This is a genomic window from Streptomyces sp. NPDC046862, from assembly GCF_040704615.1.
Lineage (GTDB): Bacteria > Actinomycetota > Actinomycetes > Streptomycetales > Streptomycetaceae > Streptomyces.
Genome location: NZ_JBEYXP010000034.1, coordinates 1 through 115,343, shown reverse-complemented (window position 1 = coordinate 115,343; position 115,343 = coordinate 1). Strand labels below are relative to the sequence as shown.

87 protein-coding genes, 1 tRNA gene and 1 pseudogene are annotated in these 115,343 nt (G+C 70.5%); 34 read left to right on the top strand and 55 right to left on the bottom strand.

The window, feature by feature from the left end:
- Positions 1 to 204 precede the first annotated feature (204 nt).
- Positions 205 to 1,560 carry an MFS transporter gene (locus tag AB0959_RS32440; protein WP_366830257.1) on the top strand — a complete coding sequence of 452 codons (1,356 nt, stop codon included), beginning with the start codon at positions 205 to 207 and terminating at the stop codon, positions 1,558 to 1,560.
- A 59-nt stretch (positions 1,561 to 1,619) separates the two neighbouring features.
- On the opposite strand, the gene AB0959_RS32435 is transcribed toward AB0959_RS32440, so the two are convergent.
- Both AB0959_RS32435 and AB0959_RS32430 read right to left on the bottom strand, forming a co-directional pair.
- Positions 1,620 to 2,738 (bottom strand): class I SAM-dependent methyltransferase, encoded by a 1,119-nt coding sequence (locus AB0959_RS32435; protein ID WP_366830256.1) that lies wholly within the window; start codon positions 2,736 to 2,738, stop codon positions 1,620 to 1,622.
- Between the two features lie 247 nt (positions 2,739 to 2,985).
- Positions 2,986 to 3,459 (bottom strand): PPOX class F420-dependent oxidoreductase, encoded by a 474-nt coding sequence (locus AB0959_RS32430; protein WP_366830255.1) that lies wholly within the window; start codon positions 3,457 to 3,459, stop codon positions 2,986 to 2,988.
- Between the two features lie 73 nt (positions 3,460 to 3,532).
- Here AB0959_RS32430 and AB0959_RS32425 point away from each other — a divergent pair, with 73 nt between their 5' ends.
- The 3 genes from AB0959_RS32425 to AB0959_RS32415 all read left to right on the top strand — a co-directional run bounded on the left by AB0959_RS32425 (position 3,533) and on the right by AB0959_RS32415 (position 6,907).
- A complete protein-coding gene (locus tag AB0959_RS32425) occupies positions 3,533 to 4,117 on the top strand; it encodes a TetR/AcrR family transcriptional regulator (protein ID WP_366830254.1) in 585 nt (194 codons plus the stop codon).
- Positions 4,114 to 5,595: an MFS transporter gene (locus AB0959_RS32420; protein WP_366830253.1), complete on the top strand. Its 1,482-nt coding sequence runs from the start codon at positions 4,114 to 4,116 to the stop codon at positions 5,593 to 5,595. Before AB0959_RS32425 ends, AB0959_RS32420 begins: the two co-directional genes overlap by 4 nt.
- An 85-nt stretch (positions 5,596 to 5,680) precedes the next feature.
- Positions 5,681 to 6,907: a serine hydrolase domain-containing protein gene (locus AB0959_RS32415; protein ID WP_366830252.1), complete on the top strand. Its 1,227-nt coding sequence runs from the start codon at positions 5,681 to 5,683 to the stop codon at positions 6,905 to 6,907.
- Positions 6,908 to 6,964: 57 nt separating this feature from the next.
- On the opposite strand, the gene AB0959_RS32410 is transcribed toward AB0959_RS32415, so the two are convergent.
- The 4 genes from AB0959_RS32410 to ribA form a co-directional block, all read right to left on the bottom strand.
- Complete coding sequence (locus AB0959_RS32410; protein WP_366830251.1) at positions 6,965 to 8,146, bottom strand: saccharopine dehydrogenase family protein; 1,182 nt, start codon at positions 8,144 to 8,146, stop codon at positions 6,965 to 6,967.
- Positions 8,139 to 9,194, bottom strand: coding sequence for a saccharopine dehydrogenase (locus AB0959_RS32405; protein ID WP_366830250.1), 1,056 nt, complete (start codon positions 9,192 to 9,194; stop codon positions 8,139 to 8,141). Before AB0959_RS32405 ends, AB0959_RS32410 begins: the two co-directional genes overlap by 8 nt.
- Positions 9,191 to 10,345, bottom strand: a complete 1,155-nt coding sequence (locus AB0959_RS32400; protein WP_366830249.1) for an FAD-binding oxidoreductase — start codon at positions 10,343 to 10,345, stop codon at positions 9,191 to 9,193. Before AB0959_RS32400 ends, AB0959_RS32405 begins: the two co-directional genes overlap by 4 nt.
- 184 nt (positions 10,346 to 10,529) lie before the next feature.
- The gene (gene ribA, locus AB0959_RS32395) at positions 10,530 to 11,195 is read right to left on the bottom strand and encodes a GTP cyclohydrolase II (protein ID WP_366830248.1); all 666 of its coding nucleotides are present in this window, start codon (positions 11,193 to 11,195) and stop codon (positions 10,530 to 10,532) included.
- 78 nt (positions 11,196 to 11,273) lie between these two features.
- On the opposite strand from ribA, the gene AB0959_RS32390 reads away from it, so the two are divergent.
- A complete protein-coding gene (locus AB0959_RS32390; RefSeq protein ID WP_366830247.1) occupies positions 11,274 to 12,047 on the top strand; it encodes a creatininase family protein in 774 nt (257 codons plus the stop codon).
- A 119-nt stretch (positions 12,048 to 12,166) separates the two neighbouring features.
- On the opposite strand, the pseudogene AB0959_RS32385 reads toward AB0959_RS32390, so the two are convergent.
- The 5 genes and pseudogenes from AB0959_RS32385 to AB0959_RS32365 form a co-directional block, all read right to left on the bottom strand.
- A pseudogene (locus AB0959_RS32385) lies at positions 12,167 to 12,931 on the bottom strand (lysylphosphatidylglycerol synthase transmembrane domain-containing protein); the annotation flags it as partial.
- A 308-nt stretch (positions 12,932 to 13,239) separates the two neighbouring features.
- A complete protein-coding gene (locus tag AB0959_RS32380) occupies positions 13,240 to 14,187 on the bottom strand; it encodes a class I SAM-dependent methyltransferase (RefSeq protein ID WP_366830246.1) in 948 nt (315 codons plus the stop codon).
- Between the two features lies 1 nt (position 14,188).
- Entirely contained in the window at positions 14,189 to 15,400 is a 1,212-nt protein-coding gene (locus AB0959_RS32375) for a glycosyltransferase family 4 protein (protein ID WP_366830245.1), read from the bottom strand.
- A gap of 5 nt (positions 15,401 to 15,405) precedes the next feature.
- On the bottom strand, positions 15,406 to 15,804 hold the full coding sequence (locus AB0959_RS32370; RefSeq protein ID WP_366830244.1) for a 6-carboxytetrahydropterin synthase: 399 nt from the start codon (positions 15,802 to 15,804) through the stop codon (positions 15,406 to 15,408).
- A 152-nt stretch (positions 15,805 to 15,956) separates the two neighbouring features.
- Complete coding sequence (locus AB0959_RS32365) at positions 15,957 to 16,937, bottom strand: zinc-binding alcohol dehydrogenase (RefSeq protein ID WP_366830243.1); 981 nt, start codon at positions 16,935 to 16,937, stop codon at positions 15,957 to 15,959.
- A gap of 107 nt (positions 16,938 to 17,044) precedes the next feature.
- Between AB0959_RS32365 and AB0959_RS32360 the strand changes: the two genes are divergently transcribed.
- A complete protein-coding gene (locus AB0959_RS32360) occupies positions 17,045 to 17,926 on the top strand; it encodes a CDP-alcohol phosphatidyltransferase family protein (protein ID WP_366830242.1) in 882 nt (293 codons plus the stop codon).
- Position 17,927: 1 nt separating this feature from the next.
- Here the strand turns inward: AB0959_RS32360 and AB0959_RS32355 are convergent, their stop codons facing one another.
- Positions 17,928 to 18,776 carry a sulfite exporter TauE/SafE family protein gene (locus tag AB0959_RS32355; protein ID WP_366830241.1) on the bottom strand — a complete coding sequence of 283 codons (849 nt, stop codon included), beginning with the start codon at positions 18,774 to 18,776 and terminating at the stop codon, positions 17,928 to 17,930.
- A 65-nt stretch (positions 18,777 to 18,841) separates the two neighbouring features.
- On the opposite strand from AB0959_RS32355, the gene AB0959_RS32350 reads away from it, so the two are divergent.
- The 3 genes from AB0959_RS32350 (at position 18,842) to AB0959_RS32340 (ending at position 22,272) form a co-directional block, all read left to right on the top strand.
- Positions 18,842 to 19,471: a DNA polymerase ligase N-terminal domain-containing protein gene (locus AB0959_RS32350; protein ID WP_366830240.1), complete on the top strand. Its 630-nt coding sequence runs from the start codon at positions 18,842 to 18,844 to the stop codon at positions 19,469 to 19,471.
- A 6-nt stretch (positions 19,472 to 19,477) separates the two neighbouring features.
- On the top strand, positions 19,478 to 20,503 hold the full coding sequence (ligD, locus tag AB0959_RS32345; protein ID WP_366830239.1) for a non-homologous end-joining DNA ligase: 1,026 nt from the start codon (positions 19,478 to 19,480) through the stop codon (positions 20,501 to 20,503).
- Between the two features lie 191 nt (positions 20,504 to 20,694).
- Positions 20,695 to 22,272, top strand: a complete 1,578-nt coding sequence (locus AB0959_RS32340) for a CBM35 domain-containing protein (protein WP_366830238.1) — start codon at positions 20,695 to 20,697, stop codon at positions 22,270 to 22,272.
- Between the two features lies 1 nt (position 22,273).
- Here AB0959_RS32340 and AB0959_RS32335 read toward each other — a convergent pair whose 3' ends face one another.
- Together AB0959_RS32335 and AB0959_RS32330 are read right to left on the bottom strand one after the other, a co-directional pair.
- Positions 22,274 to 26,047, bottom strand: a complete 3,774-nt coding sequence (locus AB0959_RS32335; RefSeq protein WP_366830237.1) for a SpoIIE family protein phosphatase — start codon at positions 26,045 to 26,047, stop codon at positions 22,274 to 22,276.
- A gap of 82 nt (positions 26,048 to 26,129) precedes the next feature.
- Positions 26,130 to 28,577 carry a SpoIIE family protein phosphatase gene (locus AB0959_RS32330; RefSeq protein ID WP_366830236.1) on the bottom strand — a complete coding sequence of 816 codons (2,448 nt, stop codon included), beginning with the start codon at positions 28,575 to 28,577 and terminating at the stop codon, positions 26,130 to 26,132.
- A 202-nt stretch (positions 28,578 to 28,779) separates the two neighbouring features.
- Here AB0959_RS32330 and AB0959_RS32325 point away from each other — a divergent pair, with 202 nt between their 5' ends.
- Both AB0959_RS32325 and AB0959_RS32320 read left to right on the top strand, forming a co-directional pair.
- Positions 28,780 to 29,358, top strand: coding sequence for a GNAT family protein (locus AB0959_RS32325; protein WP_366830235.1), 579 nt, complete (start codon positions 28,780 to 28,782; stop codon positions 29,356 to 29,358).
- A gap of 112 nt (positions 29,359 to 29,470) precedes the next feature.
- Positions 29,471 to 30,511 carry a hypothetical protein gene (locus tag AB0959_RS32320; protein ID WP_366830234.1) on the top strand — a complete coding sequence of 347 codons (1,041 nt, stop codon included), beginning with the start codon at positions 29,471 to 29,473 and terminating at the stop codon, positions 30,509 to 30,511.
- Positions 30,512 to 30,743: 232 nt separating this feature from the next.
- On the opposite strand, the gene AB0959_RS32315 is transcribed toward AB0959_RS32320, so the two are convergent.
- The 4 genes from AB0959_RS32315 to sucC all read right to left on the bottom strand — a co-directional run bounded on the left by AB0959_RS32315 (position 30,744) and on the right by sucC (position 34,790).
- A tRNA-Leu gene (locus AB0959_RS32315) sits at positions 30,744 to 30,828 on the bottom strand.
- Positions 30,829 to 31,021: 193 nt separating this feature from the next.
- The gene (locus AB0959_RS32310) at positions 31,022 to 32,599 is read right to left on the bottom strand and encodes an aldehyde dehydrogenase family protein (RefSeq protein ID WP_366830233.1); all 1,578 of its coding nucleotides are present in this window, start codon (positions 32,597 to 32,599) and stop codon (positions 31,022 to 31,024) included.
- 149 nt (positions 32,600 to 32,748) lie between these two features.
- Positions 32,749 to 33,648 (bottom strand): succinate--CoA ligase subunit alpha, encoded by a 900-nt coding sequence (gene sucD, locus AB0959_RS32305; RefSeq protein ID WP_366830232.1) that lies wholly within the window; start codon positions 33,646 to 33,648, stop codon positions 32,749 to 32,751.
- A gap of 11 nt (positions 33,649 to 33,659) precedes the next feature.
- Entirely contained in the window at positions 33,660 to 34,790 is a 1,131-nt protein-coding gene (sucC, locus tag AB0959_RS32300) for an ADP-forming succinate--CoA ligase subunit beta (protein ID WP_366830231.1), read from the bottom strand.
- 226 nt (positions 34,791 to 35,016) lie between these two features.
- Between sucC and AB0959_RS32295 the strand changes: the two genes are divergently transcribed.
- The 5 genes from AB0959_RS32295 to AB0959_RS32275 all read left to right on the top strand — a co-directional run bounded on the left by AB0959_RS32295 (position 35,017) and on the right by AB0959_RS32275 (position 43,094).
- Positions 35,017 to 36,702, top strand: coding sequence for a thiamine pyrophosphate-binding protein (locus AB0959_RS32295; RefSeq protein WP_366830230.1), 1,686 nt, complete (start codon positions 35,017 to 35,019; stop codon positions 36,700 to 36,702).
- Positions 36,703 to 36,712: 10 nt separating this feature from the next.
- Entirely contained in the window at positions 36,713 to 37,948 is a 1,236-nt protein-coding gene (frc, locus tag AB0959_RS32290; RefSeq protein ID WP_366830229.1) for a formyl-CoA transferase, read from the top strand.
- A gap of 3 nt (positions 37,949 to 37,951) precedes the next feature.
- On the top strand, positions 37,952 to 40,084 hold the full coding sequence (locus AB0959_RS32285; RefSeq protein ID WP_366830228.1) for an acetate--CoA ligase family protein: 2,133 nt from the start codon (positions 37,952 to 37,954) through the stop codon (positions 40,082 to 40,084).
- Between the two features lie 193 nt (positions 40,085 to 40,277).
- The gene (locus AB0959_RS32280) at positions 40,278 to 41,666 is read left to right on the top strand and encodes an OFA family MFS transporter (RefSeq protein ID WP_366830227.1); all 1,389 of its coding nucleotides are present in this window, start codon (positions 40,278 to 40,280) and stop codon (positions 41,664 to 41,666) included.
- 36 nt (positions 41,667 to 41,702) lie between these two features.
- Positions 41,703 to 43,094, top strand: coding sequence for an OFA family MFS transporter (locus tag AB0959_RS32275; protein ID WP_366830225.1), 1,392 nt, complete (start codon positions 41,703 to 41,705; stop codon positions 43,092 to 43,094).
- Positions 43,095 to 43,200: 106 nt separating this feature from the next.
- Here AB0959_RS32275 and AB0959_RS32270 read toward each other — a convergent pair whose 3' ends face one another.
- From AB0959_RS32270 to AB0959_RS32195, 16 genes are all read right to left on the bottom strand, one after another.
- Complete coding sequence (locus AB0959_RS32270) at positions 43,201 to 44,271, bottom strand: sugar phosphate isomerase/epimerase (RefSeq protein ID WP_366830224.1); 1,071 nt, start codon at positions 44,269 to 44,271, stop codon at positions 43,201 to 43,203.
- Positions 44,272 to 44,387: 116 nt separating this feature from the next.
- A complete protein-coding gene (locus AB0959_RS32265; protein WP_366830223.1) occupies positions 44,388 to 45,782 on the bottom strand; it encodes a nucleotide pyrophosphatase/phosphodiesterase family protein in 1,395 nt (464 codons plus the stop codon).
- The gene (eboE, locus tag AB0959_RS32260; protein ID WP_366830222.1) at positions 45,779 to 46,948 is read right to left on the bottom strand and encodes a metabolite traffic protein EboE; all 1,170 of its coding nucleotides are present in this window, start codon (positions 46,946 to 46,948) and stop codon (positions 45,779 to 45,781) included. Before eboE ends, AB0959_RS32265 begins: the two co-directional genes overlap by 4 nt.
- Positions 46,949 to 46,951: 3 nt before the next feature.
- Positions 46,952 to 47,806 carry a TatD family hydrolase gene (locus AB0959_RS32255; protein WP_366830221.1) on the bottom strand — a complete coding sequence of 285 codons (855 nt, stop codon included), beginning with the start codon at positions 47,804 to 47,806 and terminating at the stop codon, positions 46,952 to 46,954.
- Positions 47,806 to 48,543 carry an EboA domain-containing protein gene (locus AB0959_RS32250; protein ID WP_366830266.1) on the bottom strand — a complete coding sequence of 246 codons (738 nt, stop codon included), beginning with the start codon at positions 48,541 to 48,543 and terminating at the stop codon, positions 47,806 to 47,808. The genes AB0959_RS32255 and AB0959_RS32250 overlap by 1 nt, the downstream gene beginning before the upstream one ends.
- 32 nt (positions 48,544 to 48,575) lie before the next feature.
- Positions 48,576 to 49,640, bottom strand: coding sequence for a sugar phosphate isomerase/epimerase family protein (locus AB0959_RS32245; protein ID WP_366830220.1), 1,065 nt, complete (start codon positions 49,638 to 49,640; stop codon positions 48,576 to 48,578).
- Positions 49,637 to 50,695 carry an SCO3242 family prenyltransferase gene (locus AB0959_RS32240; RefSeq protein ID WP_366830219.1) on the bottom strand — a complete coding sequence of 353 codons (1,059 nt, stop codon included), beginning with the start codon at positions 50,693 to 50,695 and terminating at the stop codon, positions 49,637 to 49,639. The genes AB0959_RS32245 and AB0959_RS32240 overlap by 4 nt, the downstream gene beginning before the upstream one ends.
- A complete protein-coding gene (locus AB0959_RS32235; RefSeq protein ID WP_366830218.1) occupies positions 50,692 to 51,831 on the bottom strand; it encodes an inositol-3-phosphate synthase in 1,140 nt (379 codons plus the stop codon). The genes AB0959_RS32240 and AB0959_RS32235 overlap by 4 nt, the downstream gene beginning before the upstream one ends.
- A 91-nt stretch (positions 51,832 to 51,922) precedes the next feature.
- A complete protein-coding gene (locus tag AB0959_RS32230; protein ID WP_366830217.1) occupies positions 51,923 to 53,329 on the bottom strand; it encodes a ThuA domain-containing protein in 1,407 nt (468 codons plus the stop codon).
- Between the two features lie 10 nt (positions 53,330 to 53,339).
- On the bottom strand, positions 53,340 to 55,877 hold the full coding sequence (locus AB0959_RS32225; protein ID WP_366830265.1) for a PQQ-dependent sugar dehydrogenase: 2,538 nt from the start codon (positions 55,875 to 55,877) through the stop codon (positions 53,340 to 53,342).
- A gap of 167 nt (positions 55,878 to 56,044) precedes the next feature.
- Entirely contained in the window at positions 56,045 to 57,049 is a 1,005-nt protein-coding gene (locus tag AB0959_RS32220; RefSeq protein WP_366830216.1) for a sugar phosphate isomerase/epimerase family protein, read from the bottom strand.
- A 14-nt stretch (positions 57,050 to 57,063) separates the two neighbouring features.
- A complete protein-coding gene (locus AB0959_RS32215; RefSeq protein WP_366830215.1) occupies positions 57,064 to 58,377 on the bottom strand; it encodes a Gfo/Idh/MocA family oxidoreductase in 1,314 nt (437 codons plus the stop codon).
- 107 nt (positions 58,378 to 58,484) lie between these two features.
- Entirely contained in the window at positions 58,485 to 59,522 is a 1,038-nt protein-coding gene (locus tag AB0959_RS32210) for a substrate-binding domain-containing protein (protein ID WP_366830214.1), read from the bottom strand.
- Positions 59,523 to 59,568: 46 nt separating this feature from the next.
- Positions 59,569 to 60,594, bottom strand: coding sequence for an ABC transporter permease (locus AB0959_RS32205; protein WP_366830213.1), 1,026 nt, complete (start codon positions 60,592 to 60,594; stop codon positions 59,569 to 59,571).
- Complete coding sequence (locus AB0959_RS32200; RefSeq protein WP_366830212.1) at positions 60,591 to 62,174, bottom strand: sugar ABC transporter ATP-binding protein; 1,584 nt, start codon at positions 62,172 to 62,174, stop codon at positions 60,591 to 60,593. Before AB0959_RS32200 ends, AB0959_RS32205 begins: the two co-directional genes overlap by 4 nt.
- Positions 62,175 to 62,303: 129 nt before the next feature.
- On the bottom strand, positions 62,304 to 63,485 hold the full coding sequence (locus AB0959_RS32195) for an ROK family transcriptional regulator (protein WP_366830211.1): 1,182 nt from the start codon (positions 63,483 to 63,485) through the stop codon (positions 62,304 to 62,306).
- Between the two features lie 297 nt (positions 63,486 to 63,782).
- Between AB0959_RS32195 and AB0959_RS32190 the strand changes: the two genes are divergently transcribed.
- A complete protein-coding gene (locus AB0959_RS32190; protein ID WP_366830210.1) occupies positions 63,783 to 64,232 on the top strand; it encodes a PaaI family thioesterase in 450 nt (149 codons plus the stop codon).
- A 134-nt stretch (positions 64,233 to 64,366) separates the two neighbouring features.
- Here the strand turns inward: AB0959_RS32190 and AB0959_RS32185 are convergent, their stop codons facing one another.
- The 5 genes from AB0959_RS32185 to AB0959_RS32165 form a co-directional block, all read right to left on the bottom strand.
- Positions 64,367 to 65,044, bottom strand: a complete 678-nt coding sequence (locus tag AB0959_RS32185) for a GntR family transcriptional regulator (protein WP_366830209.1) — start codon at positions 65,042 to 65,044, stop codon at positions 64,367 to 64,369.
- A 135-nt stretch (positions 65,045 to 65,179) separates the two neighbouring features.
- Complete coding sequence (locus AB0959_RS32180) at positions 65,180 to 66,118, bottom strand: beta-ketoacyl-ACP synthase III (protein ID WP_366830208.1); 939 nt, start codon at positions 66,116 to 66,118, stop codon at positions 65,180 to 65,182.
- A 300-nt stretch (positions 66,119 to 66,418) separates the two neighbouring features.
- Positions 66,419 to 67,756 (bottom strand): OFA family MFS transporter, encoded by a 1,338-nt coding sequence (locus tag AB0959_RS32175; protein ID WP_366830207.1) that lies wholly within the window; start codon positions 67,754 to 67,756, stop codon positions 66,419 to 66,421.
- 155 nt (positions 67,757 to 67,911) lie between these two features.
- Complete coding sequence (locus AB0959_RS32170; protein ID WP_366830206.1) at positions 67,912 to 68,814, bottom strand: LysR family transcriptional regulator; 903 nt, start codon at positions 68,812 to 68,814, stop codon at positions 67,912 to 67,914.
- 132 nt (positions 68,815 to 68,946) lie between these two features.
- Positions 68,947 to 69,624, bottom strand: a complete 678-nt coding sequence (locus tag AB0959_RS32165; RefSeq protein WP_366830205.1) for a type 1 glutamine amidotransferase domain-containing protein — start codon at positions 69,622 to 69,624, stop codon at positions 68,947 to 68,949.
- Between the two features lie 261 nt (positions 69,625 to 69,885).
- Between AB0959_RS32165 and AB0959_RS32160 the strand changes: the two genes are divergently transcribed.
- Together AB0959_RS32160 and AB0959_RS32155 are read left to right on the top strand one after the other, a co-directional pair.
- Positions 69,886 to 70,605, top strand: coding sequence for a type 1 glutamine amidotransferase domain-containing protein (locus tag AB0959_RS32160; RefSeq protein WP_366830204.1), 720 nt, complete (start codon positions 69,886 to 69,888; stop codon positions 70,603 to 70,605).
- 60 nt (positions 70,606 to 70,665) lie between these two features.
- The gene (locus AB0959_RS32155) at positions 70,666 to 70,953 is read left to right on the top strand and encodes a putative quinol monooxygenase (RefSeq protein WP_366830203.1); all 288 of its coding nucleotides are present in this window, start codon (positions 70,666 to 70,668) and stop codon (positions 70,951 to 70,953) included.
- A 15-nt stretch (positions 70,954 to 70,968) separates the two neighbouring features.
- Here the strand turns inward: AB0959_RS32155 and AB0959_RS32150 are convergent, their stop codons facing one another.
- The 5 genes from AB0959_RS32150 to AB0959_RS32130 form a co-directional block, all read right to left on the bottom strand.
- The gene (locus tag AB0959_RS32150) at positions 70,969 to 71,640 is read right to left on the bottom strand and encodes a type 1 glutamine amidotransferase domain-containing protein (protein WP_366830202.1); all 672 of its coding nucleotides are present in this window, start codon (positions 71,638 to 71,640) and stop codon (positions 70,969 to 70,971) included.
- The gene (locus tag AB0959_RS32145) at positions 71,637 to 72,860 is read right to left on the bottom strand and encodes an MFS transporter (protein WP_366830201.1); all 1,224 of its coding nucleotides are present in this window, start codon (positions 72,858 to 72,860) and stop codon (positions 71,637 to 71,639) included. The genes AB0959_RS32150 and AB0959_RS32145 overlap by 4 nt, the downstream gene beginning before the upstream one ends.
- On the bottom strand, positions 72,857 to 73,627 hold the full coding sequence (locus tag AB0959_RS32140) for an HAD family hydrolase (protein ID WP_366830200.1): 771 nt from the start codon (positions 73,625 to 73,627) through the stop codon (positions 72,857 to 72,859). Before AB0959_RS32140 ends, AB0959_RS32145 begins: the two co-directional genes overlap by 4 nt.
- Positions 73,627 to 74,196 carry a DJ-1/PfpI family protein gene (locus AB0959_RS32135; protein ID WP_366830199.1) on the bottom strand — a complete coding sequence of 190 codons (570 nt, stop codon included), beginning with the start codon at positions 74,194 to 74,196 and terminating at the stop codon, positions 73,627 to 73,629. The genes AB0959_RS32140 and AB0959_RS32135 overlap by 1 nt, the downstream gene beginning before the upstream one ends.
- Positions 74,197 to 74,264: 68 nt before the next feature.
- On the bottom strand, positions 74,265 to 75,074 hold the full coding sequence (locus AB0959_RS32130) for a cupin domain-containing protein (protein ID WP_366830198.1): 810 nt from the start codon (positions 75,072 to 75,074) through the stop codon (positions 74,265 to 74,267).
- A gap of 403 nt (positions 75,075 to 75,477) precedes the next feature.
- Between AB0959_RS32130 and AB0959_RS32125 the strand changes: the two genes are divergently transcribed.
- From AB0959_RS32125 to fdhD, 5 genes are read left to right on the top strand one after another with little or no spacing between them, the layout of a single operon-like run.
- Positions 75,478 to 76,449, top strand: coding sequence for a 2-dehydropantoate 2-reductase (locus AB0959_RS32125; protein WP_366830197.1), 972 nt, complete (start codon positions 75,478 to 75,480; stop codon positions 76,447 to 76,449).
- On the top strand, positions 76,446 to 78,392 hold the full coding sequence (locus AB0959_RS32120; protein ID WP_366830196.1) for a molybdopterin-dependent oxidoreductase: 1,947 nt from the start codon (positions 76,446 to 76,448) through the stop codon (positions 78,390 to 78,392). Before AB0959_RS32125 ends, AB0959_RS32120 begins: the two co-directional genes overlap by 4 nt.
- Positions 78,393 to 78,400: 8 nt before the next feature.
- Complete coding sequence (locus AB0959_RS32115) at positions 78,401 to 80,377, top strand: NAD(P)H-dependent oxidoreductase subunit E (RefSeq protein WP_366830195.1); 1,977 nt, start codon at positions 78,401 to 78,403, stop codon at positions 80,375 to 80,377.
- Positions 80,374 to 81,234, top strand: coding sequence for a 2Fe-2S iron-sulfur cluster-binding protein (locus tag AB0959_RS32110; RefSeq protein WP_366830194.1), 861 nt, complete (start codon positions 80,374 to 80,376; stop codon positions 81,232 to 81,234). The genes AB0959_RS32115 and AB0959_RS32110 overlap by 4 nt, the downstream gene beginning before the upstream one ends.
- 53 nt (positions 81,235 to 81,287) lie before the next feature.
- The gene (gene fdhD, locus AB0959_RS32105) at positions 81,288 to 82,151 is read left to right on the top strand and encodes a formate dehydrogenase accessory sulfurtransferase FdhD (protein WP_366830193.1); all 864 of its coding nucleotides are present in this window, start codon (positions 81,288 to 81,290) and stop codon (positions 82,149 to 82,151) included.
- Positions 82,152 to 82,377: 226 nt separating this feature from the next.
- On the opposite strand, the gene AB0959_RS32100 is transcribed toward fdhD, so the two are convergent.
- Positions 82,378 to 82,920, bottom strand: coding sequence for an isochorismatase family protein (locus tag AB0959_RS32100; protein ID WP_366830192.1), 543 nt, complete (start codon positions 82,918 to 82,920; stop codon positions 82,378 to 82,380).
- Positions 82,921 to 82,939: 19 nt separating this feature from the next.
- Entirely contained in the window at positions 82,940 to 83,380 is a 441-nt protein-coding gene (locus tag AB0959_RS32095) for a MarR family winged helix-turn-helix transcriptional regulator (RefSeq protein WP_366830191.1), read from the bottom strand.
- 97 nt (positions 83,381 to 83,477) lie between these two features.
- On the opposite strand from AB0959_RS32095, the gene AB0959_RS32090 reads away from it, so the two are divergent.
- From AB0959_RS32090 to AB0959_RS32080, 3 genes are all read left to right on the top strand, one after another.
- On the top strand, positions 83,478 to 84,389 hold the full coding sequence (locus tag AB0959_RS32090; protein ID WP_366830190.1) for a zinc-binding dehydrogenase: 912 nt from the start codon (positions 83,478 to 83,480) through the stop codon (positions 84,387 to 84,389).
- Between the two features lie 132 nt (positions 84,390 to 84,521).
- A complete protein-coding gene (locus tag AB0959_RS32085; RefSeq protein ID WP_366830189.1) occupies positions 84,522 to 86,438 on the top strand; it encodes a sialidase family protein in 1,917 nt (638 codons plus the stop codon).
- A gap of 10 nt (positions 86,439 to 86,448) precedes the next feature.
- On the top strand, positions 86,449 to 87,681 hold the full coding sequence (locus tag AB0959_RS32080) for a hypothetical protein (protein WP_366830188.1): 1,233 nt from the start codon (positions 86,449 to 86,451) through the stop codon (positions 87,679 to 87,681).
- Here the strand turns inward: AB0959_RS32080 and AB0959_RS32075 are convergent.
- Positions 87,620 to 88,660 (bottom strand): bile acid:sodium symporter family protein, encoded by a 1,041-nt coding sequence (locus AB0959_RS32075; protein ID WP_366830187.1) that lies wholly within the window; start codon positions 88,658 to 88,660, stop codon positions 87,620 to 87,622. The two genes, AB0959_RS32080 and AB0959_RS32075, sit on opposite strands and share 62 nt — an antisense overlap.
- A gap of 222 nt (positions 88,661 to 88,882) precedes the next feature.
- On the opposite strand from AB0959_RS32075, the gene AB0959_RS32070 reads away from it, so the two are divergent.
- The gene (locus AB0959_RS32070) at positions 88,883 to 89,764 is read left to right on the top strand and encodes a LysR substrate-binding domain-containing protein (protein ID WP_366830185.1); all 882 of its coding nucleotides are present in this window, start codon (positions 88,883 to 88,885) and stop codon (positions 89,762 to 89,764) included.
- 34 nt (positions 89,765 to 89,798) lie between these two features.
- On the opposite strand, the gene AB0959_RS32065 is transcribed toward AB0959_RS32070, so the two are convergent.
- Complete coding sequence (locus AB0959_RS32065) at positions 89,799 to 90,776, bottom strand: AsnC family transcriptional regulator (protein ID WP_366830184.1); 978 nt, start codon at positions 90,774 to 90,776, stop codon at positions 89,799 to 89,801.
- Positions 90,777 to 90,934: 158 nt separating this feature from the next.
- Between AB0959_RS32065 and AB0959_RS32060 the strand changes: the two genes are divergently transcribed.
- Together AB0959_RS32060 and AB0959_RS32055 are read left to right on the top strand one after the other, a co-directional pair.
- Positions 90,935 to 92,461, top strand: a complete 1,527-nt coding sequence (locus tag AB0959_RS32060; protein ID WP_366830264.1) for an MFS transporter — start codon at positions 90,935 to 90,937, stop codon at positions 92,459 to 92,461.
- 327 nt (positions 92,462 to 92,788) lie between these two features.
- Positions 92,789 to 94,615 (top strand): AMP-dependent synthetase/ligase, encoded by a 1,827-nt coding sequence (locus AB0959_RS32055; RefSeq protein WP_366830183.1) that lies wholly within the window; start codon positions 92,789 to 92,791, stop codon positions 94,613 to 94,615.
- Between the two features lie 26 nt (positions 94,616 to 94,641).
- Here AB0959_RS32055 and AB0959_RS32050 read toward each other — a convergent pair whose 3' ends face one another.
- From AB0959_RS32050 to AB0959_RS32035, 4 genes are all read right to left on the bottom strand, one after another.
- Entirely contained in the window at positions 94,642 to 96,894 is a 2,253-nt protein-coding gene (locus AB0959_RS32050; protein WP_366830182.1) for an alpha-galactosidase, read from the bottom strand.
- Entirely contained in the window at positions 96,891 to 100,163 is a 3,273-nt protein-coding gene (locus tag AB0959_RS32045; RefSeq protein WP_366830181.1) for a glycosyl hydrolase family 28 protein, read from the bottom strand. Before AB0959_RS32045 ends, AB0959_RS32050 begins: the two co-directional genes overlap by 4 nt.
- A 12-nt stretch (positions 100,164 to 100,175) precedes the next feature.
- A complete protein-coding gene (locus tag AB0959_RS32040; RefSeq protein ID WP_366830179.1) occupies positions 100,176 to 100,967 on the bottom strand; it encodes a Tat pathway signal sequence domain protein in 792 nt (263 codons plus the stop codon).
- Between the two features lie 62 nt (positions 100,968 to 101,029).
- Complete coding sequence (locus tag AB0959_RS32035; protein ID WP_366830178.1) at positions 101,030 to 102,217, bottom strand: glycoside hydrolase family 88 protein; 1,188 nt, start codon at positions 102,215 to 102,217, stop codon at positions 101,030 to 101,032.
- A 723-nt stretch (positions 102,218 to 102,940) separates the two neighbouring features.
- Here AB0959_RS32035 and AB0959_RS32030 point away from each other — a divergent pair.
- Positions 102,941 to 103,771, top strand: a complete 831-nt coding sequence (locus AB0959_RS32030) for an aldo/keto reductase (RefSeq protein ID WP_366830177.1) — start codon at positions 102,941 to 102,943, stop codon at positions 103,769 to 103,771.
- Between the two features lie 310 nt (positions 103,772 to 104,081).
- Positions 104,082 to 104,777 carry a glycoside hydrolase family 75 protein gene (locus AB0959_RS32025; RefSeq protein ID WP_366830176.1) on the top strand — a complete coding sequence of 232 codons (696 nt, stop codon included), beginning with the start codon at positions 104,082 to 104,084 and terminating at the stop codon, positions 104,775 to 104,777.
- Positions 104,778 to 104,830: 53 nt separating this feature from the next.
- On the opposite strand, the gene AB0959_RS32020 is transcribed toward AB0959_RS32025, so the two are convergent.
- The 3 genes from AB0959_RS32020 to AB0959_RS32010 all read right to left on the bottom strand — a co-directional run bounded on the left by AB0959_RS32020 (position 104,831) and on the right by AB0959_RS32010 (position 109,232).
- Positions 104,831 to 105,736, bottom strand: a complete 906-nt coding sequence (locus tag AB0959_RS32020) for a class I SAM-dependent methyltransferase (protein ID WP_366830175.1) — start codon at positions 105,734 to 105,736, stop codon at positions 104,831 to 104,833.
- Positions 105,737 to 105,939: 203 nt separating this feature from the next.
- Positions 105,940 to 107,661 carry a glycoside hydrolase family 6 protein gene (locus AB0959_RS32015; protein ID WP_366830174.1) on the bottom strand — a complete coding sequence of 574 codons (1,722 nt, stop codon included), beginning with the start codon at positions 107,659 to 107,661 and terminating at the stop codon, positions 105,940 to 105,942.
- Positions 107,662 to 107,726: 65 nt separating this feature from the next.
- Complete coding sequence (locus AB0959_RS32010) at positions 107,727 to 109,232, bottom strand: cellulase family glycosylhydrolase (protein ID WP_366830173.1); 1,506 nt, start codon at positions 109,230 to 109,232, stop codon at positions 107,727 to 107,729.
- Between the two features lie 256 nt (positions 109,233 to 109,488).
- On the opposite strand from AB0959_RS32010, the gene AB0959_RS32005 reads away from it, so the two are divergent.
- Together AB0959_RS32005 and AB0959_RS32000 are read left to right on the top strand one after the other, a co-directional pair.
- Positions 109,489 to 112,401 carry a glycoside hydrolase family 48 protein gene (locus AB0959_RS32005; protein WP_366830172.1) on the top strand — a complete coding sequence of 971 codons (2,913 nt, stop codon included), beginning with the start codon at positions 109,489 to 109,491 and terminating at the stop codon, positions 112,399 to 112,401.
- Positions 112,402 to 112,564: 163 nt separating this feature from the next.
- Positions 112,565 to 115,222 carry a cellulose binding domain-containing protein gene (locus tag AB0959_RS32000; RefSeq protein WP_366830171.1) on the top strand — a complete coding sequence of 886 codons (2,658 nt, stop codon included), beginning with the start codon at positions 112,565 to 112,567 and terminating at the stop codon, positions 115,220 to 115,222.
- Positions 115,223 to 115,343: the final 121 nt, after the last annotated feature.

Sequence of the window (115,343 nt, the reverse complement as noted above, 5' to 3'; positions counted from 1 at the left end):
CAGGGGCTGACGGCGCCCCTTCCGCAGAACCCCTTGACACCCGGGAAACGTCGGCGCAACATCACTGGCCAACCACTACTAACTATCCAGTGGGTTAATTAACCGGGTAGCGCCCGGCCCGGCCGACCCGTCACCCCCAGGGATCCGGCACCTCTCCCCTCCGCTCACTCCACCTACGGTGGAGTTCCCTCGAAGGAGCACGCCGTGTCGTCTGTCCCCGCCGCACCCCTCGACGCGCCACCCGGCCAGCCGAAGAAGGCCGCGACGGCCGCGTGGATCGGCAGCGCCCTGGAGTACTACGACTTCTTCATCTACGGCAGCGCCGCCGCGCTGATCTTCCCCGAGGTCTTCTTCGACGAGTCCGACCCGGCCACGGCGACCCTGCTGTCGCTCGCCACGTTCGGCGTCGCCTACGCGGCGCGGCCGGTCGGCGCACTCTTCCTCGGACACTTCGGTGACCGGCTCGGCCGCAAGAAGATCATGGTCTTCACGCTCGTCCTGATGGGTCTGTCGACGTTCCTCATCGGCTGTCTGCCGACGCGGGACCAGGTCGGTACGCTCGCGCCCGTCCTCCTCGTGCTCTGCCGTGTCCTGCAGGGCATCTCGGCGGCCGGCGAGCAGGCCAGCGCCAACTCGATGACCCTGGAACACGCGCCACCGAACCGCCGGGGCTTCTTCACCAGTTTCACCCTCAGCGGCACCCAGGGCGGGCAGCTGCTCGCCACCCTGGTCTTCATCCCGGTCGCCGCGCTCCCCGACGACCAGCTGCTGTCCTGGGGCTGGCGGGTTCCCTTCTGGCTGAGCATCGGTGTCGCCGTCGTCGGCTACGTCATCCGGCGCACCCTGGAGGAGACTCCGGCCTTCACCCAGCAGACGCGGTCCGAGGGTGTCGTGAAGCTTCCGCTGGCCGTCCTGCTGCGCGAGCACTGGGCGGACGTGCTCCGGGTGATCGCGGGCGCGCTGATCGCCTCGGTCTCCACGATCTTCACGGTGTGGGCGCTCGCGTACGGCACGAGCGACGCGGTCGGGCTGTCCCGCTCCTCGATGCTGTGGGTGGGCGCGCTCGCCAACCTCGTCGCGCTCGGCGCGATCCCGGCGTGGGCCGTGCTGTCCGACCGTATCGGCCGCCGCCCGGTCTACCTGATCGGCGCCGCCGGCAGCGCGGTCATGATGTTCGTCTACCTGTGGGCGATCTCCACCGGCTCCTACCCGCTGGTCCTGGTTCTCGGCATCCTCACCTTCGGTGTCGTCTACTCGGCGGCGAACGGCATCTGGCCCTCCTTCTACGGCGAGATGTTCTCCACCCGCGTCCGCCTGTCCGGCATGGCCATCGGCACGCAGATCGGTTTCGCGGTCGCCGGGTTCGCCGTGACCTTCGCCGCGCAGATCGCCGGCCCGGGCGGTGACGACTGGTCCGCCGTGGCCCTCTTCACCGCCGCCCTGTGCGTCCCGCCGGTCCTCGCGGCCCTCACCGCCCGCGAGACCCACCGGATCCCGACGGAACTCCTCGGCGAGCGCGCCTCGCGTGAGAAGGCGGGCCGGGAGACGGTCGCGGCCTGATCACGCGGCGAGTCCCCGAACGCCCATGGGGGTTCGGGGACTCGCCGCGTGATCGGTGATCAGTGACGGGCCAGACGCCAGAGCGACGTGATCTCCGCCGCCCTGGCGGCGTGGAGGGGATCCGCCATGTCCCGGGCTCGGGGATGCCGGGGCCTGGTGTCGGTCCGGTCCACCACGCGCAACCCGGCCGCCTCGATGCCGGCCATCAGCTCTCCGCGCGTCCTGAGGCCCAGGCGCTCGGCCAGGTCCGACAGCACGAGCCAGCCCTCGCCTCCGGGTCGGAGGTGGGCGGCCAGACCGTCGAGGAAGCGGCGGAGCATGTCCCCGTCCCGGTCGTACACGCCGTACTCGACGTCGGAGGTGGGGCGCGCGGGAACCCAGGGCGGGTTGCAGACCACCAGGTCGGCACGCCCGTCGGGATAGAGACAGGGGCCCTCGACCACCTCGACACGCCCCGTGAGGCGCAGCCGGCGGACGTTGTCGCGCGCGCAGGCCAGGGCGCGCGGGTTGATGTCGGTGGCGACGACGCGGCCGCTCCCCCGGCGGGCCAGCACGGCCGCGAGCACGCCCGTACCCGTGCCGAGGTCGAACGCGACACCCGGGCTCCCCGGGAGGGGCGCCCGCGCGACCAGGTCGACGTACTCGCCCCTGACCGGGGAGAACACACCGTAGTGCGGATGAACCCGAGCGCCGAGGGCCGGTACCTCGACGCCGTTCGTGCGCCACTGGTGCGCGCCGATCACCCCCAGCAGCTCGGTGAGGGAGACCGCCATCGGCCCGTGCGGCGTCCCGTACGCCTCGGCGCACGCCCGGCGTGTGTCCGGGGCCCGGCGAAGGGCCAGGGAGTGGTCGTCCTCCAGCAGCACCAGGAGCCTGCCCAGCACACGGGCGCGGTGGCGGCGGGAACGGCGGTACAGGTGGAAGGACTCCGCGGGGCTGTCACCGTGACCGGGACGTTTCCGGTCGACGCGACGGCCCATCGCCTGAAGGAGCCTGCGGGCGTTGTGGAAGTCGCCGCGCCACAGCAACGCCGAGCCCTCGCAGGCCAGTCGGTGGGCGGTGGCGGCGTTCATGCGGTCGTCCGCGACGACGATCCGGCCGGGCGGCGGCGTCGCGTTCTCGGAGTGCCATCGGGCGGATCGGGGGGTGCGGTCTTCGGTCCAGCGGATCGTGGACACCACGTACTCCTCGTGTTCGAACGTGCGGGGTACGAAGCCGCACTTCGACGAGGAGCAGCACTGAGGGCCCGTGCTGCGGCACGGGCGGGGGCATCAGAGCGGACGGGTCCTCAGGGCTCCCGCGTCGAAGCGCGCGAGGCGACGTCGCCGAGCACCAGACCGAGCACCATGCCGAGCGTCACGACCAGCCCTTTCAGACAGTTCGGAAAGACACGTACGTGGGACCTAGCGGGATACCGGGCAGAGCCTAGCGTCTGGGCGCCCCGTACGCCCGCTCCACCCTGAGCCGCAGGACGAGCCGTCGGTCGCGGACCATGGCCGCTCGGTAGTCGTCCCAGTCGGGGTGCTCGCCGCTGACGTCCCGGTAGAGCCGGATGAGCTCCTCGACCGTCTCGTCGTACGGGTCCTCGGCGACCGGGGTCAGATCGGCCGTGCCCTCGACGACCGTGTACGCCCACCGGTCCTCGCTGGTCACGTGGTACGACACCCGGGGGTCCCGGCGCATGTTGCGGGTCTTGGCCCGGGAGTCCGTGATCGAGACGCGCACCGTCCGCTCGTCGGGGTAGTACGCGTGGTTGACGTTGGAGAGCTGGGGGCGGCCGTCGGCCTTGAGGGTCACCAGTACCCCGCCCTTGTACTCGGAGAGCAGCCCGAGCAGTGCGTTCTGCGCGTCGCGCGCGGCGTCGGGCACGCCGTCGGCTTCCTTCGCGTCCTGGGTCATGTCTGATCAACGGCCGGTGGCCGCCGGGAATTCCGCGTAGACAGTGTCTACCCCTCGGTGGTAGACACTGTCTATGCCATCTGCCAGTGAACAGGACGGCGGGCTGCGCACCCGTCTGATCGAGGTCGGCGTCGAACTGGTGACCGCGGAAGGCGTGCAGGCGCTGTCCCTCAGGGAGATCGCCCGTCGTGCGGGCGTCTCGCACGGGGCGCCCCGCCGTTACTTCCCCACCCACCTGGAGCTGTTGTCCGCCATCGCGCGCCGGGGTTTCGAGGACCTGTCCGCCAGGGGCGCGGCCGCGATCGGCGACGGCACGGCGAGCCCGCGCGAGCAACTGGCGACGCTGGGGCGCGTGTACCTGGACTTCGCGCTCACCCGACGGGGCATGCACGAGCTGATGTTCCGTCACGACCTGCTGGAGAGCAACGCGTTGGGGCTGCGGGACACGAGCCTGCCGCTCTTCGCACTGCTGACGGACCTCGTCGGCCGCGCCCGCCCGGACGCCGACGCCCGCCTCGTCTCGGGCTCGCTCCTCGCGAACCTGTACGGCATCGCCCAGCTGTGGACCTGGGGCAGCCTCCAGCTGACGACGGGCGCCGACGACGTCGCACCCCTCCTTCGCACCGCGCTGGACGCCCATCTGGGGCAGGAAGGATGAGGGCGCCGACAGCGGCGGACGGAGCGATGGCGCCGACCGGAACCGCGGCACCGCACCGCCGCCTCACCCTCGCGAGCAGCGTGCTCGGCGCCGTGATCGTCGCCCTCGACGGAACGGTGCTCACCATCGCGCAGCCCACTCTCCAGCGCGACCTGCGCGCCTCCTTCACCCAGGTGCAGTGGACCAGCACCGCCTACCTCATCGCGGTGGCGAGCCTGCTGGTCTTCGCGGGGCGTCTCGGGGACCGCCACGGTCACCACCGGGTGTTCGCCGTCGGGATGCTGGGGTTCGGAGCGGCGTCGGCGGGCATCGGGTGCGCGTCCGGCGTCGGCTGGGTGATCGCGCTGCGGGTGGCCCAGGGCGTCTTCGGCGCACTGCTGCAGCCCGCCACCCTGGGCATGCTGCGCGCCGTGTACCCGCCCGACCGGCTGGGGATGCCGCTCGCGCTGCGCACCAGTGCCATCGGGGTGGCGGCCGCGGCCGGTCCCCTGGTCGGCGGGGTGCTGGTCACCCATCTGGGCTGGCGGTCGGTGTTCTTCCTTAATGTCGTGCCGGCGCTCGTGCTGGGCCTGGCGGCGCTGACCGTGCGGGCCCCGGCCCGGCGGCGGACCGGCGCCGTGGGCCTCGACCTGCCCGGTGCCGGTCTGCTCGCGGTGGCCCTCGGGGCTCTGGTGCACACGCTGGTCGGCGCGACGGCCGGGGGCCTCACGGCGGGGACGGTGCTCGGGCTGCTCGCCACGGCGGGCGCGGCCGTCGCGTTCGTACGCCGGGAGCGGCGCACCGCCGATCCCCTGCTGCCGCCCGGGGTGCTGGGCTCGGCGACCGTCGGTGCGGCGCTCGGTGTGCTCGTGGCCGCGTCGGCCGCGATGCTCGGCACGATGTTCGTCAGCAGCTACGCCCTGCAGGACGTCCTCGGCATGGATCCGCTGCGCACGAGCCTGACCGCGCTGCCGGGAGCCGTGGCGATGGTGCCGGCCGCGCCGCTCGCCGCCGTGCTGCTGCGCCGATGGGGTGCCCGTCCGACGGCGCTCGCGGGAATGGGGCTCCTGACCCTCGGCGTCCTCGTGCTGTCCCGGATCGGCGCGGGCACGCCGGCAGTCGGCATCAGCGGCGGCTTCCTGCTGGTGGGGGCCGGTTTCGGTGCCGTGATGGTGACGGCGACGGCGGTCGTCGTACGGGACGTCCCGGCGGAATCGGCCGGGGTGGCGGGCGGGCTCCAGCAGACCGCGCTGAACATCGGCCCGACGCTCGGGGTGGCGGTGGCCACCGCGGTGGTCGGCGTGTCCGGCGGGGCGGCCGGGGTGTCCGGCCGGGTGGTCGGTGTGCCGGGCGGGATGGCGCCCGGGCCCGCGCTCATGGCACTGGCGTGCGGGGCGGCGCTCGGCGGCGCGCTCTGCTCCAGGCTGCCCGGACCGGTGGCCCCCACGAGGGTTGACTCACCGTCCGTAAGGGACCATGAGAGGAAGGACGGTTCGTGAGCCGTGGAGCGGATCGGACCGTCGAGCCGGAGCGAAGAGCGTGGCCCGGGTCGCGGGAGCGCCCGGGCCGCACCGGAGGTGAGTCATGGGACGACTGCGACAAGAGGTGGAGCCGAGGTCGGTCGGCCTCGACCCGAAGGGCCTGGCCCGGCTGGACGAGCACTTCGCCCGCCTGGTCGACGACGGCCGGCTGCCGGGCTACCTCGTCTCCGTCGCCCGGCACGGCCAGGTCGCCCACCTCACGGCGTACGGCCACCGCGACCGCGAGGCCGGGCTGCCCGTGGAGAGCGACACCATCTGGCGGATCTACTCGATGACCAAGCCTGTCACGTCGGTTGCCGCGCTGATGCTGGTCGAGGAGGGCCTCCTGGGTCTGGACGACCCGGTGTCCCGGTACATCCCGGCCTTCGCCGAACCGCGGGTGTACGAGTCGGGCTCCGGTACCGAGACCGTCACCCGCCCGGCGCAGCAGCCGCTCCTGGTCCGCCACCTCATGACCCACACCTCGGGCCTGACGTTCGGCTTCTACCACTCCCACCCGGTCGACGCCCTCTACCGCGACGCGGGCCTGGAGAACTCCGTCCCCTCGGGCGCCGACCTCGCCCGTACGTGCGACGTGTACGCGAGCCTGCCGCTGCAGTTCGAGCCGGGCACGCAGTGGAACTACTCGGTCTCCTCGAACGTCCTCGGCCGCGTCATCGAGGTGGTCTCCGGCCGGGACCTCGACGAGTTCTTCACCGAGCGGATCTTCGGCCCGCTGGGCATGACGGACTCGGGTCTGTCCATCACCCCCGAACAGGCCCCGCGGCTCTCGGAGTTGTACGGGGAGGCGGACACCGGCGGCATCACCCCGATCCCCGGCCTCCCGCTGCACGGCCGCCCGCGCTTCCTGTCCGGCAGCGGGGGCATGGCGGCCACGGCCCAGGACTTCCACCGCTTCATGGAGTTCCTGCGCCGCCGCGGCGAACTCGACGGCACCCGCCTGCTCTCCCCGGAGTCCGTGGAGACCATGGCCTCCAACCAGCTCCCGGGCAACGCGGACCTGCGCTCCTTCGGCAGCGCACCTCACCAGCTGCCGACCAACGCGGGCGTGGGCTTCGGCCTGGGGGTGTCCGTCGTCATCGATCCCGAGGCGACCGACACCCCGTTCCCCCGGGGCACGTTCGGCTGGAGCGGCGTCGCCACGACGACCTTCTGGGTCGACCCGGAGCGGGACCTGACGGCCCAGTTCATGACGCAGCTGCGGCCGACCTCCTCCAGCACGGTCATCCTCGATCTGCGGCGACTGGTGTACGAGGCGGTGGTGGGCTGAGGCAGCGGGGGCTTCCGGGAGCGGGCGGCTCAGCCCGCTCCCTCCGGAACAGGCGGCTCAGCCCGCTCCCTCCTGGAACGTGAACTCGACGCCGTCACTTGCCAGTTCGGCCAACCACTCCTCCGACCGCTCAGCAGTCTCCGCCGCCCTGCTGAGCCCCGGCGGGAGGGAGCCGTCGAGGATGTGCCCTATGCCGAGGGCCAGGGGCCGGGAGACGCAGCGCGCCATGGCGCTCTCCTCGGCGGAGCCGACGGCGTCGAGCAGGTAACGGCCCGACCACGTCTCGCCCGACCCGCCCGTCACGTCGAGGGACACCGCGAGGACGACACGGTCACGGTCGTCGTCGGTGGTGGGGTGCGTCGCCGCCAGCTCGCGGGCCAGCGCGGCGATGCGCTCGTCGTCGCCGCGCTCCAGCTCCGCGAAGACCGGCGCCCAGGCCGTCAGCCAGCCGTCGAGGCGGAGGGTGCCGCGGACGAAGGTGCGGGGCTTCCAGGCGGCGGGGAGGGCGTACTGCGCGACGAACGGGACGCTGTCGCGGTTGGGGTACGCCTCGAAGGTCTCACCGTCGATCACGTGGGGCCGGGTCGCCTCCCAGGGGCGGGCCGCCGTCGTCTCGGCGCCGTCCTCGATGTAGCGGGCCGGTGCGCGCAGGGCGCCCAGCACCCCGGCCGGCGCCCAGCTGAAGCGGTACTTGAAGTCGTTCGGCACGGCCGGGATGCCGCCGCAGTACGAGGTGAGGGTGTACGTGGCCGCCGTGTCGGCGCCCACCGCCCGCTCGGCCCGCGCGACCAGGCTGTGCGCGAACAGGTGGTCGATGCCGGGGTCCAGGCCGGCCTCGGTGAGGACGGTCAGGCCGGAGGACTCGGCCGCCGGCACCTGGGCGAGGACCGCGTCGGAGACGTAGCTGGAGCAGGCGAAGTGGGCCCGCCGCTCGATGGCGGTGGCCAGCAGCGGTCCGTGTTCCGGGGCCGGGAGCATGGAGACGACCACGTCTCCCGGGGCGAGTTCGGCCGCGAGCGCGGGGAGCGAGTACCCGCGGGGCTCGGCGCGGCCCGTCAGCCCCAGGGCCGCCAGGGCGTCCGCCCCCCGTTCCTCCGTGCGGTGCCAGAGCCGTACGCGGTCGGCGGCGATACACAGGGCGGCGAGGCCGCTGCCCGTGGACAGTCCCGCACCGATCCAGTGGACCGTACCGCTCGCGGGGACGGCCACGTTCGCGGTCCCGCTCGCGCCCTCAGTCATCGTCGAACTCCCCTCCTGCGATACCGGATTCACGCAACGCCTCGTGGAAGCGGGCCAGGCAGCGGCCCCACGGCCCGGTGACGCCGAAGTCCAGCAACTGTGTCAACAGTGAGCCCGAGAAGTCGGTGCTGGCCTCGCGCGGCAGCAGGGACGGCAGATTGTCGATGGCGATGAGGTCGAGCGGGGGCCGCTCGCGCAGGCGCCGCACGGGGTGTTCCCAGTCCGTGGTCGTGTCGTAGACCGGCAGGACGTTCATGGGTGAGCCGACGTCGACCGTGACGTCCGAGAGTGTGCGCAGTCTGCGGTCGGGCTCGTCCAGGTCCTTGTCCGTCAGGAAGGGCGGCACCGGCCGGGTCGTCAGCACCGTGTTGACCATCAGCTCGTGGTCGAGGAGGGCCCGCCGGTCCAGGTCGCGGGTCTCGGCCAGGTCCCAGCTGGTCGGGATGATCCCGGCCTCGCCGAGCGCGACACGCGCCCCACGTCCGCTGCGGCCCAGCGCGCCGATCACCAGCGCGTCCACCTTCCCCGGGGACGCGCGGAGCCGTTCCTCCAGTTCCTCCCTGTCCGTGGGCCGCAGCGGAGTGTCGAGCACGCCCCGGTGGTGCAGCACGGCGAGGGCCGCGCCGATGTATCCGGCCCAGTACCCGAAGGCGGCGAGCCGGCGGCCCTCGTCGTCGACCAGGTACTCCAGGTCGAGCAGCGATCCGCCACCGGCGACGAACCGGTGCAGCAGCGCCTGGGCCCCGGGCTGCCCCTTGTACGCGTGCCCGAAGAAGATGTGGCGGTGGGTCAACTCGGCGGGTTCGTCGGGGAGTTCCTTGAGCCCGACGATCACCGCCTCACGGGGTGCCGTGATCCAGGAGCCCGCCGCCGTGACACGGCACCCGACCGCCTCGTACTCCTCGATCGGGAAGATCCGCTGGGGCGACTCCTCCACCGTCAGCGTGATGCCGTTCTCGACGAGCCGCGCGGCGTCCGAGGGGACGATCGGGGTACGGCGTTCGGTGGTACGGAACTCGTGGCGGAGCCACAGGTGGAGCTGGGTCATACCAGGTTGACCTCCGGGCGCGCGGCGTCGGCGGCGAACCGGTCGACGCTCAGGGGGCTGATGTCGACGAAGGGTACGCGGCCCAGGTACAGGTCGCGGACCACCTCGCCGACGGCCGGGCCCTGAAGGAATCCGTGACCGGAGAACCCGGTGGCGTACAGGAAGCGGGAGCAGGAACGCGCCTCGCCGATGAGCGCGTTGTGGTCCGGGGTGATCTCGTACAGCCCCGCCCAGCCGCCCGTGCGGCGCAGGTCGAGCAGGCCCGGTGCGCGTTGTTCCATGGCCTCGTACAGGCGGGGGATCCAGCGGTCGTGGGTCTCCGTGGCGAAGCCGGGGGTCTCGTCGGGGTCGGACATGCCGACGAGGAGGCCGGGGCCCTCGGCGTGGAAGTAGAAGCTGCTATGGAAGTCGATCGTCATGGGGAGGTCCGGCGGCAGGTCCGGGACCGGCTCGGTGACGGCGATCTGACGGCGCAGCGGCTCCACCGGGAGGTCGACGCCCGCCATGGCTCCCACGGCCCGGGACCAGGGTCCGGCCGCGCACACGACGGTGTCGGTGGTGATGCGGCCGTGGCTGGTGGTCACCGCCGTGATGGTGTCGCCGCGGGTCTCGATGCCGGTGACCTCGCAGTGCCGCAGCACGGTCGCGCCGTGGCGGCGGGCTCCCGCCGCGTAGCCGTGGACCACGGACTCGGGGGTGCAGTGCCCGTCGTCGGGCGAGAACGCGGCGGCCAGCAGGCCGTCGGTGGTGATCAGCGGGGACAGCGCCCGGGCCTCGGCCGGGTCGAGCAGGCGGCTGGGCACGCCGAGGGAGTTCTGCAGCCGGACGCCCGCCTCGAAGGCGGCGACCTCCGCCTCGGTCGACAGCAGGAAGAGGTAGCCGACGCGGTGCAGCCCGATGTCGTGGCCCGGCTCCTCGCCGAAGCGCGCGAACGCCTCCAGGCTGCGGGCGCCGAGCTGGATGTTGAGCTCGTCGGAGAACTGGGCGCGGACACCGCCCGCGGCCCGTGCGGTCGAGCCGGAGGCCAGCTCGTCACGCTCGACGACCACGACGTCGGGCACGCCGGCGCGAGCGAGGTGGTAGGCGATGCTCGTGCCCATCACACCGCCGCCGATGACGACGACGCGTGCGCGGAGGAGCTCCTGCGTCACGGGCACGGCCCCTTTCCCCGGTTGTCTGTTCGACCTCAGTCAGGTCTTCCACGGCCGGGGACGGTTCATGCGGCGGCGCGAGGGCGAGGCCGCGCCCCTGAAAGGGGCGCGGGGCTGTCCTGAATATGCGGCTCCGCCGCGTGGGCGCGAGCAACCACGTTCAACCCGCAGACAGCAAGCAGCCTCAAGAAGAACGAACCGCAGCCTCCAGGTGAGGCAGATAGTGGTCCAACCGCTCCGCCTTGGTCCGCAGATACGCGATGTTGTCCTCACACGGAGTGATCAGCAACGGCACCTGCTCGGACACCTGGATCCCGTGCCGCAGCAACGCCTCCCGCTTGCGCGGGTTGTTCGACATCAGCCGCACCGACCGCACACCGAGATCGTGCAGCATCTCCGCCGCGACCCGGTAGTCACGGGCGTCCACCGGCAGCCCGAGCGCGATGTTCGCCTCCACCGTGTCGAGGCCCTCCGACTGGAGCTTCATCGCCTGCAGCTTGGCGAGGAGGCCGATGCCACGGCCCTCGTGCCCGCGCAGATAGACGAGGATGCCCCGGCCCTCGGCCACGATGGACCGCAGCGCGCTGTCGAGCTGGTCGCCGCACTCGCAGTGCTGGGACCCGAACGCGTCACCGGTCAGGCACTCCGAGTGCAGTCGCGTGAGAATTCCCTCACCTCCGGCGGCACTGATGTCGCCGTACACGAGCGCGACTTGTTCCTCACCGCGGTCCTGGTCGAGATAGCCGACGGCCTCGAAATCGCCGTACACGGTGGGCAGGGGCGCATTCACCACGCGTACGGCACCGGAGGACTGGGCATTCGCGCCGAGTACGTCAACAGTTTCGGTCATGATCTGGTTCCTATCTGGTAAACCGTGGCGTCATGCGAAGATGCCGGAGCATCAACAGACACGAAAGGCCGGGAAAACATGAGCAGTTCGGGAACGCAGCCGACTCCACAGAAGCCGCTGCCGACGGTATCCGCTCTGGTGCCGGCGGACACCACCGAGGACGTACGGGAGCGAGGAGCGGGCGTGGCCCGGCAGGTCGCCGTGCTTCCCGTCGGAAGCCTCGAACAGCACGGTCCGTACCTGCCGCTCGCCACCGACACGCTGGTCGCCTGTGCGATAGCCCGGGAGGTCGCCGCGGCGTACCCGGTGCACCTGCTGCCGCCCGTGACCATCTCCTGCTCGCACGAGCACGCTGCCTGGCCGGGGACGGTGAGCATCTCCGCCGTGACCCTGCACGCCGTCGTACGGGACATCGCGGCCTCCCTGCGCCGGTCGGGTGTCGAGGCGCTGGTGGTGGTCAACGGGCACGGCGGGAATTACGTCCTGGGAAACGTGGTACAGGAATCCACCGCCGAGGGACATCGCATGGCGCTCTTCCCGGCGATGGAGGACTGGGACGCCGCGCGGGAACGGGCGGGTGTCGAGACCTCGCTGCTCAGTGATATGCATGCGGGAGAAATTGAGACCTCCATACTTCTGCATTGCCATCCCGAATTGGTCCGGCCCGGTTACGAAAGCGCCGATCTGCTTGCCGACGACCGCCGTCATCTCCTCTCCCTCGGTATGCCGGCCTACACCGAGTCCGGTGTCATCGGCCGTCCTTCGATGGCGTCCGCCGTGAAGGGCAAGGAGCTTCTGGCGGAGCTGGTGGAGTCCTTCGGGGCGTACTTCTCCGTGGTCGCCTCCTCCTGACGGACCCTCTTCGCGCGCAGGGCCTGATACCAGCGCGCGACCAGTACGAACACGCCGGGCAGGGCGGCCGCGAAGCTGAGCACGCCGTACACCACGGCCACGGTCAGCCCCTGGGAGGCGCCGAGGCCCGCCGCCGCGAACGACCAGGCGGTGACGCCCTCCCGGGGGCCCCAGCCGCCGACGTTCAGCGGCAGGGCCATGGCGAGCAGCGCCAGCACCGCGAGCGGCACCAGTTCGGCCGTGGAGGCGCCGGTTCCGGCGGCCCGGGCGGCGAGCAGGAACGTCGCGACGTATCCGGCGAGCACCGCCACGGACGAGATCACCACGGCGGGCCAGTTGCCGCGGCCGAGCAGGGCGCCACGCGCCTCGACGAGCAGCGCGCGCAGGGCGCGGCCCCGGCGTGAGGGCCCGGTGGTGCGACCCATTCGGACCGCCGCCCAGATCGCGAGCGCGCCCAGCGCGGCGAGGCCCAGCAGGGCGGTGCCCCGGCGGGTCTGGGCCAGCACCGGGGAGGGCTGGGTCAGCAGGACCGTTACGCCGACCATGGCCAGCGCGACCTGTCCCGCGGTCCGTTCCAGGACGACCGCGCGCACGCCGCGCCCCATGTCGCCGGAGCTCTGCCCGTGCCGTACGGCACGGTGGACGTCCCCGAGGACGCCGCCGGGCAGGGCCGCGTTGAGGAACAGCGCGCGGTAGTAGTCCGCGACGGCGGGGCCCAGCGGCAGCCGGATGCCCAGTCCGCGTGCCACCACGCACCAGCGCCAGGCGCTGAACACGGTGGTGACCGCGCCGATGGCGAGCGCGGCGGTCAGGGTCAGGGCGTCGACGCGCCGCAGCCCGTCGAGGAAGACACCGGTGCCGAGCCGCCAGACCAGTACGCCCATGATGGCGGTCCCGGCGAGGGTGCCGAAGTGGGTGCGCAGGGCGCGGAGCACCTTCGCGGTGGGGCGGGCCCCGGCCGCCGGCTGTTCGGCGGCGGGCGCCTCCTGCCGGAGCGGGTCCGGCACGGCCGCCGTGCGCGGATCGGCGTCGGACGGGACCGCCCTGCGCGGGTTCGTGGTGGAGGAGCAGGTGCGCAGGGTCACGTCGGGGAGGGCGGCGTCCGGCGTGCGGCACGTCCGTACCCCACGCGGTGCGACGCGTTCGGCGCCGACCCGTCGATGTGTCTCGACCGCTTCCTCCACCGGCGCGCTCATGACGTCCCGCCCGTCATCCGGGGCAGGGCGAGGAGGTCGCTGTGGTGGACCACCACCCGCAGCTCGCCCGCAGCGCACTGTTCCAGTCGCTGCTCCAGGTACGCCTCGGCGCGCTCCTTGAGCTCGGGGCGCTGTTCGATCGCGGCGCCGACCCAGCCGCGCAGCCACTCCTGCGTCAACGCGGCGTGCTCCGGGCCGAGTTTCCAGGCGCTCGGGTGCAGCCGCACGGTCGCGCCCCGCTCGGAGAAGGCCTCGCAGGCCACGGTGACCGCGTCGGGGCCGAGCAGATCGCCCCGCCGCTGGTGGGCGTTGAAGGCGTCGGCGATCTCGGTGTCCAGGGGGTGCGAGGGCGTGAACTCCACCCGGCCGGCCACGGACAGCGTCAGCAGGACCGGGCAGCCGACGCCCACACAGGCCTCGGCCAGCGCGCCGATCTCGTCCCGGGTGAGGACGTCGAGCAGGGCGGAGGCCGTGACGAGCGAGGCACCGGCCAGGTCTGCCGCCGTCAGCCGCGCGAGGTCACCGCGTCGCGTGGTGACCGTGACGGGGCTGCCGTCGCCCGCCGCACGGGGTGCCCGCGCGGTGGCCAGGCGCAGCAGGTCCGCGTCGTGGTCGTGCAGCACCCACCGCTGGGCTCCGTCGATGCGGGGCGCGAGCCAGCGGCCCATCGAGCCGGTGCCGCAACCGAGGTCGTGGACGACCAGGCCCGTGGCCCGTCCCGGCAGGTTCGCGAGCCGGATGCGCAGCGGGTCGAGGAGGTCGGCGGCGCGGGCGGCGGCGTCGGCGGGCTCACGCAACTCAAGCCACTGGGGCGCGTATCCGTGTTCCTCGGGTGGCGCGCTCGGAGCTGCGGCGGTTCCCTCACCGCGTCCGGCGAGGCTCAGGCTGGCCCCTGTGGAAGCCGAGTCGGCTCCGGTGACCGGAGCGGGTGTCGTCGTACTCATCTCACGCCGCCTTCCGTGGTTCGTGGCGCAGTCGTCCCAGTACTCCGGCCAGGCTGCGGGCCGTCCTGGCCCAGCCGTCCAGCGCGGCCCGGCGGCCACGGGCGGCGGCCTTGAGGCGGCGCCGTACGTCGGCCTCGCCGAACCAGCCGCGCAGTTCGGCCGCGATGGCCGCGGGGTTCTCCGGCGGTACGAGGATGCCGGGCACCCCTCCGTCGGGGGCGCGGCCCACGGCCTCGGGCAGTCCGCCGACGTCCGTGGCCAGCACGGGGATGCCTCGGGCGAGGGCCTCGGTGACGGCCATGCCGTAGGTCTCCGCGTAGGAGGTGAGGACCATGAGGTCGGCGGAGGCGTAGCTGGCGTCGAGTTCGGCGCCGGCCTGCGGGCCCGCCAGGTGCAGCCGGTCCTGGAGGCCGAACCGCTCGATGAGGGCGCGGATGTGGTCGACGTACTGGGGGTCCTGTTCGAGTCCGCCCACCAGCACACAGCTCCACGGCAGTTCGGTGACGGCCGCGAGGGCCTCCACCAGCCGGTGCTGTCCCTTGCGCGGGGTCACCGCCGCGACGCACAGCAGCCGGGAGACGCCGTCGGTGCCGGAGGCGAGGGGCGCGATGTCGGCGCCGGGGGCGGCGACGTGGACGCGCTCGGGGGCGAGCCCGTGGTGGGACACGATGCGTCGTACGGCCCAGTCGCTGGTGGCGATCACGGCGGGCACGGCCCGCAGGGTGGTCCGCTCCAGCGCGTCGAGTTCGGCGGCCTCCTCGGGCTTCAGGCCGGTCTCGTCGGCGAGCGGCAGGTGCACGAGCACGGCCAGGCACAGCCGTTCGGCCTCGGGGACCACGATCTCGGGGACACCGCAGGCGACGAGCCCGTCGAGGAGGACGACGGTGCCGTCGGGCAGGTCCGCCAGGGTGCGGGCGAGTTCGGCGCGGGCGCCCGCGCCGGGCCGGGGCCAGTTGCCGTCGATCATGTGCTTCTCGACCTGCCACCCGAAACCGGGCAGGTCGAGGCATATTCGGCGGTCGTAGGCGTTGCCGCCACTGGGCCGGGACAGGTCGTCGACACCGCCCGGCATGACGAAGTGCACGGAGCGCAGGGACATGGGGAGGATCTCGGCCTTCTTGAGCGCCACGTTCTGGACGGGAACGTAGTCGAGCCTCGCCTGTCCGTCACGGGGTGCCCGGGCAGCGCCGGCCGTCGCCTGGTCGATGGTCATGTCGGTCACAGGCCACGCTCGTAACTCGCCCAGGCGATGTGCGACTCGTGGAGAGTGACGGTGATGCCCGCGAGGCCCTTGGCGCCCTCGCCCATGGCTCCCTTGTGGATGCGCTCGGCGAGGCGGTCGGCGATGACCTTGGCGAGGAACTCCGTCGAAGTGTTGGTGTTCGCGAAGTCCGGCTCGTTGTCGAGGTTGCGGTAGTTCAACTCGCTCACCACGGCCCCGAGCTCCTGTGTGGCCAGCCCGATGTCGACGACGATGTTGTCGTCGTCCAGCTCGGCGCGCCGGAAGGTGGCGTCCACGAGGAACGTGGCGCCGTGCAGGCGCTGCGCGGGTCCGAAGACCTCCCCGCGGAAGCTGTGGGCGATCATGATGTGATCGCGGACAGTGATGCTGAACAACGGACGACCCTCCAGTGCGGTGCGTCTGCCCCCGGCCGGGGCATGCCGTGTAGTACGGCTGGTCCGGACCCGTTGTTCAGACCTCTTTTGCTGTTTCTTTGGAGGTCAGGCTTCCGTTCTGCCTGTTCGGGGCTCCGGACCGGGCGTGTGGCTCATTCGGTGTCGTACAGCACGCGATGGCACAGTCCGGGCAGTTCACCGGACGCGAGTGCGGGCATCACCTCGGGCAGTTCCTCGAAGCGGCACTCCCCCGTGACGAGCGCGTCGAAGGCGGGGTCGGCGAGCAGGTCGAGGGCGAGCGCGAGGCGGTCGGCGTACGTACGGCTGGCGCGCCGTGCCGGGGAGACGGCGCCCACCTGGCTGCTGCGCACGGTGAGCCGCCGTGAGTGGAAGGCCTCGCCGAGCGGCAGACAGACCCGTCGGTCGCCGTACCAGCTGAGCTCGAGCACCGTGCCCTCGTCGCGCAGGAGTTCCAGCGACCGCGCGAGCCCCTGCTCGGTGGCGCTGGCGTGCACGACGAGGTCGCACTCCCCGAGCGCGTCGGCCGGCAGCGCGAAGTCGACCCCGAGCGCGCGGGCGATGTCGGCGCGGGCGGGATCGGCGTCGACGAGTTGGACACGCACACCCGGGTACCTGCCCAGCAGGGCGGCGACGGAACACCCGACCATGCCGCCCCCGACCACGGCGATCCGGTCGCCGATGAGCGGCGCCGCGTCCCACAGGGCGTTGACCGCGGTCTCGACGGTCCCGGCGAGGATGGCACGCGTGGCGGGCACGTTCTCCGGTACGACGGTCACGGTGCTCGCGGGCACGACGTACCGGGTCTGGTGCGGATACAGACAGAAGACGGTCCGCCCGACGAGCTCGACGGGACCCTCCTCCACCCGTCCGACGCTGAGGTAGCCATACTTCACGGGCCCGGGAAACTCGCCCTCCTGGAAGGGAGCGCGCATCGCGGCGTACTGACTCTCGGGCACGCCACCTCGGAAAACAAGCGTCTCGGTGCCCCGGCTCACCCCGGAACACAGAGCCCTCACAAGGACCTCTCCCTCACCGGGCTCATCGGCCGTGGTCTCCCGTATCTCCCCCTGGCCGGGCGAGCGGAGCCAGAAGGAGCGGACTGTGTGTTTCATGTGGGTCCCTCTGAACGGTCGGACGTTTCTCCACGTACGCAGCGGTGGGAGTCGCGCACACGGTACGCGGCGATGATCGACTTTGTCACACGTTCGGAAGGTATGCGGTGGCCCTGAACAACACGTACGACGCACGGCCGTTGTTCCAGGAGACGGCGGTGGGCGCGGGTGCGCAGCTCCTGCTCCTCTCTTTCCTGGGCGCGGCGATCGGGATGGGCCCTGCGGGCTGGCTGACGGGTCTGGCGTTCGCGCTCGCCACCTGGGCGGTCCTGAACCGGGCCCTGCGCCGCACCCGGCCCCGCTCCTTCGGTCCGGCCAACCGCGTCACGCTCGGCCGGGCGATACTCGTCGGCGGGGTCACGGCCCTGGTGGCCGACTCCTTCCAGAGCTCCCCGCCGGTCTCGTTGTTCGTGGGCCTGACAGCCGTGGCGTTGATCCTGGACGGCGTGGACGGCAAGGTGGCCCGCCGCACGGGGACGTCGACGCCCCTGGGCGCGCGCTTCGACATGGAGGTCGACGCGTTCCTGATCCTGGTGCTGAGCGTGTACGTGTCGATGGCGCTCGGCCCGTGGGTGCTGCTGATCGGTCTGATGCGGTACGGGTTCGTGGCGGCGGCGCGGGTGATGCCGTGGCTGAACGGGTCGCTGCCGCACAGCATGGCGCGCAAGACGGTGGCGGCGGTCCAGGGCGTCGTGCTGCTGGCGGCGGCGTCCGGATGGCTCCCGTACGAAGCGACGTTCGCCCTCGTCGCCGTGGCCCTCGGTTCGCTGCTGTGGTCCTTCGGCCGGGACATCGCGTGGCTGCTGCGGACGCGGGAGGAGCGCACGGGTTCGCGTGCCGTGCTGGTGATCCCGTCGACGACGAACGCGGCTGCCGACAGCATGGTGGCTCCGGCGGTTTCGGAGACGGCGTCCGAGGTCGGGGTCGACGTCGCTGCTGTGAGTACACCGGTGCCGGTCCGCCTGGAGGCCGAACTCGCCGTACGGTGACTCAGGCCCGGGCCTGGTACCACAGGGTGCCGGCCAGGCCGAGCCCGGCGAGGGCGATGACGATCCGCAACGGGGTCTCGGGCAGCCGCCGTACGAGCAGGGGTCCGACCCAGCTGCCCATCAGGGCGCCGAGCCCGAGGACCACGGCGGCGATCCAGTCCACCGGCGCCACGACGGCGTACGCGACGGCCGCGGTCAGGTTGGCCGCCCCGGTCGCGATGTTCTTCACCGCGTTCGTCACTGCGAGCGGTTCGGCGGCGGACAGCGAGAGCACCGCCAGCATCAGCACCCCGGCGGCCGCGCCGAAGTAGCCGCCGTACAGGCCCACGAGTAGGACCGCGCAGGTGAGCGGGAGGGTCGGCCGGGCCGATCCGGGCTCCGGCGCCCGTGACACCACGATCCTCCGCAGGGGATCGCGCACCAGGATCAGCACCGAGCCGAGGGCGATGAGCCACGGCACGACCGCCTCGAACGCCGAGGACGGGGTACCCAGCAGCAGAGCGGCACCGACTCCGCCGCCGAGCGCGGCGATGCCCCCCAGCCGTACGAGCCGTTCGCCCTGACCGCGCAGCTCGGTCCGCGAACCGGCCGCCGTGCCCACCGTGTTGGAGAACAGCGCCACCGTGTTGGTCACGTTGGCGGCGACGGGCGGCAGCCCGACCGCGAGCAGCGCGGGATAGCTGAACAACGAGGCCAGCCCCGCGACCGACCCCGCGAGCCCGGCCCCCACACCGGCCGCCACCAGCATCGCCGCGGAGTCCCACCCCATCAGTCCCTGCCCGCCCTTCGGTCGTTCGTGCGACCGTGCGGTCGACGGCCACGGGTCATCTTCGGGGGCGGGCTGTCTCATATGCAAGATGATGTTCATGTATGCGAACGCGATTCCGAGGGACCCCGCTGGGTACTCGCCCGGACGTGACTGGGAACGACCGCCTCCGGGACTACCGGGGCAAGCGCGATTTCGCCCGGACCGAGGAGCCCTCCCCCGGGCCGGAGCACGAGGGCTCCCCCGACGAGGAGCCCCGTTTCGTCGTGCAGATCCACGACGCGCGACGCATGCACTTCGACTTCCGGCTCCAGGTGGGCGACGTACTGAAGTCCTGGTCCGTCCCGAAGGGCCCGCCCGGTGACCCGCAGGACAGGCGGCTCGCCATCCCCACCGAGGACCATCCGCTGGAGTACGAGGAGTTCGAGGGCGTCATCCCCAGGGGCGAGTACGGCGGTGGCACCGTCATCGTCTGGGAGCACGGCACGTACGAGCCCCTGAGCCACGACCGCCGGGGCCGGCCCGTCCCCTTCGAGGAGGCGCTGGAGCACGGACACGCGACGTTCCGGCTGCACGGCTCGAAGATGCGCGGCGAGTACGCGCTGACCCGGTTCCGCGACGGGCAGGACGGCGGCGAGGAGGCGTGGCTGCTGGTCAAGGCGGGAAAGGGGCACGGCGCCGGTTCGTCCGGCCGGGGTACGCCGGACCCCCGCCGCGCCCGTTCCGTCCGCACCGGCCGCACGCTCGCCCAGGTGGCTGCCGACGGCCCGGAGGAGTGAGCGCCGATGACGACGGGGCTGCTCGGCACGCTGCCCGACGCCCAGCGGCGACTGCTGCGCCCGGCCCGCCCCGGAGTCGAGCTGGCCTCCGAGCCGATGCTCGCCACACTGAGCGACCGGCGCGAGTTCTCCGGCGACTGGATCTTCGAACGGAAACTCGACGGGATCCGCGCGCTGGCCGTCCGCGAAGGGGACCACGTCGGCCTGTACTCCCGGTCGGGCAACCGCATCAACGCCACGTACCCCGAGATCGTCGACGCGCTCGCGGCCCAGGAGTGCGAGGACTTCACCATCGACGGGGAGATCGTCGCGTTCTCGCACGGCCGCACCGACTTCTCCCGCCTCCAGCAACGCATGGGCCTCACCCGGCGCAGTGACGTCGAGGCCAGCCCCGTCGCCGTGACCTACTACGTCTTCGACGTGATGCGGCTGGACGGCGCCGACACCAGGCAACTGCCGCTGCGCACCCGCAAGTCCCTGCTGCGCCGCGCTCTCACCTACCGCGCCCCGCTGCGCATGACGACGCACCGCAACGAGGGCGGTGCCGAGCTGCTGGACTCCGTGTGCGCCCGCGACTGGGAGGGGCTGATCGCCAAGCGCGCGGACAGCCGCTATCAGACGCGCCGTTCCCCGGACTGGCTGAAGCTGAAGTGCTCCCGGGGCCAGGAGTTCGTCATCGGGGGCTTCACCGAGCCGGCCGGCAGCCGCGTCGGGTTCGGCGCCCTGCTGCTCGGCTACTACGACAGCGGCCGGCTGCGGTACGCGGGGAAGGTCGGTACGGGCTTCGACCACCGCACCCTCGTCGAACTGCACCACCGCCTGGACGGGATGCGCACGCAGACGTCACCCTTCGCCGACCGGGTCCGCGAGCCGCGCCCCCGGTGGACCGAGCCGGAGCTGGTCGCACAGATCGCCTTCACCGAGTGGACCCGGGACGGGATGCTGCGCCATCCGCGGTATCTGGGACTGCGGGACGACAAGGCGGCGGCCGAGGTGGTCCGGGAACGGCCGTCCGGCGGCAGGGCCGCGTGAGCCGTCTGTTCACTCGGACATGAGCATTTGATTGTTCATGTGTGTGAATAAGAATCATGTATATGTCTATTGACGTGTCCGCGGCAGCAGCTTAGCTTCCGGAGAAAGCGCTTACTCCGCCCGATGCGGCACCTGTGCGTCTGCTCTCTTCCACAGACCTGACCAGACCTGACCAGACCTGGGAGGCAACGATGCAACTGAGACCTGCCATCGCGACCGCCGGACTGCTGACCGGCACGCTCGTCGTGCTCTCCGGCAACACGGCGCAGGCCGCGACGACCCGCTACGAGGCCGAGACCTCCCCGGCGGTGTGCACCGGCACCATCGACTCCGACTGGTCCGGCTACTCCGGCAGCGGGTTCTGCAACGCCGACAACGCGACCGGCGCCCACGCGCAGTTCACCGTGACCGCACCCGCGTCGGGCACGGCGACGCTGAGGGTCCGCTTCGCCAACGGAACCACCACCGCACGACCGGCGAGCCTCATCGTCAACGGATCCACGGTGCAGACACCGTCGTTCGAAGGCACGGGGGCCTGGTCGACCTGGGCCACCAAGACCCTGACCGTCCCGGTGAACGCCGGCAGCAACACCATCCGGCTCAGCCCGACCGCCTCCGCCGGGCTCCCCAACCTCGACTACCTCGATGTCGAGGTGAGCGGCGGCACCACCCCGCCGCCGTCGAGCAGCGCGCTGTACGTGGCGCCGAACGGGACCGACGGCGCGGCCGGTACGGAGTCGGCCCCGACGACGCTCACCTCGGCGATCAGCCGGATCACCCCCGGCGGGACGATCTACCTGCGCGGCGGCACCTACCGCTACGCGCAGACGGTCACCATCCCGGCCGGCAACAACGGCACGTCAGGTGCCCGCACGAAGCTGTCCGCCTACCCGGGAGAGACGCCGGTCCTGAACTTCTCGGCGCAGAGCGAGGATTCGGCGAACCGCGGGCTCGCCGTGAACGGGTCGTACTGGCACGTCTACGGCGTCGTCGTCGAGCGCGCCGGTGACAACGGGATCTTCGTCGGCGGCAGCAACAACGTCTTCGAGCGCACGGTGACGCGCTACAACCGGGACACGGGACTGCAGCTCTCTCGGATGGCCTCCAGCACCCCCAAGGACCAGTGGCCGTCCAACAACCTCATCCTGAGCGCGGAATCGCACGACAACGCCGACTCCGACGGCGAGGACGCCGACGGCTTCGCCTCCAAGCTCACCACCGGCCCCGGGAACGTCTTCCGTTACACCGTGTCCCACAACAACATCGACGACGGCTGGGACCTCTACACCAAGTCGGACACGGGAGCCATCGGCCCGGTGACCATCGAGGACTCCCTCGCCTACGACAACGGCACCCTCAGCGACGGCTCCCAGGCCGGCAACGGCGACCGCAACGGCTACAAGCTCGGCGGCGAGGACATCAAGGTCGACCACGTCGTCCGGCGCAGCATCGCCTACCGCAACGGCAAACACGGGTTCACCTACAACAGCAACCCCGGCACGATGACGGTGTCGAACAACATCAGCGTCGACAACGCCCAGCGCAACTTCAACTTCGACGGCGGCACCTCGGTGTTCCGCAACAACACCTCGTGCCGCGGCGGAAGTGGCACGAACGACCGGATCATCGGTGACGCCGACAGCTCCAACCAGTTCTGGTCCGGCACGAACGGCTCGCGGTGCTCCTCGTACGCCGGTGCTCTGCGCTGGTCCTTCGCCTCGGACGGCCGGCTGGTCGTGACCTTCGGGGGCAGTGCGGTAACGCCCTGACTCACGCGGACCTCCGGGCCCCGGCCGGCCCGGAGGCCGGCCGGACGGTGGTGAGGACAGCGGTCCCGGCGACGTCTTCGGACGCCCGGGCCGGGACCGCTGCCAGCAGGGCCGTGTCGTCGTCGACCCGGCCGGGCGTGGCCAGCAGACCGAGGGCCCGGCCGATGATCACGTCCGGGGTGAGGCCGGGGTTCGCGGACACGGAGACGGACTCGGAGGCGGCCCCGGAGGAGGGCACCGCGTCGCGGCAGGCTCGGCGCAGGGCGGCGAGCCGGTCGTCGAGGTCGGTGGTGTGGTGCTCGACCAGGCCGTCCGTGAACAACAGCAGGCCGCTGCCGGGCAGGAGACGGGTCACGTGGTCGGTGGCGTCGTCGCCGGTCACGCCGAGTGGGCTGCCCGGGGCGAGATCCAGGTACTCGGTCCGGTTCCCGGCCACCAGGAGCGGGGGAAGGTGACCGGCGGACGCGTAGCACAGCCGGTGGGCACCAGGCTCGTACACGGCGTACAGGCACGTGGCGAAGCGGTCGCTGTCGAGGGCACGGCAGTGGGCGTCGAGGCGAGCCAGTACCTCGCTCGGGGTGGCGCCTTCCAGCGCGTAGCTGTGCAGCGCCGACCGCAGGCTCCCCATCACGATGGCGGCGTCGACGTCATGGCCCATGACGTCCCCGATGGCCAGCCCGACCGCGCCCCTGGGCAGGTGGACGACGTCGTACCAGTCGCCGCCCACCTCGGCACCGAGGGCGCCCGCCCGGTAGTAGGAGGCGGTGGCCACTCCGGGCACCTCCGGCAACGCCTGCGGCAGCAGGGCGCGTTGCAGGGCGACGGCGAGACGGCGCTCGTTCTGGTAGCGGGTGGCGTTGTCGTAGGCCACGGCGATCCGGCTGGTCACCGACTGCAGGAAGGTGCGTTCGTCCTCGGAGTAGGAGCGCCGGCGCCGGGCCACGGCCAGGGCGCCCAGTGTCCGGCCGTGCGAGGTCAGCGGCAGGGCCAGGATCCGGCCGCCCGCGGCCTCCTGCGGTGCGCAGCCGCCCTGCGATGCGGGGCCAGCCCGTGGTGCGGAGCCGCCCTGTGTTGCGGAGTCACCGCGTATGACGCGCGCCACCAGCTCGGCCGGCCGGTCGTCGGCCGGGGCGGCGGCCGGGGCGGCGGCCGGGGCGGCGGCCGGCGAGGTGTACACGACGTTGTCCGCGTTGTCCGACGTCCGGTGCGTGTCCGGTCCCAGGGTCTCGATACGCACCTCGTCGGCGAGTTGGGGGACGAGGAGTTCACCGGCCGTCTCCAGGACCTGCCGGGGTTCGAGACTGCCCGACAGCCGCAGTCCGGCCTCGGCGAGGGCGGCCAGCGCGGTGGCGTGTTCGCGCGTCTCGGCGAGGATCCGGCCCCGCAGGCGTGACAGTTCCAGGTTGGCCCGTACGCGGGCGAGCAACTGGCGGGACGAGAACGGCTTGGCCAGGTAGTCGTCGGCGCCCGCCTCGATGCCCTGGACGGCGGCCTCCTCGCCGGCCCGGGCGGTGAGCATCACGATCGGCAGGTGGGAGGTGCGCGGGCCGGACCGGAGCGCGCGGACCAGCTCGAAGCCGTCCATGCCGGGCATCATCGCGTCGGTCAGCACGAGGTCGTACGGGTTCTCGACAGCGGCCGCCAGGGCCGTCCTGCCGTCGGGCACGAGCCGGACGTCGTACTGGGTGTGCAGGAGGTCGTACAGGTAGTCCCGCATGTCGCGGTTGTCGTCCGCGATGAGGACCCGGGGGCGGGGGCCCCGGGCCGGAGGCGCGTCGGTGGGCGTGTCGGTGGGCGCGTCGGTGGGCGTGTCCTCCTCGGTGCGGGCCGGCGGTCGTGCCGCGGTGGCCCAGCCGCGCGCCTCCTCCGCGTAGGCGGTGGCCTGCCGGGAGGGGCGGGGCGCCGCTTGCGGGTGTGCCGGGACCGCCGTTAGAGGGTGTGCCGGGTCCGTCGCGTGCGGGTGTGCCGGGCCCGTCGCGTGCGGGTGTGCCGGGCCCGTCGCGTGCGGCCGGGGCAGGTGCTCTGTGCCGAAGGGGATCTCCACCGTGAAGGTGGTGCCCTGGCCGGGGCGGCTGCTGACGTCGATGGAGCCACCGTGCTGGTGCACCAGATCCTGGACGAGCGCCAGGCCTATGCCGCTGCCCTCGTGCGAGCGGGCCCGCGTTCCGCGCACCTGGTGGAAGCGCTCGAAGAGCCGCGGCAGTTCCTTCTCCGGTACGCCTATGCCGGTGTCCGACACCGTCAGCCGCACCCGGTCGCCGACGGCCGACGTGGTGACCCGGGCTCCGCCGGACAGGGTGAACTTCAGCGCGTTGCTGAGCAGGTTGAGGATGATCTTCTCGTACATCTCCCGGTCCACGTGCACCGGTTGCGGCAGCGGCGGGCAGTCGACGTCGAGCGCAAGGCCCGCGGCCTCGAAGACCGAACGGAACATCCCGGCCAGTTCGGCCGTGAGGGCCGACAGGTCGACCGGTTCGAAGTCGCCCTCCAGGGCCCCGGCTTCGGCGCGCGTGACATCGAGCAAGGTGTTGACCAGTTTCAGAAGCCGCAGGGCGTTGCGTTCGGCCATCTCCAGCCGTCTGCGCACGTCGGGTCGCTGCTCCTGCCCCAGCGCGTCCTGGACGGGGCCGAGGAACAGGGTGAGCGGCGTGCGCAGTTCGTGGCTGACGCCGGCGAAGAACGCCGTCTTGGCCTGGTCCAGCTCCATCAGGGTCTCGGCGCGTCGGCGCTGTTCCTCGTGCGCGAGCGCGGCCGACAGCGCGGCGGTGACGGCCCGCGCGAGGATGTCGAGGAAGTCACGGTAGCCGCCGGCCAGGGGAAGCAGCGGGTTGATCCCGGCGACGAGTACGCCGTCGAGCCGGTCGCCGTTGCTCAGCGGGAGGGCAAGCGCCTCGGCGGGTGTCGGGTCGGAGAGCGTGCCCGGGGCCGGGTCGCGGGCCCCGTCGCCGGCCGTCCCGGGCGCGCCCGGGAGCGACTCGGCCGGCAGGACGACGGCCGTGCCGTGGGCGAGGTCCGCGGTGACGTCCGCCGGAAGCGCGGTACCGGTGGGAGGCGGATCGCAGGTGGACGCGGCCAGTGCGGGTTCCTCCCTGCCGGAGGTCAGGTAGATGTGTGCGAACGGCAGGTCGTCGGGGTGACCGGCCAGTACACCGGCGATCTCGCGCGCCACCTCCGCCGGACCGGACAGGTCGGTGGTGTGGACACCGACCTCGGTCAGCAGCCGCAGCCGCCGCTCGCCGAGCACGGGTCGGGTGGTCTCCGACACGGAGCACAGCACCCCGCCTACGGAGTCGTCGTCCAGGAAGACGGGCTGGAAGGAGATGTCGAAGTAGGCCTGTTCCAGAAAGCCGTGGCGGATGAGACGGAAGGGTCGGTCGCGGACGGCCAGGGGCCGGCGCCGGTCCACGACGGACTGGAACATGGGGCCGGTGTAGTCGTCCCAGTTCTCGGGGAACAACTGCCCGGCCGGGGCCCCGAGTGCCTTCGGGTGCTTGGAGCCGATGACCTCGGCGTAGCCCTCGTTGTAGAGCAGGACGTAGCGGGGCCCCCAGAACAACGCCATCGGCTGCTCGGAGGTCAGGACGACGCGCAGGGTCTCCACGAGCCGGTGCGGCCACGTCCGGGTGGGTCCGAGAGCGGTCCGGGCCCAGTCCGTCGCGGCCAGCACGGCGCCGAACGGCCCGCCCTGGGCGAAGGCCCGGGCCGCCTCGTCGTGCTCTCGGCACCCGTCTCGGCGTTCGTACCCGTTGCCGGGGTTGTGCATCTCGGACGCCATTTCCGCTGTTTCCGTTCGTCCTGCCTGCGGCTTTCTCTTTACGTGGGTGGTGGTTCGCGAGTCGTGGCTCGGGGTTCGTGGCTCATGGGCCGGGCAGCGCCTGTTCTGCCCAGATGGTCTTGCCGAGGGCCGTGTGGCGGGTGCCCCATGCCTGGGTCAGCTGGGCGACCAGCATGAGGCCGCGGCCGCCCTCGTCGTAGGTGCGGGCCCGGCGCAGGTGCGGGGCGGTGCTGCTGGCGTCGGACACCTCGCAGATGAGCGTGCGGTCGAGGATCAGCCGCAACTGCACCGGCGGCTCGGCGTGCCGGATCGCGTTGGTGACGAGTTCGCTCACGACCAGTTCGGTGATGTACGAGGCGTCGTCCAGCCCCCACTCCTCAAGCCGGCCGGCGGCGAACTTGCGCGCCTCGGCCACCATCGCGGGGTCGGCGGGCACGTCCCAGGTGGCCACGTGGTCGGCGTCGAGCGCGCGGGTACAGGCGACGAGCAGGGCGATGTCGTCCATGGGGCGGCCGGGCAGCATGGAACCCAGCACCGTGTCGCACAGGGCGTCCAGCGAGACGGCGGGCTGCGCCAGGGCATGGCAGAGCCGGTCGAGGCCACTGTCGATGTCGGCGTCGCGGGCCTCGATCAGACCGTTGGTGTAGAGGACGAGCAGGGTGCCCTCGGGTACGTCGATCTCGGTGGCCTCGAACGGCAGTCCGCCGAGCCCGAGCGGCGGCCCGGCCCGCAGCCGCAACAGGTCGACCGTTCCGTCGGTGGTCACCACGGCCGGTGCCGGGTGTCCCGCGCTGGCCAGGGTGCAACGGCGCCCGACCGGGTCGTACACGGCGTACAGACAGGTCGCGCCGAAGTCTCCGTTGTGGTCGAAGGAGTCGCTCGCGTCGTCCTCGGCGAGGCGGGCGACCAGGTCGTCGAGGTGCGTGAGGAGCTCGTCGGGCGGCAGATCGACGTCGGCGAGGGTTCGTACGGCGGTGCGCAGCCGGCCCATGGTCGCCGAGGCGTGGATGCCGTGGCCGACCACGTCGCCGACGACCAGTGCGACCCTGGCGCCCGACAGCGGGATCACGTCGAACCAGTCGCCACCCACCCCGGCCGTGCCACCGGCGGGCAGGTAGCGGTGGGCGACCTCCAGGGCCGACTGGCGGGGCAGCCGCTGCGGCAGCAGGCTCCGCTGGAGGGTGACGGCGGTGGAGCGCTCGCGCGTGTAGCGCCGGGCGTTGTCGACGCAGACGGCCGCCCGGGCGGTGATCTCCTCTGCCAGCAGCAGATCGTCCCGTTCGAACGCCTCGGGGCGCTGGTGACGCACGAAGACGGCCACGCCCAGGATGGTGCCGCGGGCCCGCAGCGGCACCATCATCACCGAGTGGATCCCGAAGGCCTGGATGCTGTCCGCGCGGCGGGGGTTCCCGGCCGCCCAGTCGGCGAACACGGGATCGGTCACCGGGTACAGGGAGGCCCTGCCCGTGGCCATGCACTCCGCGACGGGGGAACCCACCGGGTGGACGTCGGTCTCGCCCAGGTCGACCGCGGCCTCGGGGACGTTCTCGTGCACGGACTGCTGGGCCACGCGCAGCAGCTCCATCGCGTCGCGGGGCGTCCCGGGCCGGCTGCCGAGTGCTGGATCGTGGCCGCCGTCGAGGGAGGCCAGCAGATCGACGGTGACGAAGTCGGCGATGGCCGGGACGGCCACGTCCGCCAGTTCCTGCGCGGTGAGGCCCACGTCCAGGGTGGTTCCGATGCGCGTACTGGCCTCGTTGATCAGTTGGAGCCGCAGCCGGGCCCAGTACTGCGGGGTCATGTCGTGCGCCGAGAGAACGACACCGTGCGTGTGGCCGTCCTCGTCGCCGAGCGGGGCGAGGTAGCACGACCAGGCGTGCTCACGGCTCTCTCCCTCGACGCGCAGGTAGTTCTCCAGGTACTGCGGGCGACCGGTCTCCAGCGCCCGGACCATGGCCCGCTCGGTCTTGTCCGAGTCCGCGTGCACGATGATCTCGGACACCCGCAAGCCGCGCATCTCGTCCTCGGTGAGGGACATGGCGCGTGCCATGTCGTCGTTGGCCCGGCGCAGCCGCAGGCCGGTGTCGTACAGCGCCATCGTGCAGCACGGGGTCTGGGCGAAGCTCCATCCGGTCAGCCGGTCGTCCCGGGGTTCGGGGCTCGTGCCGGTGAGGGCGGAGACCACCAGCCAGTCGGTCTCCCCCGTGTCGAGTGTCCGGTGGTGGGCCAGCACGGCCGCCTCCACGCGCCGGCCGTCGTGGTGCCGCAGCGCCACACGGCCGTTCCAGCGGGGCAGCGCCGCGAGCGACCGCAGGAGCCGCTCGGTGGCGGCGTCGACACCGTCGGCCAGCAGGACGGCGCCGTCACGGCCCACCCTCTCCGCCGCGCTGTATCCCAGCAGCCGCTCCGCGCCCGCGTTCCAGCCGGTCACGGTGCCCTTCTCGTCGAGGGACACCCTGGCCGTCGCCGCTTCGTCGATGACGCCGCCCATCCACGATCGCTCATCGACGTAGGTCTGCGCCTCGCCCATGTGCCTCATCCCGTCGCGGAGACGTGGCTGACGTGGTCAATTATGACGCAACCAAAACATATCCGTTATGAGGCCAAATCTCGGGCGACCACGGGGCGAGACCCCGGGCGGCGCTTTCGATCGTGATCGTTCCGGCGTGGATCCTGCGCCTGTCCGACCGCCCACCCTTGAAGCGGCGCACCGAAGTGAACATGATCGCCCCATGAACCGACCTACGGTGCCCCTGAGCCGGATCTCCTCGGAGGACTGGCCGGCCGTTCACTCATGGGCGAGTCTGGCCGAGGCGTGCCGCTATCAGCCGTGGGGGCCGAACACGGCCGACGAGACGCGGGACTTCGTGGAAGGCGCGGTCAGGGCCTGGTCGCAGAGCCCTCAGCGCCGGTTCCCCTACGTCGCCCGACTCGGGGCCGACGTCGTCGGCATGGGTGAACTGCATGTCCGCAGCGAAGCCCAGCGGCAGGGCGAGATCTCCTACATCGCGCATCCGCGGTTCTGGGGGCGCGGCATCGGAACGGAGATCGGACGGCAACTGCTCGCCTTCGGCTTCGGCGAGCTGAGCCTCCACCGGATCTACGCCACCTGCGACCCGAGGAATCTCGACTCGTTCCGGGTCCTGACGAAACTCGGCATGCGGCAGGAGGGACGCCTTCGCCACACCCAGATGATCCGCGACGGCTGGCGGGACTCCCTGATCCTCAGCATCCTCGAAGACGAGTGGCGCGCCTCCGTGCACTCGAGCCTGAACGCACTGGGCAGCAGCCCGGGTCCTCTCGCGCCCTGACACTACTCAACTCCTCGTGAGGCAGGCACACTTGGGGTGAAGAGGTCAATGGAGGCAAGAGGGTCATTGCACTCCACGGCCGCCATATCACTGCAGAAGCGGCAGGCACCCCATGACACAGCACGACATGGACGCGCGCTCGCTTGCGGAACTCTCCATCGAGGAGCGGCTGCTGTGCCACGTGCTCTGTGAGATCTGCCGGTCTCTGCGAGAGGTGCTTTCCCCGGGGTGCGCGAGCACGGAGGGGAAAGCCGAGCAGCGCGAGGAAGAGGAACAGCGCAGGGAACAGGAGGAGGCGGTTGCCGCGCTCCTGAGTCAGTCCCGGGCGAGCGAGCTGACAGAGCTGACTCCACAGCAACGTCACCTGCTGGCACAGCTCCGGCTGTTCAGCGCGCTCGCCTCCCCCGACAGGCCCGACTACCTCGAGCCGGACGCCCTGAAGGACGCCACATCCTGCGCGGCGACGGCGAAGCGGCTCGCCGACCGCAAGTCGAAACCCCCTACGGTGAACCTCACTACCGAGGGCCTGGCCGCTCCCTCGTCGACGTTCGACGCTCTGCTGACCCTCGCGTCGGGCGTCGTCCAGGTGCTCACCGGGTTCCATGCCCTTGGCGGCATCGCGGCGATACTGCACGGCGTCTGCCGCATCGCGAGCCCCGGCTCTCCGCTCACCACCATCGCGAGCACGATTCGGAAGGTGCTGACACCGCACGTCACCGTGATCCAGGAGAGTGTCAAGATGATGGCGCCGCTCCCGGACAACGAACGTTCCGGGATGCGTGACGCACTCTGCCTCGCCGCCCACGAGTTCACGGGCCTGGAGTTCGGCGCGCTCAAGCACCAGTTGTTCGAACCGAAGGGAACCGAGCTGGGGCCCGCGACCCGGCTGCCCACTCCTGGCACCGCGCTCCGCACGCCCACTGAGCTGAACGACGGAACATGTCGTACTCCCGGTCCACGACCACGGCGGCCCACCATACGCCGGACCAACTGGAAACCAGCGAAACCGCCCACACAGGTCGTCCCCGACGACCCGTTGCCCGCATTCGACTCGGGCCACGCACTGGACGACTGCACCGCAGAGCTCTCCCTTCCGGACACGACCCCACCCGACAGCGACAGGATCGACGGGCTCTTTGACCGTGGTTTCTGAGTCCCGGCGGGGCTCGTCATCAGAAACCAGAGTCGCGACAAGGCACACCACTTCGCTCACGGTGATGCGCCCGGGGCGGCGACGGCGACGTCGGCTCCGTGACCACGAGGAGGGGCGCCACGTTCGCGCGGGGTCACGGGGTCACGGGGTCACGGGGTCAGCGTATTCGGCCGGGAAACGACTTGTGCGGACCGAGAACTGGCTCGGCCCGCACAAGTGGGGATCTGTTCTGTGTCCGAGGGGGGACTTGAACCCCCACGCCCGATAAAGGGCACTAGCACCTCAAGCTAGCGCGTCTGCCATTCCGCCACCCGGACCAGGTGTCTGCCGCCTTGCCGGGGGTCTTCCCCGGGGCGACACGGACAACAATACCAAGGTTTCGGAGTGGCTTTCACCTGCGTTTCGGGGCCCCGGAGGGCCGTCGGCAACAGCCGGACGTGCGGTTATCACCCTCGGTGCGCCATCAGCCACCCAAGGCTCGGGCGCACGACACTCACTGTCATCCCCCTGTCACGGCATGAGGTGATACTCCGGGAAGTTCCCCGGCAGCCGCTCCCCCGCCGGCCCCTGGGTCACCGCGCGCACGAGCAGTTCCCCGCCGACGAAGGCACCGCGCCAGGAGGCGCCGAACCCGCCGAACAGCTCGTCACGGTCTCCACGCGAGCGAGGCTTTCCACGACCGACCTTGAAGGCGCGGATCTGTGGGGCGAGGCGGTCGAACGTCGCCTGGTCGTCCGTGGACAGCGTGGCGACCAGGGCGCCGTTCGACGCGTTCATGGCGGCGAGCAGCTCTGCCTCCGTGTCGACCAGGACGATCGTGTCGACCGGACCGAACGGTTCCGCGTGATACAGCGGCGACGACGGCGGCGGGTTGAGGAGGGTGACGGGCTGGACGTACGCCGCCGTGTCCTGGCCGGGCAGGAAGCGGGCGTCGGCGGGGTTGCCGCGGTGCAGTGGGGTCGCGCCGCGGGCCACTGCCTCGGTGACCTGGTCGGTCAGTTCCTTGGCCTTGGCCGCGTTGATGACCGGCCCGAAGTCCAGCGCCGGGTACCGGTCCTCGGGGTGCTCCACCGCCAGCGGATGGCCGACCCTGAGCGTGCGGACCGCGGGGAGGTACGCCGCGAGGAACTCGTCGAACAGTGACCGCTGGACGACGAAGCGCGGGTACGCGGTGCAACGCTGCTTGCCGTAGTCGAAGAGCTTGGGGATGACGGCCGAGAGCGTGTCCCAGTCCGTGTGGTTCCAGATGCCCCAGGTGTTCAGTCCCTCCTGTTCGAGTACATGTCGTTTGCCGAGGTCGGCGACGGCAGTGGCCACCGCGGCGCCCGTGTCGCGGCCGCCGACGAAGGAGACGCAGCCGATCTCGGGTGCCCGCACCAGGGCTTCGGACAGCTCGCCTCCGCTGCCGCTGACGAGGGTGACGGGAATCCCTTCGCGTGCGGCGAGTGCACTGGCCAGGGTGAGGCAGGCGACACCGCCGTCGGTCGGGGTCTTGGCGATCACCGCGTTGCCGGCCAGTGCCTGTACCAGCATTGCGTGAACGAGCACGCTCATCGGGTAGTTCCAGCTCGCGATGTTGGACACCGGGCCGTCCAGCGGCGCGCGGCCCTCGACCATCGGCTCGATGCCGTCGACGTACCAGCGCACACCATCGATGGCCCGGTCCACGTCGGCCTGCGCGAGCCGCCAGGGTTTGCCGATCTCCCATACGAGGAGGAGGGCGAGCAGTTCGCGGTGCTGGGTGAGGGCGTCGAGGGTGGCGGCGACGCGGGCGCGGCGTTCCCCGAGGGGGACGTGGCGCCAGGCGCGGTGCTGGTCGAGTGAGGCGCGTACCGCCTGGTGGGCGCCGGCGGCGTCGAGCCGGGGCGGGCCGGCGATGGGACTGCTGTCGACGGGGCTGGTGGCCGGGAGCGCCCGGCCGTCCGTCCGCCAGCCTGCACCCCAGAGGTTGAGGACGCGGTCGTCCCGGAAGGCCTCGGGTGCGATGGCGAGGCAGCGCTGCCAGGCATCCGACCAGGAAGTGCCGGATTTGAGGGTGAGAGTGGGGGCGGGGCTGGGGGTGAGGGTGGAATTGGGGATGGTTGCCATTCGGTTGCTCCGCTCTCGGTGCACAGTCGGGGGCGGTTTTTGCATGGCTCGTCTCGCGTACCGGGAGGCGCCTGCCTGCCTACTGACGGGTACGAAGACGTCGTACGGGGGAAGGTAGCGACGCGGCGCGGCGCCGAACAGTCATCGCGTCAACTCGGAGTGAGACCGCCCTCGGCTGCCAGTCGGTCCAGCACCAGCCGTGCCGTCTCGGTCGGTGTGCCGCCCACCTGTACCCCCGCCGCCTCCAGGGCCTCCTTCTTCGCCTGCGCCGTGCCCGACGAACCGGAGACGATCGCGCCCGCGTGTCCCATCGTCCTGCCCTCGGGTGCCGTGAAACCGGCGATGTAGCCGACGACGGGCTTGGTGACGTGGTCGCGGATGTAGGCGGCCGCCCGCTCCTCGGCGTCACCCCCGATCTCACCGATCATCACGACGAGTTCGGTCTCGGCGTCGTCCTCGAAGGCGGCCAGGCAGTCGATGTGGGTGGTGCCGACCACGGGGTCTCCGCCGATGCCGACGCAGGTCGAGAAGCCGATGTCGCGGAGTTCGTACATCAGCTGGTAGGTGAGGGTCCCCGACTTGGACACCAGGCCTATGCGGCCGGGCTTGGTGATGTCGGCGGGGATGATGCCCGCGTTGGACTGGCCGGGCGTGATCAGCCCGGGGCAGTTGGGGCCGATGACGCGCGTGCCCTTCGCCTGGGCGTACGCGGTGAAGGCGACCGAGTCGTGGACCGGTATGCCCTCGGTGATGACGACGGCGAGGCCTATGCCGGCGTCGGCCGCCTCGGTCACGGCGGCCTTGGCGAAGGCGGGCGGCACGAAGACGACGGTGACGTCCGCGCCGGTCACCTCGATTCCCTCCTTGACGGAGCCGAAGACGGGGACGGCACGGTCGTCGAAGTCGACGGTGCGGCCCGCCTTGCGGGGGTTGACGCCGCCGACTACGTCCGTGCCGGCCGCGAGCATGCGGCGGGTGTGCTTCATGCCCTCGCCGCCGGTCATGCCCTGGACGAGGACCTTGCTCTCCTTGGTGAGGTAGATGGCCATGTCCCGTCTCCTTAGGCTGCGTTGGCGAGGTCGGCGGCCCGGCGCGCGGCGCCGTCCATGGTGGTGGCCTGCTGGACCAGGGGGTGGGCGCGCCCGTCGAGGATCGCGCGGCCGCGAGCGGCGTTGTTGCCGTCGAGTCGGACGACCAGGGGTTTGGTCAACTGGACGGTGTCCAGGGCCTGCACGATGCCGTCGGCTACGGCGTCGCAGGCGGTGATGCCTCCGAAGACGTTGACGAACACCGACTTCACGGCCGGGTCGGAGAGGATGACGGAGAGACCGTCGGCCATGATCTGGGCGCTCGCTCCGCCGCCGATGTCGAGGAAGTTGGCGGGCCGGGCACCGCAGCCGGCGACCACGTCGAGGGTCGACATGACGAGGCCCGCGCCGTTGCCGATGATGCCGACCTCGCCGTCCAGCTTCACGTAGTTGAGGGCCTTCGCCGCGGCCAGCGCCTCCAGGGGATCGTCGTACGCGGCGGCCTCCTCGCCCCAGCGGGCCTGCCGGAAGCGGGCGTTGTCGTCGAGGGTGATCTTGCCGTCCAGGGCGAGGATCTGCCCCTGCGCCGTGCGGACGAGGGGGTTGACCTCGACGAGTACGGCGTCCTCCCGGACGAGGACCTCCCAGAGACGTACGAGGACGTCCACGGTCTGGGGCGGCAGTCCGGCGGCCTCGGCGATGTGCGCGGCCTTCGCCGCCGTCACGCCCTCGGCCGGGTCGACGGGGACGCGCGCGACCGCCTCGGGCCTGGTGGCCGCCACTTCCTCGATCTCCATACCGCCCTCGGCCGAGGCGATCGCGAGGAAGCGGCCGGCCGCGCGGTCGAGTACGTAGCTCACGTAGAACTCGCGTTCGATATCGACGGGTTGGGCGAGCATCACCTTGTCGACCGTGTGGCCCTTGATGTCCATGCCCAGGATCTGTCGTGCCGTCAGTTCGGTGGCGGCGGGGTCGGCGGCGAGCTTCACTCCGCCCGCCTTCCCGCGGCCTCCGGTCTTCACCTGGGCCTTGACGACAACGCGTCCGCCCAGCCTGCGGGCGATCTCGCGTGCCTCCTTCGACGAGTCGGTGACCTCCGCCCGTGGCACCAAGATGCCGTGTTCCTCGAAGAGTTCCCTTGCCTGGTGTTCGAACAGGTCCATTTCGGCTCCTGACCGCTTCAGTCAACTGGAGGGCCGACGACCGGGCCCTCGAAAAGTGCCGCACGCCCCCTGGACACCACCCACTCGGATGCGGGATAACAAGCTTCATACAGTATTCGTCGACTGTATGCAATCTACCGCGACGGCATCTACGAGCAACGCGTGAACGGCGTGTGAGCTGCGCGAACACGCGCCCGATCCCCTAACGAAGGGACAGGACTTCGCTATGCCCGACGACAACAGCCAGAACCTCATCTCCGGTGGGCACTTGGTCGCCAAGGCACTCAAAGCGGAGGGTGTGGAGGTCATCTACACCTTGTGCGGCGGCCACATCATCGACATCTACGACGGCTGCGTCGACGAAGGCATAGAGGTCGTCGACGTACGCCACGAGCAGGTCGCCGCACACGCCGCCGACGGCTACGCACGCATCACCGGCAAGCCCGGCTGCGCCGTCGTCACCGCGGGCCCGGGGACGACCGACGCCGTCACCGGTGTCGCCAACGCCTTCCGCGCCGAGTCCCCGATGCTGCTGATCGGCGGCCAAGGAGCCCTCACCCAGCACAAGATGGGGTCCCTGCAGGACCTGCCGCACGTCGACATGATGACGCCGATCACCAAGTTCGCGGCGGCCGTGCCGGACACGGCACGCGCCGCGGACATGGTGTCGATGGCGTTCCGCGAGTGCTACCACGGAGCGCCCGGCCCCTCCTTCCTGGAGATCCCGCGCGACGTGCTCGACGCCAAGGTGCCCGCCGAGAAGGCGCGCGTGCCCAAGGCGGGCGCCTACCGTGCCTCCACCCGCTCGGCCGGCGACCCCGAGGCCATCGAGAAGCTCGCCGACCTGCTGGTGCACGCCGAGAAGCCCGCCATCCTGCTGGGCAGCCAGGTGTGGACGACCCGCGGCACCGAGGCGGCCATCGACCTCGTACGGACCCTCAACATCCCCGCCTACATGAACGGCGCCGGCCGCGGCACCCTCCCGCCCGGGGACCCGCACCACTTCCAGCTCTCCCGCCGGTACGCCTTCTCCAACGCCGACGTCATCGTCATCGTCGGCACGCCCTTCGACTTCCGCATGGGCTACGGCAAGCGGCTGTCTCAGGACGCGACCGTCGTGCAGATCGACCTCGACTACCGGACCGTCGGCAAGAACCGCGACATCGACCTCGGGATCGTGGGTGACGCCGGGCTGATCCTGAAGTCGGTCACCGAGGCCGCCTCCGGGCGCATCAACGGGGGCGCGTCGAAGCGCAAGGAGTGGCTCGACGAGCTGCGCGCCGCCGAGCAGACGGCGATCGAGAAGCGGCTGCCCAGCCTGAAGTCGGATGCCTCACCCATCCACCCGTACCGGCTGGTCAGCGAGATCAATGACTTCCTGACCGAGGACTCCATCTACATCGGCGACGGCGGCGACATCGTCACCTTCTCCGGTCAGGTCGTCCAGCCCAAGTCACCCGGGCACTGGATGGACCCGGGCCCGCTCGGCACGCTCGGCGTCGGCGTCCCCTTCGTGCTCGCGGCCAAGAAGGCGCGGCCCGACAAGGAAGTGGTGGCCCTCTTCGGTGACGGCGCCTTCTCCCTCACCGGCTGGGACTTCGAGACCCTCGTCCGCTACAACCTCCCCTTCGTCGGCATCGTCGGCAACAACTCCTCCATGAACCAGATCCGCTACGGCCAGAAGGCCAAGTACGGCGAGGAACGCGAGCGGGTCGGCAACACCCTCGGCGACGTCCAGTACGACAAGTTCGCCCAGATGCTCGGCGGTTACGGCGAGGAGGTCCGTGACCCCGCCGACATCGGCCCGGCGCTCCGGCGCGCCCGTGAGTCCGGCAAGCCGTCGCTGATCAACGTCTGGGTCGACCCGGACGCGTACGCCCCCGGAACCATGAACCAGACGATGTACAAGTGAGGTGCCCAAGATGACAGCGACCAAGGCCCTCGAAGGAATCCGCGTCCTCGACATGACGCACGTCCAGTCCGGACCCTCCGCCACCCAGTTGCTCGCCTGGCTCGGCGCGGACGTCGTCAAGCTGGAGGCGCCGAGCGGGGACATCACGCGCAAGCAGCTGCGCGACCTCCCGGACGTCGACTCCCTCTACTTCACGATGCTCAACTGCAACAAGCGGAGCATCACCCTGAACACCAAGACCGAGCGCGGCAAGGAACTCCTCACCGAGCTGATCCGGCGCTCCGACGTCATGGTCGAGAACTTCGGACCGGGCGCGGTCGACCGCATGGGGTTCACCTGGGACCGCATCCAGGAGATCAATCCGCGTATCGTCTATGCCTCCATCAAGGGGTTCGGCAAAGGCCCGTACACCAACTTCAAGGCGTACGAGGTCGTCGCGCAGGCCATGGGCGGGTCGATGTCGACCACCGGGTTCGAGGACGGGCCGCCGCTGGCGACGGGGGCCCAGATCGGGGACTCGGGAACGGGCATCCACGCCGTGGCGGGGATTCTCGCGGCGCTGTTCCAGCGGGAGAACACCGGGCGCGGTCAGCGGGTCAACGTGGCCATGCAGCACGCCGTGCTCAACCTCTGCCGGGTGAAGTTGCGCGATCAGCAGCGCCTGGCCCATGGCCCGCTCGCTGAATATCCCAACGAGGACTTCGGCACGGAAGTTCCCCGGTCGGGAAACGCCTCCGGCGGCGGTCAGCCGGGCTGGGCGGTCAAGTGCGCACCGGGTGGCCCGAACGACTACGTGTACGTGATCGTGCAGCCCGTCGGCTGGAAGCCGGTCAGCGAGCTCATCGGCCGGCCCGAGCTGGCGGACGACCCCGAGTGGTCCACGCCCGAGGCCCGGCTGCCGAAGCTGAACAAGATGTTCCAGCTGATCGAGGAGTGGTCGTCCACGCTCCCCAAGTGGGAGGTGCTGGAGAGGCTCAACGCCCACAACATCCCGTGCGGGCCGATCCTGTCCACCAGGGAGATCATCGAGGACGACTCGCTGGTCGCCAACGAGATGGTCGTGAAGGTGCCGCATCCCGAGCGGGGCGAGTTCGTGACCGTGGGCAGTCCGCTGAAGCTCTCCGACTCCCCCGTGGACGTGGCCAGTTCGCCGTTGCTCGGCGAGCACAACGAAGAGGTCTTCGTCGGCGAGCTCGGCCTCGGTGACGAGGAGCTGCGCCTGCTCAAGTCGAACGGAGTGATCTGATTGATGGCCGAAGACCGGGTGCTCAAGGTGCGCACGCTCCTCGACGCCGTACGGGCCGAGGGCCGCAGCGCGCTGACCGCGCCCGAGGGCAAGGTGATCGCCGACGCGTACGGGATCGCCGTTCCGGGCGAGGAGCTGGCGACGGACGTCGACGAGGCGGTGGCGTACGCCGCGCGTTTCGGCGGGCCGGTCGTCATGAAGATCGTCTCGCCCGACATCCTGCACAAGACCGACGCGGGCGGCGTGATCGTCGGAGTGGAGGGTTCCACCGACGTACGGGCCGCCTTCCACAAGATCATCGAGAACGCGCGGGCGTACGACCCGCAGGCGCGCATCGAGGGCGTGCAGGTCCAGGAACTGCTGCCGCAGGGGCAGGAGGTCATCGTCGGGGCGGTCACCGATCCGACGTTCGGGAAGGTCGTGGCCTTCGGGCTCGGCGGCGTGCTGGTCGAGGTCCTGAAGGACGTGACCTTCCGGCTGGCTCCCCTGGACGCCGACGAGGCGCTGTCGATGCTGGACTCGATCCGCTCGGCGGAGATCCTGCACGGGGTGCGTGGCGCCCCAGCCGTGGACCGGTGGGCGATCGCCGAACAGATCCGCCGCGTCTCCGAACTCGTCGCGGACTTCCCCGAGATCGCCGAGGTGGACCTCAACCCGGTGATCGCCACTCCGGAGGGCGCGGTCGCGGCGGACATCCGCGTGATCCTCGCGGACTCGGTGCCGAAGCCACGGCGCACGTACACGCGCGAGGAGATCCTCACCTCCATGCGCCGGCTGATGCAGCCCTCCTCGGTCGCCGTGATCGGCGCGTCCAACGAGCCGGGCAAGATCGGCAACTCGGTGATGCGCAACCTCATCGACGGCGGCTTCTCCGGCGAGATCCAGCCGGTGAACCCCAAGGCCGATGACATTCTGGGCCGCAAGGCGTACAAGAGTGTCACGGACGTTCCCGGTGAGGTGGATGTGGCGGTCTTCGCCATCCCCGCCAAGTTCGTGGCCTCGGCCCTGGAGGAGGTGGGACGCAAGAAGATCCCCAACGCCGTACTGATCCCCTCCGGGTTCGCGGAGACCGGCGAGCACGAACTGCAGGCCGAGATCGTGGCGATCGCGGAACGGTACGGCATCCGGCTGCTCGGGCCGAACATCTACGGCTACTACTCGACCTGGCAGGACCTGTGCGCCACGTTCTGCACGCCGTACGACGTCAAGGGTGGTGTCGCGCTGACCTCGCAGTCCGGTGGCATCGGAATGGCCATCCTGGGCTTCGCGCGCACCACAAAGACGGGCGTGTCGGCGATCGTCGGACTCGGCAACAAGTCGGACCTGGACGAGGACGACCTGCTGACCTGGTTCGGTGAGGACCCCAACACCCAGTGCATCGCGATGCACCTGGAGGACCTCAAGGACGGGCGCGCCTTCGTGGAGGCGGCCCGGGCGACCGTTCCGAAGAAGCCGGTCGTGGTCCTGAAGGCGGGCCGTACGGCGGCCGGAGCGAAGGCGGCGGGCTCGCACACGGGCGCGCTGGCCGGCGACGACGCCGTGTACGACGACATCCTGAAGCAGGCCGGTGTCATCCGGGCGCCCGGGCTGAACGAAATGCTGGAGTACGCGCGCGCGTTGCCGGTGCTTCCGACTCCGCAGGGCGACAACGTCGTCATCATCACGGGCGCGGGCGGGTCCGGCGTCCTGCTGTCCGACGCGGTGACCGACAACGGGCTGTCCCTGATGGAGATCCCGCCGGACCTGGACGAGTCCTTCAGGAAGTTCATCCCGCCCTTCGGGGCCGCGGGCAACCCGGTGGACATCACCGGGGGCGAGCCTCCGTCGACGTACGAGGCGACGATCCGGCTGGGCCTTGAGGACCCGCGCATCCACGCGCTTGTCCTCGGCTACTGGCACACCATCGTGACCCCTCCCATGGTCTTCGCCGAGCTCACCGCGCGCGTGGTGGCCGAATTCCGCGAGCGCGGCGTCAGCAAGCCCGTGGTGGCCTCGCTCGCGGGCGACGTGGAGGTCGAGGAGGCCTGCCAGTACCTCTTCGAGCGGGGGGTCGTGGCGTACCCGTACACGACCGAGAAGCCGGTGGCCGTACTCGGCGCGAAGTACCGCTGGGCGCGGGCGGCGGGGCTGCTGTGAGGGACGGGTCGCTGTGATCCGCAAAGTCCGCCGGGAGCGGATGGCAGGGGTGTCGGGGGGCGGTAGATGAGGTGAGGTAGCGCGGGGGCGGGCGACGGTGCGCGTCGGCCGCCCCCAGGACCCGTGCGCACACGAAAGGCATTGGACAGGGGGCGCTGGCCAGAACTTTCGACGCGAGGGGTGCTTACGCGACATGACAACCACCGACCTGACGACGTCCGTCCCTTACAGGGAGGTGACGGACCGCAACGGCCGCCTGTACCGCATCGGTGAGACCGACCGGGACATCATGGGGCGACCACGCTGGACCATGGTGCTCTTCCCCTGGATGGGGATGCTGGGCATCAGCTCCTCGGAGTACGCGTTCACGTCCGCCGAGGACACCCTGCACGAGGCCCACCTCTGGAACAGTGGGCACATCTTCTGGCTGATGGGTGTCTGGGTGTTCTTCCAGGCCGCCGTCGCCTTCCCGGCGGGCCAGCTGCGCGAGAGCGGCAGGCTGCCCGCGCGGTACGCGATGATGCTCGGCGCGTTCGGCACTGTCTGCGGCTATATCTCGCTGGCGTACGCGCCGCACGTGATCGTCGCGTACATCGGCTTCGGCATGTTCAGCGGCATCGGCGCCGGTCTCGTCTACGCGACCTGCGTGAACATGGTCGGCAAGTGGTATCCGGAGCGCAAGGGCGGCAAGACCGGCATGGTCAACGGCGGTTTCGCCTACGGCTCGGTGCCCTTCGTGTTCCTGTTCACCTCGTACATGGACCTCAGCAACTACCGGGGTGTCCTGGTGATGGTGGGGCTCATCTGCTGCGCCGTCGTGGCCTTCGCCGGGTGGTTCTTCAAGGACCCGCCGAAGAACTGGTGGCCGCCGCACGTCGACCCGCTGAAGCAGACCGACGACCCGAAGATCCGACGGGCGCTGGAGAAGAACCCTCCCGCGGCGAAGCAGTACACCCCGAAGGAGGCCGCTCGTACACCGGTCCTGTGGATGATGTGGTTCTGTCTGCTGTGCACGGCCGGGATCAACATCTTCGGCATCGCCTTCCAGGTGCCGTTCGGCAAGGACATGGGCTTCGCGGGCGGGATCGTGGCCACGGCGATGTCCCTCAAGGCCATCGTCAACGGCACGGGCCGCGGGGTGATCGGCTGGATCTCCGACCGCTTCGGGCGCCGCAACACGCTGATCATCGTCTGCATCGTGCTGGGCACGGCCCAGTTCGGTGTGCTCGTGTCCGGTCAGATGGGCAGCATGCCGTTCTTCCTGTTCTGCTCCATGGTCTCCGGCTTCGGCGGCGGCGCGATCTTCCCGCTGTTCGCGGCCATGACGGCGGACTACTTCGGAGAGAACAACAACGCCTCCAACTACGGCATGGTCTACAGCTCGAAGCTCATCTCCGGTCTCGTGGGCTCCGGTATGGGCGCCGTCGTCGTGGGCGCCTGGGACTACGAGGGCGCGTTCGTACTGGCCGGCTCCATCGGTCTGGCGTCGGCCGTCCTCGCACTGTTCCTGAAGTCGCCGGACCGGCCGCACGCCAAGCGCATCGCCCCCAACCCCCAACCCCTCGGTGAGGAGATGGCCTGACATGACGGTTGGTCAGACAGGGCAGGTGGACCGGACATGACGGCCGAGCCCCTCGCCCGACGTACGACCGACGACACTCCGTACCGCGAGATCACCGACCCCAGGGGGCGCGTCTACCGGGTCGGGGAATCGGACCGGCAGATCCTCGGACTGCCGAGGTGGACGATGGTGGCACTGCCCTGGGCGGCCATGCTCGCCATCAGCGTCTTCGAGTACGCCTTCGGGGCCGCCGAGGACACCCTTTCCCGGGCCCACCACTGGTCCTCCACCAACACCTTCTGGGTGCTGAGCGTGTGGATCTTCTTCCAGGCGGGGGTCTCCTTCCCTGCCGGGAAGCTCCGCGAGAAGGGCGTCCTCAGCAGCCGTGCCGCCATGGTCACCGGGTCGTTCTGTTCCCTGATCGGTTTCGTGAGCCTCGGCCACGCGCCGAACGTCGGGACGGCCCTGCTGGGCTTCGGTGTCCTCGGCGGACTCGGCTCGGGACTGATCTACTCGACGTGCGTCAACATGGTCGGCAAGTGGTACCCGGAACGCCGGGGCGGCAAGACAGGACTGGTGAACGGCGCGTTCGCGTATGGTGCCGTGCCATTCATCTTCCTGTTCTCGTATGGCTTCAACACATCCAACTACCGTACGGTGCTGGACCTCGTCGGCTTCTACGTGCTGGCGGTCACCCTGGTGTCGGGGCTGTTCTTCAAGGACCCGCCGAAGAACTGGTGGCCGCAGCAGGTGGATCCGCTGAACCGGGCGGGTGACGCCAAGTCGTCGGCCGCGCTGGCCAAGAATCCGCCCGCCCCTCGCCAGTACACACCGGGTGAGGCACTGCGGACCGGCATCGTGCCCCTCATGTGGTTCTGCATGCTGTGCTGTGCGGGCGTGTCCATCTTCGGCATCTCCTTCCAGGTCCCGTTCGCCAAGGAGATGGGATTCGGCCCGCTCGTCGCGGCCTCGTCCATGGGCGTGATGTCCGTCATCAACGGCACCGGGCGGGGCGTCGTGGGCTGGCTCTCCGACCGGCTCGGCCGACGCACCACCCTCACGTACGTCTGTCTCGTCCTCGCGGTGGCCCAGTTCGGGGTGCTGTGGGCGGGCGAGATCCGCAACGAACCGCTCTTCCTGGGTTTCGCGTTCCTCTCCGGCTTCGGCGGAGGCGCGTTCTACCCCCTGTTCGCCGCACTCGTCCCCGACTACTTCGGCGAGAACAACAACGCCTCCAACTACGGCATGGTCTACAGCGCCAAGCTCGTCAGCGGCCTCTTCGGCGGCGGCCTCGGCGCCGTGGTCATCGACGCGTGGGGCTATGTGGGCGCGTACACGACGGCCGGGGTGGTCTCCCTGGTCGCCGCCGGTCTGTCCCTGCTGCTGCGGCAGCCTGGAGGCCCCGCGAAGGGAGGGCTGTTCCGGCGGACCGCCGACGCGGCCACCTGACGTTCCACGTGTGAAGCGGCCGTCCGGTGGCCTGGGTCACCGGACGGCCGCTTCACACGTGCGCGACTCATGGGCGTGCCCGACTAACAGGCGTGCCCTACTCCCGTCAGCACTTCTCCCGCAGCGAGTGCAGGTGCGCGCTGGAGCGGCGGGCGAAGGTGAACGACTCGGTGGGGTTGTCGTGCTCGGCCTGCCAGTGGTGGGCGAGGCGCTGGCCCTTGAGACGGGTGACCGCCGATATGAACCGCTGGTAGTCGATGTCGCCGTCGCCGACGTCCGTCATGCGGTAGCCGTACTCGTTCGACGGGTCCTTCTCACCGTCCTTCACGTGGAAGAGCGGGTAGCGGTCCGGGCGCCGGAGCACGTAGTCCAGCGGCTCGAAGGGCGCGGGCGTACCGTCGGGCCGCTTGGAGAAGCGGAACTGGCCCACATAGGCCCAGTAGATGTCCATCTCCAGGAAGACGAGGTCGGGATCGGTCTCGGCGAGCAGCACGTCGTAGAGGCGGACGTGCGGCTTGTCGGTGGCGAAGGAGAACTCCTCGGAGTGGTTGTGCTGGTAGAACTTCATGCCCCGTGCCCTGGCCGCCGCGCCGTAGGTGTTGAACTCCTCGGCGGCGCGCTTCCACGCGTCGACGGTCGAGCCGTAGCGGAACGGGCCGGAGGCGGTGCCGATGTGCTTGAGGCCGAGGGCCTGGGCGTCGTCCAGGACCTTGTTCAGGTTCTGCGCGAAGGTGTACGCGTTCGGGTCGCTGGAGTAGTAGCCGACGTGGCTGCCGATCGGATTCAGGCCGTGGTTGCGGGCCAGGCGCTTGAGCTGGGCGAGCGTGATGGGGCCCGCGGAGCCCTGCGTGTAGCCGGCGAACTCGACCTCGTCGTACCCGTACTTCTCCAGTTCGGCGAAGACCGGCGCGAAGCCCAGCGTGGAGACCTTGTCGCGCAGGCTGTAGAGCTGGATGCCGAGCCGTCCGGGCGGCAGGACGGGGCGGCCTCGGCCCGCGGCGCCGGTCGTGGCGGAGGTGGCGGCCGTGGCCGGGGTCGCGGCCCCACCGAGCAGGGCGGCGGCGGTGGCGCCCGCGGCCACGCCCAGCATGCCTCTTCGGCTGAGGCGCTGGGAGAGTTCCGGGTCGTGGTTCTTGCTGGTGGCAGCCGTGCGGCTGGGGCGGATCAAGCGGCTCATGCCTGGAACTCCTCGGTGTCGGAGGGCGTTGTCAGTGGTGAGTGCTTCACTTGTGACCAGTCGGAAGAGACGGGGTCGGGTGGGACCGCGGGCCATGGCGTGCCCGTCGGCGCCGATCAGTCGAGACCGGCGAGGTGGAGCAGCAGTGGTTTCACATCGGTGGCCGCGAGGCGGCCGTCGACAGCACGGGGGGTGGAGCAGATGATGAGCGGACCGTCGTCGTCGCTCGTGGGAAGGCGGCCGTGGCTGCCGCGAATAGGTGAGGGGTCCAGGGGCACGACCGCCATGCGGTAGCGCATGCCGAGTTTCTTGCGCGCGAGTGCCGTGGCCGCCTTGAGTTTCACGTAGGGGTCGAGCGGATCCATGAACAGCTCGACCGGGTCGTAGCCGGGTTTGCGGTGGATCTCGACGAGCTGCGCGAAGTCGGGCGCGCGGGCGTCGTCGAGCCAGTAGTAGTACGTGAACCAGGCGTCCGGCTCCGCGACGGCGACGAGTTCGCCGGAGCGCGGGTGGTCCAGGTGGTGGGTCTTCTTGCCCTCGTCGTCGAGGAGTTGCTCGATGCCGGGCAGGTCGGCGAGCGCTGCCCTGGTCGCCTCCAGGTCCTCCGGGCGGCGTACGTAGACGTGGGCGATCTGGTGGTCGGCGACCGCGAAGGCACGGGAGGCCATCGGGTCGAGGTACTCCATGCCGTCCTGCGTGTGGACCTCGAGGAGCCCTGCGCGGCGCAGTGCGCGGTTGATGTCGACGGGACGGTTCACACGCGTGATGCCGTACTCGGACAGCGCGACGACGGTACGGCCTTCCGCGTGCGCCTCGTCGAGGAGCGGGGCGAGCGCGGCGTCCAGGTCGGTGGCCGCTTTCAGGGAGCGCGGGTCGTCGGGGCCGTAGCGCTGCAGGTCGTAGTCGAGGTGAGGGAGGTAGCAGAGGGTCAGGTCCGGGTGTCGGGTGCGATTGATGTGGCGGGTCGCGTCGATGATCCAGCGGCTGGAGACGAGGTCGGCGCCGGGGCCCCAGAAGTGGAACAGCGGGAACGTGCCGAGTTTCTCGGTGAGTTCGTCGTGCAGGGCCGGGGGCCTGGTGTAGCAGTCGGGTTCCTTGCGGCCGTCGGAGTAGTAGACCGGACGGGGGGTGACGGTGATGTCGGTGTCGGCGCCCATGGCGTACCACCAGCAGATGTTGGCGACCGTGTAGCCGGGGTGGGCGCGGCGGGCGGCGTCCCACAGCTTGTCGCCGGTGACGAGACCGTTGTGCTGGCGCCAGAGCAGGACGTCGCCGAGTTCGCGGAAGTACCAGCCGTTGCCGACGATGCCGTGCTCGGCGGGGAGTGTGCCGGTCAGGAACGTGGACTGGGCGGCGCAGGTGACGGCGGGCAGGACGGTGCCGAGGTGGGCACGGGAGCCGGACCGGCCGAGCGCCTTGAGGTGGGGCATGTGGTCGAGCAGTCGGGGGGTGAGGCCGACGACGTCGAGGACGAGCAGAGGAGTGGGCCTCGCTCCGGAGTGGGGGGTCACGGGAGCTCCTTGAGGCCGAGGTCCGTCAACAGGTCGCGGGCGAGGGCGAGTTCGGCGGCGATGCCCTCGGCGAGCTGGGCGCGGCCGCGGGGCCGCAGCTCGGGTGGGAGGGCCTGCCAGGTGTAGGTCTCCACCTCCAGGTGCCGGGTGAGGGGGTGGGCACCGCCGACGAGGCGGGTCAGGGCGGCACGGAGTACGGGGAGCGTGGAGGTGAGGGGCGCGGCGGGGGCCGCGTGCAGGGGGACATGGAAATGAGCGCGCCAGGGCGAGGCGTCGGGCAGGGCGTCGCCCGTGAGGGCCTCGCCCAGATCGTCGGTGCCGCGCAGTCCGGCGGAGGTGGCGGTGCGGGTCTGGTGCAGGAAGCGGGGCTCGTCGAAGGCGGCGAGTGCCTCACGGACGTCGGGGAGGTGCGGGTGTTCGGCGTGCAGGGCGGCCGACAGCTGGGATTTCACTATGGGGACGCCTGCGTGGGTGAGGGCGTGCAGGGCGGTGTGCGGATCTTCGAAGGAGGTGGCGAGATGGCAGGTGTCGACGCATACGCCGATGCGGTCGTGGCCGATCGCGGTGAGCGGGCCAATGGCGTCAGCGGTGGTCTCGACGATGCATCCGGGTTCGGGTTCCAGGCCGACGCGGATGGAGCGGCCGGTCAGCTCGTGCAAGGCGTCGAGGCGTTCGGCGAGAGCGGTCAGGGCCTCGCGGGCGCGGGCGGCACGCTCGTCGTCGTACGCGGTGTGCCAGGCCAGCGGCAGCGTCGAAATGGTGCCCTCCGTGACGTCATCGGGGAGGAGCCCGGCGAGGACACGGGCGAGAGCCGTGGTGTGGTCGAGGCGTTCCGGGTCGGCCCAGTCCGGCTTGTAGACGCGGTACTTGACCTCTTCGGCCCCGAAGCCCTCATAGGGGAAGCCGTTGAGGGTGACGACCTCGAGGCCTCGGCGGTCGAGTTCGGTGCGCAGCCCCCGCAGGGCGGAGGGGTCGGTGACGAGGGCGTGGGCGGCGTCCTTCGCGAGCCAGAGCCCGATCCCGAGGCGGTCGCGGCCGAGTCGGCGGCGCACGGGTTCGCAGTGGTCGCGGAGCTGTGCGAGGACACCGTCGAGCGTCTCGGCCGGGTGGACGTTGGTGCAGTAGGCGAGGTGGACGGTGGAGCCGTCGGGGTGGCGGAAGCGCATCGCTCACTCCCCGCCGCGCAGGACGGAGTTGCCCTCGTGGGTGGCGGCCGTGCCGGCGACGTCGAGGTCGAGGTCGAGGCGGCCGCTGAGCCCGTAGAAGGCGACGGGGTTGCGCCACAGCACGCGGTCGACGTCGTCGTCGCCGAAGCCGCTCGCGAGCATGGCGTCACCGACCCTGCGGGTCTTGAGGGGATCGCTTCTCCCCCAGTCCGCGGCCGAGTTCACGAGGACCTTCTCGGGGCCGTACTCCTTGAGGATCGCGACCATCCTGTCCTCGTCCATCTTGGTGTCGGGATAGACGGAGAAGCCGAGCCAGCAGCCGCTGTCCTTGGCCTCCTTGACGGTGGTCTCGTTGAGGTGGTCGACCAGCACACGGTCGGCGGGCAGCGGGGACTCGCGGACGACGTCGAGGGTGCGGCGCAGTCCGGCGAGCTTGTCGCGGTGCGGGGTGTGGACGAGGGCCGGCAGTTCGTGGTCGGCGGCGAGCTGGAGCTGGGTCGCGAGGGCGGTGTCCTCGGCGGGGGTCATCGAGTCGTAGCCGATCTCCCCGACGGCCACGACATGGTCCTTGACGAGATAGCGGGGCAGTTCGTCGAGGACGGGCACACAGCGGGGGTCGTTCGCCTCCTTGGGATTGAGGGCGAGGGTGCAGTGGTGGGCTATGCCGTACTGGGCGGCACGAAAGGGCTCCCAGCCGAGGAGGGAGTCGAAGTAGTCGAGGAAGGTGTCGGGCGAGGTGCGGGGCTGCCCGAGCCAGAAGGAGGGCTCGACGACGGCGCGGACGCCCGCGGCGTGCATGGCCTCGTAGTCGTCGGTGGTCCGTGACGTCATGTGGATGTGGGGATCGAAGATGCGCATCAGGACTCCTTGCCGGACGGGGTGCCGGGGTGAGGGGACGGCTCCGCAGCGGTGGGCACGCCGGTCGCGGGCCCGGCCTCGGGCTCCGCCCCCACGTGGGGCTCGGGCACGGCCTCGGGCTCGCGCTCGGTCAGGGCATGGACCCGGTACAGGTCCTCGGGTACGGGACGGCCCGCTGCGGTGCGTTCGTCGGCGTAGTCGGCGAGCATGCGGGCGAGTTCGGCGTCGGCTCGGGCTCGGCGGGCCAGGTCGGCCACCTCGTCGACAGGGACGCCGGTGAACAGGCACTTCAGGATGGCGTGCCGCCAGTTGTGGGCGTCCAGGTGCCGGGCGGCGTACGGCCCGAGCGCGGCGGCGACCAGGCGGGTGTCGTTGGTGCGCAGGGCGTCCTCGACGATCGGCAGGGCGGCCGGGCCGGGCACGAGGTGGGGCAGGGCGTACAGGACGGCGCGGCGTTCGGCGGCGGTGCCCTGACGGTAGACGCGGGTGAGGGTGTCCGCGTCGGCACGGGCCGCTCGGAGGATGAGGACGCGTACGGCGTCGGCGTGCTCGGGACCGCAGCGTCGGCCTGCCTCGGCGAGGCGCAGCTCCCATACGGAGATGGGTCCGTGGGGCCCCGGCCGGGCGGCGGCCTCGTGGAGGGCCCGGTCGAACCAGGCGCGGGCGGCGCCATCGAGGTGGCTGGTGACGAACGTGTGTAGTTCGTCGAGAGGGGTGCGGCCGAGGGTGCTGCCCACCGCGGGGGCGCCCGGGATGGAGTGGAGGGGGTTCACGGGGTTCTCCCTTCGGACGCCGCGGTGGACTCGCCCGGCGGTGGGACGGGGAGCGGGGCGGTGTGTGGGACGGGCCTGATGGCCGCGGTGTGCGGTGAAACGGTGTCCGGCTGGTCTCGTTCGGCAGGGGCCTGATCGGCCGGGGATGCGGTGGCCGTGGCCGCCTGACGGAGGAAGGAGAGGGACTGCTGGGCGAAGTGCGGGCCCGCGTGGGAGTGGCGGGGCAGTTCGACGACGGTCAGGCCCTGGTAGCCGGTGGCGGTGAGGGCTTCGAGTACGGGAGGGAAATCGATCTCGCCGTCGCCGAGAGGGAGGTGTTCGTGGACACCGCGGCGCATGTCCTCGATCTGGACGTGACGCAGCCAAGGGGCGGCGGCCCGGACGCAGTCGGCCGGCGGCAGGGGCTCCAGGCACTGACAGTGGCCGATGTCGAGCGTGAGCCCCAGCGCGTCGGGGTTGCCGAGTGCTTCGCGCAGGTGGTGGAAGTCGGCGAGGGTGGCGAGGAGGTGGCCGGGTTCGGGTTCGACGGCGAGGGGGACGCCGGCGTCGGCGGCGGCGACGAGGACGGGGGTGAGCGCTTCTGACAGACGTTTCCAGGCCGTGTCCGTGTCCGTGCCGGCCGGGGTGACGCCGCTGAAGCAGTGCACGGCGTGGGCGCCGAGGTCGGCGGCGACCCGCACCGCGCGGAGAAGCAGGTCGACGCGCCGGGCGCGGTCGTCGGGGTCCGCGTCCAGGAGGGAGGGGCCGTGTTTGCGACGCGGGTCGAGGACGTAGCGGGCACCGGTCTCCACGGTGACGCTCAGCCCGAGCGCCGCCAGCCTGCGGGCGAGACGCGCCGTGCGGGCGGCGAGGTCGGGGGCGAGCGGGTCGAGGTGCATGTGGTCGAGCGTCAGGCCGACGCCCTCGTAGCCGAGGTCTGAGAGCAGGGCCAGGGCGTCGTCGAGGCGGAGGTCGGCGAGGCCGTTGGTGCCGTAGCCGAAGCGCGGGGGTTGAAGGGGGTGAGGTGACAGCTGAGGGTGCTGCCGGGTTGATGCGGTCGTGTGCCCGGCGGGTGTGCTCATGTGACGCTCACCTTCCTCGCGAAGCGGCGTGCGGCGGGGGCGAGGGCTGCGGTGAGCAGGGCCAGGCCCGGGGCGCCCGCGCGGGCCGTGAGGGTCGCCTGGAGAGGGATGAGGGCACGGATGCCGGAGCCGACGGCGCGCTGGGTGAGCGGGGGTGACGGGTTCAGCGTGGCGTGGAAGAGGGGGCGGGCGATGGTCGCCGCGTAGGCGGCGGCGAGGGCCGTGGGCAGGGCCGCTCCCTGGCCGGATGGATCGGTCGGGGCGGCCAGGGTGGCCGAAGGATCGGAGCCCGCCGTGTGGCGCCCTGGCGCTGGGCCTCGGCTCAGTTTCCAGGCCAGCGCTCCCGTCGTTGCCAGGCCTGCCAGTGGAGCCAAGGCGGAGCCGCCCTGCGTCTCGCGGCGGGACACCGTGGTCACCGCGAACGTGTGGGCGCCTAGGGCCAGAGCGGAAGGGAGGGCGGCGCGAGTAGTACCGGTGGTGGCGGCCGCGCCCAGGAGGAGGTCGAACGTGCGGGCGGCGGCCATGGTCAGAGGGCCGGCGGGGGTGCGTTTCAGGGTGAGGTCGTAGGACCACACGGTGACTGCCAGCGGGACGGCGATGGTGAGGGCGGGGCGGCCCGCGCGGGCGGCCAGGGCAAGGCCGGCGGCCGTGAGGGCGCTCGCCGCGGCGAGCGCCGAAGCGGGGCGGACGCGGCCGGAGGGCAGGGGGCGGTGCGGGCGTTCGACGGCGTCCTCGGCGTGGTCGGCCCAGTCGTTCAGGGCCATGCCCGCCTCGTACAGGCAGAGGGAGGAGCCGATGGCGAGCAGGGTGCGTGAGTTCGGGCGGGTGGCCCCGGCGGCCGCCGCGCCCGCGAGGGCATCGCCGGGGACGGTGAACAGGGCGGGAAGGCGCAGGAGTTCGGCCCAGGCCTGTGCCCGGGCCTGGGCCCGAGCCCGTGCCGTGGCCTTGACCTTGGCGTTGACCCTGGCGTTGACCTTGTCCCTGATCTTGGGCCTGGCCTTGGCGTTGACCTGGTCCCTGACCTTGCTCTCCGTCGTCGTCCTGCTCCTCGTCATCGCGCGTCCCCCTCCCCCGGGAGCTGCCGCAACCGCTCCGCGAACCGCGTCAGGGCCGCGTACTGCTCCCCCAGGGCCGACGGGGCGTCACCGACGGGGTCCTTGAAGTAGAAGCCGAGGTCGGTGAGAGGGCCCGTCAGGCCCGCTTCGTGGGCGCGGGACGTGAGGCGGGCCAGGTCGAGGACGAGAGGCGCGGCCAGCGACGAGTCGCAGCCCTGCCAGGTGGTCTGCAGCGTCATGCGGGTGCCGAGGAAGCCGTCGAAGGTGATGTGGTCCCAGGCGGTCTTCCAGTCGCCGAGGGCGGGGACGTCGTCGATGTGCGTCTCGCCCTCGGGGGTGGCGCCGAGGGTGTCGGTGAGGACGCGTTCCTTGCCGGCGTTCTTGGCCGCGGCGGCGGCCGGGTCGGCGAGTGCGGCGCCGTCTCCGCCGCCGAGGAGGTTCGTACCGGACCAGGCGCGGACGGTCAGGGCCCGCTGGGCGAACATCGGGCCCAGTACCGAGCGCAGCAGCGTCTGGCCGGTCTTGCCGTCCCGGCCCGCGTACGGCAGGCCGGAGTCAGAGGCGAGGGAGGCGAGCGAGGGGTGGTGCAGGCCGGTAGACGGCGTGAAGTTGACGTACGGGCAGCCCGCGCGGAGGGCGGCCGCCGCGTACAGCGAGCTCGGAGGGAGGGCGGGGCCGGTGGTGGCCGGTTCCGTGGAGGCCACGTTCACGACCACGGCGCGGGCGAGATCGTGTCGCCGTATGAAGTCCGCCATGTCCCGCGCGAAGGTCTCGATCAGGTCGTTCTGCTCGCGGGTGTCACCCGCCGACGGGCCGCCCGGGCGCATCTCGCGGTCGGCCGCGGTCAGATCGGAGGAGATCGCCGAGGGCAGGCCGTGCGGCAGGACGCCTCCCGCGGCCAGGGCCTCCGCGCGTTTGGGCAGCGGGCAGTCCACCGTGTCGTGACCGCCGAAGACCAGGGACGACAGCGCGGGCAGACCGGTGTCGGCGAAGAGCGGGGTCTCGGAGACCATGCCCGTCGGGGCGTTCAGGCCCGCTGTGACGGCCGCGCACCCCGCGACGACGGTGGTGGCGACGGAACCACGCCCTCCGATCAGCCAGACCCCCACCCGGGGATCGGAACGGAACTCGGTCATGGGCAGCCTCCTTGTCGAACGCGCAGCACGGCGAAAACTCGTGAGAGGTAAGACGGCGGGCGGGGGTCCGGCGTCCCCCGCCCGCCGTCGCTCAGTCGCCCGGCGAAGCCGTAAGTCCGGTGGACTTCGTGGACTTCGTGGGCAGTTCCTTGATCCGGATGTCACGGAAGGACACCTCGTCGTCGGCTCCGTGGTTCTGGATGCCGATGTGTCCGTCGGTGAGGCTCCGGGCCGGGTCGGTGTTGGTGAAGTCGTTGATCTTCACTCCGTTGAGATAGACGCGGAGGCGTTCGCCCTCGACGCGAATCTCGTAGGTGTTCCACTCCCCCGGGGGGTTCAGCGCACGGTCGCGCTTTTTGAGATCGGCGGACTTGAAGCCGTACACCGCGCCAGTGGTGCGGTCGGCGGCGTCGGTCGCGTCGATCTGGATCTCGTAGCCGTTGTTCACGGCCGACCACGGGTCGTCCGAGGGCGGGAAGCCCACGAACACGCCGGAGTTGTCGTCGCCGGCCATCTTCCAGTCGAGCTTCAGCGAGTACGAGCGGAAGCCGGACGCGGCGTACCAGAGCATGCCCATGCCGCCGGACGACGTCAGCGTGCCGTCGTCGCTCAGGTCGAACGAGCCCGGGCCCGCCTGTCGCCACGCGGACAGTGACTCGGCCGTGCCGTCGAACAGCGACCGGTAGCCGTTCTCCGGGCGGCAGTCGGCCTGTGCCTCGCCGGTCGCCCACCGGATCCCGCCCAGCAGGTGCTGCCGGAAGGCGGGTTCGGCGTACGACTCCTTGGTGTGGCCGACTCCGGTGTAGAAGGCGCGTCCGCCCTGGTACTCCTGGCACCAGGCGATCGGATGGTCGCCGTTCATGGTGCCGCCGGTGTACGAGGACTCGTCGAGCGAGGCGAGGACGTGGGCCCTCTCGCGCGGGTTGGAGCGGTAGTTGTACCACTCGTCCGTGCGGTTCCAGGACTCGCTCAGCCCCGAGGTGGCCGGGTGGGCCCGGTCCTCCACCTCGACCGTGGCGGGCTGGATCGCCGGGTGTGACTGGAAGTACGCCCCGGCGAGCCCGCCATAGAAGGCCCAGTCGTACTCGGTGTCGGCGGCCGCGTGGACGCCCACGTAACCGCCGCCGCGCCGGATGTACCGTTCGAACGCGCCCTGCTGGGCCTCGTTCAGGACGTCACCCGTGGTCGACAGGAACACCACGGCGTCGTACCGGGCGAGGTTGCGCGCGGTGAAGGCGCTCGCGTCCTCGGTGGCGTCGACCGCGAAGCCGTGGGTGGCGCCGAGCTCCTTCAGCGCGGCGACGCCCTCGGGGATCGAATCGTGCCGGAAGCCGGCCGTCTTGGAGAACACCAGCAACCGGGACGCGGCACGGGCATCGCCGCCCGTGGCGGACCCTTGTGAGGCCGCCGGTCCGGACACGCACCCGATCAGCAGCGCGGCGCCGAGGACCACCGTTCCCCATCTCTGTCGTCCAGTTGCTCGCACAGTTGCGCGCATGGAGGCCTCCTCAGCCCGTCGAAGACGTTGTGAAGGTGAAGTCGTCCACATCGAACAGGCCACCGCTGCCGCTCCCCTTGAAGACCAGGTAGAGCGTGGTGGTGTCACGGGGCGCCTTCGACAGGTTCGCGCTGACGTCCTGGAAGTTCTCCCAGCCGCCGGTCACCGGCACGGTCGCGGTGCCGAGCACCCGGCCGGTCGGGGAACCCGCCCGGACCTCCAGCTTGCCGCCCGCGCCCCCGGAGGAGATCCGGACCGTGATCTTCGTGGCGTTGGACAGCACATACGGCTTGAAGGAGATCCAGTCGCCGTTCGAGATGTCGCCGACCGTCTTGCCGCCGTGCGCGCTCGCCTTCGTCTGGACGGTCACGCCCGAGGAGTCGCCGTAGTGCTCGGCCTGACGGTGCTTGGGCTGGACGACGTTCTGGTCGTGGGTGGTCAGCGGGGCCTGCCCGCCGCCGCCCAGGTCGGTGTACTCGGCGTCGAAGACCCCGAAGATGTTGGCGTCCTCGTCGTGGCCGCCGTCGGCGCTGGTCTGGATGGTGCCGGAGCAGCCGTTGGCCGTGGTCAGCGGGTGGCCGTGGCTGTCGTGGCCGAGGACGAAGCTGACCTTCACCTTCGCGCAGTCGATCGAGCTGCCGTCCTCGGGGTCGGTCACCCTCACCTTGAAGGGCACGGCGTCACCGAAGCTGAACAGCTGTCCGTCCTTGGGGAGTTCCAGCGTCACCTTGGGCGCGGTGTTGCCGACCACGATCTGCACGCTCGCGCTGCCGGTGCGGCCGGTGGCGTCCTTGGCGGTGACGGTGGCCGTGTAGGTGCCGTTCTTCTTGTACGTGTGCGAGGGGTTGGCCGCGGTCGAGGTGGAGCCGTCACCGAAGTCCCAGCTATAGGTGAGCGCGTCGCCGTCCGCGTCCGACGTCCCCGCCGAGGAGAAGCGGACCGTCAGTGCCGCCTGGCCCGAGGTACGGTCGGCGGCCGCCTGGGCGACGGGCGAATGGCCGTCGGTGGCGTTCTCGATGCGGTACAGGGCGGAGTTCTCGTCGCCACCGAACCAGGAGACGCCGTAGTCGAGGACGTACAGGGCGCCGTCCGGGCCGAAGGCCATGTCCATGATCTGGGTGCCGGTCCAGGGAACGGAGTTGATGGACTGCACGGTTCCGTCCGCGTCGGACGTGATCCGCTTGATCCAGCGCCGGCCGAACTCACCCGCGAAGAAGTCCCCGTCGTACGCCTCGGGGAACTTCACCGGGGAGTCGAGGGAGGCGTCGTAGTGGTAGACGGGGCCGCCCATCGGGGACTCGGAGCCGTCGCCGAACTCCGGTACGGAAGCGCCGTTGTACGGGATCCAGGCGGGCTGGGCCGGGGGAAGGTCGGTCAGCCCCGTGTTGTTCGGCGAGGTGTTCTTCGGGGCCGCGCAGTCGAAGGCCGAGCCCGAGGCGCCGGTCGCGAAGTCGTAGTCGATGTAGGCGTCGTTGTCGCCGGTGCAGTACGGCCAGCCGAAGTTGCCCGGCATGGTGACGCGCGCGAACTCGACCTGTCCGGCGGGACCGCGGTTCGGGTCGGCGGCGCCCGCGTCGGGGCCGTAGTCGCCGACGTAGAGGATGCCCGTCTCCTTGTCGACGCTGAACCGGAACGGGTTGCGGAAGCCCATCGCGTAGATCTCGGGGCGCGTCTTGTCCGTGCCGGGCGCGAAGAGGTTGCCGTCGGGTATCGAGTACGAGCCGTCGGCGTTCACCTTGATGCGCAGGATCTTGCCGCGCAGGTCGTTGGTGTTGCCCGAGGAGCGCTGGGCGTCGAAGGCCGGGTTGCGGTTGGCGCGCTCGTCGATGGGGGTGAAGCCGTCCGACTGGAACGGGTTGGTGTCGTCGCCGGTCGACAGGTAGAGGTTGCCGTCCTTGTCGAAGTCGATGTCACCGCCGACGTGGCAGCACAGGCCGCGGGACGCCGGGATGTCGATGACCTTCTTCTCGCTCGCGGTGTCGAGCGTGCCGTCGGTCTTCAGGACGAAGCGCGAGAGGCGGTTGACGCCGTCGAAGGGCGCGAAGTCGGCGGCGGTGCCGGTCTCGGGGGCGTCGCCCGCCGGGGTGTTCAGCGGGGGCGCGTAGTAGAGGTAGACGAAGCGGTTGTCGGCGAAGCCGGGGTCGACGCCGACGCCCTGGAGGCCTTCCTCGTCGTGGGAGTACACGTCGAGCTTGCCCGCGAGCTTGGTGTTGCCGGCGGCGTCGGTGAGGCGGAGTTCGCCGTCGCGCGAGGTGTGCAGGACCGACCGGTCGGGCAGGACGGCGAGCGACATGGGCTCGCCGGTCTCGGCTTCGCCCTTGGCGAGGGTGACCTGCTGGAAGTCCTCGGCCGCGGCCGCCGCGCCAGAACCGGCGGCTCCCCGCTCGGTGCCTGAGGCGGCGGCTCCCCGCTCGGCGACGGCTGCGCCGGCCGTGGGGGCCGTGAGGGAGAGCGAGGCGCCGGCGAGCAGCAGGCCGCTGAGCAGCGCGAGTGCCCCACGGGCCCCACGCAGCCTTGGTCGTCTGGTGCGGCGGGTGTTGTCCCTGATGGTGTCGTACGGGTGCACGAAATGCCTCCAGAAAAAGGGGCTGGTCGTACGGAGGTGTACGGGTGTGTGCGGTACGCCGGGGTGCGCCGTCACCCCGGAGGGATCGGTGTTCCGGGCATCGGTGTTCCGGGATGCGCCGTCACCCCGGAACACCTGCTGGGAACGTGCTAGTCGTTGCCCCCGAACGCCGCGTCGAACGAGGCCGACGGCGGCTCGAAGTCGTACGCCTTGAGCCGGGTCAGGGCTTCGGGTGCGCCCTGGAGCCGGTCCATGCCGGCGTCCTCCCACTCGACGGAGATCGGGCCCTGGTAGTCGATGGAGCGCAGCATCCGGAAGACGTCCTCCCAGGGGACGTCACCGTGGCCCGCCGACACGAAGTCCCAGCCGCGGCGCGGGTCGCCCCACGGCAGGTGGGAGCCGAGGCGGCCGTTGCGTCCGTCGAGCCGTTTGCGGGCCTCCTTGCAGTCGACGTGGTAGATCCGGTCGCGGAAGTCCCACAGGAAGCCGACCGGGTCGAGGTCCTGCCACACGAAGTGCGAGGGGTCGAAGTTCAGGCCGAAGGCGGGACGACGGTCAACCGCCTCCAGCGCTCGGTGTGTTGTCCAGTAGTCGTACGCGATCTCACTGGGGTGGACCTCGTGGGCGAACCGCACGCCCTGCGCGTCGAAGACGTCGAGGATCGGGTTCCAGCGGGTCGCGAAGTCCTCGTACCCGCGCTCGATCATGGACTCGGGCGCGGGCGGGAACATGGCGACCAGGTGCCAGATCGCGGAGCCGGTGAAGCCGATGACGGTGTCGACGCCGAAGGCCGCCGCAGCCCGCGCGGTGTCGGCCATCTCGGCCGCTGCCCGCTGCCGTACGCCCTCGGGCTCGCCGTCGCCCCAGATGCGGGCGGGCAGGATCGCCTGGTGGCGTTCGTCGATGATGGCGTCGCATACGGCCTGGCCGACCAGGTGGTTGGAGATCGCCCAGCACTTGAGGCCGTACTTGTCGAGCAGGGCCCTCCGCGAGTCGATGTACGTCGAGTCGCTCAGTGCCTTGTCGACCTCGAAGTGGTCGCCCCAGCAGGCGAGTTCCAGGCCGTCGTAGCCGAAGTCGCGGGCGAGGCGGCAGACCTCTTCGAGGGGCAGGTCGGCCCACTGGCCGGTGAAGAGCGTGAAGGTGCGCGGCATTCTCTGGGCCCTCCTCAGAGCGCGATGGGTGTGTAGACGGAGTTCTTCGCGGCGCTCTCCTCGACCGCCGCGAGGACGCGCTGGACCTGCAGCCCGTCGGCGAAGGAGGGTTCGGGCCGGCGGGCCTCGGCGATCGCGTCGACGAGGTCGCGGGCCTGGTGGACGAAGGAGTGCTCGTAGCCGAGGCCGTGGCCCGGCGGCCACCAGGCGTCCAGGTAGGGGTGGTCGGGTTCGGTGACGAGGATGCGGCGGAAACCGGCGTGTGCCCCGGGCTCCGTGCCGTCGTGGTAGGCGAGTTCGTTGAGGCGTTCCAGGTCGAAGGCCAGCGAGCCGCGCTCGCCGTTGAGTTCGATGCGCAGGGCGTTCTTGCGGCCGGTGGCGTACCGGGTGGCCTCGAAGGAGGCGAGCGCGCCGGAGGTGAAGCGGCCGGTGAACAGGGCCGCGTCGTCCACGGTGACCTGCCCCGTGCCCGCGGACGACACGGTGGACAGACCGCTGGTGGCGCCGACGGGCAGCGGCCGCTGCCGTACGAACGTCTCGGTGAGCGCGGAGACCCCTGCGAGCCGCTCCCCCGCCAGGTACTGCGCGAGGTCGACGATGTGCGCGCCCAGGTCGCCGAGCGAGCCGGAGCCGGCCGACTCCTTTCGCAGCCGCCAGGTCAGCGGGAAGTCCGGGTCCACCAGCCAGTCCTGAAGGTACGTCACCCGTACGTGTCGCAGGGTGCCGATCCTGCCCTCGGCCACCATCCGCCGAGCCAGGGCGGTGGCGGGGACCCGGCGGTAGTTGAAGCCGACCATCGCCAACTGGCCGCGCGCGTACGCCGTTTCCGCGGCCTCGGCCATCGCCTCGGCCTCCGCGACGGTGTTCGCGAGGGGCTTCTCGCACAGTACGTGTTTGCCCGCGGCGAGCGCGGCGAGGGCGATCTCGGCGTGGCTGTCACCGGGGGTGCAGATGTCGACGACGTCGACGTCGTCGCGTTCGATCAGGGCGCGCCAGTCGGTCTCGGCCGCAGCCCAGCCGTGCCGGTCCGCCGCCGCGCGCACGGCGGCCTGGTCCCGGCCGCAGATCGCGGCGAGGACCGGGCGGCTCGGCAGGTCGAAGACGCGGCCCGCGGTGCGCCAGCCCTGGGAGTGGGCGGCACCCATGAAGGCGTAGCCGACCATGCCGATGCCGAGCGTGGGCTTGACGACGGCCCCGCCGCCCCCGGCTCCGGTCCCGGCCCCGGTGTCCGCCTCGGCCGTGTCCGCCTCGGTCGCGACCGCCGCCCCGGCCGTGGCTGCCGTCGCGGCACCCGCCTCGGCTTCGTCGGGCTGCTGCGGCTGTCCCATACGGAGGTCCTCCTCAGTTCGTCATGGCGCGGTGGGGGGTGGGTCCTGCGTCCGCGAGGCGGGCCCGACGACGGGTCACACGGGTCGGACCCGCGGAGCAGGGCGCATCACTTGAAGCCGGTGGACATGTACTGGTCGACGTTGTCCTTGTCGACGACCGCCGAGTAGAGCGTCAGCGAGGACGGGATCTCGAACTCGGCGAGACCGCTCACGCCCTTGCCCTGGCCGAGGGCGCGCGCGAGGTCGATCGCGGACGCGGCCATGGTCGGCGGGTAGAGCACGGTCGCCTTGAGGACGCCGTCGTCCTTCTTGATGGCCTGGAACGCGGACAGGGCACCCGCTCCGCCGACCATCAGGAAGTCGTCGCGCCCGGCCTGCTCGATGGCTCGAAGCGCGCCGACGCCCTGGTCGTCGTCGTGATTCCACAGCGCGTCGAACTTCGACTGAGCCTGGAGGAGTTGGGCCATCTTGGCCTGGCCCGACTCGACGGTGAAGTCGGCGGCCTGGCGGGCCACCTTCCGGATGTTGGGGTAGTTCTTCAGCGCGTCGTCGAAGCCCTTGGTGCGCTGCTTGGTGAGCTCCAGGTTGTCGAGGCCGGCGAGTTCGATGACACGGGCGTTCTTCGTGTCCTTGAGCTTCTCGCCGATGTAGTGGCCGGCGTTGAGGCCCATGCCGTAGTTGTCGCCGCCGATCCAGCAGCGGTACGCCTGCGGGGAGTTGAAGATCCGGTCCAGGTTCACCACGGGGATGCCGGCCCGCATCGCCTTCAGGCCGACCTGGGTGAGCGCCTTGCCGTCGGCGGGAAGGACCACCAGGACGTCGACCTTCTTGTTGATGAGGGTCTCGATCTGGCCGATCTGCTGGGCGGTGTCGTTGGAGCCCTCGGTGATCTCCAGCGTGACGTCCGAGTACTTCTTCGCCCGGTTCTTGGCGTTGTCGTTGATGGCGTTGAGCCAGCCGTGGTCGGCCTGCGGCCCGGCGAAGCCGATCGTGACCTCCTTGCCGGGCTTGTCGTCGGCGGCCGGCTGGTCGTTGGCCGCGGGCTCGTCGTCGGTCTCGTTGCTGGTGCAGCCGGCGAGGAGGGCGCCGGCCGAGACGGCGGCGGTCCCGAAGAGCAGTCCTCTGCGGCTCGTGAGGTGTGCCATGGCGTGGGGGCCTTTCCGTGTCGGGTCGTCGTACCTGCCGTACGTCTCAGGTGGTCGTGTTCGCCGTACGTCGCTGGACCAGGACCGCGGCGACGATGATCGCGCCCTTGGCGATCTGCTGGACGTCGCTCTGGAGGTTGTTCAGCGCGAAGATGTTGGTGATCGTGGTGAAGATCAGGACGCCGAGCACGGAGCCCGTGATGGTGCCGCGGCCGCCGCTGAGCAGGGTGCCGCCGATGATCGCGGCCGCGATGGCGTCGAGCTCGTACAGGTTGCCGTTGGTGTTCTGGCCCGAGCCGGACAGCACGATCAGCAGGAACGCGGCGATGCCGCAGCACAGCCCGGAGAGCAGGTAGAGGTAGAGCCGCTGGCGCCTGACGTCGATGCCGGCGAGCCGGGCGGCCTCCGCGTTGCCGCCGACGGCGACCGTGCGCCGGCCGAACGTCGTACGGTTCAGCACCAGCCAGCCGATGACCGTCACGACGGCGAAGACGAGGACGAGCGGCGGGATGCCGAGCACGTACGCGTCGCGCTCACCGAGGTCGAGGACGCCGTCGACGGTGACGATCTGGGTCTTGCCGTCGGTGATCTGGAGCGCGAGCCCGCGGGCCGAGGCGAGCATGGCGAGCGTGGCGATGAAGGGGACCATCCCGCCGTACGCGATGAGCAGCCCGTTCACCAGGCCGCACCCGACGCCGACGATCACCGCGGTGAAGAGGATGCCGGCGAAGCCGTACTCCTGCGTGGCCACCGTCGTCGCCCACACCGAGGCGAGCGCGACGATCGCGCCGACGGAGAGGTCGATGCCGCCGGAGGTGATGACGAAGGTCATGCCGACGGTGACGACGCCGATGACCGAGGCCTGGGTGAGGACGAGTTGGAGGTTGCGGGTGTCGAGGAACTCGTCGGGCCTGGTGATGCCGCCGATGACGATCAGCGCGGCGAGGACACCGAGGAGGGAGAGGGTGCGGACGTCGGCGCGGAAGAAGAGGGTGCGCCAGGCGGGCGCTTCACTGACAGGTGTCACCTTGTCGGTGCCGCTGCCCCGGGGCGGGGACACGGGCTGTGTCATGACGCCGGGCTCCCTTCACCGGCCGCGGGGCTTGAGCCACCGGCCACAGGGCTTCCGTCACTGGCCACGGGGCTTCCTTCCATGACGAGGTCGAGTACGCGGTGTTCGTCGAGTTCGCGGGCGGGCGCGGTGTGGACGACGCGGCCCTCGCGGAGCACGAGGACGCGGTCGGCGAGGCCGAGCACTTCGGGGACCTCGCTGGAGACCAGCAGCACGGCCAGTCCCTCGTCGGCGAGGCGGCGGATGACCGCGTACAGCTCGGCGCGGGCGCCGACGTCGACGCCGCGGGTGGGTTCGTCGAGCAGCAGGACACGGCAGCCGCGCAGCAGCCAGCGGGCGAGGACGGCCTTCTGCTGGTTGCCGCCGGAGAGCGTGCGCACCGGAACGGACGGGTTGTCGGGCCGCAGCGACAGTTCCCGTGTAGCGGCCCGCGCCGCCCCGAGCTCGGCGCGCCGGTCGATCCATCCCCCGCGTGAGAAGCGGGACATGGACGACACGGAAACGTTTCGGGTGACGGACTCCAGCATCAGCAGCGCCTGCGCCTTGCGCTCCTCGGGTGCGAGTCCGAGTCCCGCGCGGACGCCGGCGCGAACGCTGCCGGGCCGCAACGGCCGTCCGTCGACGAGGACCTGACCGGCCGTCGGTTTGCGGGCGCCGTAGATCGTCTCCAGGATCTCCGACCGCCCGGAGCCGACGAGCCCGGCGAGGCCCACGATCTCTCCGGGGCGGACCTCCAGGTCCAGGGGTTCGAACTCGCCGTCGCGCGCCAGTCTCCGCACCTGAAGGACCGGCGAGGCTCCGGCGGGCGGCGCGAAGGGCCGGTCGGGGAAGACGTACTCGACGTTCCGTCCCGTCATCAGGGCCACGACCTCGCGCGTCGGCGTGGACTTCGCCGGCAGCCCTCCCGCCACGGCGCGCCCGTCCTTCAGTACGGTCACGCGGTCGCCGATGCGGCGGATCTCCTCAAGGCGGTGCGAGATGTAGACGACGGCGACCCCGTCGGCGGTCAGGTCGCCCACGATCCGGAACAGGTTGTCCACCTCGTCCGGGTCGAGCGCGGCGGACGGCTCGTCCATGACGATGAGGCGTACGTCGTGGGAGAGCGCCCGGGCCATGGAGACGATCTGCTGCTGGGCGGCGGACAGGTCGCCGACGGCCCGGGCGGGATCGATCTCGGGATGGCCGAGGCGCCTGAGCAGGGCGGCTGTCGACTGCTTGGCCGCCTTTCCGCGGACGACGAAGCCGGCGGCCGTGGGTTCGTGGCCGAGGTGGACGTTCTCCGCCACCGACAGGCCTTCCACCAGGTCGAGTTCCTGGTAGATGGTGGCGATACCGAGGCGCATGGCGGCGATCGGCGACTTGAGGACGACGGGTTCGCCGCGCCAGGTGATCGTGCCGTCGTCGGGCTGGTGGGCGCCCGCGAGGACCTTGATGAGCGTGGACTTCCCAGCGCCGTTCTGGCCGAGCAGGCAGTGCACTTCTCCGGCCTGGACGTCGAGGTCGACGCCGTCCAGGGCCCGGACTCCGGGGAACGACTTGGTGATGCCGGACATGGTGAGCAGCGGTGGTTCGGGTGCCATGACGGTTCCCCTTGGCGGGCGTGCGGGCCGGTTGCAGGGCGAGTTCGCTTGCTGGGCAGGCGTGTTCAGGGCAGGGCAGAGCGAGGGTGTGGTACTGGTGAGCCGTACCGAGGGACTGCTGGAGCTGGACTACGCGGGTGAGAACAGGTGGTCGCTGATCAGCCGGGCCGCGCCGATGACTCCGGCGGTCGGGCCCAACTCCCCTAGGACGATGGGCAGGTTGCCGGTCGCGAGCGGTAGCGACTGGCGGTAGACCTGGGTGCGGATGGCGGCGAGCAACGTGTGGCCGAGACCGGTGACGCCGCCGCCGATCACCACGAGGCCCGGGTTGAAGAAGCTGACGAGTCCGGCGATGACCTGGCCGGTGCGGTTGCCGCCCTCGCGGATCAGGTCGAGGGCTGTGGAGTCGCCGGCGGCGGCCGCGGCGGCGACGTCGACGGCGCTGAGGCCGCCGTTGGTTTCCAGACGGTTCGCGAGTTCGGCCGAGAGTCCCTGCTGGGCGGCCTCCGTGGCGTCGCGGGCCAGTGCGGCGCCGCTGAAGTAGGCCTCCAGGCAGCCTCGGTTCCCGCAGGCACACGGGCGTCCGTCGGGTACCGCCACGATGTGCCCGATGTCGCCCGCGCTGCCCGTCGTACCGCGGTACACGTCACCGGCGACGACGATGCCGCAGCCGATGCCGGTGCCGATCTTGACGCAGAGGAAGTCGCCCACGGAGCGGGCCACGCCCGCGTGCTGCTCCCCCATCGCCATCAGGTTCACGTCGTTGTCGACCATGACCGGGCAGCCGAGTTCCTGGCTGAGCGCCTCGCGCACCGGAAACCCGTCCCAGCCCGGCATGATCGGCGGCGCCACCGGGACGCCCTCGGGGAAGCGGACCGGCCCGGGGACACCGATGCCGGCGCCGTCGAACCCCTCCGCGAGCCCGGAGGCCTTCAACTTGGCGGCCATGGACAGGACTTGTTCGAAGACGGCGACGGGACCTTCCCGTACGTCCATGGGCTGGTTGATGTGGCCGAGGATCTCCAGCTCCGCGTTGGTGACGGCGACGTCGATGGAGGTCGCGCCGATGTCGACGCCCAGGAAGCGGAGCCCGGGAGCGAGCCGGATGTTGTGCGAGCGGCGGCCGCCGCGCGAGGCGGCGAGTCCGTCGGCCACGACCAGGCCCGTCTCCAGCAGCCGGTCCACCTCGACGGCCAGCTTCGACCGCGAGAGGTCGACCTGGTCGCCGAGCTGGGCCCGGGAGTTGGGGCCGCCGTCCCGCAACAGGCGCAGCAGCCGGGCCTGGTGGGTGTTCGCGGGTCGAGCCGTCATGCGTCTCACGAGCCCCTCCCGCCTCAGTCGGCCTGCGTCCGTCGGGTTCCAGCCACAGCTGTGTGGCCTGCTTTCGAGGGGAACGTAGCAGTGACTGCCGTGGGTGGGAAGAAGTTGCGCACAAATTACCTTCCACTTTCTCCACTCACAGGACAAAGCCGTGCCGGATGACCAACGGTAGAGATCACCCTTGCCCTCTTTTTCACCTTTTGACCCCTACTCCGGAAGTAATCGACCCGGGCGCGAAGCTCAGTCATCGTGGAGGCGTCCGCGTTTCCCTCCCGGAAGGTCGCCGCCATGGCCACACAGCCCGAAGCCCTCTCCCTGGAAGCCCTCTTGGCAGCTGTGCCCTTCGCCGTCGACCTCGGTGTCGCCCTGACCGAAGCCGGGCCGGACGGTGTGCGGGCCAGCCTGCCGTGGTCCACGCGGCTGTGCACGGTGGGTGGTGTGCTGCATGGTGGGGCGCTGATGACGCTTGCCGACACGGCGGGTGCGGTGTGTGCGTTTCTCAACCTGCCGGCGGGCGCGGCCACGTCCACGGTCGAGTCGAAGACGAACTTCTTTCGCGCGGTGCGGGGTGGGACGGTGCGGGCGGAGACGCGGCCGCTGCATGTGGGGCGCTCGTTCGTCGTGGTGCAGACGGATCTTTACGGTGACGACGGGCGGTTGGCGGGGCAGACTACGCAGACGCAGGCCGTGTTGGGTGGGGGCGACGGATCTCGTGTGCCTGGTTCTGCCGGTGGCTGAGCGCGGGTTCGTCGTGGCTTGTCGCGCAGTTCCCCGCGCCCCTCAAAGGCCTGGGGCGCACCCGAAGTCAAAACGCTCGCCCCACCTCGCGCCCCCGCACAGCCGCCGCCCACCGACGTGCGATACCCGAAACCCTACGACCGCGCACGCGCGTGATACGTCCTGCGGGTGTGTTCCGTGTGGGTGCGCATGACCTCTGTGGCGCGCTGTTCGTCGCGGGCCGCGATCGCGGCGATCAGGTCGCGGTGCTCGATCCAGGACTGCTGTCCGCGCTGGCGGGCGACCGGCGTGTAGTACCAGCGGACGCGGCGGTCGACCTGGCCGGCGAGTTCGGCGAGGACCGCGTTGCCCGCGAGTTCCATGACCTTGGCGTGGAAGCGGGCGTTCATCGCGACCGCGCCGTCCACGTCGTCGGCCTCGACGGCGCGCTCGCCCTCCGCACAGAGCTCCTCCAGCGCCGTGATGCCCGCCGTGCCCGCGTTGGCGGCGGCGAGCCGGGCCGCCTCGGCCTCCAGCAGTGTGCGCACCGTGAGGAGTTGGTCCGCCTCCTCCTCGGTCGGCTCGTGCACGAACGCGCCCTGGGCGGGCCGCAGGTCGACCCAGCCCTCGGTGTTCAGCCGCTGCAGGGCCTCGCGCACCGGCTGACGCGACACGCCGAGGTGGCCCGCGAGTTCGCTCTCGACCAGGTGCTGGCCGGGCTGGAGGGCGCGAGTGGTGATGAGTTCGAGGAGCGCTTCGTAGACACGGTCGCGCAGCGGGCCGGGCCGTTCGAGCCGGGGCACCGCCCCCTGCGGCAGTCCTGTCGACAACATCGCGGTCCCCCTCTTGGGCAGGGCCGTGCACGGCAGCGGATGGTCAGTATGGATTGTCTTTCGTCTACAGTCTACGGCGCGCGAATGCCAGGGCCACGGGGAGTCGGTCTCGTCACACCCCGTGGCCGGGGCGTCTCACGGGCAGCGGACGACCTGCCCCGCGTACGACAGGTTCCCTCCGAAGCCGAACAGCAGCACCGGGTCCCCGGTGGAGATCTCGCCCCGCTCGACCAGCTTGGACAGGGCCAGCGGAATGCTCGCCGCCGAGGTGTTCCCGGACTCGGTCACGTCCCGTGCCACCACGGCGTTCACCGCGCCGATCTTCTGGGCGAGCGGTTCGATGATCCGGAGGTTGGCCTGGTGCAGGACGACCGCGGCGAGTTCCGCTGGAGCGAGCCCCGCCCGCTCGCACGCCTTCCGGGCGATGGCCGGCAACTGGGTGGTCGCCCAGCGGTACACGCTCTGCCCCTCCTGCGCGAACCGCGGGGGCGTCCCCTCGATGCGTACCGCGTGTCCCATCTCGGGCACCGAGCCCCAGAACACCGGGCCGATGCCGGGCTCGTCGGCGCCCTCGACGACCGCCGCGCCGGCCCCGTCGCCCACGAGTACGCAGGTCGTGCGGTCGGTCCAGTCCGTCACGTCGGACATCTTGTCGGCACCGACGACCAGGGCACGGGTCGCCGAGCCCGCGCGGACGGCGTGGTCGGCGGTGGCGAGGGCGTGGGTGAAGCCGGCGCACACGACGTTGACGTCCATGGCCGCCGGGGAGGGGATGCCGAGGCGGGCGGCGACCCGGGCGGCCGTGTTCGGGGAACGGTCGACGGCGGTGGAGGTCGCGACCACGACGAGGTCGACGGCGTCGGGGGCGAGGCCCGCGGCGGCGAGCGCCTTGGCGGCGGCGTGCGAGGCCAGCTCGTCCACCGGCTCGTCGGGCCCGGCGATGTGGCGCGTGCGGATACCCACCCGGGACATGATCCACTCGTCACTGGTGTCGACCATGCCCGCCAGGTCCTCGTTGGTGAGCACCTTGGCGGGCTGGTAGTGGCCGACGGCGGCGATGCGAGTGCCGTTCATGGGTGGATCCCCCTCGTTGCCTTGGGTAGCGGGATCCACCAGTCTGATCAGTGACTCGCGGGTACGAGGGCACGTACTGGCACAGGAAAGGGGCTGCAGGGTTGTGGGCTTCTGTCAGCACCCGGGACGCCCGAACAGGCGTCCAGGTGACTGCGGAGCGCACCGCCGGCGGGCGACGGTGGCTCACCCCGTGACGATCAACCCGTGAACAACTGTGTCGCCTTCTGTACGAGTTCATACAGTCCATAACAGAGCGGCAGCCCGACCCACAGCCAGGAGACGGCGATCAGGACACGCCGGTCAGGCGGATTCGGGCTGCTGTCGCTGGACGACATCGGCGGTGGCCTCCCTCGGTGCGGGGATGTGGTGGCGGGCGTGGACGGGCCGGACGAGCTCGTTGGCGACGAAGCCGACGACGAGCAGCCCGATCATGATGAAGAAGGACAGGCCGTAGAGCGAGGCGCCGTGCTTGCCCGCCTCCTCCTGCCGGTCGGCGATCCAGTTCACGATCAGCGGTCCGAGGACTCCGGCCGTGGACCAGGCGGTGAGCAGCCGGCCGTGGATCGCGCCGACCTGGTAGGTACCGAACAGGTCCTTCAGGTACGCCGGTACGGTCGCGAAGCCGCCGCCGTAGAACGACAGGATCACCAGCGCGCAGATGATGAACAGCGGCTTGGAGGAGTCTCCGAACAGGGCGATCAGCAGGTACATCACCGCGCCGACCCCCAGGTAGACGCGGTAGATGTTCTTGCGGCCGATCAGGTCGGACGTCGACGACCAGCCGATGCGGCCCGCCATGTTGGCCGCCGACAGCAGCGCGACGAACCCGGCGGCCGCGGTGATGGACACCGGCGTCGAGGAGTCCGCGAAGAAGTCCGTGATCATCGGGGCGGCCTTCTCCAGGATGCCGATGCCCGCGGTGACGTTCATGCAGAGCACGAGCCACAGGCACCAGAACTGCGGGGTGCGGATCGCGCTCCGCGCCGAGACCTGCACACCGTCGAAGACGGCGGGCCCGGACTCGACCGGTTTCTCGGTCCTCGGCACGCGCACCAGCAGCACGCCGAGCGACATGAAGACCGCGTACGCCAGCCCGTGCACGAGGAAGGCGAGGGCGATCCCGGAGGAGTCGGCGCCGAAGGACTCCAGCATCTGCGCGGACCAGGGCGAGGCGATGAGGGCGCCGCCGCCGAAGCCCATGATGGCGATGCCGGTGGCCATGCCGGGCCTGTCCGGGAACCATTTGATCAGCGTCGAGACGGGCGAGATGTAGCCGATGCCGAGTCCGATACCGCCGATGAAGCCGTAGCCGAGCACGATCAGCCAGTACTGCTCGACCGCGGCGCCGAGGGCCGAGATCAGGAATCCGGAGGAGAAACAGACGAGGGCCACAGTCATCGCCCAGCGCGGCCCGTTGCGCTCGACGAGTGTGCCGCCGAACGCGGCGGACAGGCCTAGCATGACGATGCCGAGCTGGAACGGCAGCGCGCTCTGCGTTCCGCTGAGGCCCAGCGCGGACTCCAGCGGCGGCTTGAACACGCTCCAGGCGTAGGCCTGTCCGATGGAGAGGTGGACCGAGAGGGCGGCCGGAGGAACGAGCCAGCGGCTCCAGCCGGGTGGTGCTACAGGAGGGCTCATGATCCCGAACGATAGGAACCGGCCGGGGAGTTGCAAAGCAGGACGGGTCAAGTTGTCGACCGTATGCGGTGAGCGGTATGCCATGCGCGACGAACGGTCGGTGGGGCGCGACGAGCGGTCATGGGCGCGGACGGCCGGAAACGAGTACGCCGGACTCACGTCCACAGTTGCGCCTTCATCAGCAGGTGCCCGTGCAGCAGGGCGAGGTCGGGACGCGAGAGTTCGCCCTGGCGGACGGCGAGGTAGAAGGTGTTGATGGGCGGGATCTCAGGCTCCAGGAGCGGGACGACCTCGCCCGCCGTCAGCTCCTCCACGCACAGGTACCTCGGCAGGACGGAGATTCCGGCCGAGGACCGCACGGCGGCGAGCGCGCCCCGCAGGTCGGGAACGACGAGGGCGGGCTTCGCGGTGGGCCGGACGCCGAACACGGCGAGCCAGTAGCGGCGGATGATGGGCAGGGCCTCGGCGTAGCTGATCAGCGGGTGCTTCTCCAGGACCGCCGGGCCCTCCTCCGCGAGCCGGTCCAGAGGGATGCGGCGGGCGAGTTCCTCGGAGGCGAGGAGCACGAACTCCTCGTCGACCAGGGGTGTGGCGGCGAGACCCCGCACGCGCGGCCGTACGGTCGACAGGACCAGGTCGATCTGCCGGTCCATCAGGGTGCCGAGGAGATCGTTCGCGAGGCCGAAGTGCAGCCGGAGCTGCATTCCGTCGGCGATGAGGTCGCTGACGGCGGGGATCACGCGGCTGGTCATGAGCTCCACGGGCCCACCCACATGGACGGGCCTGCCGGCCTGCTGGTCCCCGCAGTAGCGCTGGATGGCGCCGGCGAGGCTGTCCATCGGACCCTGTACCTCGCGGATCAGGGCCTCGGCGGCGGGAGTGGGCTCCACGCCCTGCGGGAGCCGTTCGAAGAGCAGCCGCCCCAGCTCCTTCTCCAGGTTGCGGACCTGGTGGGTGACGGCCGGCTGGGAGAGCTCCAGGACATGGGCCGCTTTGGTGAACGACCCGAGACGGTAGACGGTGACGAACGTACGCAGCCAGCCCAGTTGAATCGCCATGGCATTTCCCCCGTACCGAACCGCCCGGTCACCGAGAGCGACCGGACATGTACGCAAGCTACTCTGCCATCGCGTTTTCCCCCGGGGGGGCCAACACCCCGGGGGAAAGCGGATTCCGGACGCGAACCGGCCTCAGGAGGCCTTGAGTTCGGCCAGGGCGAGCTCGGCGACCCGGGTGGCGGACGCCGGGTTCTGACCGGTCACCAGGCGCTGGTCGGCCACGGCGTGCTCGGCGAAGTCGGCCGTCTTGGTGTGCTTGGCGCCGCGCTCGACCAGCTTGCTCTCGAGCAGGAAGGGGACCACGTCGGTGAGGCCCACGGCCGCCTCCTCCTCGTTGGTGAAGGAGGAGACCTGCTTGCCGTCGACGAGGTACGAGCCGTCGCTCAGCTTGATGTCGACGAGGCCGGCCGGGCCGTGGCAGACGGCCGCGACGACTCCGCCGCGCTCGTAGACGGCGGCCGCCAGGCCGGCCAGTTCGGACGCGCCGGGGAAGTCCCACATCGTGCCGTGGCCGCCGGCGTAGTAGATGACGTCGTAGTCGTCGGCGTCGACCTCGGCCGGCATGCGGGTCGATTCCAGAGCGGCCTTGTTGGCGGGGTCGGCGAGGAATTCGGTGACGACCCGGTCGTCCGGGTTGATGCCGTCCTGCGGGGCGGCGCCGCCCTTCACGGACACGAAGTCGATGTCATAGCCCGCCGCGCGGAACACGGCCGCCGGGTGGGCGACCTCCGGGACGTAGAAACCGGTTTTGCGGCCGGTGCCGCCCAGCTCGCTGTGGCTGGTGAGGGCGAACAGGACCTTCTTTGCCATGATGCGAATCTCCAGGACAGGTGGGTGCCGTATGGGGTGCCGCAGGTGATGCCGTATGTGTTCCGAGGGGAAATCTAGACGCTTTTCGAGGCGTCATCAAATAGCGCTCTTCATACCCCGGATACGAATTGCTATGGGAGATAAACGCGCCGACCTGGTGTGATGACGCCCAAGCGGGGGATATGGTTCTCCACTGCTCCTGATTCTGCTCCTGTCTCCGCTCCCGTCCCCATTCCGCCCGAAGGTGAAAGGGAGGCGACCGTGCCCCCACGTCTCCGCAAAGGACTCATAGTGCTGAGCGCCGTCGAGCGCCTGCCGAACGGCCGCCCGGCCGGCTACTGGTTACCGGAGGCGGCGTATCCCTGGCGCGCCCTGAAAGCCATGGACTGGGACTTCGAGTTCGTCAGCACGAGCCCCGGTGTGCCTCCGGTCGGCGGGGTGGACCGCTCGGACCCGCCGCAGCGCATGTTCCTGGGCGACCCCCTGGTGAGGACCAGGCTCGAACGGACGACGACCGCCGACCACAAGGATCCGGCCGACTTCGAGGTGGTGTTCGTGGCGGGCGGACACGGCGCGGTGCTGGATCTGCCCGGCGACAAGCGGCTGAGCGACTTCCTGTCCGCGTTCCACCTGCGTGGCGGTGTCATCGCCGCGGTCTGTCACGGTGTGGCCGCACTGCTGGAGGTGGAGTTGCCCGGTGGTGTGCCGCTGGTCGCCGGGCGCCGGGTGACCGCGTTCTCGGCACGGGAGGAGCACGCGGTGGGTCTCGGGGAGGTGGTGCCGTTCTTCCTGGACGAGGTCCTGACCGCCAGGGGCGCGCTGTACGAGGCGGGTGATCCCCTCAAGCGGCACGTCGTACGCGACGGGAATCTGGTCACGGGCCAGAATCCGGCCTCCGCCCTGGAACTCACCAAGGTGGCCATGGCGATCGTCGGCGGCCGGGAGCAGCTTCCCGTGAACTGGCTGCGCCGCGCCGCCTGACGACCACCGGATCACAGATCACCGCATCACCGCATCACCGCATCACCGGAAGGGGAAAACGTGTCGCTGGTTCTGATCGCCCGTTGGTACGCGAAGGAGGGAGCCGAGAATGAGGTGGCGGACATTCTTCCCCTGATCGCCGAGAAGAGCCGGGCCGAACCGGGCTGCCTTACCTATCGCCCCGTCCGGTCCACCACGAACGGAAGGGAATTCACTCTCTTCGAGGAGTACGCGGACGAATCCGCGCTGGAACACCACCGGAGTTCCGCGCACTTCCGTGATCTGGTGCTCGGAAAAGTGGTGCCGCTCCTCGAAGAGCGCGAGGTCGGTGTCTTCACCGACGTGTGACGGCCGCGTGAGCGGTCAGGTGGCGAGGAGTTCGACGATCCGCTCGCCCAACTCATGGGCCGACGCCGGGTTCTGCCCGGTGACGAGCCGTCCGCTGACCACCACGTGCGGCATCCTGTCGGGTGCGCAGGTGTGGACGGCGCCGCGTTCCTCCAGCGTGCGCTGGAGCGGGAACGGCACCAGTCGGTCCAGGCCGCGCGCCCGCTCGTGGGCGTCGGCGAACGAGGTCAGCGCCCGGCCCGCCACCAGATGGGTTCCGTCAGAAAGGCGTACGTCGACGAGTGCGGCCGGGCCGTGGCAGATGGCGGAGACGACCCCGCCCGCCTCGTGGATCCGGCGGGCGAGGGCTTCCAGGGCGGCATGTCCGCGGAAGTCCCACATGGTGCCGTGGCCGCCGACGAAGTACACGGCGTCGTAGTCGTCCGGGTCCACGTCGTCCGGTGTGCGCGCGGAGTCCAGGAGCAGTCCGCCTGCCGGGTCCTCGAGGAAGTCGTGGTGCGCGGGGTGGTCGGTGTCGTGTCCGATCATCGGCGGCCGCCCGCCCCGGACGGAGACGAACTCGACGGCGTGGCCGGCGTCGCGGATGATCCGCCACGGTTCGACCGTCTCGCCGAGGTGGAATCCGGTCGGCCGGCCGCTGTCGCCGAGTTCGCCGTGGCTGGTCAGGACGAAGAGAACTTTCCTCATGTCGGTCCCCCTTCCGTCGCGTCGGGTGTGAGGGTACGGGTCGGGCGGGTGCGGATCGCCACCGCGCAGGCCGCCGCCGACGTCGCGACCGCCAGAACGGCCAGCAGCGGCCGGTAGGCGGTGTGCGCGGCGGCCAACTGCCCCAGGGACGACCCGATGAAGAGCACGAACGTGTTGAACGAGACCGCCGCGCCCGCGGAGTGCGGAGCGAGTCGGTGCAGCAGCCCCACCAGTCCCGGTACGACCAGACTGATCCCGCCCACGAACACCACGGTCCCCGCCAGCAGCACCGCGGGCACCGCCGTGACCTGCGCCAGCAGCAGCCCCGCCGACGCCGCGAGGAACCCCGCCACCGTCAGTGGGCGCGGCCCGCGCGCCCCCGCCAGCCGGTTCACCACCGGAGCGGTCACCAGTCCCAGCGCGCCCAGCGCCTGAACGACCAGCAGGTCACCGGCGTCGTACCCGGCCGTGGACCTGAGGTGTGCGTTCAGCGCCGCGTACAGCGCGACGAAGCTGCCGAACACCGTGAGCGCCGACGTGAACACCGCCACGGCGCCCCGGTTCCGCAGGAGGCCGCCCATCGCCACGACCACGCCCCGCGCGGACGCGGAGGGACGGCCGCCGGCCGGTGACAACAGACGCCAGAAGACCGCCGCCGCGACCGCGTAGCCCAGGGCCGCCGGCCAGAACGCCAGGCGCCAACGGTCCGTGACGGCCTGCCCGAAGACCTGGCCGGCCACCCCCGCGCCGAGCAGCCCGGTGGTGAGGAACGACAGCGCGACCGCGCGCCGGGCCGCCGGGGCGTGCTCGGCGACGTACGCCAGGGCCACGGGCGCGAAACTCGCGGCGGCGAGGCCCTGCGCCACGCGGAAGGCCAGGAACCACCCGAAGTCGGGGCTCAGCGCGACCGCCCCGGTCGTGGCCGCCGTGGCCAGCGTGCCGAAGGCCAGCACCGGCCGTCGCCCCACCCGGTCCGACAGCGGCCCGAACACCAGGAACCCGGCGGCGTACGCCAGCGAGAAAGCGCTGCCCGTCCAGGCGGCCGCTCCCGCGCTCACCCCGAACGCGTCCCGGACGCCGTCCGCCAGCGGAATCGCGACGTACAGCTGCGCCGGGATCGCGAACGCCATCACCACGAGGGCGGCGAGCTGAGCGGTGAACCCCGCGCGTGGCTCCGCCCGGTCGGACGGAGCCACGGCGGTCGACGGTGCCGTGCTCACGGGATCGGCTCCTGGACGGCCGCGGGTGCGAGCCGAGGCACGTCGGTCAGGTCCAGCGCGGGTACCGCGAAACGCTCTGCCTCGGCCCGGTGCTCGGGCGTCGCGTACCCCCACAGGGCCCACCGGGCGCGGGCGCCGGTCTCGGCGACCCCGCGCACGTTGGTGAGGTTGTCGTCGATGAACGTGATGTTCTCGACCGGCACCCCCCAGCGCGCGCTGACGTCGAGGACCGCCTCGGCCTTGCGTCCGCACTCCCCGAACACCTCACGGACGGTGTGTTCGAGGCCGTGCCGGGCCAGGATCGCCCGTACCGAGCCCTCGTCCTTGGCGGTGACGACGACCGTCCGGCCGCTGTAGCGGCGCAGCAGGTCCTCCATGCCCGGGTAGAGGGTGTGCAGGTCCAGCCAGAAGTCCGGCTCGCTCGTCCGCAGCCACTCCCGCGCCGCGGTGGCCCCTTCGGCGAACGCCCTCACGTACTCCGGCTCCAGGCCCCGGAACAGGGCGTCGAACCCGGCCTGCGAGTCGACCGTCGCGGCCTCGGGCAGGTGCGCCACCACGAAGTGGTCGAGCAGACGCGAGTAGTCGCGGATGCGGCGGAACCGCTCGACGAACTCGCCCGGTACGCCCCGCAGTTGCTCGGCGCCGGGGACCGAGGTGTCCGGTCCCGGTCCCCGTGCGCCGAGCCAGGTGACGAGCGCGCACTCCTGAAGCGCGTCGGCGACGACTCCGTCGAAGTCGATCGCCAGCACGTCCCCCGTCCGCGTCATCAGGAGGCCTGCTTGTCGCCGTCGAGCCTGTCGGCGGCGAGCTTGTCGGCCGTCTCGAAGACGGCGCGCATGAACGCGCCCATGTAGCCGTAGTACGAGCAGGTGATGATGTTGCCGTCGACGATGACGTCGCTGTCGACCACGTCGGCGCCCGCGTTGATCACGTCGTCCCGCAGGCCGATGTACGCGCACGCCCTGCGGCCCTTGAGGACACCGGCGCTGACCATGATCCAGGGGCCGTGGCACAGACCCGCGACGACCTTGCCCGCCTTGTCCATGCCCGCGACGAAGTCCAGCACGTTGCGGTCCTGGCGGACGCGGTCGGGGGCCTCGTGGCCGCCGGTGAGGACGACGACGTCGTAGTCCTCGACGGCGAGGTCCTCGAAGGAGATCAGCGGACGGGCGGTCTTGTCCATCGGCAGCGGCACACCGTACTTGCCGGTGACGGGGTCGGCGTGCTTCGTCGCGACGTCGACGTTCCAGCCCTCCTCCAGGAGGCGGTAGTAGGTGAAGACGACGTCGTGGTCCTGGAAGCCGGGACCGGTGATGATGACGGCGTTGCGAGACATTCCTGTTTCCCCCATGAATGATGCGGTGCTTTTTTGCTGCGCCGTGAATTCCTGCTGACGAGGCGGCATCAGCGGCCGTGGTTCTGGGTGCGCGTGCGGGTGCGCATGTGACTGCGGCTGATGGACAGGTACTGCTTGTCCGTCTGCGGGCGCCGGAGGTCGGCCGGGTGCCCGGTCAGGATCTCGACGTCGGACTCCACCACACCCGAGACGCACAGCGGAATGTGGAAGAGATCCTCCTCGCGACGCCGGTAGAAAATGTCCATGCCGGTCCGCAACTCGAACCGGAATCGCCGGTCCGGGCTGTTCCTTCGCATACGGGTGTTCGGGAAGGAGGGAACGGCTCGCATGGTGTTCTGCGGCTGTTCCACGGATTCCGACTCGTACGTCGTGCCGGCGCGGTTGTAGTCGTCCTGCAGCCGTATGAGGTCGAACTTGTTCCTCGGCACCTCGACCTCGATGAGCTCCAGCGGGTCGTCCCCCGTGTTGCGCGTTCCGTGGAAGGCGCCGGGTGCGATGCGCACGACGGATCCCGCGCCGACCTGGACGTCCTCCCGCTGCAGCCCGGTGGTGACGCCCTGTCCCCCGAGGCACAGGAGGTAGGTCAGCTTCCTGGGGTGCACGTGGATCGACGTGCTGTGCGGGGCGTCGATGTGCAGCGTCCAGAGGTCGAAGAAGTCGTCGACGTACGCCCGGTACTCGTAACCCCAGGGCTTGGGAATTATCTGGTCCAGGTGCGTGTCGTCGTCGAACTGCTCGTTGTGAACCCGGGATCCGGAGCGAACCAGTTTCCTGAGTTGTGCGATGTCCGCCCTTCCGGCGTCCATGCGGATGATTCCGGTTCCGGTTCCGGACCCGGCTTCGTACGTGACGGTCATTACTTCCCCCGTGTTCCGCCGTCTGTCTTGCAGCCAACTTAACCAGCCACTGGCGCAAGGCTTCAAATAAACAGAACTGGAGGGGGCATAGAGCATTTAATGCGGGGACGGGGAACTTCCGTTTACGCGCTTTGTAGTTGAAGCCTACCCCCTTCCAGGGAACCCGAGAATGTCCCCCGCCATAACTGAACGTTTCTCACCTTGGGATCAGATGCCAGGAACCAAGGCCCGTGGTTCCCATGGGCGTCGTGGGAGGCGGGCCGCGACGGGGCGGGGCGGCACGGCCAGGGGCGGCGAGTTGGTGCGCGAAGCCTTGCTGCGGCAAGTTCCATACTGTAGACAATATTTCGTCGACAGAGTTCGACAGTTCCTCGGTACCCTCGACCGAACGGAGCTCCCTCGTATGAAAGTCGCAGTTCTCGGCGCCGGAGCCATCGGCGCCTACGTCGGCGCGGCCCTGCATCGTGCGGGCGCCGACGTGCATCTCGTCGCCCGTGGACCGCATCTGGCGGCCATGAGGCAGCACGGAGTGCGGGTGCTCAGCCCGCGCGGCGATTTCACGGCGCACCCGGGCGCCACCGACGACCCGGCCGCGATCGGCCCGGTCGACTTCGTCTTCCTGGGCCTGAAGGCCAACTCGTACGCGGCGTGCGGGCCGCTGATCGAGCCCCTGCTCCAGGACACGACGGCGGTGGTGGCCGCCCAGAACGGCATCCCCTGGTGGTACTTCCACCGGCACGGCGGCCCCCACGAAGGGCACCGTGTCGAGAGCGTGGACCCCGACGGCGCGGTCAGTGCGGTGATCGCGCCCGAACGGGCCATCGGGTGTGTCGTCTACGCGGCGACAGAGCTCGCCGGACCGGGAGTCGTACGCCACCTCGAAGGCACCCGGTTCTCCGTCGGCGAGCCCGACCGTACGATCTCTGCCCGCTGCCGGGCGTTCAGCGAGGCCATGACGGCGGGCGGCCTGAAGTGCCCGGTGGAGCCCGACCTGCGCAACGACATCTGGCTCAAGCTGCTGGGCAACATCTCGTTCAACCCGATCAGCGCGCTGGCCCGCGCCACCATGCGGCAGATGTGCCTGCACGGCGGCACCCGCAGGGTCATCGAGATCATGATGACCGAGACGCTGGCCGTCGCCGAGGCGCTGGGCTGCGAGGTGGGCGTCTCCATCGAGCGCCGTCTCGCCGGCGCCGAACGCGTCGGCGACCACCGCACGTCCACACTCCAGGACCTGGAGCGCGGCAAGCCGCTCGAACTCGACGTACTCCTCGCGGCAGTCGTCGAGTTGGCGGAGATCACCGGCGTCGAGGTGCCCACACTGCGCACCGTCCACGCCATCTCGGACCTGCTCGCGCTGAGGAGCGCCGCATGAAGGCTGAAGAACGCCGTACCAGGAAACGCGACCGGACCCCCAAGACCTACACCCGGCTCACCCATCCGCTCGTCAGGGACTCGCGCGACGAGCCGTTCCGGCAGGCGAGTTGGGAGGAGGCCCTCGATCGGGCCGCCCGTGGCCTGGGCGCGGCGCGCGGCGCGTTCGGGATGTTCTCCTGCGCCCGCGCGACCAACGAGATGAACTACGTGGCGCAGAAGTTCGCCCGCGTGGTCATGGGCACCAACAACGTCGACTCCTGCAACCGCACCTGCCACGCCCCGAGCGTCGCCGGACTGTCGGCCGCCTTCGGCTCCGGTGGCGGGACGTCGTCGTACGAGGAGGTCGAACACACCGACCTGATCGTGATGTGGGGCTCCAACGCCCGTTTCGCGCACCCGATCTTCTTCCAGCACGTGCTGAGGGGGATCAGGAACGGCGCCCGGATGTACGCCGTCGACCCGCGCCGCACGTCCACCGCCGAGTGGGCGGAGAGCTGGCTCGGTCTGAACGTGGGCACGGACATCCCGATGGCCCACGCGATCGGGCGGGAGATCATCCACGCGGGCCTGGCGAACACGGCGTTCATCGAGCGCGCGACGACGGGCTTCGAGGAGTACAGGGAACTGGTCGAGCCCTGGACCCTGTCGCTCGCCGAGAAGGTGACGGGCGTCCCGGCCGCCGCGATCCGCGACCTGGCGCACGCGTACGCCCGTGCCGAGCGGGCCCAGTTGTGCTGGACGCTCGGCATCACCGAGCATCACAACGGCACGGACAACGTACGGGCGCTGATCAACCTGTCCCTGCTGACCGGCCACGTGGGTCGCTACGGCGCCGGGCTGCAGCCCCTGCGCGGACAGAACAACGTGCAGGGCGGCGGCGACATGGGTGCCATCCCGAATCGGCTGCCGGGCTTCCAGGACATCCTCGACGCGGACACCCGGCTGAAGTTCGAGTCGGCGTGGGACACCGTCATCCAGCCGCGCTACGGGCTGAACCTGACGGAGATGTTCGAGGCCATGGAGGAGGGCACGCTGCGCGCCGTCTACTGCATCGGGGAGAACCCGGCGCAGTCGGAGGCGGACAGCGAGCAGGCCGTACGGCGTATGCGGGAGCTGGACTTCCTCGTGGTCCAGGACATCTTCCTGACGAAAACGGCGTCGTTGGCGGACGTGATCCTGCCCGCGACGGCCGGCTGGGCGGAGACGGACGGCACGACGACGAACAGCGAGCGGCGGGTTCAGCGTGTACGCAAGGCCGTCACCCCGCCCGGTGAGGCCCGCGAGGACATCGACATCATCTGCGACCTGGCGGCGCGCCTCGGCCACGAGTGGAAGTACGCGGACGCCGAGGCCGTCTGGAACGAGCTGCGGTCGGTGTCGCCGGACCACTACGGGATGACGTACGACCGCCTGGAGGAGCACCAGGGCATCCAGTGGCCGTGCCCGGACACGGACGGGCTGGAACCGACCTACCTGCACGGCCGGTTGTGGGAGCCGGACCCCGAGCGGCGGGGCCGGCTCGCGCCCTTCGGACTCGTCCAGCACGATCCGCCGGTGGACCTGACGGACGAGGAGTTCCCGATCAGGCTCACCACCGGTCGACGGCTCGACTCCTACAACACCGGCGTGCAGAGCGGGGGTTTCGCCTCGCCGCTGCGGCGTGGGGAGTACGTGGAGCTGTGTCCGGAGGACGCCGAGCGGTACGGGGTGGTGGTCGGTGAGGAGGTCCGGGTGTCCTCGCGGCGCGGCTCCGTGGTGGCGCCGGTGTGGGTCGACACGGCGCTGCGGCCCGGGCTCGCCTTCATGACCATGCACTTTCCCGACGAGGTGGACACCAACCAGCTGACGATCGAGGCGAACTGCCCGATCGCGGGCACGGCGGAGTTCAAGGCGTCGGCGATCCGGATCGAGAAGCTGCCCGTCACGGCCGTGAGGAGCTGAGACAGGACATGGATCTGCACTTCGGTGACAGCAAGCCGACGGACGACGAACGGGAGGCGGTCGACGCGTTGCTCGGCCCGCCGGAGTCCTCCTGGGAGGGCGCCGATCGTTCCGACGCCGACCTGCGGTGGGCGCGGGGTGGGCGGGAGGCGCGGGACCGCCGTGATCTGCTGTTGCCGGGGTTGCACGCGATCAACGACCGGGTGGGGTGGATCAGCGAGGGTGCGCTGGACTACCTGTGCCGGCGGTTGACGGTGCCGCCGGCGGAGGCGTACGGGGTGGCGACGTTCTACTCGATGTTCTCGGTGCGTCCGCGTCCCGCGACGGTGCTGCACGTGTGCACGGATCTCGCGTGTGCGGCGGTGGGGGCGGCGGAGTTGTGCGCGGGGGTGGAGGCTCGGCTGGGGCCCGGCAGCGGTGTGTCGGTGGAGCGGAGTCCGTGTCTGGGGTTGTGCGAGAGGGCTCCGGCGGCGTTGGTGGTGCGGGCGGGTGCGGCAGAGCAGGGGGAGGGTGTCGCCCTCGCCGCCCCTACCCGTCCCGTCCCCCAGGGGCTCCGCCCCTTCGACCCCGTCCCCGGGGGCCGGCCCCCGGACCCCCGCTCCTCAAACGCCGGAGGGGCTGAAATACCAGCCCGGCGGCGGCATCCCTCCCAGGCCACCGCAGTCGTCGCCCCCGCCACCCCCGACGCCACCATCCTCGCCGCCACCGCCCCCGAGACGGCCCCTGCCGAACCATCCCCCGCCCTGGCCGTCCCCCAAGCCGGCCAGGACGGCCTGGTCCTCCTGCGCCGCATCGGCCTCGTCGACCCCCTCAGCCTCGACGACTACCGCGCCCACGGCGGCTACACGGCGCTCCGCAGGGCCTTCGCGCTCGGCCCCGCCGGGGTCATCCGGGAGGTCACCGACTCGGGGCTGGTCGGACGGGGCGGGGCCGCGTTCCCCACGGGACGCAAGTGGCAGGCCACCGCGTCCCAGCCGGACCACCCGCACTACCTGGTGTGCAACGCGGACGAGTCGGAGCCGGGCACGTTCAAGGACCGGGTCGTCATGGAGGGAGACCCGTACGCGCTCGTCGAGGCGATGACGATCGCGGGGTACGCGACCGGGGCGCACAAGGGGTACCTCTACCTGCGCGGCGAGTACCCGCGAGCACTGGACCGGCTCACCCACGCCATAGGGCAGGCCCGCGCCCGCGGACTGCTCGGCGACGACGTCCTCGGCCAGGGGTACGCCTTCGACATCGAGATCCGGCGCGGGGCGGGCGCGTACATCTGCGGTGAGGAGACCGCGCTGTTCAACTCCATCGAGGGCTACCGGGGCGAGCCGCGCTCGAAGCCGCCCTTCCCCGTGGAGAAGGGACTCTTCGGCAAGCCCACTGCCGAGAACAACGTCGAGACCCTCGTCAACGTCCTGCCCATCCTGACCATGGGAGCACCGGCGTACGCGGCGATCGGCACGGGCAGGTCCACCGGCCCCAAGCTGTTCTGCGTGTCCGGCAGCGTCGACCGCCCCGGCATCTACGAGCTGCCCTTCGGTGCGACACTGGGCGAGCTGCTGGAGCTGGCCGGGGTGCGGGAGCGGCTGCGGGCGGTGCTGCTGGGCGGCGCGGCGGGCGGTTTCGTACGGCCCGACGAGCTGGACATCCCGCTCACCTTCGAGGGCACGCGCGAGGCCGGCACCACGCTCGGCTCTGGAGTCGTGATGGCGTTCGACGACACCGTGCCGCTCCCCCGTCTGCTGCTGCGCATCGCCGAGTTCTTCCGCGACGAGTCGTGCGGTCAGTGCGTGCCCTGCCGGGTGGGCACCGTGCGGCAGGAGGAGGCGCTGCACCGGATCGCCGGGCGTACGGGAGCCGACGCGGCCGGCGACATCGCCCTGCTGCGGGAGGTGGGCCGGGCCATGCGGGACGCCTCGATCTGCGGTCTCGGCCAGACCGCGTGGAACGCCGTGGAATCCGCCATCGACCGTCTGGGGGCGTACGAATGACCGTGATACCGCTCGGAGTGCCGCGGCGCCTGCTCGAATTCACCATCGACGGGGAGCCCGTGCGCGCTCCCGAGGGCTCGACGATCCTCGACGCCTGCCGGGCCGCGGGCAAGGACGTGCCGACCCTCTGCGAGGGCGACACCCTCACCCCCAAGAACGCCTGCCGGGTCTGCGTGGTCGAGGTCGAGGGGGCCAGGACGCTCGTCCCGGCCTGTTCCCGCAGGGCCGAGCCCGGCATGGAGGTCCGTACCGACACCGAGCGGGCCCGTCACAGCCGCAAGATCGTGCTCGAACTGCTCGCGTCCTCGGTCGACCTGTCGACGACCCCGCGGGTCGCCGAGTGGATCAAGGAGTACGAGGCGAAACCGGACCGTTTCGGCCCGGACGCGGCCCGGCTGAACGAGGAACCGAAGATCGACAACGACCTCTACGTCCGCGACTACGACAAGTGCATCCTCTGCTACAAGTGCGTGGACGCGTGCGGCGACCAGTGGCAGAACACGTTCGCGATCTCCGTCGTGGGGCGCGGCTTCGACGCCCGGATCGCCGTCGAGCACGACGCGCCGCTCACCGACTCGGCCTGCGTGTACTGCGGGAACTGCATCGAGGTGTGCCCGACGGGCGCGCTCTCCTTCAAGTCGGAGTTCGACATGCGCGCGGCGGGTACGTGGGACGAGTCCGCGCAGACGGAGACGACGACCGTCTGCGCGTACTGCGGAGTGGGCTGCAACCTCACTCTGCACGTACAGGACAATGAGATCGTGAAGGTCACCTCGCCGCACGACAACCCGGTGACCCACGGCAACCTGTGCATCAAGGGGCGCTTCGGCTACCAGCACGTACAGAACCGGGACTGACAGAACCGGGACTGACAGGACCGATCGGCACACGGGACGGACACGGGACGGACATGGGACGAGTCACGGAACGACGCAAGGTGATCCGCATCCGGGACGGGGCGGTGTCCACCCGCCCGGACACGCTCGTCGCCGAGGAACCCCTGGAGATCCGGCTCAACGGCAAGCCCCTCGCGATCACGATGCGCACGCCGGGCGACGACTTCGCGCTGGCGGCGGGCTTCCTGGTGAGCGAGGGGGTGCTGGCGGAGCGGAAGGACCTGCAGAACATCGTGTACTGCGCGGGGGCGACGGCGGACGGTTCGAACACGTACAACGTGGTGGACGTGCGGACGGACCCCGGCGTCGCCCTGCCGGACTTCACCCTCGAACGCAACGTGTACACGACGTCGTCCTGCGGGCTGTGCGGGAAGGCGTCGCTGGACGCGGTGCGTACGACGGCCCGCTGGCCCATCGACGACACCCACGGTGGTGAAGCTCCCCCGGTCCGTGTCGATCCCGAGCTGCTCGCGGATCTCCCCGACCGGCTGCGCGCGGCCCAGCGGGTCTTCGACCGGACCGGGGGCCTGCACGCGGCGGCCCTCTTCAGTGAGGACGGCGAGCTCCTCGACATACGGGAGGACGTGGGCCGCCACAACGCGGTGGACAAGCTGGTGGGGCGTGCGCTGAAGAACGGCGCGCTCCCGCTGTCCCGCACGATCCTGCTGGTGTCGGGCCGCGCCTCCTTCGAGCTCGCGCAGAAGGCGGTGATGGCGGGCATACCGGTGCTCGCGGCAGTGTCGGCTCCGTCGTCGCTGGCGGTCGACCTGGCCCTGGAGTCGGGCCTGACGCTCGTCGGCTTCCTGCGGGGCTCCTCCATGAACGTGTACGCGGGCGAGGACCGCATCACCCTGCGGGCCGCGGCCACCCAGGGTTGACCGGCTCCCCGCGACACGGCGGCGGGGCCCCGGTCGGCGGGGAGCGCCCCCTGCGCCGCAGGGGCCCCGTCGTATTTTTCAGGCTCGGTTCGCCTCCGGGGCGCTCCAGCCGGTGTCGAGAAGCCGACCGTGCTCAGCCCCTCCTTCGTCGGGGCCTCCGCGCGGTCGGCTTCTCGACACCGGCGCGCCCCTTCGGCTCACTCGCGCTCGGGCTCACCCCGATGGCTCAGCCCACGGTGAAGTGGACATCCGCAGCCTCCACCACCGTCCCCAGCCGCGGGAAGTCCAGCCGCACCGACGCCTCGTGCTCGGCGGACGTGAACGCGGCCATCGCCTCCTCCACGAAGACGAGGTCGTAGCCGAGGTCGCCGGCGGCGCGGGCGGTGGACTCGACGCCGAGGTTGGTGGCGATGCCGCCGAAGACGAGGGTGGTGATGCCGCGCTCGCGCAGCCGCTCGTGCAGGTCGGTGCCCTGGAAGCCGCCGATGGTCCGCTTCACGATCTCGATGTCGCCGTCCCGGGCGAGGCCGGCGACCAGCCCGCTGCCGGGCGGCTGTTCCACGGCACCGGACCGCTCGACACGGATGAGTACGACGAGGGCGCCCTCGGAGCGGAAGGTGCTCGCCAGTTCCTCGGCGGCGACGAGGACGTCGGTTCCCTTACGGGGTTCCAGGGGCAGCCCGACGATGCGGTCCATCAGGTCGACGAGCACGAGCGCGGTGCGCGACGGATCCAGGGCGAGGCGGGGCTCGGTGTCCGGTGGGGTCATGACGGAACGCTAGCCCGCATCAGCCGTCCGTACCGGAAATCCGGATCAACAAGCCCATGAACTGCTCGCGTTCCGCCATGGTCAGCGGGGACAGCAGTTCGTCGTTCGCGGCCCGTGCCACCCGTTCGCAGCGCCCCAGCAGCCGGGCGCCCTCGTCGGTGAGGGACACCGCGTTCTTGCGGCGGTCGGCGGGGTCGGGCGCGCGCACGACCAGCCCGGCGGCCTGGAGGTCGTTCAGGATCCCGACCAGGTCCTTGGGGTCGAGCCGGACACCGCGGCCCAGGTCGGCCTGGGCGACGGGTGCGAGGTCACGGACCGCGGAGAGCACGACGTGGTGCCACATCTTCATGCCCTCCGCGGCGAGCGCCTCGGCGACCAGGGCACGGCCCCGGGCGGCCGCACGGCCGAGCAGCCAGCTGGCGAGGGAGCGGATCGCGGGCAGCGAGGCTTCGGCGGACATGGGGCCACCGTACCGAAAAACCGTTGGGACTCCCAACGAACACGTGATAATCATTGGGAGTCCCAACGACCTACCCCCTGGAACCCGTGGAGGTTCGATGCGTCGCGTCCGGTACGAACAGGCCAATGGCCCACTGTTCCTGGAGGAGGTTCCCGTCCCGGCCGCCGGACCCGGTGAACTCCTCGTCCGCGCGGAGGCCGTCGGAGTGACGCTCCCCGTCGTACGCAAGGTGACGGAAGCCCTCGAGGCGATACCGCTCGGCGGTGAGATCGCCGGCGAGGTGGTGGCGACGGGCCCGGGCGTCACGCGCTTCCAGGCCGGCGACCGTGTCACCGGCCTGTGCTTCGGACACGGCTACGCCGACTTCGCGCTGCTGAAGGAGGCCATGGCCTCCCCCGTACCCGGGGACGCGAGCGCCGTCGACGCCGTCGCGCTCGTGCGGAGCGGGCTGGTCGCGCTCGGCGCCCTGGAGGCGGCCCACCCTGAGCCCGGCGAGTCGGCCCTTGTGACGGCGGCGGCCAGTGGCGTCGGCCACCTCGCGATCCAGCTCGCGCGGGTGCGCGGGGCGACGCGGGCGGTCGGGGCCGTGTCGGACGCGAGGAAGGCGGACTTCGTCCGGGCCCTGGGCGCCGACGAGGTGGTCACGTACGACGACCTGGGCACCCCCGTCGACTACGTGCTCGACGCCGTCGGCGGGAACCTGCTCGGTCCGGCCCTCGCCGCGGTCGCACCCGGCGGCCGGCTCGTGGCGTACAGCTCGGGCGGCGGGACCATCCAGGCGTACGACCTCCTCGTGGGCGCCAGGACGGTCACCGGCTTCCAGATGGCGGGGATCGCGCGCGAGCGGCCGGAGCTGTACGAGCGGTGGCGACGCGAGCTGTGGGAGCTGTTCGGGGAGGGAAGGCTGAGGCCCGCCGTGCACGGGACGTTCGCGCTGGAGGACGCGGCGAGGGCCCATGAGGCGATCGAGTCGCGGAGCAACCTCGGCAAGGTGGTTCTGCTGCCCTGACCCCGCGTCACCGCCATGGCGGCGCACCCCTTGTGAGGCACATGCGTGCGAAGTAGCGTCTGTGGCCCTGCACGTTGGACGTGGGATGTCCGATGTCCTGTTTGTCACGACGCATGAAGGGCGGGCCGCGCCATGCCGTCAAGTCACCGTGCACGTCTCAGATCACTCGTCACGTCCGCGGTCACCGCGGTGCTCGCCCTGGTCGCGTTACTCGTGTCGCCGGGGCCGGCGAGCGCCGAAGCGGCGACGGCGGCGACCGACCCGGAACCCACGGCCGGGCAGTTCGACCAGCAGATCCTCTTCAAGGCCTCGCAGGACCCGGGCTACGCCTGCTTCCGGATCCCGGCGATCGTGAAGTCCGCCAAGGGCACGCTGCTGGCGTTCGCCGAGGGCCGCGTGCTCAACTGCGGGGACGCGGCCGACATCGACATCGTGGTCAAGCGTTCCACCGACGGCGGCCGCACCTGGGGCCCGCTCCAGGTCGTCACCGAGGGCGCGGGCGACACCCACGGCAACCCCGCGCCCCTCGTGGACCGCGAGACCGGCCGCATCCTCCTCGCCGAGACGTACAACACGGGCCGCACGGACAGCGGCAGCTGCCAGATCCCCTGCGACCGCACCCCCCACCTGCAGTACAGCGACGACGACGGCCTCACCTGGTCCGAGCCGCGCGACCTGAGTGACGAGATCCTGCCGTCGCACTGGAACTCCTGGTACGCCACCGGGCCGGTGCACGGCATCCAGCTCACCCGCGGCAAGCACGCCGGCCGGCTCGTCTTCGGCGTCAACACCGAGACCTGGAACGGCACCCGCGTCAGCGCCAACCACGCCGCGCTCATCGTCAGCGACGACGGTGGCGAGCACTGGAGGATCGGCGCCACGGACTCGTGGCCGATCGCGGACGACGGAACGTTCCGCCAGAAGCCCTCCGAGCTGACGCTCACCGAGCGCCAGGACGGTTCGGTCTTCGTCAGCGGACGCGAACAGGACGGGACCGACCTCGGTCATCGCACCCAGACCGTCAGCAGCGACGGAGGTGACAGCTTCGACTCCTCCTTCCGGACCCTGCCCGACTTCTACACACCACAGGTGCAGGCCTCCTCGCTCCGCCTCGGGAACCGGCTGCTGATCGCCTGCCCGGGCGACCCGGACCGCCGCCGGACGATGATGATCCGCTCCTCCTACGACGGCGGCCGCACCTGGGACGGCGTGGACCGCGGCACGGTCGTCACCACGGACTGGTCCGGCTACTCCGACATGGTGGCCATCGCCGAGGACACCGTGGGGCTGATGTACGAGGGCGGCGCCGTCGACGCCCGTGACGAGATCCGCTTCGCCCGCTTCACCGAGGACTGGCTGCAGCCGCGCCGCGGCCCGGACCCGACCACGGCCGACAAGGCTCCGGGGGCGAGGTCCGCGCTGGTGCTCGGCGGGGCCCGCGCGACGCGTGGCGTGTTCGGGGGCGCGATCGAGTTCGACGGCACCGACGACGCCGTACGTCTGCCGTACAGTCCGCGGCTGCCGCTCGGGGCGAAGGACTTCACCGCGTCCCTGTGGTTCCGCTACTCGGCCACGACCGGTGAGCAGCCACTGCTGTGGATGGGCGGTGTCGGAACGACCCAGCCGCAGGTGTGGCTGCGCGGCGAGCCGGCGTCGGACCGGATCCAGGGCCTGATCACCGTGCGGGACGGGGCCTCGGCTCCCAGGTCGGCGTCCGTGCGCACCACGGGCGCCTACAACGACGGCCAGTGGCACCGCCTCGCGCTGCGACGCGGTGGCGGCGAGCTCACGCTGTTCATCGACGGGACGGCCGTCAGTACGGCGGACGTGGCCGGGTCGGTCAGCCGGAACTCGCCGTTCGGGATACACATAGGGCAGAAGCTGGACAGCCGCGCGTACTTCAGTGGGGCGATCGACGACGTGCGCGTCTACGACCGGGCGCTCGGTGACGACGAGCTGGCCGGCCTGCGCAAGCAGAGCACGGCGGTCACGACGACCCGCGGCTCGATCCTGTGGCTGCCCATGGACCGGGTGAACAAGGACCACTAACGTCCGGTCCGTGCCCGACGACGCACGAGCACGACGGCGGACGGGGACCGGCCTGGGACTCCTGCTGGCGCTGGTCCTCGCGGCCGTGCTGCTCACCGCCCTCCCGGACGACCGGGAGGGCGGCGGCCGTTGCGCGGCCCGTACGGTCCGGTCCTGGAGCGCGGACGGCGCGCTCACGGGCGAGTTCGCCCGGTACGGCGACGACGGCACGCGCACCGACGACTGGACCGGCGGCGACGGCACCCACTCGGTGCGGCTGCCGGACGGGCGGGTGCTGTGGCTGTTCTCGGACACGTATCTCGGCCAGGTGCACGGGCCGCCCAACCCGGTCGGCGAGTCCGTCGCGTGGCGGGACGCCTCGACGCCGCTCGTGCGCAACTCGGCGGTGGTGATGTCGCGTTCGGGCCGAGTGCTGTCCACGCTGCCCACTCCGGTCTTCCCGGACCCGGGTCCGCAGCAGTGGCGCTGGCCGGTCGCGGCACGTGTCGAGGCCCGCTCCCCCGGCTCGTCGGAGAAGGTGGTGCGGGTGCTGTTGTGGACGCGTACGGAGGGTCAGGCCCCGTGGATCTACGGCGTGCCCACGGCCACCGAGGTCGCCACGCTCTCGCTGCCCGGTCTGCGGCTCGAGGGCGTCACGACGGTCCTGGACCAGCGGTCGGTCGCCGACCCGGCCCGGCGGGTGCTGTTCGGGACGACGGCCGTCGACGCGGGCGACTGGACGTACGTCTTCGGCGGGAACGACGCGCAGGCCGCCTCCCGCCCGGTGTCGCAGGCGTACGTGGCCCGGGTGCCGCGCGGCAGGCTGGGCGAGCCCGGTGCGTGGGAGTACTGGGACGGCGGCCGGTGGGCGGTGCGCGGCCGGCCGGAGCCGGTGCTCGGGGACGGGCGGCGCAGGGGCGTGGGCAGCGCGTTCACGGTGGTGCGGGACGGCCGTACGTATGTGCTGTTCACCATGGCCGCGGGCACCCGGGGTCTGACCACGGTCACCTCGTACTGGTCCTGCGCGCCCACGGGCCCCTGGCACGGCCCCGCGAAGGGCTTCGGCGCGCCGCTGCCCGAGGGTGACGTGGCGGCGTACAACCCGCAGGCCCACCCGGCACTGAGCGGCGGCGGCGGCCGGCTCGTGCTCAGCTACGACGTCAACTGGCTGGACGAGAACGCCGCGTCGGCGCAGGCGAACCTCAGCCGGAACGTGTCGCTGTACCGACCGCGGTTCGTGTCGCTCCGTCTCGCTCCGGGGTGAGCTCCGGCTCCACCGGGTCGTGGGAGCGGCGCTTGGCGATGACCGCGCACACCATGAGCTGCATCTGGTGGAAGAGCATCAGCGGCAGGACGGCGAGGGAGGCCTGCGCGCCGAAGAGCACGCTCGCCATGGGCAGTCCGGAGGCGAGGGACTTCTTCGAGCCCGCGAACTGGATCGCGATCCGGTCCTCACGGCTGAACCTGAGAGCCTTGCCGCCGTACCAGGTGAGCGTCAGCATCACCGCGAGCAGCACCGCCTCGACGACCAGCAGGCCCGCCAGCTGCACGGGGCTGACCTGGTGCCAGATGCCCTGCACCATGCCCTCGCTGAACGCGACATAGACGACCAGGAGGATCGAGCCGCGGTCGACGAGGCCGAGGACCTTCTTGTGCCGGGTGACGAAGCGGCCGATCCAGCGGCGCGCGACCTGCCCGGCGACGAACGGCACCAGCAGCTGCAGCACGATCTCCACGAGCGAGTCCGTGGAGAACCCGCCCGCGCTGCTGCCGAGCAGGCTCGCCGCCAGCAGCGGCGTGATGACGATGCCGGCGAGGGAGGAGAACGAGCCCGCGCAGATCGCGGCGGGCACGTTGCCACGCGCCATCGACGTGAACGCGATGGACGACTGGATGGTCGACGGCACGAGGGTGAGGAACAGGAGGCCGATGTAGAGGGAGTGCGTCAGGAACACCGGTTCGAGCGCGCGGGCGGCGAGGCCGAGCAGCGGGAAGATCACGAAGGTGCAGACGAGCACGGTGACGTGCAGCCGCCAGTGCTTCAGCCCGTCGAGTGCCTCACGGGTGGACAGGCGGGCGCCGTAGAGGAAGAACAGGAAGGCGATCGCCGCCGTGGACGCGCCCGAGGCGACGTCGGCGGCGGTGCCCCGGGCCGGGAGGAGAGCCGCGATCCCCACCGTCCCCAGCAACAGCAGGATGTACGGGTCGATCGGCAGCCAACTGGGCCACTGCAGGCGTTTCACGGTGCTCCACTTGCTCGGTTCTGTACGTGGTGCTCGGTTCAGTACGTGCTGGGTTCTGTACGTGCTGGGTTCAGTACGTGCTGGGTTCTGATCGTCCCGGGCCGATCGTCTCGGGCCCGGAGCGTGCCCTCTCCATCGTCCTCCTGATCACCGCGATCGGGAATCCGTCATACCACTCTGACTGTCATCGCGTTTCGCGATGACCGCGTTAGAGTCATGGGCATGTACGACCCCTCCCATCTGCGCACCTTCCTCGCGGTGGCCCAGACGCTGAGCTTCACGCAGGCCGCCCGCCGCCTCGGGTTGCGCCAGTCCACGGTCAGCCAGCACGTGCGCCGTCTGGAGGACGCCGCCGGACGGCAGTTGTTCTCGCGGGACACCCATTCCGTGGAGCTGACGGAGGACGGCGAGGCCATGCTCGGGTTCGCGCGCCGGATCCTGGAGGTGCACGAGCAGGCGACGGCGTTCTTCGCGGGGACCCGGCTGCGCGGCCGGCTGCGCTTCGGCGCGTCGGAGGACTTCGTGCTGACCCGGCTCCCGGAGATCCTGGAGCGCTTCCGCAGCGACCACCCCGAGGTGGACCTGGAGCTGACGGTGGAGCTGTCGGGGACCCTGCACGAGCAACTCGCCGCCGGCAAGCTCGACCTGGTGCTGGCCAAGCGGCGCCCCGAGGACCCGCGCGGCGAACTCGTCTGGCACGACCGGCTGGTGTGGATCGGCGCGGAGCGGCTGCGTCTCGACCCCGACCGTCCGGTGCCGCTCATCGTGTACCCGCCGCCGGGCATCACCCGGGCGCTGGCCCTGGAGGCGCTGGAGCGCGAGGGCCGCGCCTGGCGCGTCGCGTGCACGAGCGGCAGCCTCAACGGACTGATCGCGGCGGCCCGCGCGGGCCTCGGCGTGATGGCGCACTCGCACGGGCTGGTGCCGCCGGGCCTGGTCCGGGTGCCCGACCGGGCGGGCCTGCCCGAGCTGGGCGAGGTCGACTTCGTCGTCGTCCACGGGCGGCGGCACGGCTCGGCACAGGGAGCGGCGGACGCGCTGGCGGCGTCGATCCTGTCCGGCGGGGACCGTCTGCACCGGGGGCGGCGGGGGCGGCGGGACTGACGCCCCGGGGTTCCGTGCCGACTCCGGCCGGACCTCAGCGCGACTGCGGGTACGTGAGCTGTTTGACGCTGCGCAGGTACGGAGTCGTCTCCACGTGCCGGACTCCGTCGAGCGAGCCGATCGTCCGGCTCAGGTAGGCGTACAGGTGCGCCGTGTCACGGACGACCACGGTCACGAAGATGTTGGAGGGGCCCGCGGTCGCGGCGGCGTAGGCGACCTCGTCGTGCGTCGCGAGGGCCTCGCCGACGTTCTGGAGCCGGGCGGGCTCGGCGGTGATCCACAGTGCCGCCGCACGGTGGTGGCCGACGATCTCCTTGTGGTACTCGACGTCGATGTAGACGGCTCCCGACGCGAGCAGGCCGGAGAGACGGCGCTTGACGGCCGACTCGGAGCGGCCGGTGGCGCGCTGGAGCTCCGGGTAGGCGGCCCGGCCGTCGCGTTCCAGGGCGGCGACCAGGGGCTCGTCCTCCGGGTCGATGCGGGCGGGTCCCGTGGTGGCCACGGGGCCGGGGCGCAGGGCGGCGGTCTCGTCGTCCGTGAGTACGCCGAACTTGCTCGCCCAGCCCGTCGGCCCGCCGAAGAAGCGGTGCAGGAACTGGTGGGCGCGGATCTCCACGAGGCGCGGGGTGCGCGGCAGCTTGCCGAGCAGGAGGTCGTCGTGGTCACCTGGGCTGCGCGGGCGGGTCATGCAGACGATCTCGGTGCCGCCCGAGGCGAGCCCGATCCAGTTGGTGTCCGGGCGTCTGGCGAGCGCCTGAGCGATGGGTTCGGCTCCGTCGGGGGCGCAGCGCAGCCTGAGCGTCCACTGGTCCTGGCCGAGGCGCTGGGCGTCCCGGACGGCGACGACCCGCAGCCCGGCCTCGGCGCACAGCCTGCGGTAGCGGCGGGCCACGGTCTGGTCGGAGACACCGAGGACCGCTCCGATCCGGCTGAAGGGGGCGCGTCCGTCCACCTCCAGGGCGGCGAGCAGGCGCAGATCGAGCGCGTCGACTGTGGGGGATTCCAGCGTCATGAGGTCAGATCCTGTCGGATTCCGGCGGCAGCGAGCGGGCAGCGATGCTGATCGTCCATTACAGCTCATCGTACGGAGGCAGGCGCGGCCGAGTCGGCGGCCGCGCGTTCCGACTCGGGAGGGGATCCGAGGACATGCGTACGGACATGCGTATGGATATGCGCACATGGGGACCGCTCACGGCCGTGTGCCTGGGCACGTTCATGTTGCTGCTGGACGTGACGATCGTGGTGGTCGCGCTGCCGGACATGGCGCGGGCGCTGGACGCCTCGCTCAGTGATCTGCAGTGGGTCGTCGACGGCTACGCGCTCGCGCTCGCCGCGCTGCTGCTGGGTGTCGGCGCGGCGGCGGACGTCGTGGGGCGGCGGCGGGTCCACGTGGTGGGCGTGGTGCTGTTCGCCGTCGCGTCGCTGCTGTGCGGGCTGGCGTCCGGGCCGGGGACGCTGGTGGCGGCGCGGGCCCTGCAGGGGGTGGGCGCCGCCGCGATGTTCGCGACCACGCTGCCCCTGCTGGGCTCCGTCTACCAGGGGCGGCAGCGGTCGGTGGCGCTCGGTGTGTGGGGCGCGGTGAGCGGGGGCGCCGCCGCGGTCGGGCCGGTGCTCGGAGGTGTGCTGACCGACGGGCCCGGCTGGCGGTGGATCTTCTTCGTCAACCTGCCGGTGAGCCTCGCCGCGGTCTGGCTGACGCTGCGCAGGGTGCCGGAGTCCCGGGGCCGGCAGGGGGCGGCGGCCCCTTCGGCCGGGCGGAGCCGGGCGTGGGAGAGGGTCGACCGGGCGGGGACGGTGGCGTTCGCCTGCTTCGCGGGGGCCGTGACGTACGGCGTGGTGCGGGCCGGTGAGGAGGGCTGGACGTCGGCCGGCGCCGTGGCCGCGTTCGTGCTCGCCGCGCTCGCCCTGGGCGCTTTCGTGGCTGTGGAGCGGCGTGCCGCGCACCCGCTGCTGGACCTGTCCCTGTTGCGCCGGCCCGCGTTCGTGGGTGTGCTGGTGGGCGCGTTCGCCTTCAGCGGGACGGCGTTCGGGGTGACCCCGTACCTGTCGATCTGGTTGCAGACGGTGCAGGGCATGAGCCCGGTGCGCGGGGGGCTCGTGCTGCTGCCGGTGACCGGCGCGGCCATGGTGGTCGCGGTCCTCGGCGGGCGACTGCTGCACGGGGCGCCCGCGCGCTGGACGATCGGCGGCGGGCTGCTGCTGGTCGGGGCGGGGGCGTGCGGTCAGGCGGTGCTGGACGCGGGGGCGGACTGGACGGCGCTCGTGCCGGGGCTGGTGCTGGTCGGGATCGGCACCGGGCTGCTGTCGCCAGCGATCGCGGGGGCCGCGCTGGCCGCCGTACCGCAGGAGCGGGCCGGCATGGCGGGTGGCGCCGTGAACACCGCGCGGCAGCTCGGGTACGCGCTCGGGGTGGCCGTGTTCGGCACCGTCCTGACCTCGCGCATGCGGGAGTCGCTGCCGGGCGACGCCGCGCACACACTGGCCGGCGGGGGCGCGGGCGCGCTGCGGGGCGCGTTCTCCGAGCACGCGCTGCGGGCGGCGTTCGCGTCCGGGCTGAACGCGGCGTCGGTGACGGCGGGTGTGACGGCGGCGGTGGCCGGTGCGCTGGTACTGGTGTCGGTGCGGTCACCGCGGGCCGCGCAGGTCGTCGCCCGGGGGCACGCACCGGCTGAGGAGGTCGCGGTGCCACGCGACTGACCACCGTGGGGGCCGGGTACCGAAGCGGCGTGCCCCGGCCCCAACGGCGGTGACGCCGGGTCACCACCAGCGCGCGGAAGCAAAGATTCCGGATGCGTACTCGCACCGGCGCACACCGTAATCGCGTCGTACAGATTCGGTGGAGATTACGGGATCGAAACTTACTCCCCCGTAGGGAGTTCTGTCCGGATCATCCCCGCTGATGACCATTCCTTCAGGCTGTCCAGGGGCGAAGCCGTCCTATTGGCACGTTCCATCACCCCTCCCGCCCCGTCCGCAGGTGAGGTAGCTTTCACGGCGCTGTGGGGGACGCCACGAGGAGCGGGATTGCGCGAGTTCACCAACCCTCCGTTGGCGTCGGCGCCGCCGGTGGGCGGTCTGGCCGACGTCGTCTACGAGTACGCCCAGGACGACCCGCTCTACGTCGCGCTCGGCCGCAAGGACGAGCAGGGGCGGTGGCGCGACGTCACCTCCGCCGAGTTCCGCGACGAGGTGCTCGCCCTCGCCAAGGGACTCCTCGCGCAGGGGATCCGGTTCGGCGACCGGGTCGCCATCATGTGCCGTACGCGCTACGAGTGGACGCTCTTCGACTACGCGCTGTGGTCCATCGGCGCCCAGGTCGTCCCCATCTACCCCACGTCCTCCGCCGAGCAGGTCTTCTGGATGCTGCACGACGCGCAGGTGTCGGCCATCATGGTCGAGCACGAGGACCATTCGATGACGGTCGCCACGGTCGTCGACCGGCTGCCGATGCTGCACAAGCTGTGGCAGCTCGACGTGGGCGCCGTGCACGAGTTGTACGAGGCGGGCGCGCACCTCGACGACGACGTGGTGCACCGGCACCGGCGCGCGGTCACACCCGAGTCGACCGCGACGATCATCTACACGTCGGGCACCACCGGCCGCCCCAAGGGCTGTGTCATCAGCCACGGGAACTTCATGTTCGAGGCGGACACCGTCATCCAGAAGTGGGAGCCCCTCTTCCACTCCAAGAAGGGCGACCAGGCGGCGACCCTGCTGTTCCTGCCGCTCGCCCACGTCTTCGGGCGCATGGTGCAGGTCGCCGGGATCCGCGGGAAGGTCAAGTTCGGTCACCAGCCCCAGCTCAACGCGGCGGCTCTGCTGCCCGACCTGGCCGCCTTCCGGCCGACGTTCTTCCTGGCCGTGCCGTACATCTTCGAGAAGGTCTTCAACGCCTCACGCCGCAAGGCCGAGAAGGAGGGCAGGTCCGGCGCGTTCGAGAAGGCCGTCGAGATAGCCGTGAACTACGCGGACGCCGTGGAGGCGAAGGCCTGGGGCATCGGGCCGGGGCCGTCGGCCGGCCTGCGGATGCAGCACCAGATCTTCGACAAGCTCGTCTACTCCAAGATCCGGGCCGCGATGGGCGGACGCGTGCGCCACGCCATGTCGGGCGGCTCGGCGATGGACCGGCGACTCGGCCTGTTCTTCGCGGGCGCGGGCGTCTTCATCTACGAGGGGTACGGCCTCACCGAGTGCACCGCGGCCGCGACCGCCAACCCGCCCGGCAAGACCCGGTACGGCACCGTCGGCCAGCCCATCCCGGGCATGACCGTGCACATCGCGGACGACGGCGAGATCTGGCTGCACGGCGAGAACGTCTTCCAGGGCTACCTCAACAACCAGAAGGCCACCGACGAGACGCTGCACGACGGATGGCTGGCCACCGGCGACCTCGGCTCGCTCGACGAGGACGGCTACCTCACCATCACCGGGCGCAAGAAGGAGATCCTGGTGACCTCCGGCGGCAAGAGCGTCTCGCCGGGCGTCCTGGAGGAACGGGTACGGGACCACCCGCTGGTCGCCCAGTGCATCGTCGTCGGCAACGACCGCCCGTATATCGCGGCCCTCGTCACGCTCGACTCGGAGGCCGTGGAGCACTGGCTGCAGATGCGCGACAAGCCGCACCTGAGCCCGCAGGAACTGGTGCGGGACCCCGACCTCGAGACCGAGGTGCGGCGGGCCGTGGTCGCGGCCAACACCCTGGTGTCGCAGGCCGAGTCGATCCGCACGTTCCGGATCCTGGCCCACCAGTTCACCGAGGAACACGGGTTGCTCACACCGTCCCTGAAACTGAAGCGCAAGGCGATCGAGAACGCGTACGGGGCGGAGGTCGACGCGCTGTACAGGGCCTGACCCCGTACAGCGCCCCGTCCGTCTCCTCAGCCCGTGTACTGGGCGAAGACCTTGAGGTAGTCGTACGGCTGTTGCGACACGCCGCTGCAGGCGTCCCCGTCGGTGCCGGAGGCGCAGGCCCGGTCGCGGTTGACGGACCAGTAGGTGAGGCGTGCGATGTGGTGCTGTTGCGCGTAGGCGAGCATGGTCTTGAAGTCCGCGACGCGGACCAGTTCGCCGGACACATCGGTCTTGCCGTTCATCGACGACAGGCCGATGTGCGCGTAGGCCGCCGCGTCGCTGTATCCGTAGGCCGACTTGACCCGCGCCTTCAGCCCCTCCATGGCCTGGGTGGTCAGCGTGCCCATGTTGCTGCTGCCGCCGCCGAAGTCGAACGGCATGATGCACCAGACGTCGTTCGCCAGACCGGAGGCGGCGCCTCGCTTGATCATGTCGACGCCCGTGGCGTCCGGGCCGCTGGTGGTGGTGCCGAAGGTGATGATGGTCTTCAGGCCGGGGTTGTTCGCCTTCACGGTCTTGAGCGCGTCGATCACCCGCTGCCGGACCGTGGCGTTGGACCACTCGGTGTTCTCGATGTCGATGTCGATGACCTTGAGGCCGTAGGCGTTGATCACCTTCTGGTAGGCACCGGCGAGGGCCGAGGCACTGGAGCACTTCTCGCCGAGTTTGGCGCCGCTCCAGCCGCCGACGGAGACGATCACATCACCGCCCGCCGCCCGGATCGCGTTGATCTTCGACTGGTCGTCGCCCCCGGTCAGCGGCCGCGAGCCGTCCCACTTCGGGTTGCAGGTGCCGTCGGAGAGGATGAAGGCGAGCGTGAACCACTTGACTCCGGTCGCGGACATCACCGAGGTGGGGTTCTGCGGACTGCCCCAGCCGAGGTACTCGTAGGGGGCGACGGCCATCCCGGGGGACGCGGCAGCGCTCTTGAGCGTCGTGTTCACCGGCTTCACCCGGATGAGCCGCGTCTCGCCCGGCCGCAGCGTCGCGCTGTAGGAGTCGGTGATCGTGCCCTTGTGGGAGCCGGACCACAGGTCGGTGACATCACCGGAGCCGGTGAAGCCGACCTGCGACCAGTCGACACTGACCGTCGTGTTGCCGGACGTGCCGGTGTTGAAGAGCGCCACGACGTACTGACCGTCGCTCTCCTTCTTGCTCCAGACCTGCTTGACCCCGCTGTTCACGATGCGCTTGGCGGCGACCCCGTCCTGGTTGACACCGATGAGCCGGTCGTTGGTCAGCATGGCCTTGTCGACGGGGTCGAGCTTCGTCAGATCGGTGCCGAGGAGCAGCGGTGAGGCCGCCATCGCCCACAGGGTGAAGTGCGAGCGGCGCTGGTCGGCGGTCAGTCCCACCTGGTCGCCGTTGCCGATCTCCAGCGAGTCGAGGTCGTTCCAGCCGCCGGGTCCCGCGTACGGCTGCCAGGAGGCGGCCGAGTTGAAGCGGGCGGAGACATGGGACCAGTCGGTCAGCGGATAGCCGCTGCCGTTCTCGCCCGGGCCGCAGTAGCACTCGACGTCTCCCTGGGTGCGCCAGCTGTTCGCCAGTTTCTTCCAGGTGGGCGCGTCGGCGATCGGCAGGTTGTTGGAGAGCGCGAAGTTGATGGGCCGGCCGCTCGCCCGCAGCGCCTTGTCCCAGGCCTGGACGTCGGGGGTGTCGTGGCTGCCCACCCCGTCGATCTTCAGGTAGTCGACGCCCCACGAAGCGAACTGCCGTGCCCAGGAGTTGACGAACTCCTGCGCGCCCGGCTTCCCGTAGTCGATGTAGTACATGTTCTTGCAGTTGTAGTTCTTCTCCGTCTTCGAGGTGTCCGCGATGTCCTTCGCGTGGTACGACGTGCCCTCGATCGGCGTGTTCCTGGTGACCGCGTTCTTGGCGATGCCCGGCGTCACGTAGAAGCCGAACTTCAGCCCCTTGGAGTGGATGTAGTCGGCGAGCGCCTTGATCCCGGAGGGGAACTTGGCGGTGTCGACGGCCCAGCGGCCGTAGGAGTCGACGACGAAGCCGTTGGAGTCGCACTTCTGCCAGAAGTCGTCGAGGTTGACGTACACGTACCCGTGGTCCTTGAGTCCGCTGGAGATCAGCGCGTCGGCCTGGGCCTTGATCTTCGCCTCGGTCGGCGTCCGGCGCACGAAGCTCCAACTGCTCCAGCCCATGGCGGGGCGGGCGGACTGCCCGTTGTCGGAGGCGGCGGCCGGGTGCGCGCCGCCAAGGAGCGGGATACCGGACACCAGCAGCAGCCCTGCCAGGGCGAGGACGAGTGATCTGATCCGTGTCATGAATGTCCCCCGGTCTCGGAGTCCGCGGAGTGCGCAGAGCGCGCGGATGCGGGAGTGGCGTAGGAGGTGCCGATCCAGGCCTCGTCGACGCGCAGCCGCTTGGAGCGGGTGGAGTCGCTCGACGCGGCCCAGGTGGAGTCGACTTCGAGGCGTACGTAGCGTGCGTTCGCGGCGGTCAGGTCGATACCCTGGATGCCGCGACGGCTCGGCAGCTGTCCGGACTTGACCGCGCTCCCCCAGGTCGACCCGTCGTTGCTGAGGAAGACCTTGTAGTCCTTGACGCGCGCCGACTGCTCGGTGTCGGAGCGGGCGTAGGCGACGGAGTCCTCCCGCTGGTTGAGCCCGATGTACTGCACCTTCTTCGCGGAGCCGAGGTCGAAGGTGAGGCTGACCGGCAGGGTCTTGTCGCTGTCCCAGTAGGTCAGGTAGTCGCCGTCACCCGCGGCCGTGGCTCCGTGACCGCTCGCCGAGGCGCTCGCGCTCACCTTGACGCCGGACAGGATTCCCTGGCGTCCGCCGGTCGTGACCTTGAAGACGGTGTCGTAGGGGTCCCAGTCGCCGAGTCCGTTCAGGGTGAGCACTCCGCCGGACTGCGTCCAGGAAACCGCCGCTCCGGTACGGAGGTTGGTGACGGACCTGACGCGGTAGCCGTTGTCGCGGATGCGCAGGGTCGAGGTGGACGGCGGGGTGAGCACATGGACGTACTGGAGGTCGGGGTTCGCCCTGCTGACCGTCGTTACTCCGTGCGCGCCGTCGTTCCAGAACCCCGGTTTGAGTCCGCCGTAGAGGTAGCCGCCGCCCTCGGTGCCGTGCAGTGACTCCCAGACGGGGCCGAGGTAGGAGTCGGCGAAATTGTTGAAGGCGGCCTGGTTGCTGGGGAACTTGCCGTTCACCTGCGCGGTCTCGGCCATCAGTGCCTTCACGGACGATCCCGCGTTGGTGACGAGCCGGCCGAGGGTGAGCATCCTGTCGACCGACGGGTTCGAGCCGTCGTACCACCAGGCACCGGTCGACGGGAGTTTGAAGTCGGCCTCGGTCAGGCGGGGTTGGGCGGTGTAGATCGCCTGCGGGTAGTCGTACGACGGCGACATGCCCGTCTTCTGCTCGTTGCTGATCATGTCCATGATCGGCGTGTCTTCGTTGTTGTTGCTGAGGGTGTAGTCCGGCCGCTTCTGCCGGATCTGCTGGTAGAGGTCGTGGTCCTCCCAGTACGCGTTGTCGTTGTCGATCCAGAACCCGCCGAGGTCGGGGTAACGGTCCATGACCTCGAAGAAGTTGTCGTAGCTGAACTCGCCGAAGCCGTCGCGGGTGGTGAGGTCGACGCTCCTGCCCTTGTACGAGGAGTACGCGGCCGAGTCGAGCCACTCGTGGCCGCCCTCGTCGTGCCACTTGGGGTCGTCGGTCATGTAGAGGATGACCTTCAGGCCCTTGGCCTTGGCGGCCGCGATCAGCTCGCCCACGAAGTCCCGCCTGGTGGAGCAGCTGCCGGGGATCTTCGAGGGCCAGGGGCGGGCGTAGCCGAGCCGGCTGTGGAAGGTGGCGAGAACCAGGTACTGGGTGTGCAGCTTCCGTGCCTCGTTCACCCAGTAGTCGGGTGTCCAGCCGCCGCCGGTGACGTCGTTCTCCCAGGCGGTGCAGCTGGTGTGCGCGGGAGCGGTGCGCTGGCCCCAGTGCAGGAAGAGCCCGCCGACGGAGGAGCGGAGGAAGTCCTGGCGGGGGTCGTCCAGGTCCCGCGGTGTCGCCGCTGCCGTCCGCGTGGCGCAGTTCTCGCTGGAGCCTGTGCCCGCCACGCGCAGGGGTCCGCCCTGCGTGTTCTGGCCGGCTTTCAGGCAGTACCCGGTGACCTGCTGGAAGCCCATGTCATGGGGCGAGTCGCTGCCGCGCTGGGCGGTGAAGCGATCGAAGCGGATGCCGCTCGCCGCGTTCGCGATGACGGCCGGACGGCCGTCGTTCGCCGCGAACCTGACGGAGCTGTCGGCGAAGGTGATGTCGTCCGCGTTGTGCAGGTACCAGCCGTACGCCGGCCGGGTGCCGATGCTCTTCGGGTTGTAGTCCGTGGCGTCGTTGCTCGGCACGCCGGTGGACATGGTGCCGTTGCCGCCGGGGACGGTGATGTTGACGCCTGTGAAGGTGACGTTCTTGATGCGGTGGCCGTTCTCGCCCCACAGGGTCGGGCTGAACGACGGACTCGAACCGGTGGCCGTGATGTTGTCGTAGGTGATGTCGCTGATGGAACCGACACCCGGGTTGTTGCCGCATCGCTTGCGTGTGCCGATCTTCTGCATGATCGGCGAGTGGACGTTGCTCATGGTGATGTCGCGGTAGTGGACGTCGGAGATCTTCGCGCCGTCCATGGAGACCATGCCGAGCCCGGACTTGTTCGAGCCCTCGATGCGGATCTTCGCGAACTGGTAGTCGGAGAAGTCGCCGCACGTCTCGGAACCGAACATCAGGGCGTTGCAGCAGACCGCCGACAGGTACGCATCGCTCACGCGCACGTGGCCGTTGGGGAGTTTGGCGCCGAGCGCGTAGTCGCTCTTGAAGGCGAGCGCGTCGTCGTTGGCCTTGATGCTGGCGTTGGTGATCGTGACGTTCGTCGTGGAGATGATGTTCCAGCCGTCACGGTCACTCGCGGTGTCGATGGTCAGACGGTCCGAGGTGACGTTCTTGCAGCCGTTGATGAGGGCCGCGAAATGGCCGCCACGGCGCAGGGTGAGACCGTCGCCGATGCGCAGCCCGTCACAGCGGGTCAGCGAGATGATCTTGTCGGCCTCACCGGACTTCGGGGTGCCGGTGATGAGGTTGCCCAGCCCGTCGATGACGCCTTCGCCGACGAAGCCGATGTTCGTCAGGCGGTCTCCGTGGATCATCGCGTTGTGGAAGTGGCTGTGACCGTAGTCCTGGTAGTCGTCGTACGGGTTGTCCTCGGGCGGGTCATAGGTGTCGGCGCTGGAGCCCTGGAGGGTGGCGCCCTTGTCGACCTGGAGCGTGACCTCGCTCTTCATGTGGATGGTGTTCTTGGACTTGTACTGTCCGGCCGGGAAGCGGACCGTGCCGCCGCCGGCCGCGTTCGCCGCCGTGATGGCCTTGTTGATGGCGGGCGTGTCGTTGGTGGAGCCGCCACCCTTGGCTCCGTAGTCGCGCACGTCGAACTCCGCTGGAGCGGCTGGACGTTGTTGGGGGGTGGCCAGCGCCGGGGGGTGCGTCAGCCCGAGCACGATGGCGAACGCGCAGAACACGATCGCCGCCCATCGCTTGCGCTGCTGCATGGGGCGGGCTCCTTAGACGAGTTGGTAGCCGCGCAGATTGGTGAGCAGCATGTAGCAGTCCTGCAGGGAGCCCGAGGTGTCGCCCAGGGAGCGGTAGATACCCCACTTGGGGCGGACACGGTCCTCGAAGAAGGTGTCGACGCCGGTCTTCGACGCGTCGATGACGGTGCTCGAACCGCTCTTGAGGATCCAGCGGATCGAACCCGCCGAACCGTTGCCGATCTTGATCTGGAAGTCGACGTCGGTCCATTTGTTGTGCAGGGGTTCGAGGTTGGTGCGGCCGACGAGGATGTCGTCCTCGAAGAGCTTCAGTTCGATGGTCTGCGTCCCGTTCACCCGGCGCAGCGACTGCACGACGATCGGCGCGGAGCCGGTGCCGGGCTGCTTCATCTGCATGATGTGCGTGAAGGTGGTGGTCGCCTTCAGGGAGCTCGGGATGTACATCGAGTACGTGAGCCGCCAGGTCTGGCCCTCGGTCCACTTGAGGTAGTTGCTGCCGCTGCCGTTGCGCAGACCGGTGACCTCCTGGCGCTGGCGGTCGGTGGAGGTGTCCCGGTCGACCATGTGCATGTTGAAGCGCCAGTTGTTGCCGGTGGCGAAGATGTGCGGCGAGGCGGACGTGTGCGAGTCGGCGCGGTCGTCCTCGATCGTCTCGAAGGCGCCGAGGCCGTCCTCGCTCGCCGACGGCGCCCACTTCTGCTGCCAGGAGGCGGCGTGCGCGGTCGTGGCGCCGGGGAGGCCGACGGCGGCTCCGGCCGCGCCGGCGAGGGCGGCACCGAGAAGGGATCGCCTTGTTGTGCTCATGACATTCCTCGTTTCGTCGGGAGGGGTGGTCTTCCGGAGGGGCTGCCGTCCGGAGGGGCGGTCTACCGAGCCGGCTGGTTCCGGAGCTGCTCGTTCATGATCAGAAAGGCGCCCAGGCCGTGGAAGTCGTTCGTGGCCCGGGTGCGGCCGATGTAGTACGCGTAGTCGCCCACGTTGGTGCCGACGGAGATGTCGGTGAGGTTCGTACGGCCGTCCGCGCCGAGGGAGATCTTCGCCAGGACGCCCTCGTAGCCGCGCCGGGCCACGTTCGCGTAGTGCGCGTCGAGATATCCCTGCTGGGCGCCGCGCGAGAGGGCGTAGGTGAACATGCTGGAGCAGGACGTCTCGGTCCAGTTGTCGCCGCGGCCGCCCTTGTCGATCACCTGGAACCAGCGCCCGGTCGCGGGGTCCTGGTACTTCTCCAGACCGGCGGCCAGCCTGCGGAGGATACCGATGAGCCGAGTTCGGCGCGGGTGGTCGGCCGGGATCGCGTCGAGCACGTTGACGGCCGCCATCGAGTACCAGCCCACCGCCCGGCACCAGTGCTCGGGGGCCAGCCCGGTCTGCGGATCCGCCCAGCTCACGGTCTTCGACTCGTCGTAGGCGTGCCGCAACAGCCCGTTTCCGACCTGGAGATGCGTGCCGTAGAGGTCGAGTTGCTTGGCCGCCTCGTCGTTCGCGTACGTGCCGTCCCCGAACTCCTTGCCGTACTCGACGAGGAACGGGTTCACCATGTAGACCCCATCGGCCCACAGTTGGTGGGCGCGGCTGCTGGTGTCGGCGTGCCAGAAACCGCCGTCACCGGTGCGCGGATAGGTGTTCAGGCGGTCGCGGATCTTCTTGGCGGCCTTCCGGTAGCGGTCCTGGCCCGTCTCGCGGTGGAGGATCACCAGCAGCCGGCCCGCCTGCATGCTGTCGAGACTGTTGAAGGACTGGCTGATCGAGCCGTCGCTCGCCACGAAACGGTCGACGTAGTTCTTGATGTACGTGAGATAGCGGGCGTCGTGGGTGCGGCGGTAGGTGAGGTACTGCCCGTAGAGGTAGAGGCCGACCGGGTACGACCAGCCGCCGATGGTGCTCGGCGTGAAGCGGGCCGTGGTCGAGTCGACCAGCGCGACGGACCAGTCGGGGGCGGCGACCGGCCGACGGGCCGCGAGGACCTGCGGTGCCGCGGCCGCGGGCAGGGTCGCCAGGGATGCGAGGGCGAGCGCGGTCGCCGTCAGGGCGGCCCGCAGGCGTCGTCGTCTCATGGTCCTTCCTCTCTGCGGAGGGGTGTGCGGGGCGTCCCCGGCGGTTGGGCCGTTCACCAGCGGGGCGTGGGGGGGAGGCTGGGTCCTGGAGCGGTTGGGCACCACCGAGGCTGGAGCACCGGGGGCAGGTGCGCCGGCAGGGCGTCGTGGGGTGGGGACGCGTCGGTGTTGCACGCCGTGTCGGGCGCGCCTTACTGCCCGCCACCCCGGGTGTACGGCGTGGCCGGCGGGGCCGCGGACCACTCGTGTGCGCGAGGGACCGCGGGTTGCTTGGTTGTGGCTCGGAAGCGGGACAGCCGACGGAGGCGGGGCACTCCCTGGAGTTCGACGGCGATCCGCTTCAGGACGAGACGGGATTCCGGAGCCGGCGGACCCCACCGGAGCCGGCACCGACGCGGTCCTTCCGAGCAGGGGGCAGCATCCACTCGTTCATGGAGACGTACCTTTCCCGAGGCGTGGGGGGTTCAAGTGCCCAGACAACGCAGGACGTTCACATGTATGCACAGAATTCATGAGCGCGTTCTGTGGCGCGTTACAGAGTTGCCCCACGACGGGCAGGGGTCAATGGTCCGTACCGATGAGACCGGACACTTTCCGGCCAATCTTCCGCCCCCGATACTGACCCGGGAGTCAGCCGAGGCGAATCTCCCCGTCAGGAATGCATCAGCGCCCCTGATCGTTGACGATGGGAGTACCACCCGACGACTGAAGGATCGAGAGCTCGTGAGCAGCAAGGTCCCCCCGATCACTCTGAACAACGGCGTCGAGATGCCCCAGCTGGGCTACGGCGTCTGGCAGGTGCCGGACGACGAGGCGGAGCAGGCTGTCACCACCGCCCTGGAGGCCGGGTACCGCAGCATCGACACGGCCGCGGCCTACGGCAACGAGGAGGGCACCGGCAAGGCACTCGCGGCCTCCGGCCTCCCCCGCGAGGACCTCTTCGTCACCACCAAGCTCTGGAACAACGACCACGGGTACGACTCCACGCTGCGCGCCTTCGACGCGTCGTTGGAGAGGCTCGGCCTGGAGTTCGTGGACCTGTACCTGATCCACTGGCCGCTGCCGGCCAAGGGCACGTTCGTCGAGACGTACAAGGCCTTCGAGAAGCTGTACGCGGACGGCCGGGCCCGCGCCATCGGCGTCTCCAACTTCCTTCCGGAGCACCTGGAGCAGCTGATCGAGGCCACCTCGGTGATCCCCGCGGTCAACCAGATCGAGCTGCACCCGCACCTCCAGCAGCACGCGTCCCGCGAGTTCCACGCGCAGCAGGGCATCGCCACCGAGGCCTGGTCGCCGCTCGGCCAGGGCAAGGGCCTCCTGGAGGTCCCGGCGATCGTCGCCATCGCGCGGAAGCACGGCCGCACCCCGGCCCAGATCGTGCTGCGCTGGCACCTCCAGCTCGGCAATGTCGTGATCCCCAAGTCGGTGACCCCGTCCCGGATCAAGGAGAACATCGAGGTGTTCGACTTCTCCCTCGACACGGAGGACATCGCCGCGATCAGCGCGCTGAACGAGGACCGGCGCATCGGCCCGGACCCGGCGACGCTCAACTAGGGCCTGACAGGCCTGACACAGGCTGGGACAAGCGCCCCGGAGCAGGACCTTCCGGTCCGACTCCGGGGCGTTTCACGTGTCCGGCGCCCATCCGCCGAGCCCGGACACCGACCACTAGGCCACGGCTTGGTCCGTACCTTTACCGTGTTTTTTCCTCGCCCCTCTCCCCCACGACCGACCTGCGCTTTCGCGCGACGACAGCGAACTCCGGTGCCCTGTGGGCCGGTTGAGGGGGTTGACGGGACCCTGCGGTTGGCCCACCTTGTACCGCACCCGATAGGAAACTTTCCTAACAGAAGGGTCCCCCACAGTGCGCTCTCGAACACTGACCCTGACCGCGGCCGCCGGTGCCGCACTCCTCGCCACCGCGACGCTCACCTCGAACGCCTCGGGCACCCCGCGCCCGGCGTCGACCAGGGAGGGCACGGTCAGCGCGGCCGACCTGCTCGCCAAGGTCACGTCCTGCAACCAGATATCGAACGGCAAGTACCGCACCGACGAGGAGACGTCGGCCACCGTCTCCGTGTGCGGCAAGAACGGCGCGGTGTTCTGGAAGGCCGACATGGACATCGACTGCGACGGCCAGCGCACCTCGAAGTGCAACGAGGACACCGACCCCTGGTACCAGGACGACACGGCGTTCCACCAGTCCGACGGCAAGCCCCTGCGCGCCGACTCGCTGCCGTACGTCGTCGTGCCCAGCTCCAGCAGCATCTGGAACTACTCGAACGCCGGCATCAAGGGCGGCGGCGTCGTCGCGGTCATCTACAACAACAAGGTCCAGTACGCGGTCGTCGGCGACACCGGCCCCAACAAGATCATCGGCGAGGCCTCGTACGCCACCGCCAAGGCCCTCGGCATCAACCCAGACCCGGAGAACGGCGGTACGGACTCCGGCGTGACGTACATCCTCTTCAAGAACTCGCAGGTGTCCCCCATCGAGAACCACAGCGCGGCGGTCTCGCTGGGTGACCAGCTGGCGAAGAAGTTCCTCCAGGACAACTGACCCGGGAGAAGGACGGGCCCGGTACCGCGCGGAGCCGCGGCACCGGGCCGTACTCAGTTCCCGAGTTCCGCCTCCGCCACGTGAATCGTGTGCGCCGTCAGGACGAAGACGTCCGGCCGGTGGTGAAGGCCCGCCTTGTCGTCGGGGTCGAGGAGGCGGTCGACGGTCGCGAGGTCGGTCGCGTCGAGGTGCTCTCCCATCCTGTCGCGGTAGTGCTGGAACATGCCCACGACGAACGCGCGGGCCTCGTCGGGCAGCGGGGCGGGCAGGTCGAACAGGAAGGTGCGGCTGGTGGCGCCGCGCAGGCCGACGCCGGTGAGCAGCCCCGGCCAGTCCTCGGTCACCTCGACGGCCCCGGGGAGTTCGGCCCGCATCGCGGCGAACCGCTCGGCCTCGACTGCGCTCATACGATCCTGGAGACCGGGTCGGCCGAAGCCGATGTCGCGGGGCAGGTAACGGGCGGGGAGCCCGCCCTCCAGCAGCGCGAGGGTGCCACCGGGCGCCAGCCGCTCGGCGAAGGCGGCGAGGGCCGCCCGCTGGTCGCCGAGATGGTGCAGGCTCCTGCTCGCCCAGAGCAGATCGACCGGGTAGTCCAGGTCACCGAGCGCGCCCGGGAGGTCGCCCTCCAGGGTGCTGAATCGGTCGGCGATACCAAGGCCCTCGGCCCGCGCCCGGGCCCGTTCGAGAAGAGGGCCGGAGCCGTCCGCCGCGACGACGCGTGCGCCCGGGAACGCCTCGGCCAGCACGCAGGCCACGACACCGGGCCCGCTGCCCGCGTCGACGACGAGCCCCGGATGGGGCTGCCGCTTGCTCAGCCAGGCCGCGGCCCGCGCGTACAGGGGCGAGAACAGCTCCGCCTCCGCCTCGAGCCGCGGGGCCATGACGGACCAGTCGATGTCGGCATGGTCGTGGTGGTGCTCGTGGTGATGACCGTTTCCGTGCTCGTGGTGGTGTCCCATGGTGGTGACCCTCTCGTCCGGATGCCCGTCAGCGTGCGCCGACGCACCGCGAGACGGCAATTCCCGTTGCCGTGTCGGCAAATCCGGACGGGAGGGCCACCGTCGTGGTCCGCCGGGGGCCGGCCCAGGATTACCGACCCCCGGCGGACCTCGTGCACCAGGCGCTCACCTGCCCGGGACGTGGGACCCGGACACGTGTCCGCTCACAGCGCCGGGTACGCGTTCTTCATGAGCTCCTGGAACTGGGCCGAGAACCAGTGCCCGGACAGCGGCGCGTTCGGCAGCGAGCCCGACATGTTGTTGCCGTTGCGGGGGTTGCCCGTGTACGTCGGGTCGCACATGCGGTCGAAGCCCTTGCCCTCGTCGTTCGGGATGGCCGAGCTGGAGCCGTCGGACTCCCCCGGGGGCTTCATCCACACGTAGGCGTCGATCCCGGCGGCGGGGCTGGCCTGCGGACGCTCACCCAGACCCGCTCCGGACTGGTTGCACCAGTTGCCGATGTGGATGCGGCGGTCGTAGCGCCCGCCGTTGACGTACGTGTCGACGCTGGTCGTCGCGCCCGGGCCGGTGGGCCGTGCGGTGCCGCCCCAGCCGTTGCGGGAGGTGTCGATGAGCATGCCGATGTTCGAGTTGAAGCCCACCGAGACGAGCTGGTTGCGGAAGGCCTGGGCGAAGGACTGCTCGTCGGTGTAGCGGTTCCAGTCGACCCACTTGGACTCGCGGACCGACTTGCCGGCCACGTTGTCGTTGATGGTGAAGTTGTTCTCCTTCAGGGCGCTGTAGTTGGCCGTGTTGGTGATGAAGCCGTGGACGTCGTTGACGGTGGCGCCCTCGGCGGTCGCTGCCTCCTTGAAGGTGGTGGCGGAGGCGCCGAAGTTGTCGTCCCAGCCGATCCAGCCGTGGTGTCCGGCGTCGACGTAGTTGTAGACGTTGGGCACGTCACCGAGCTTGTTGAGCGCGTAGCCGACGCCCTTGACGTAGTTGCCGTTGGCCTTCATCGTGTCGCACTGCGGGGTGGCCGTCGGGCGGCTGCCGGTGTTGGTGACGAGGTTCGGCAGCGAGTCGATCTCGACCGTCGTGACGATCCGCAGCGAGGCGTACTTCGGGTCGGCGAGGATGGCCTTGATCGGGTCGATGTACTGCGTCTTGTACTTGTCGATCTCCGTCGGACCGAGTTCGCCGTTGGAGGCGAGGGCCGCGCAGTCGCGTCCGGGCAGGTTGTAGATGACCAGTTGGACGACCAGTTCGTCCGAGCCCTTCTGCCGCAGCGCCTCGTCGAGGTGGGCGCGCAGGCCCATGCCGCCGTTCACGCCGTTGATGGCGGCGATCCGGTCGAGCCAGACGCCCGTGGGCTGGTTGGCGATGCGGCTGCCGCCCGTCTCGGCGTTGGCCTTCGCCCGCCACTCGGGGTTCACGTACACCTTGGCACCGGAGTACGGGTTGTCGACCCGCCCGGAGGGACCGCCCGGGTCCGGCGGGTCCGTGGGGCCGCTCCCTCCGTCGTCGACGTTGCAGGTCACGCCGTCGAGCGTGAAGGTGGCGGGGATCGCGTTGCTGCCGCTGTAGGTGCCGTTGAAGCCGAAGCTGACCGAACCGCCGGTCGACATCGGGCCGTTGTAGCTCTCGTTCGCGGCGGTCACGGCGGTGCCGCTCTGGGAGAGCTTGGCGTTCCAGCCGCTGGTGATCTTCTGGTTCCCGGCGTACGACCACTTCACGGCCCACGACGACTTGGCGGCGCCGTTGTTGGTGACCGTGACGGAGGCCGTGAAGCCGCTGTCCCACTGGTTCTGGATCTTGTAGTCGACGGTGCAGGGGACGGCCTGGACGCCGGTGTCGCCCGGGACGGCGGCCATGGCGGTCCCGGCCGCGCCGCCCACGAGCGTCAGTGCGGCGAGCAGTGCCGTTCTCGTTCGGGTACGACTCATCAGTGCGTGTTTCCTCTCCGTGGGGGTGATCCGTGGGGGTGGTCCTTGGGAGTGATCCGTGGGCGCTATCCGTTGAGGGAGCGCAGGTGATCGCGCAGCCCGATACCGAAGGACGTGGGGGTTCCGTCGTAGCTTGAGATCAGGGCGGGCCCGGAGCCGCAGTTCCAGGTGTTCCAGGTCCAGCCGAGGTAGGAGAGTTTCCGGGCGTCGAACCACGCCATGACGCGGTCGATGAAGGAGTGCGCACAGGTGTTCTCACCGATCTCGCCGGCGACCAGCGGGACCCGGTCGGCGACGGGAGCGAGCATGGAGTTCCAGCAGCTCTCGCTGGAGCAGGAGTTGAAGTTGTAGACATGCCAGGCGGCGGCGAGATTGCCCGTCGGGTCGTTGGGCTTGTACGTCAGCCACTGACTCAGGTCGTTGGAGTAGGCGAGCCCGCCGGCCAGGATCACGTTCCGCGCGCCGGTGCCCCGGATGGCGTCGACCAGGTCCTGCATGCCGGCGGCCTCGTAGCCGATGCCGGGGCAGGTGCCGCCGTCGCGCCAGCAGGTCCACGCCTGGGTGGCCGTGGAGGTGGCGCGGTCCGGGTAGGGCTCGTTGAACAGGTCGAAGACGACAGCCGGGTCGTCCTTGAAGGTGTTCGCGACCGAGGTCCAGAAGGACGGTGTGTACCGCATGTCGGGCATCGGCTTCTGGCAACTGGCGTGCACGTCGGAGCAGCCGGCCGAGTTTCCGGTGTACTGGCCCCAGGACCAGTGGAGTTCGACCATCGGCGTCATGCCGTGCGCCTTCACCTTCGCCACCAGGTCCTTGACGGCGCCTACGTAGTTGGCGCCCGCGTACTCGGGCTTGATGTTGGACAGTCCGAGCCAGCACTCCTCGTTGAGCGGGATGCGCACGGTGTTGACGTTCCAGTCGGCGATCGCCTTGACCGAGGCGTCGTCGACGGGGCCGTCCCAGATGCCGTTGCCCTGGACGCACGCGAACTCGCCGCCGGAGCGGTTGACGCCGAGCAGACGGCGGGTCGCGCCGCTCGCGTCGACGAGCTTGTTGCCGGACACCTTCAGGACCGGCGGGCGGTCACCGCTCGGCGGCGGATCCGTCGGTCCCGGATCCGTCGGCCCGGGGTCGGATGGGCCCGGTGAGGGCTCCGCGTCCACGTTGCACGTCGTCCCGTTGAGCTTGAACGCCGCGGGCGCGGTGTTGCTCGCCGCCCCCGAGGCGATGAACCCGGCGCTGACGCTCGCACCCGAGGGCAGCGAACCGTTCCAGCTCTCGTTGGCCGCGGTGACCGTCGTACCGGACTGGGACCACTTGGCACTCCAGCCCTGGGTGACCTTCTGACCTCCGGTGTAGTCGAAGGCCAGACTCCAACCGCTGAGCGCCGCCTGGTTGTTGGTGATCTTCACGGCGCCCTGGAAGCCGGAGTCCCACTGGCTGGCGACCGAGTACTCGACCGTGCAGGCGGGCGCGGCGGCTCCGGACGCCGTGACCACCGGCGCCACCGCGGTGCCGACAAGGGCGACGGCTGCGGCGACGAGTAAAAGACCTGAACGCGGGGGGTGTCGCATGAGCGACTCCTTGCAGCTCTGGCGCGCCGGGACCGGCGCGTCGACTGATGGAATCGCTCCCACTGGTGTTGGGCGAAGGTAGCGCCAAGTGACGGTAAAGACCAGAGGTGATGCCGTCTTGCGTTCGTCGAATCTTTTCGACTCTTCAAGCACCTTGACCCCTCCGACCCCCCTCCCCAATATGGGAGCGCTCCCACTGGTTCAAGGCTTGTTGCTCCTCCCCCCACTTCTCCGAGCCGCATGGAGGAACCAGCGCATGCACTCCAGACGGAGACGTCGCATGCGGCAGCTGTGGACGGCTGTCGTCGCGGCCCTCGCACTCCCCTTCGCGATGCTGAGCGCGGGTTCAACTCCCGCTCAAGCAGCGGCAGTTCAGTGCAGTGTCGACTACAAGACCAATGACTGGGGCTCCGGCTTCACCGCCGAGCTCACGCTCACCAACCGGGGCACGGAGGCGATCTCCGGCTGGACCCTGACGTACGACTACACGGGCAACCAGAAGCTCAGCAGTGGCTGGAGCGGCACCTGGTCGCAGTCCGGCACGACGCTGACGGCGAAGAACGCGTCCTGGAACGGGACGATCGCCGCCGGAGCCGCCGTCGGCACCGGCGCCCAGTTCACCTACAGCGGCACCAACGCCGCACCCACCAACTTCGCGATCAACGGCACCACCTGCGCCGGCGCGCACCAGCCGCCGATCACTGTGCTGACCAGCCCGAAGGCGGGCGCCGTCTACTCGCGGGGCGACGCGGTGCCGCTCGCCGCCACGGCCGCGGCGGCCGACGGGGCGACCATCAGCAAGGTCGAGTTCTACGACGACACCAAGCTGCTCGGCACCGACACCAGCTCCCCCTACTCCCTTTCGGTCTCTGATTTGACCGTGGGCAGTCATTCGCTGGTGGCGAAGGCGTACGACAGCCTGGGCGCGTCGGCGGACTCCACGCCGGTCGGCATCACGGTCGCCTCGGGTCCCGCCGTGGTGGCCTCGCCGCTCCAACTGGGCGTGCAGTCGGGCAGGACGGGCACGTACGAGGTGAAACTTTCGACACAGCCGTCGTCGAACGTGACGGTGACGACGTCGAGGGCGAGCGGCAACACGGGCCTGTCCGTCACCGGCGGTGCCTCCCTCACCTTCACCCCGCAGAACTGGAGCACGGCGCAGAAGGTGACCATCACCGCTGCCTCCTCCGGCACCGGCTCGGCGACCTTCGAGTCCGCCGCCACCGGGCACGCCAAGGCCTCGGTGACCGTGACGCAGCTGGCCGCGTCGAAGGAGTACGACGCCCGCTTCCTGCAGATGTACGGCAAGATCACCAACCCGGCGAACGGCTACTTCTCCCCCGAGGGCATCCCGTACCACTCGGTGGAGACACTGATCGTCGAGGCACCGGACCACGGCCATGAGACCACCTCGGAGGCGTACAGCTACCTCCTGTGGCTCCAGGCCATGTACGGCAAGGTGACGGGCGACTGGTCCAAGTTCAACGGCGCCTGGGATCTCATGGAGAAGTACATGATCCCGACCCACGCCGACCAGCCGACCAACTCCTTCTACAACGCCTCGAAGCCGGCCACGTACGCGCCCGAGTACGACACCCCGAACGAGTACCCGGCGCGGCTCGACACCGGTGTCTCGGTGGGCCAGGACCCGATCGCCGCCGAGCTGAAGAGCGCGTACGGCACGGACGACGTGTACGGCATGCACTGGCTGCAGGACGTCGACAACGTCTACGGCTACGGCAACTCGCCCGGCAAGTGCGAGGCGGGCCCGACGGACACCGGACCGTCGTACATCAACACCTTCCAGCGCGGCCCGCAGGAGTCGGTGTGGGAGACCGTCCCGCAGCCCACCTGCGACGCCTTCAAGTACGGCGGCAAGAACGGGTACCTGGACCTGTTCACCGGCGACGCCTCGTACGCCAAGCAGTGGAAGTTCACCAACGCCCCCGACGCCGACGCGCGCGCCGTGCAGGCCGCGTACTGGGCCGACAAGTGGGCCAAGGAGCAGGGCAAGGGCTCAGACGTCTCCGCGGTCGTCGGCAAGGCCTCGAAGATGGGCGACTACCTGCGCTACGCGATGTACGACAAGTACTTCAAGAAGATCGGCAACTGTGTGGGGGCCTCGTCGTGCCCGGCAGGCACCGGCAAGGACTCCTCGCACTACCTGCTCTCCTGGTACTACGCGTGGGGCGGCGCCACCGACACCTCGGCGGGCTGGGCCTGGCGCATCGGCTCCAGCCACGCGCACGGCGGCTACCAGAACCCGCTCGCCGCGTACGCTCTGAGCAACTACGCGCCACTCAAGCCCAAGTCGTCGACCGGGCAGGCGGACTGGGCGAAGTCCCTGGACCGGCAGATCGAGTTCTACCGCTGGCTGCAGTCCGACGAGGGTGCCATCGCGGGCGGGGCGACCAACAGCTGGGGCGGGCGGTACGCCACCCCGCCGGCCGGCAAGCCGACCTTCTACGGCATGTACTACGACGAGAAGCCCGTGTACCACGACCCGCCGTCCAACCAATGGTTCGGCTTCCAGGCGTGGTCCATGGAGCGCGTCGCCGAGTACTACCAGCAGACGGGCAACGCGAGCGCGAAGGCGATCCTCGACAAGTGGGTCGACTGGGCGCTGTCCAAGACCACGGTCAACCCGGACGGCACCTACCGCATCCCGTCGACGCTCCAGTGGTCGGGCGCCCCCGACACCTGGAACGCGTCAAGTCCCGGTGCGAACGCGGGACTTCATGTCACCGTCGCCGACTACACCGACGACGTGGGCGTGGCGGCCGCGTACGCCAAGACGCTGACGTACTACGCCGACCGCTCCGGTGACACCCAGGCGGCGACGACGGCGAAGGCACTGCTGGACGGCATGTGGAAGAACAACCAGGACGCGCTCGGCATCGCCGTCCCGGAGACCCGCGCCGACTACAACCGCTTCGACGACGCCGTGTACGTCCCGAGCGGCTGGACCGGCACCATGCCGAACGGCGACGCCGTCAACGCGTCGTCGACGTTCGACTCGATCCGCTCGTTCTACGAGGACGACCCGGCCTGGTCGAAGATCGAGGCGTACCTGGCGGGCGGAGCCGCGCCCTCCTTCACGTACCACCGGTTCTGGGCCCAGGCCGACATCGCACTGGCCATGGGTTCGTACGCGGAGCTTCTCGAATAAGTCCCCGCTAAAAGTTCCGCGTACCGGGCGCTGACACCCACGAGACGTCAGGGCCCCAGGCCGGGCGGACCCGATCCATCGGGTCCGCCCGGCCGCACGCGCCTTCCCCTCCCTTTTCCTCCCCTTCCCCTCCCATCCCCCCACCACCATGGAGAGGACAACCGTGCGAAGAACCCGCATCCTCACGGCCGTGCTCGCCCTCACGGCCGGTCTGCTCGCGGGCAGTGCGCCCGCGCTGGCCGCGCCCGCCGAGAAGGTGTCGATCGCCGCCGACACCTACACCTGGAAGAACGCCCGCATCGACGGTGGCGGCTTCGTGCCCGGCATCGTCTTCAACCGCAAGGAGAAGAACCTCGCGTACGCCCGCACGGACATCGGCGGCGCCTACCGTTGGGCGGAGTCCTCCAAGACGTGGACCCCGCTGCTCGACTCGATCGGCTGGGACAACTGGGGTCACACGGGTGTCGTGAGCCTCGCCTCGGACTCCGTCGACCCGAACAAGGTGTACGTGGCGGCCGGCACGTACACCAACAGCTGGGACCCGAGGAACGGTGCCGTGCTCAGGTCCTCGGACCGGGGCGCGACCTGGCAGAAGGCCGACCTGCCGTTCAAGCTGGGCGGCAACATGCCCGGCCGGGGCATGGGCGAGCGCCTCGCGGTCGACCCGAACAGGAACAGCGTGCTGTACCTGGGCGCGCCCAGCGGCAAGGGCCTGTGGCGGTCGACGGACTCGGGAGCCACCTGGTCCCAGGTGACGAACTTCCCCAACGTCGGCACCTACGTGCAGGACCCGACGGACACGAGCGGCTACGCGTCCGACAACCAGGGCATCGTGTGGGTCACCTTCGACGAGTCGACGGGCTCGTCCGGAAGCGCCACCAAGACGATCTACGTCGGGGTCGCCGACAAGGACAACGCGGTGTACCGCTCGACGGACGCGGGCGCCACCTGGGCCCGCCTCGCCGGCCAGCCGACCGGCTACCTGGCCCACAAGGGCGTCCTGGACGCGAAGAACGGCTACCTCTACCTGGCGTACAGCGACAAGGGCGGCCCGTACGACGGGGGCAAGGGCCAGCTGTGGCGGTACGCGACGGCGACCGGCACCTGGACGAACATCAGCCCGGTCGCGGAGGCCGACACGTACTACGGCTTCGCCGGCCTGACGGTCGACCGCCAGAAGCCCGGCACCGTGATGGCCACGGCCTACAGCTCCTGGTGGCCGGACACGCAGATCTTCCGCTCCACGGACAGCGGCGGCACGTGGACGAAGGCGTGGGACTACACGTCGTACCCCAACCGCTCGAACCGCTTCACGATGGACGTCTCGTCCTCGCCGTGGCTGACCTGGGGAGCGAACCCGTCGCCTCCGGAACAGACCCCGAAACTGGGCTGGATGACGGAGGCGCTGGAGATCGACCCGTTCAACTCCGACCGGATGATGTACGGGACGGGCGCGACGATCTACGGCACCGAGAACCTGACGCGGTGGGACGGCGGCACCCAGTTCACCATCACGCCGATGGTGCGGGGTCTGGAGGAGATCGCCGTCAACGACCTGGCCTCTCCCCCGTCGGGCGCCCCGCTGCTCAGCGCGCTCGGCGACGTCGGCGGCTTCCGCCACACGGACCTGACGAAGGTCCCCTCGTTGATGTACACACAGCCCAACTTCACGACGACCACGAGTCTGGACTACGCGGAGACCAACCCGAACACGGTGGTCCGCGTCGGCAACCTGGACTCCGGCCCGCACATCGCGTTCTCGACGGACAACGGCGCCAACTGGTTCGCGGGGACGGACCCGTCGGGCGTGAGCGAGGGCGGTACCGTCGCGGCGGCCTCGGACGGCAGCCGCTTCGTGTGGAGCCCGACGGGCACGGGGGTGCAGTACGCGACGGGCTTCGGAAACTCGTGGTCGGCGTCCAGCGGGATCCCCTCCGGCGCGATCGTCGAGTCCGACCGGGTCGACCCGAAGACCTTCTACGGCTTCAAGTCGGGCAAGTTCTACGTCAGTACGGACGGCGGCGCGACCTTCAGCGCGTCGAGCGCGACCGGCCTGCCAAGCGGTGACAGCGTCCGCTTCAAGGCGCTGCCCGGCACGAAGGGCGACATCTGGCTGGCGGGCGGCGCCACGGACGGGACGTACGGCCTGTGGCACTCGACGAACGGCGGCGCGAGCTTCACCAAACTGTCGAACGTCGAGCAGGCCGACACGATCGGCTTCGGCAAGGCGGCGACGGGCGCCTCGTACCAGACCCTCTACACCAGCGCGAAGATCGGCGGCGTCCGCGGCATCTTCCGCTCCACGGACAAGGGCACGACCTGGACCCGCATCAACGACGACGCCCACCAGTGGGGTTGGACGGGTGCGGCCATCACCGGTGACCCGCGGGTGTACGGGCGCGTGTACGTGTCGACGAACGGGCGCGGGGTCGTCTACGGCGACACCTCCGCCTCGGGCGGCGGCGAAACCGACCCCGAGCCGGACCCGGAGGACCCGACGGGCGCCTGCGCGGTCTCGTACAAGATCACCAACCAGTGGTCGGGCGGTTTCCAGGCTGACGTCCAGCTCACCAACACGGGCACGAGCGCGTGGTCCGGCTGGTCGCTGAACTGGTCCTTCCCGAACGGGCAGACCGTGTCCCAGGTGTGGAACGCCGCGTACACACAGTCGGGTTCGGGGGTGACGGCGAAGAACGTGGGCTGGAACGGCTCGGTGGCGGCGGGCTCGTCGGTGGGCTTCGGCTTCACGGGAAGCTGGTCGGGGTCGAACACGAAACCGGCTGCCTTCAAGCTCGGTGACCAGTCCTGCACGGTGACCTGACGCGAGTTTTTGCGCCCCCGCCGCCCCTACCCGTCCCATCCCCGGGGCTCCGCCCCGGACCCCGTTTCGGGGGCCAGCCCCCGGGCCCCCGCTCCTCAAACGCCGGAGGGGCTGAAAATTC

Bases quoted from the DNA above. Each gene is read 5' to 3' on its own strand.
- AB0959_RS32210 (WP_366830214.1), bottom strand. From the start codon at position 59,522: ATGGCACACCTCACGAGCCGCAGAGGACTGCTCTTCGGGACCGCCGCC.
- AB0959_RS32045 (WP_366830181.1), bottom strand. From the start codon at position 100,163: ATGCAGCAGCGCAAGCGATGGGCGGCGATCGTGTTCTGCGCGTTCGCC.
- AB0959_RS32195 (WP_366830211.1), bottom strand. From the start codon at position 63,485: ATGACGGCTCGACCCGCGAACACCCACCAGGCCCGGCTGCTGCGCCTG.
- AB0959_RS32170 (WP_366830206.1), bottom strand. From the start codon at position 68,814: ATGGCGATTCAACTGGGCTGGCTGCGTACGTTCGTCACCGTCTACCGT.
- AB0959_RS32110 (WP_366830194.1), top strand. From the start codon at position 80,374: ATGACCGTGATACCGCTCGGAGTGCCGCGGCGCCTGCTCGAATTCACC.
- sucC (WP_366830231.1), bottom strand. From the start codon at position 34,790: ATGGACCTGTTCGAACACCAGGCAAGGGAACTCTTCGAGGAACACGGC.
- ribA (WP_366830248.1), bottom strand. From the start codon at position 11,195: ATGACCGAAACTGTTGACGTACTCGGCGCGAATGCCCAGTCCTCCGGT.
- AB0959_RS32180 (WP_366830208.1), bottom strand. From the start codon at position 66,118: ATGAACGGCACTCGCATCGCCGCCGTCGGCCACTACCAGCCCGCCAAG.
- AB0959_RS32090 (WP_366830190.1), top strand. From the start codon at position 83,478: ATGCGTCGCGTCCGGTACGAACAGGCCAATGGCCCACTGTTCCTGGAG.
- AB0959_RS32185 (WP_366830209.1), bottom strand. From the start codon at position 65,044: ATGTTGTCGACAGGACTGCCGCAGGGGGCGGTGCCCCGGCTCGAACGG.
- AB0959_RS32020 (WP_366830175.1), bottom strand. From the start codon at position 105,736: ATGGGACACCACCACGAGCACGGAAACGGTCATCACCACGAGCACCAC.
- AB0959_RS32390 (WP_366830247.1), top strand. From the start codon at position 11,274: ATGAGCAGTTCGGGAACGCAGCCGACTCCACAGAAGCCGCTGCCGACG.
- fdhD (WP_366830193.1), top strand. From the start codon at position 81,288: ATGGGACGAGTCACGGAACGACGCAAGGTGATCCGCATCCGGGACGGG.
- AB0959_RS32095 (WP_366830191.1), bottom strand. From the start codon at position 83,380: ATGTCCGCCGAAGCCTCGCTGCCCGCGATCCGCTCCCTCGCCAGCTGG.
- AB0959_RS32070 (WP_366830185.1), top strand. From the start codon at position 88,883: ATGTACGACCCCTCCCATCTGCGCACCTTCCTCGCGGTGGCCCAGACG.
- AB0959_RS32330 (WP_366830236.1), bottom strand. From the start codon at position 28,577: ATGGGCGAGGCGCAGACCTACGTCGATGAGCGATCGTGGATGGGCGGC.
- AB0959_RS32100 (WP_366830192.1), bottom strand. From the start codon at position 82,920: ATGACCCCACCGGACACCGAGCCCCGCCTCGCCCTGGATCCGTCGCGC.
- AB0959_RS32425 (WP_366830254.1), top strand. From the start codon at position 3,533: ATGCCATCTGCCAGTGAACAGGACGGCGGGCTGCGCACCCGTCTGATC.
- AB0959_RS32205 (WP_366830213.1), bottom strand. From the start codon at position 60,594: ATGACACAGCCCGTGTCCCCGCCCCGGGGCAGCGGCACCGACAAGGTG.
- AB0959_RS32280 (WP_366830227.1), top strand. From the start codon at position 40,278: ATGACAACCACCGACCTGACGACGTCCGTCCCTTACAGGGAGGTGACG.
- AB0959_RS32140 (WP_366830200.1), bottom strand. From the start codon at position 73,627: ATGACGCGGACGGGGGACGTGCTGGCGATCGACTTCGACGGAGTCGTC.
- AB0959_RS32050 (WP_366830182.1), bottom strand. From the start codon at position 96,894: ATGACACGGATCAGATCACTCGTCCTCGCCCTGGCAGGGCTGCTGCTG.
- AB0959_RS32405 (WP_366830250.1), bottom strand. From the start codon at position 9,194: ATGACCCAGCTCCACCTGTGGCTCCGCCACGAGTTCCGTACCACCGAA.
- ligD (WP_366830239.1), top strand. From the start codon at position 19,478: ATGACGACGGGGCTGCTCGGCACGCTGCCCGACGCCCAGCGGCGACTG.
- AB0959_RS32215 (WP_366830215.1), bottom strand. From the start codon at position 58,377: ATGGGACAGCCGCAGCAGCCCGACGAAGCCGAGGCGGGTGCCGCGACG.
- AB0959_RS32135 (WP_366830199.1), bottom strand. From the start codon at position 74,196: ATGTCTCGCAACGCCGTCATCATCACCGGTCCCGGCTTCCAGGACCAC.
- AB0959_RS32150 (WP_366830202.1), bottom strand. From the start codon at position 71,640: ATGAGGAAAGTTCTCTTCGTCCTGACCAGCCACGGCGAACTCGGCGAC.
- AB0959_RS32190 (WP_366830210.1), top strand. From the start codon at position 63,783: ATGGCCACACAGCCCGAAGCCCTCTCCCTGGAAGCCCTCTTGGCAGCT.
- AB0959_RS32220 (WP_366830216.1), bottom strand. From the start codon at position 57,049: ATGCCGCGCACCTTCACGCTCTTCACCGGCCAGTGGGCCGACCTGCCC.
- AB0959_RS32010 (WP_366830173.1), bottom strand. From the start codon at position 109,232: ATGCGACACCCCCCGCGTTCAGGTCTTTTACTCGTCGCCGCAGCCGTC.
- AB0959_RS32065 (WP_366830184.1), bottom strand. From the start codon at position 90,776: ATGACGCTGGAATCCCCCACAGTCGACGCGCTCGATCTGCGCCTGCTC.
- AB0959_RS32200 (WP_366830212.1), bottom strand. From the start codon at position 62,174: ATGGCACCCGAACCACCGCTGCTCACCATGTCCGGCATCACCAAGTCG.
- AB0959_RS32040 (WP_366830179.1), bottom strand. From the start codon at position 100,967: ATGAGCACAACAAGGCGATCCCTTCTCGGTGCCGCCCTCGCCGGCGCG.
- AB0959_RS32380 (WP_366830246.1), bottom strand. From the start codon at position 14,187: ATGAGTACGACGACACCCGCTCCGGTCACCGGAGCCGACTCGGCTTCC.
- AB0959_RS32125 (WP_366830197.1), top strand. From the start codon at position 75,478: ATGAAAGTCGCAGTTCTCGGCGCCGGAGCCATCGGCGCCTACGTCGGC.
- AB0959_RS32285 (WP_366830228.1), top strand. From the start codon at position 37,952: ATGGCCGAAGACCGGGTGCTCAAGGTGCGCACGCTCCTCGACGCCGTA.
- AB0959_RS32340 (WP_366830238.1), top strand. From the start codon at position 20,695: ATGCAACTGAGACCTGCCATCGCGACCGCCGGACTGCTGACCGGCACG.
- AB0959_RS32120 (WP_366830196.1), top strand. From the start codon at position 76,446: ATGAAGGCTGAAGAACGCCGTACCAGGAAACGCGACCGGACCCCCAAG.
- AB0959_RS32295 (WP_366830230.1), top strand. From the start codon at position 35,017: ATGCCCGACGACAACAGCCAGAACCTCATCTCCGGTGGGCACTTGGTC.
- AB0959_RS32415 (WP_366830252.1), top strand. From the start codon at position 5,681: ATGGGACGACTGCGACAAGAGGTGGAGCCGAGGTCGGTCGGCCTCGAC.
- AB0959_RS32015 (WP_366830174.1), bottom strand. From the start codon at position 107,661: ATGAGTCGTACCCGAACGAGAACGGCACTGCTCGCCGCACTGACGCTC.
- AB0959_RS32245 (WP_366830220.1), bottom strand. From the start codon at position 49,640: ATGAGCACACCCGCCGGGCACACGACCGCATCAACCCGGCAGCACCCT.
- AB0959_RS32085 (WP_366830189.1), top strand. From the start codon at position 84,522: ATGCCGTCAAGTCACCGTGCACGTCTCAGATCACTCGTCACGTCCGCG.
- AB0959_RS32325 (WP_366830235.1), top strand. From the start codon at position 28,780: ATGAACCGACCTACGGTGCCCCTGAGCCGGATCTCCTCGGAGGACTGG.
- AB0959_RS32035 (WP_366830178.1), bottom strand. From the start codon at position 102,217: ATGAGACGACGACGCCTGCGGGCCGCCCTGACGGCGACCGCGCTCGCC.
- AB0959_RS32060 (WP_366830264.1), top strand. From the start codon at position 90,935: ATGCGCACATGGGGACCGCTCACGGCCGTGTGCCTGGGCACGTTCATG.
- AB0959_RS32420 (WP_366830253.1), top strand. From the start codon at position 4,114: ATGAGGGCGCCGACAGCGGCGGACGGAGCGATGGCGCCGACCGGAACC.
- AB0959_RS32320 (WP_366830234.1), top strand. From the start codon at position 29,471: ATGACACAGCACGACATGGACGCGCGCTCGCTTGCGGAACTCTCCATC.
- AB0959_RS32230 (WP_366830217.1), bottom strand. From the start codon at position 53,329: ATGCGCGCAACTGTGCGAGCAACTGGACGACAGAGATGGGGAACGGTG.
- AB0959_RS32115 (WP_366830195.1), top strand. From the start codon at position 78,401: ATGGATCTGCACTTCGGTGACAGCAAGCCGACGGACGACGAACGGGAG.
- AB0959_RS32165 (WP_366830205.1), bottom strand. From the start codon at position 69,624: ATGGCAAAGAAGGTCCTGTTCGCCCTCACCAGCCACAGCGAGCTGGGC.
- AB0959_RS32240 (WP_366830219.1), bottom strand. From the start codon at position 50,695: ATGACGAGGAGCAGGACGACGACGGAGAGCAAGGTCAGGGACCAGGTC.
- AB0959_RS32430 (WP_366830255.1), bottom strand. From the start codon at position 3,459: ATGACCCAGGACGCGAAGGAAGCCGACGGCGTGCCCGACGCCGCGCGC.
- AB0959_RS32365 (WP_366830243.1), bottom strand. From the start codon at position 16,937: ATGAAACACACAGTCCGCTCCTTCTGGCTCCGCTCGCCCGGCCAGGGG.
- AB0959_RS32335 (WP_366830237.1), bottom strand. From the start codon at position 26,047: ATGGCGTCCGAGATGCACAACCCCGGCAACGGGTACGAACGCCGAGAC.
- AB0959_RS32375 (WP_366830245.1), bottom strand. From the start codon at position 15,400: ATGACCATCGACCAGGCGACGGCCGGCGCTGCCCGGGCACCCCGTGAC.
- AB0959_RS32275 (WP_366830225.1), top strand. From the start codon at position 41,703: ATGACGGCCGAGCCCCTCGCCCGACGTACGACCGACGACACTCCGTAC.
- frc (WP_366830229.1), top strand. From the start codon at position 36,713: ATGACAGCGACCAAGGCCCTCGAAGGAATCCGCGTCCTCGACATGACG.
- AB0959_RS32235 (WP_366830218.1), bottom strand. From the start codon at position 51,831: ATGACCGAGTTCCGTTCCGATCCCCGGGTGGGGGTCTGGCTGATCGGA.
- AB0959_RS32355 (WP_366830241.1), bottom strand. From the start codon at position 18,776: ATGAGACAGCCCGCCCCCGAAGATGACCCGTGGCCGTCGACCGCACGG.
- AB0959_RS32005 (WP_366830172.1), top strand. From the start codon at position 109,489: ATGCACTCCAGACGGAGACGTCGCATGCGGCAGCTGTGGACGGCTGTC.
- AB0959_RS32310 (WP_366830233.1), bottom strand. From the start codon at position 32,599: ATGGCAACCATCCCCAATTCCACCCTCACCCCCAGCCCCGCCCCCACT.
- sucD (WP_366830232.1), bottom strand. From the start codon at position 33,648: ATGGCCATCTACCTCACCAAGGAGAGCAAGGTCCTCGTCCAGGGCATG.
- AB0959_RS32175 (WP_366830207.1), bottom strand. From the start codon at position 67,756: ATGAGCCCTCCTGTAGCACCACCCGGCTGGAGCCGCTGGCTCGTTCCT.
- AB0959_RS32270 (WP_366830224.1), bottom strand. From the start codon at position 44,271: ATGAGCCGCTTGATCCGCCCCAGCCGCACGGCTGCCACCAGCAAGAAC.
- AB0959_RS32410 (WP_366830251.1), bottom strand. From the start codon at position 8,146: ATGACTGAGGGCGCGAGCGGGACCGCGAACGTGGCCGTCCCCGCGAGC.
- eboE (WP_366830222.1), bottom strand. From the start codon at position 46,948: ATGCGCTTCCGCCACCCCGACGGCTCCACCGTCCACCTCGCCTACTGC.
- AB0959_RS32255 (WP_366830221.1), bottom strand. From the start codon at position 47,806: ATGCGCATCTTCGATCCCCACATCCACATGACGTCACGGACCACCGAC.
- AB0959_RS32130 (WP_366830198.1), bottom strand. From the start codon at position 75,074: ATGACCGTCACGTACGAAGCCGGGTCCGGAACCGGAACCGGAATCATC.